Below are 115,104 nucleotides of genomic sequence, written 5' to 3'. Positions count from 1 at the left end.
CCTTGGGGCTGGAAACCCCAAAGGGGTGGCCCTGGCGCGGGGTGGATGGGAGGGCGGTGTGGAGCCTCTGCTGGTGGTGGATGAATACCGGGTCCCTCTCGGAGAAAGGCCCATCCTGAGCCCGTCCCTTACCGACAACGACGAAGCGGTCAAAACTTTTGTGCAGCTGGCCGAAGATTTCCGCTCGGAACAGCCTGAAAAGTTCAGGAGAAGTACCGGGGCTTCCGCCCTCAAAGTCCTTCAGGATGCGGCCGTTCTGTTTGAAGAAAAATTTCTGAAAGCTTAGAGAGGAATTTTCCGTCATGGAATCCATCTGGATCACAGAAATGACCTTCAAGCCCACGGGTCCGCTGACCTTCAGAAGAATGCCCTCGGGAAGCCTGCCCATCATGAGCTATCCCTTCATGCCGCCGACGACCATGAGCGGCTTTCTTCAGAGGCTTTTGATCATTGCGGAAGGAGCTCAAGGGGAGGACGGGGGAGAGTGGCCCGGATACGGCGAAGATTGGTTTGGAACCGGTGCCAAGGGAAAGGAAAAGCCCCCGGGAAAAGAATTTACCCTGACCCTGGGAAAGGAATTCCGGACTCTTGGGGCCTACCCCCAACCCAACCAATGGAAGATCCACAAAACGAGGCGGCACGGCCCCAAGAATTTTCAACATGCACAGTTCTCTCAAATCCTTCGTGAGGACCATAAAGAAAATTACCAGCTGCACCATTGGGATTATCTTTTTTGTGATAACCTCAAGGGTTGGGTGGCCGCCCGTGAGAGCAGGGACCTCGACAGGCTTCGATGCTTGAAAAACTTCGGCGGCAAGGCGGGAAAGGAAGGCTATCTGTATGTGGCTGCAATCGAGCCTCCTCGTGAACTGTTTTTACAAGACGGGGATTTTCGGCCTGCCGGTCTGGCGCCCGCTTTTTTCAGTCCTTCCTCCGGGACCTATTATTCACTTTACGGCCATCACTGGAGTGACGAATACCTTTGGAAGAACGGGCAAAAAGGCGGAGTGGATGGATTTTTTCAAGTGGGAGCATGGTGGAATGTGAATCACCTCGGGGGGGCTTACTGGGCGCTGGAACCCGGGTTCGGATTTCCTGCGGTCGTTCCCGACCTTTTTTTAAGGGGAGATGTCGAACTTTTCTATCATGAGGGACAGTCATGAATCATTGGGGGCGCATCTTTTTTATCTATGAAGCCGAAGAGCTTTCATCCGTTTACGGACAGCCGCTCCAAAACCATGTGGGCAACTGCAGAAGCATTTTGGAGAAATTTGATACCCACTATTTTCATGAAGCAACCAGGGAACGGCTCTTTCGTGCGGTGGAACTCCATGATTTGGGCAAGCGGGACACTTTCCGGATTCGCAGGGACGATAAAACGCATCGGCTCCTTTACAGCTTTGCGGGGCACCGTTTCCGTGTGCCTCACGAAGATCCCTATATTGCAAGCCTCATAAGGGCTCATCATGAATTCTCCGTGGAACAGGTCAATCACGAAAGAGCGCGTCAGGGCTCGGAGAGCGAGAAGTCATGGTTTCCCGACGATCTTTATCTCCTGTGCATGGCAGACCAGCTCGAAGCGGAACTTGCGGTAAAATCCGTTGAGAAGAAAGACTCGGTTCCCCGCACGTTTATGGAATTCAGCACGGAACGGCTGGACGATGCCTTCAGGACATTTGGAGTCGTTCCATGGCCCTTCAGGGAAGAGGGTTTCACTTTGAGTGTCCGACTGAAAAAACTACCGGAAAAGGAATTTCGAGGGAAAGAACCCAAAGAGATAGAACGGGCATTGAAGAATCTTCCTCTCGATGAGGAAAGCGCAATCACCATCACGCTTGTGAGGGAACGCCGTCATGGAAATTGAAACATACTATCGGCAGGCCGTTGGTTTCCTGCCCAATCCCCTACAGAAGGCGGTGTGGAACGCCTATGAACAGGATGCGCATCCCGCTCTGCTCATTCGGGCGGGCACCGGTACGGGCAAAACGGAAGCCTCTCTGCTTCCCGCGCTGGCGGATGGAAGGAGGGTCGTCATAGTCCTTCCCACCAAGGCTCTCATTGAAGACATGGGGCAGCGGGTTGTAAAAATCGGAGAAAACCTCTCACGCGGCAATGCCCGTGAAGTGACCATTACCGTGGATATGGGCGGAAGCTGCAGGCGCTCGGTTTGCCGGTCGGGAGAGTCTTTTCACCAGAATTATCAGCGCCACCTCTTTGCCGACGATATCATCGTCACCACTCTCGACAAGTTCCTTTTCAGGCTTTTCGGATATGGGGAAAAAATCAAATCCTATATTTTTCCCCACCGCATTTTCGGTTCCGCACTGGGTAAACGCCCCTTTCTCATTTTTGATGAGGCTCACGATTACGATGGACTCGCCTTTTCCAATTTTCGCAAGCTCCTGGAAACGTTGTTTCTCAAGGGTAAAGACCTGTGTGTCATGAGCGCCACCCTGCCGGCGGAATTCGGTGATTTCTTGAATACAGTGGATGCAACTCAGGGGGACCTTGCAGAAGAAATGGCCCTCTTTCAAAAAGAGACGCGGAAAATGGTTCATGCCCGTAAAGGACTTCAACTGGTAGAGGCCCCCAATACATCGCGCGATCCCGAAGAGTTTCTGAATATCATGGAACGCGAAACAAGGAAACGCTTTGATCCGGCCAAGAGGATCATCGTCCGGACTGAACTCGTGAAGGACCTTGTGCAGCTCTATGGAAAGCTCAAAGATCTCCGCCCTCTCGTCTATCATGGAAGGCTCACCGCCGTTCAGCGCAGTTCGGTCATTCAAAAACTGATTGCCCGGCAGCGAGAGGGCGAAGGGTTTCTGATCCTCGCGACCTCGGCCATTGAAGCCGGTTGTGACCTGGATGCGCATGTCATTGTCACGGAACTCTGCAACCCAGACAGCCTGGTTCAGTTGGCCGGGCGGCTCAATCGCAGGGGAAAAATGGAAGATGCGGAGCTGGTGATTGTGGGCGATGGGATCAAGCCTTTTCTTTGCTCTCTTCCCGGAAATCTTTCAGACCGTTATCTCGAGGACCTGAAGAACATGGGGAACCGCTTCGATCCGACCGTTCTCTTCAATTATTTCCGCATGGTCCAGGGGGACTGGATGGGGGAGGTCCTCTTCGATATGCTGTGGGAATATGTTTACGAAGGAGAGCTGACGAGCAAGCCCCTCTGGGACCGGGGCATCCTGGTCACGCGGTGTTGGGAACCCTCCGTCACTTTATGCACCGGCTTGCATGAAAAGACGAACACTCCCATCAACCCTGTGCAGATCGGCATCAGCCGCCTGGCTCGCAATATCGGTAAGACGCCGGAAGAATTGAAAAAGGAGAAGGTAAGCGATCATTTGTCCATTGAAGAGAACGGGCAATGGCACGCAGAGCTTCTGAAAGGTTACTACAACCTGAACGCCGGCGAAGGAAGCTCGTGGGACATGTATCCTCTGGGGCAGCGGGTCAGTCCCTATGAAACCAGTTTATTCTGTGTGATCGGGGAAAAATTTGAATCGAAGTATTTCGATGCCGATTTGGGATACGTGGATATTCCTACCGTGTTGGTGAAAGGCTACAGGAAAGGATTTGAGCGCATTTTACAGTACAGACCGTTCCTGAAAAGCGATGGCAGGTTCGCTGTGGAAAACAACTCCGTCAAATACGAGGGAAGCCTTTGGGTATTGGAAATGGAGTCTTGACATGCCCGTCACCGCCATCATCAACCTTCGCTCTCTCACGGGGGGACTTGTGCCCCGTTCTTTTCACGCCCTCTTTCATCCCGTGTTTCTGAATCGGATGACTGCCGGCAACGCCACCGTCGGGCATGGCCTGCATGATTCCGGTGGGATGGCGCCGTTTTCCATTTCACCGGTCATGGGCAAAAAGATAAGAGAGAAAATCGTTGAAAACGAAACCTACCGCATTCGAGTCGCCATACTCAACAATGAACTGGAAGAGGTCTTTCTGGAAACCATAGCCAGGGGATTCTGGGACGCTCCGTTTGATCTTTCCGGATTGTTCTTTCAGGTGGAGGATATCGTTCTGGGAGAAGAGGAGAACGATATATGGAGCGGAAGGTTGGACTATGAAGAGCTGCTTTCCGAAGCCTGCAGCTCGGGTAAAACGACTTTGCATCTGTTGAGCCCCACTGCCTTCAAAAGAGGAGATCTGCATTATCCTTTGCCTGAACCCGCACTGGTTTTCGCCAACCTGGCGCGGAGGTGGAATCTTTTTTCCCCCGTCAAATTCCAGGAAAAGCAGGATTATAGTGATGTGAGCTACGCAAATCTCGATATCCACACCGAACCGTACGCCCTTCGAAAAAGCGGCACAGTGATTGGAGCCGTTGGAAAATTGACTTTCATCATGAAGGGGAGCGAGGCCGACCGGTGTTATTACCATACTTTGCTCCGTTTTGCCTTCTATTCCGGAATCGGAGTCAAAACGACACAGGGCATGGGGATGTGCCGGGTGATCGAGAAGCTGGCTTAGAGCCTATCCGCAGGGTTTTTTGCACCTTTTAAGGAGAGGGCAGGGGTGAAGTTTTGGAGACGGATAAGTTCTAAGGTTGAAAGATTTTCATCCTTCATTTGAAGTTTGAGGCGTCAAATGGAAGAACGTCTGATTCCCATATCCTGTCTCAATGCCTATGTTTACTGCCCCAGACGCTTTTACCTGGAATTTGTACGCGGCATGTTTGAAGACAATCTTCATACGGAGGAAGGGCGATCTCGGCATGAGGTTGTAGATGCCAGGGGCAAAGAGGGGCGGGCAGTCAAGAAGGAAGAATACATTCACCGTCGTTCCGTCATGTGGAAATCGGATCGGCTGGGCATTACCGGGCGGCTCGACCTGCTGGAAGAGGACGGCAGCGGGGAAGTCTATCCCGTCGAGTACAAGAAAGGCTACAAACCACGGGGGAGGGAACCCTGGTTGAACGATCGCGTTCAGCTATGTGCTCAGGGATTACTGATGGAAGAAAACGGACTGCCCTATCCCGGAAAGGGCTACCTTTATTACATTGCTTCCAAAGCTCGTGTTGAGGTTCCCTTCGACGCCTCTTTGAGGAACGAGACACTGAAGACCATAGAGGCCGGCCTGGCCGTAGCCCGCAAGGAAGAACTGCCTCCCCCGGTCTCCAACCGGAACCAGTGTTTTGCCTGCTCGCTCTATCCCATTTGCCTGCCCGAAGAGGAAGAAGTCATCCGTGGCAGAAAGGTAAATGCAAAATGCATATTGCCCAGGCGGCTTGAAGACCAGGTCCTGTACGTGGATAAACTGGGTGCTTATCTCAGTCTGTCGGACCGGCAGATTGTGGTGAAAGCCCCCGGTGGTGAGGTACTGGGGGAGGTTTCCCTCGAACACCTTCAGGAAGTTGTACTCTGCGGTCCTGTCCAGATGTCGACTCAGTTGCTCCACAGTTGCCTGTATAATCAAATCCCTGTCCATTACATGAGCCTTCGGGGACGTTACATCGGAGTGGCCAGCCCGTCTCTGCATCGCCATGGTTTGTTGAGGGAATCTCAGTGGCGAGCTCATTTCAATCCCGCTTTTTCTCTCAAGATTGCTCAGAATATCGTTCAGGCCAAGCTCGCCAGCAGCCGAACGCTTCTCATGCGTTATCTTCGCGATCAAAAGAAGGAACCGGAAGACAGCCAACTTATTGACCAGCTCAAACGACTGATCAGGCAGACAGAAACAGCCCTGGATCTGGATTCCTTACGGGGATTCGAGGGGATGGGCGGAAAGCTTTATTTCCAGCAGTTTCAAAGGTTCATCAAACCGGTGCAGCAGGAGCTTTTTGCTTTTGACGGCCGGGTGAAAAGGCCTCCCAATAATCCTGTCAACGCACTGCTCAGCTTTGGCTATTCTCTCCTTGCCAAGGATTGTGTGGGAGCCGCCCTTCGAGTCGGTCTTGATCCATACTGTGGTTACTATCACATCATGAAGTATGGGAGGCCGTCGCTGGCGTTGGACATCATGGAATATTTTCGGCAGCCCATTGTAGATTCCATGGTGATAACCGCCATCAATAACGGGGTCTTTTCGGCAAAGGATTTTTTAATATACCAGGGAACCTGTTATCTCAATGAACGGGGTAGAAAAAAGTTTATAGGTCAATATGAAATGCGAAAGAAGGACCATGTGACACATCCTCTCTTCCAGTATCGCATGAGCTATGAAAGGACCATTGAGCTCCAGTACCGAATTCTTGGAAAATATCTTTTGGGCGATATCGAAGAATACACAGGGTTTCGAATTCGATGAAAAAGAATTACCTCATCGGCTACGACATTTCGGACGGTAAAAGGTTGGGACGAGTAGCCAGGATCATGAAGGAATATGGCTACCGCCTGCAATACAGCTTTTTCCATTGCTGTATCTCCGAAATCCAAAAGAAGAGGCTCATGGATCGCGTACGGAAAGTGATTCATGAAAACGAAGATCAGGTCATCATTCTTCCCGTCCAGGAGAGTCAGCTCAAAAACCTGGAGTTCATCGGCGTGAAAACGCAGATAGAGATTGAAGGGGTGATCATTTTTTAGATCTTCTTCTGCGAGAGGTGACGGAGAAGAAAAAATGCGGGGAGCGCTCGCAATTCCTGTTTTTCTTTTGACATCAGGGTATTGGGTTATGAATAAGCCGAATGAATCTTGGAAAGGTAAGATGAAATACTCTCAAAATAAGAACATCTCGCATTCGGTATTGCAAGCGCTCAAAGTATATCCTAAAATTCGAAATGAGCTGGCCACATCAGAATTCCCTGCAAGGGATTGAAACTGAGCTGAGATCCACTGGATACAAGAACGCCCGTGCCGGCTGGCCACATCAGAATTCCCTGCAAGGGATTGAAACGCTTACGAAGCAGGCCTACGATGTCGGAGTGCTGCTGCAGCTGGCCACATCAGAATTCCCTGCAAGGGATTGAAACAAGAATAATGTCCTCCCCGATTCCGATGGGAGCCGTCCCCTGGCCACATCAGAATTCCCTGCAAGGGATTGAAACTGCGGCACACCGCATGTAAGCGATTTTTCCTTGATTCGCTGGCCACATCAGAATTCCCTGCAAGGGATTGAAACATGTTGGGGGCCGGGCAGGAATACGCCATCGTCGTGGACTGGCCACATCAGAATTCCCTGCAAGGGATTGAAACCGTCACGATAGGCATAAAGCAGCTCGACGTTATCCCCCTGGCCACATCAGAATTCCCTGCAAGGGATTGAAACCTGGCCAGATCCAGGCTGTATCCGGACCAAATAACGACTGCTGGCCACATCAGAATTCCCTGCAAGGGATTGAAACCTGGCCAGATCCAGGCTGTATCCGGACCAAATAACGACTGCTGGCCACATCAGAATTCCCTGCAAGGGATTGAAACGGTCTCCTCGCCCTCCATCACCATTCCCTGGTAGCCAGCTGGCCACATCAGAATTCCCTGCAAGGGATTGAAACTTTCCTGAGTGCGAGTTGTAGAGATTCGGCCCCGTCTCTGGCCACATCAGAATTCCCTGCAAGGGATTGAAACATGGAAGGCGGACAGGCGCAGGGGTTGTCGACATGGACTGGCCACATCAGAATTCCCTGCAAGGGATTGAAACAAATTCTTTGGGTAATGGGCGGATCTGTGGGATTGGCAGCTGGCCACATCAGAATTCCCTGCAAGGGATTGAAACATAAGAGATGCCTATGGACGGATTCAACGTGTAGGATTTACTGGCCACATCAGAATTCCCTGCAAGGGATTGAAACAGTACGGCAAAGTTGAGGGTTGAAATGACTCAGCATCTGGCCACATCAGAATTCCCTGCAAGGGATTGAAACCATCCGGTCCACGATCTCTCCCCTGGATAGATCGCTCCTGGCCACATCAGAATTCCCTGCAAGGGATTGAAACGATCTCGTCGAGGTCCACGAAGGCCTTGACTCGGAATATCTGGCCACATCAGAATTCCCTGCAAGGGATTGAAACGGTAAAAGTGGAAAAGTTCGAAGGAAAGCGGAAAACCGTTCGTGAGGCTTAGCAGGAAGGTGGTGGATGATATGTCCGATATAATAGATTTCAAAAAAACCATGGTTCCGATGTTCATAGGGGATTTTGATCATGTGATTCCAGATTTGCGCATCTTACAGTTCAAGTACCTGCTGAGGCCGGACGAAGTGGCGAACATCCTGCGCATATGCCAGTCGAAGGTGTATGAGCTCTGTGCTGAAGGCGTCATTGAAAGCGTGAAGCTGAAGAAGAGTGTGCGGATCAAGTCCGAATCCGTAAGAAAATTGATGGGGATTCAATAGGATAATGAAAGGATAATGAAAGGAGGGTTGTGTATGCGTTGGATATCCGGTTTGTTTGCCGCGACGTCCATGGCGCTGGTGCTGGCCGGTCCGGTGGGGTTCGTGCATGCGGGGGGCTGCCGTGACGGCAGCCGTGCGACGGTGTACTATTATGACGGCAAGGGGCGTATCGATGGGCGCAGCGTCACGCATGGCGATAAAACGGTTTATTATGACAGCCGGGGGCGCATCAGCGGCAAGAGTGTGACCCGCAAGGGCGAGACGGTTTATTATGACAGGCGGGGGCGCATCATCGGGCGCGCCCTGGCGCGGTAAATCCTGCGGGCATACCTGCGTCCCACTATTTTGACCATCGAAAAGGGGTGATCCATTACGGATCGCCCCTTTTTTGTTTGTTTTTATCCATCCTTTAAGACTCGCGGTTGATATCCGGAGCACTGGATCAGTAAGAAGGAAGTGGAAGCCGTATTTTTAAATCGTTGTTCGGATAGGAGGTTTGACCATGGTGATGCTTTCACTTCAGGAGCTGGGAGATGCGGAGCTGCTCGCCCGGTGCATCTACGGGGAGGCCAGGGGCGAAGGGCTCAACGGCATGATCGCCGTCGGCCATGTCGTGATGAACCGTTACGACGCCGGAGGGCGTTACGGGGTGGGATTGAAGGGTGTCATTCTGAAGCCCCGTCAGTTTTCGTGTTTCAACTCCGACGATCCCAATTTCAAGCAAATTACGCAAAGAGAGATGGTGGGCGATCTGATTTCCGTTTGCAGGAGTGTGGCCGACTTGCTTCTGGAGATGACCCCCGGGGCGAGGAGGAAGGAAGACCCGACGCACGGGGCCACGCATTACCACGCAGCGTCTATCCGCCCCTACTGGGCGGGTTCGTCCAACATGACGTTTTGCGTGAAAATCGGGAACCATCTGTTCTGGAAAGAGGGATAAAAGGAGGAACGAGCATGGCTCAGGCGGAGCTGCCTTCGAAGCCCCCCGTAAAGAGCAAGATCGAATGGGGTGCCAAGATCATTGTGCTCCTGGCGGCAATCCAGGACCCGTTCACCCAGTCTATTTTGCTGGGGCTGTTCAAGGACTTCAACGTGTCGGTCCCGGAGGGGATGTTCTCACGGATCATGGCGCTGCTGGGGGTTTTCATCTGGGTTTCCAGGAGATTTTTCACCAGCACGGTGATCGCAAAACCCAATCTCAAGGACCCCTGGAGCTGATGTGTCGCAATACGATGCTCGCGGTCCTCCTGCCGGCCCTTTTGTGCTCCTGCACCCTGCGCAACTGGGAATGCAGGCCGTGCATGAAGGTGGTTCCGAGATGGGAGGAAGGGGCCAGATGGAATGAGGCGAAGATCGGGACTTTTTTTGTAGGCGTCAACTGTCGTGAAAAAATGGACGCATCGGCGTTCCAGGAAGAAGTGAGGGGAATCGATGGAGTTTTTTGCAAAGATTTACCAGTGGGTCAAAAGAAGTGGTTTTTTTCAGAGGGTGGCTGCGACTCTGGCCGGTAAGGCGGCGGAGAGCATCAAGGACATCGCCGTGTCGGTGGTTTCGGAGCTGGCGTCCGGGAATTTTACCGGAGAAGAGAAGCGCAGGATCGCGTTTTCAAGGATCGAGGCCGCCGCGGTGCGTGAAGGCAAGGAGCTCGGCGCTTCGGCCATCAATCTGGCGATAGAAATGGCCGTGGCTCTCGTCAAGGAAGCATAGGCCATGGAATCCATAGCGATCAAGGAGGTGCTTACGATCCTCTCGAGCTTTGGGCTTCCCGGCCTGGTGCTGTTCATGTGGTGGCTGGATTCCAGGCGCTTCGACCAGATGTTGATCCAGTACCGTGAGCACATGACAAAGCAGGAGCGGTGGTACGAAAACAACGTGGAGCTCGTCTGGCCACATCAGAATTCCCTGCAAGGGATTGAAACAGGAGATAACTTTATGAATTGGTTGAAGGTTGTGGTGTTGTCCTCCGTATGTGTGTCGTTGTTCACTTGCCCTGCCCTGTCCGGCAATTGTGTTGGAATGAAAACGTGCGGCGAGAACCGGAAGACGGTTTATTACGACAAACAGGGTCGCGTGATTGGTACGGACAAGACTTATAAGAGTAAGACGGTCTATTACAACAAGCAAGGTCGCGTGATCAGCACCGGTAAGGCTTATAAGGGTAAGACGGTTTATTATGATAAGCTGGGGCATGTTATCGGCCATTCTGTAAAACGGTAAATATTTTATCCTGCAATCTGAATGCGGCCTTTGTGGGCCTGGCCACATCAGAATTCCCCGCAAGGGATTAAAACGAAATCTCCATGAAATTGCTATATTTTTTTCAGGCGCGAGGACTCGAAAATTCGCTCTGGCGAGTCGGGCGCACCCACAGGCAAAAAACCTGGACGGGCGGGCCAATGGAGGGAAGGGGCGTCCTCCCGCGCCTGTTATAGTCCGCGATATTGGCCAAATCTGAACTCCCTGCAACGGACTGAAACGCGCGAAATGTATGGGAAGTGATCTGTGTCACAGGGAATATCAAATCGATTTTGCATTTTATTGGTTGAATCCCGTCCGCGTTCTCATTTATTTTAAGCGAAGTATTGATATCTCAAATGCTCACTATCCATTACTTTAAAATGCAAAAGGAAAGGACAGGTCATGGCTAATTTCTTGTTTATCTTGAGCAAAGATGATAACGAGGCTGCAACCCGGTGCTTTCAATTCGCTAAAGTTGCGCATTCCAAGGGGCACAAGGTGAATCTCTTTTTTATCGACGCCGGCGTCATGTGGGCGGATTCCACCAGGGATTTGAGCCAGAAGACCGTCACCGGAGATTGTCCCAATGATTACCTGCCTTACCTGGTCGAAAATGAGGTCGAGATAGGGGTTTGCACTCCTTGCGCCAAAAACCGTAATCTCGATGAATCGAAGTTTTTCCACAACATGGCCCTGGATGGCGGACCGCACTTGATCGATATGGCGGCTGAAGCTCAAGTGTTCAACTTCTAGTGCACGGTGGAAAGAGTTTTCATCTTATTGAACGATTCAATTTTCGGCGATGACGCCATATGCAACCAGCTGCAAGCTCAGTGGAAAGAGTTTTCATCTTATTGAACGATTCAATGCTCCCTTGGGGGGCAATGCTGCTGAATGAAGCAAAAGGATTTCCCCTCTGGGGGGATTGGCATCGGGTTAAGCATAAAATTGCTCAATTGAAGATTCAAATTCCCCTTTCGGTGGGTCAAGGGGGATAAAGCTCAGAAAACATCCCCCTTCCCCTTCAAAGGGGGATTGTTTTGAAATGTCCCACATTAATTCCCATGACCGGAACGGTCACAACGAAAAATAAAAAAGGCCAAAGAAATGCAAGGCAAGGGGGAAAGCAGGAAACGCTCTTGAAAAGCGATGTTATCATGAACCATGAGCCATGAACCATGAGCCTTTTTTTGCACACGTGCTACGGTGAAATGGTTACCGGAACGGAGATTTCCTTCTTTCCCCTCAAGATTTTCAGTTCATGGTCCCGGGATTTTCCTTCCAGGGCCCGGTGAAGATCTTCTATGGACTGGAGGGGAACTTCGTCGATCATGAAAAGAATATCCCCTTTCTGAATACCGGCTTTTTCCGCAGGGCTTCCCGACGCAATTCCAAGGACTTCGAGCCCCATGCCTGAGGGCGCCGGGCGAAGCATGATTCCGAGGCGGGGGCGGTGCGGTGTCTCCATGGGTTCCGTAATCCACACATAGTTGCCAAGGTTGGGATCGAACAGGCTTTCAGGATAGTTGATGGGCATGGGGACCACCGTTTTGAAGGGCTGTTTGACCCTTTTGAAAGTGAGCATGGGAACACCCACCCGATTCATAATATGTCCCTTACCAATCAGCACCAGGATCTGCTCGTCTCCGGCCGATTTCGAGAGCCTCCGCGCCAGAGTTTCCGACATGGTTTCCTCCCAGGCCAGTTGCGCTTGAAAAAAGCTCTCAAAATCCCTGATGCCGCCTTTGACGTGCGCATCATATTGTTGCCGCACATAATTTTTGTGTGCGGGATCATCCATGTGAAAATCTTTGGCCACCTGGGTTTGTTCCGCGGCCGAAAGGGACGCAAGCCCCGATGAGGCAATTTTTTCAACCACCTTGCGGGGGGCATTCAGCGCCAGGATTTCAAGACGCTTTTCCCGGGCGAAATTCAGCATAGGGCGATACAGCTCGAAGGGAAATCCCCATACTTCGTTCCAGTCGACCTCTTTCAAAAATTCTTCCTCGGAGATCTGACCCTTGGAATACCGGTCGAGTATGGACTGAGACTCCCTGGGAAACATTTCCAGGGCAAGGACCAGTTTTGGGTTCCGCTCGTACAGGGATTCCAGGATCTTTTGCTGAACACGGTGATCTTCCGTGTTGGTGTGCGTCTCACCGACATAGACGATCCGGGCAGCGGCGAGGTCTTCCAGGAATTTCTCGAAAGAAAGGGTCGTTCCGTTGTTGGTGCTCAGAATTTCGTCCACTTTCAAACCCTCCAGAGGAGTTTTGGGCTTTGCAGGTTTCAACGAAGGAAGAGTGGCGCAGCCCACCATGAGAAGCAGGACCGTTCCCGAAAGGAAAGTTTTCTTGAAGGCGTTCAACATGGTTTAGAATCTCCTGAAGCGGATAAAATTGAAATTACACGCAAAAAGAAGCCATCAAAGACGGTTCATCCATTGAAGGTATTGAACGTTATGAGAATAGAGAAACAACAAGGCGCCATAGTGACGGTGTCGCCAATACCTTAATCCTCTGCCGCGGGGGTGGCAAGGCCAAAGGACCTTCAAAGCATGCGTATCAGCTTTCGATTTGCCGCGGGAAAAGCGTAGTCCTGGAGTTGGTCCGGCGTCACCCAACGCCCGTCCACGGCGGTTCGAAGCACCGGTTCCTGGTGCGGGCTGACGAGGGTGCAGAAATAGGCGTGCAGAGTGACCTTGAAAGACGTATAGTTGTGGCGGATGAGAGCGATTTTATTCAGCCCACAGATGTCGAGATCCAGTTCTTCCCTGAATTCCCGCACCAGGGCCGCTTCGGGAGTTTCATTTTCCTGGATCTTTCCGCCGGGAAACTCCCAAAGATGAGGCATCAGGCCGTGGGGTGGACGCTTTTGAATGAATATTTTCCCGTCGCGCAAAAGAAGGCCTATGGCCACCTGAATGGGTTGGAGGCTTTTGCGCTTCCCCGCCACCGGCCTCTGGTCCACAATGCCTGCCCGACGGCTTTCACAGGAACCACTGACGGGGCAGTCGCCGCAGAGGGGAGTTCTGGGAAGGCAGATGAGGGCGCCCAGTTCCATGAGTGCCTGGTTGAAGTCTCTCGCCATTCCTGAGGGGATCAATTCCTTCGCTGTCTTCCAGATGAGCTTTTGATTTTCTTTCTCCTTCACGGGGGAATCGATATCGAAAAGGCGTGCGAAGACCCTTTCCACGTTGCCGTCCACGAGAGGAAAATCCTCGTTGAACGCAAGGCTCATGACCGCACCCGCCGTATAGGGACCGATGCCGGGCAGCTTCAGGACCGCTCCGTGCTCCCGGGGAAACTCTCCGCCATGATCCGTCATCACGATGTGTGCCGTCTTGTGGATATTGCGCACCCGTGAATAATATCCCATGCCTTCCCAGTACTTCAGGAGCTCCTCCTCCGTAGCTTCGGCCACCGACGCTATGTCCGGGAAGCGTGCCATCCATCGTTCATAATAGGGGAGTACGGTTTTGACCTGGGTCTGCTGAAGCATGATTTCGGAAATCCATATTTCGTATGGCAAGTGGTTTCGCCGCCAGGGAAGCTTCCTCTGGTGCAGTTGGAACCACTGAAGCAACCCTTTTCGAATGGAGGCATATTTTTCCTTTTTCATCGGTACTTGCTTTCCTGTTCCTGCTTGAAAAGAATTACCCGGTATTCATCCTGGCCAATGGACAACCGGAGGATTTCGCCTTTTTCCGGTTTGAAGCGTATTCTATTTGATCTCAAGTCCTCATTGAGAATAAACTCTCATCTGCTCTTGCGGCATATCACGAGAGAGACGCTTTTATTTATTCTTTTAACACGTCTATCAACAGGAGATCCTGCATGAAGCAATTTTTTGATCCCCAGTGGGTAGTGCTCATCGGTGTTTCGAGGCAGAGCGGACCGGGAGCATATAACAACCTGGAAGTGATGCAGCGCTACGGTTACCGAGGACGGATCGATGTGGTGCATCCCAAAGTTTCAGAAATTTTAGGGAAAAAGACTGTGCCCCATGTGGATGCGCTCGATGGAATTCCCGATCTGGCAATCATCTCCGTGGGACGGGACAGAGTGCTGCCGGCCTTTTTGCAGTGCGCTCAAAAGGGAATCCGCCATGTAGTGGTGATCAGCCAGGGCTTTGCCGATGCGGATGACCGCGGAAAGGAGCTCCAGGGGGAACTGCAGGAAGTCGCCCGCCAGTATGGTGTCCGTGTGCTCGGCCCGAACACGATGGGGACGATCAACGCTTTTTCCAGCTTCAGCACCGCCTTTGTGGACATCGAAAAAGAGGACGCTCCGCCGCCTATTTCGGTAGGAGCTCAGACGGGCGTGCTCCAGGTTGGGTTTGAAAGCTTTACGGGGCGCCTCGGGAAGGCCATCGATATTGGAAATGCCGGTGGCGTGGATTTTATCGACGTGCTGGAATACTTTGAAACGGACCCTCAGACTCAAGTGATCGCCCTTCATATGGAAGGCATGCTGCGGGGGCGGGAATTTTTGAAGGTGGCCCGGCGCGTGGCGGCGAAGAAACCCATCGTTATATTGAAAACGGGAAGGAGCGCGGCGGGGGCTCAGGCCGCCCTTTCCCACACGGGATCACTGGTGGGGGAGGATGCGGTTATCGATACGGCCTTCAAGAAAGCCGGTTTGATTCGCGTGCGGAACATGGTGGAGCTGCGTGCCGCCTGTCAGGCTCTTTTGCATTTCCGGTCCATGGCGGGTCCGCGCATCGGGGTAGTGACGGCAACAGGGGCCTGCGGCATTATGACGGCGGACGCCTGTGAGGACTATGGCCTGGAGCTGGCTCCATTTCCCGAAGAAATTAGAAGTGAGCTGGAAAATACGCGCATTGCCTGGCACCGCCTGCGCAATCCCGTGGACATCTGGCCCCTGGGGATGGTTACAGGCTCGTTCGTCGAGGTGTTCAAACGCGCCGTCGGAGGGCTCCTGCGCAGCAGCGAGGTGGATGCAGTTTTTGCCATCGCGGCGGCCATGTCTTCCCCCCTGCACAAAGATCTGAATCTGGCGGATGCCGTTTTGGAACTGAACCGGGGCAATACGGAACAAAAGCCCATCGCCCTGTGGCTCTATGGCGGCGACCAGGTTGCACAGGGGGAGGTCCTTCGGAACGAACCGCATGTGGCCGCTTTTGACAGCATCGATGAAGCGGTCGCCGGGCTGGCTGCCGTATGGCGTTACAGCAAGTTACAAAAGGAACTGCAGGAGGAGGGTGCGGATTCCGGCCCTGTACTTCCCGTCTCGACGGGCCGCCCCGTGGCGGTGCCTTCCCGGGGTCTTCTTGTGGGAGAAGAGGCCTTTTCGCTCCTGAGAGAATATCAAATTCCTCTGGCGGTAGGGGAGTTGACGAAGGATGTGGAAGCGGCGGTTGCCCTTGCTGGAAAGCAGGGATACCCGATGGTCCTGAAAATCGTTTCCCCCCAGTGGCTCCACAAGTCGGACTGGGGCGGCGTCCGCCTCGGCCTGGAAAACGAATGTGAGCTTCGGAAGGCTTACGGTGAGCTGGAAGAGCTGTTTCGGACCCGCACGCCCCTGGGGTCTTTGGAAGGAATACTCGCGCAAAAACAGATCCAGGGAATGGAACTGCTCATGGGCATCAAGAGAGACCCGCAGGTAGGGCATGTTCTGGTCGTTGGAATGGGAGGCATCTATACGGAAGTCTTCAAGGATGTCGCAAGAGGACTCGTCCCCGTCGGTCGCCCGGAGGCCGAAGAGATGGTCGAATCCCTTCGCATCTACCCCATTCTCAAGGGAATCCGCGGCCAGGCGGGGGTCGATATATCCGCCCTGGTCGATGTCATGGTGAATCTTTCGCGGCTGGCCGTGGACTATCCGGAAATCAGCGAACTGGATCTCAACCCGGTTTTCGCAGATTCGCATGGATGCCGCTGCGTGGATGCTCGTATCGTTTTAGAATAAGCGTTTCGGGCCATTTGTGGGGCTGCTGAGACGGCGGTTCTCATGGAGTGTGGCGGAAAACACCCCCCTGCCCCCCTCAAGGGGGGATTTCAAGATAAAAGGGGTGGAACTTCAGCGTAAACAGGGTAAGTGTTGGAATGTCAAGGTAAAGCACCCATTCTTCGTTGTGATCCACCGGGGGTCAGGGGGGTATAGGTCGGAATGAAATGGAAGTGAAATTGAACCCACTGGCAATTGAAATCGAAGATGTCTTCTTTTCTTATGACGGCCACTTGGTTCTTCGGGATGTGAACTTGAAAATAGAGCACGGGGAATTCCTTGCCATCCTGGGTCCGAATGGGAGTGGTAAGACCACTCTGTTGAAACTGATGCTCGGCATACTCAAGCCCCAGCGGGGGACCGTTCGCATTTTCGGCAAGGAACCGCATAAAGTGGTCGATCGTATCGGATATGTGCCCCAGGATACGAACATAAACAAAGATTTTCCCATAACCGTACAGGATGTGGCTCTCATGGGGCGCCTGGGGCAAACGGGACGTTCCCGGCGCTATTCCCATGAAGATATACTCATCGTTCAGCAGGCATTGGAAAGGGTGAAAATGTGGGAATACCGGGGGCGGCCCATCGGGAAACTTTCAGGGGGGCAGAGGCAGCGAGTGTTCATCGCGAGAGCCCTGGCAGCGAACCCGTCCATTCTTTTCATGGATGAGCCTACCTCCAATGTGGACAAAGCCCTTCAAACGGAGCTCTATGAGTTTTTGAAGGAACTGAATCGGTCCATGACCATTGTAGTGGTCAGTCACGATTTGAGTGTTCTTTCGAGCTATATCAAATCCGTAGCCTGTTTGAACCAGACTCTTTATTTTCACGCCGCTGCAGAAATCACTCAGGAGATGATGGATATGGCCTATCATTGTCCTGTGGAATTGATCGCACACGGATTCCCTCACCGTGTGCTGGGGGAGCACAAGGATAAATAGAATATGCTTGAAGCCTTTCATATGGAATTCATGCGGAATGCTCTTTTGGCAGGCTTCCTCACAAGTATCGCCTGCGGCATCATCGGGACCCTCGTTGTAGTCAACCGCATCGTTTTCATTTCAGGAGGAATTGCCCACGCCGCATACGGAGGCATCGGAATCGCTTTCTATCTCGGGATTCCTCTTCTTGCGGGAACGACGGGATTTTCCCTCTTGATTTCGATCCTCATGGCCATGGTCACCCTGAAAAACAAGCAACGGGCGGATACCATCATTGGAGTGCTGTGGGCCGTGGGAATGGCTCTCGGTATTATCCTGATGGATCTGACGCCGGGCTATCACGTCGACCTCATGAGCTATCTTTTCGGCAGCATTCTGGCCGTGCCGAGATCCGATCTCTGGTTGATGATTGGAGTGGACCTGCTGATCCTGGGCACCGTTTTTTCTTGTTACAACAGCTTCCAGGCCATGTCCTTCGATGAAGAATTTGCCATGACCATGGGGGTACCGGTCCGGTTTCTCTATTTTATCCTTCTGACCATGATGGCCCTCACCGTTGTGATGACCATCCGGGTAGTGGGGCTGATCCTTGTCATCGCACTGCTCACTATCCCTCCTTATATTTCTGAAAAGTATTCCCAATCCCTTGGCATGATGATGTTCCTGTCCATCCTGCTGAGTTCCCTCTTTACCTTCATCGGGCTGTGGCTGTCCTATTCCTTCAACTTGACTTCCGGGGCAACGATCATCATGGTGGCGGCGGCTTTTTTCTTCGCCTCTCTGTTTTGGGAACAATTGCAAAAAAGGATGGAGTGAGACAACTGCGGTTTTTTCAAGACTCCGTCCCCTGGAAATCTCTTTAGAGAAACTTGAGAAAATCTTTGAAATGTTATACATACCTTCTATTTATTGTGGTCATCATTGATGGTTATCTTGAACGGGAAAAAGTGTAGATGTGTTGTTTATAAGCAAAATTAGCTAGATATTATACAGTCAGCGTTTCTGAATCCTCCCTTTCCCTGAAATCGAGCTATTGGTTTTTTGAGATGGGAAGCGATGATCATTAAAATGGGGTTTGTTCGATTCAGCAGCGTGAATTCGATGAGCCGGAACAACCTATGCTTTTGATTTCAACTACATATCGGGTAGGATAATGAATCCAGTTACAAGTAAAAAAGAGAGTTCGTCCGATTACCTCGAAAGAGCCTTTGAAGGGGCCTTCAGCAGCTCGGACTTTTCTTCCGGCTGCCGGCTTTCCGCTTTTTTCCAGATTGAAAAAGGAGGAGGAATTTCAGGCTTTAATGAGGCGGCTTCTCTGCGCCTGGATTCGAAGGCTTACTGGAAGCAGCAGGTGAAAAAGGCTGTTGAATCTTCCAGCAAGTTTTTTCTGGAGACTCAAAATCCCGAGGGATATTGGTGGGCTGAACTGGAATCCAATGTCACCATAACGGCCGAATACATTATGCTCCTCCATCTCCTGGAAATTTCCGAACCGGAGAAGGAAAGAAGCATGGTGAAATACCTGCTCCATGAACAGACTTCAAATGGTTCATGGGGACTTTGCTATGGCGATGGGGGGGATATCAGCACCACGATTGAGGCCTACTTCGCTTTGAAACTGGCGGGGGAGGATCCTGATTCCGAGCCCCTTCGAAGGGCGCGCGGCTTTATTCTTTCAAAGGGAGGAATCGAGTCGGCCCGTGTCTTTACCAAAATATGGCTGGCTCTTTTTTCTCAATACGATTGGGATAATGTTCCCTCCATGCCCGTGGAACTGGTCCTGCTTCCCTCTCATTTTTATTTCAGTATTTACGAATTTTCCAGCTGGGCAAGAGGCACCGTCGTTCCCCTCTCCATCGTTTTGGCCATCCGGCCAAGGTATAAGCTTCCGGATTCCAAAGCGGTTCCGGAACTCTACGTGAAAAAAGCGGGAAGCGGTTCCAAACGGTTTCCCTCTATGACCCACAAGCTCTTTTACCTCTTCGACCGTGTCGCGAAAGCGTTCGAACGCCATCCCATTCCTTCCCTGCGCAACCGTGCCGTGCAGGCAGCGGAGACCTGGATTTTGGAGCATCAGGAAGAGACAGGGGACTGGGGTGGAATTCAACCTCCCATGGTCTACTCTATCCTTGCGCTCCATTATATGGGCTATACTCTGGATCATCCGGTGATCGAAAAAGGGTTGGAGGCGCTCGAGGGCTTCTGCCTGGAGGATGAACACGGCCTGAGAATGCAATCGTGCATCTCTCCTGTGTGGGACACGGCTCTCACGGGGCTCGCTCTCGTTGAAGCCGGGATCTCCCCGGAACACCCTGCGCTCGTGAAAGCTACCCAATGGCTCCTTGATAAGCAAATCAAGAAGGGTGGAGACTGGCAGGTCAAAAACTGTTGCCCGCCGGGGGGGTGGGCCTTCGAGTTTGTGAACAATCATTATCCCGATGTCGATGATTCTGCTGTTGTCTTGACCACGCTCCATCGCATGGGTACCAATCAGTGCGGTGGCCTGGAGTGCGGCAAATCCATGGGAATGGAATGGTGCCTGAGCATGCAGAGCAGCTGCGGGGGCTGGGCCGCCTTCGACCGAGACAACACCATGACCATATTGAACCGAATTCCCTTTGCGGACACTGAAGCCATGGTGGACTATCCCACGGCGGACGTGAGCGGCCGGGTGCTGGAAACCATGGGATATTACGGCTACGATCGATCCGACCGCAGAGCGAAACGCGGAATCAAGTTCATCAAAGACCTGCAGGAGCCTGACGGGGCTTGGTGGGGCCGCTGGGGTGTGAACTATATCTATGGCACCTGGTCTGTTCTTCGGGGACTCATTTCCATTGGAGAAGATCCCAAAGCGCCTTACATTCAGGCTGCGGTGCGCTGGCTCAAGGAGCATCAGAATCCCGACGGCGGATGGGGGGAAACCTGCGAATCCTACCGCTATCCGCAACTGCGGGGAAAAGGCGCCAGTACGCCTTCGCAGACCGCCTGGGCCCTGATGGGCCTTCTCGCCTGCGGCGAAGAGCACAGCCCGGAAGTCCGTAAGGGAGTGCAATATCTTGTAGAAACTCAAAAGGCCGACGGCACCTGGGATGAAAAATATTTCACGGGAACCGGTTTCCCCAATCATTTTTACATCCGCTACCGGAACTACTGCAATTGCTTTCCTCTCATGGCCCTGGGGCAATACCGGCGAAAGCTGCAGGAGGAATAAAAAAAGGCTCGGGGTGCCCCGAGCCTTTTTTTATGTTCAGTTTATTTTTTATCCTGGGCTGAGCCCAATTTGCTGATCTCTTTTTCGTCCATGGAGAAGGTATGTTCCGGACCGGGGAAGGTGCCGCTCTCCACTTCTTCTTTATATTTTATCAAAGCCTGGCGAATGGGTTCTCCCAGATTTGCGTACTGTTTGACAAACTTCGGTGTAAACCTTTCGTAAAGCCCCAGAACGTCGTGTACCACCAAAACCTGTCCGTCGCAGTTCGGTCCTGCTCCGATTCCAATGATGGGAATGGGAACGGCTTCGGTGATCATGGCGGCGATGGAAGATGGGATGGCTTCCAGCACAATGCTGAAGCATCCTGCGTCGGCAAGGGCCTGAGCGTCTTCGATGAGGATTTTTGCCGCTTCGGCCGTCTTTCCCTGTACTTTGAATCCACCAAACTGCGCTGCGCTCTGGGGGGTAAGACCCAGGTGCCCCTGTACCGGAATCCCCGCCTCCACCATGGCCTTGATCTGTGGCACAACGCGCCGGCCGCCTTCCAGCTTGACCGCCTGAGCCCGTCCTTCTTTGAGAAAGAGGCCGGCATTGAGGATAGCCTGTTCGAGGCTTGCCTGGTAGGACATGAAAGGCATGTCGGCGATCACCAGAGCACGCTCAGCCCCCCGGGATACGGCCCGCGTGTGGTGGAGCATCTCAGCCATCCCTACGGACAGGGTGTCTTCATGTCCGAGCACTACCATGGCCAGAGAATCCCCGACCAGTATCATATCGATTCCGCTTTGATCGACCCAGAGGGCCGTGGGGTAATCGTATGCCGTCAATTCCGTGAGTTTTCTCTTGCCTTTCGTTGCCATGATGTCCGGCACCGTAATGCGTTTTTTCATACTTTTTCCTCTCTTTTGGGGTGTTAGTGTCTGTGACGGGAATCCATTTCAGCGGCTGGCGTGAAATGCTTGTTGCCTCATCCCGCGAGGCTGGCTTCGATTCCCGACGCAAATCACTACGGGTAAAATCTGCTGCAGCTTTTTGCTGCTGCCCGCATGCTCAAGGGTTAAAAGTTTCAGTCCTGTTAGTGTAAGCGGCAGCGCCGGCATCATGGTGGACCTGGAAGCTGTCTGAAAATTCCTCTGTTTGAGAGCCAAACCTGCTTCGATTCCCTCCGATGGGGGGTGTTTTTCCGGTTCGCCAAATCTTGACACTCCCCTGCCCCCCTCAAGGGGGGAATTTTCAGAAAGCTTCTCATCTCACTGAAGGCACTGTCGAAATCACTACTCCCTGCTACACTTGAGTCTAAAATATTAAGGAATTTCTTTCTCTTTCAAATACCCGGCTTCCAGAATCTTGACGAGCTGCGTGAGAGTCCGGTTCACGGGAGTGGGGATTTTTTCTTCTTCTCCGAATCGAACGATGGCGCCGTTGATGGCATCGATTTCCGTGCGTTTTTTCCGATCCACATCCTGGCCCATGGAGGAGCGGTTGACCGCCGTGGCCTGGGCGACCTTAAAGACTCTTTCCATTATATTCCTGGGCATTTCAAACCCCCTGGCCACCGCCACTCTCACGGCCTCTTCCACAGTGGCCCGGGAGAGCTCCCTCGCCGTCTCCAGGTCGGCAATCATCCCGTTTCGAATTCCCGTCAGGGCTGTGATGACATTGATCCCTGCGTTTACCATGAGTTTTTCCCAGATGAGCTGTTCCATGATATCGCTGGAATGGGTTTCAAGGCCTGCCCGGCGAAACAGTTCCACGAGACAGTGCACTCTGTGGGAAGCGGGTCCCCGGGGTTCGCCGATAAACGTCACTCCATTGCCTCCGTGTCGGATTTTCCCAGGCTCCAAAAAGGTAGCCCCCTGGGCTGTGCTGCCCAGCAGGACCGATTCCGTGTCCACCACGCGGGCGATGTTTTCCCAGTTCCCTATTCCGTTTTGCAGTGTAAGAAAGAGAGTGGATGCGTGACAACGATGCAGGATGCTGGAAAGAGCTTCCTGAGTGGCGTAGCTCTTCACCAATACAATGACTAGGTCCGCATCGTCCTGAATCTTGTGGGGATGATCGCAGGCGGTCAGTTTATAATGGCTTTCGCTCCCGTCCAGTTCCTCTATGGCGAGCCCATGCGTTTGAATCGCCTGAATGTGCTCGCGGTTGGTGCTGAAAAGAGTGATGTCCGCCTCGGTCCTGGAAAGCCTGGCCCCCAGGAGACTGCCCATGGCTCCCGCTCCAAGCATCAAAATGTGCATGGCTTGTCCTTTTACCTCATTTTTCGCGATCGGTCTGGTTGTCCTTTTAACGGAGCTTCAAGGTAGCCAGAGAGATCAATGCCAGGATTCCCGCTACGATCCAAAGACGGATCACGACCTTGGTTTCGGCGATCCCCCTGTGCTGTAGATCGTGATGGAGGGGGGCGCGGTAGAAGATGCGCCTCCCCACCCATCGCACTCCGATTTTATCCTGAATCTGGCTGGTGAAGGCTTCGGAAATGAAGAGTCCGCCCAGCAGAGGAAAAAGCATTTCCTGTTTGAGGAGTACGGAAATCACCGCCATGGTACCGCCGATGGCCAGGGAACCCGTATCCCCCATGAAAATCTGGGCCGGATAGGCATTATACCAGAGGAATCCCAGGCCGGCCCCCACGAAAGCGGCCCCAAAGATCGTGAGCTCGCCTGCTTCACGGAGATAAGGATAGTAGAGATAGGCTGAATAGATTTTGTTGCCTTCCACGTAAGCGAAAATCCCCAATACTCCTACAACGAAGATCGTGGGGGTAATGGCAAGACCGTCTAGGCCGTCGGTGATGTTGACCGCGTTGGATACGAAGATGAGGAAAAGGAAAATGAACAACCCATAGAGATAGGGACCCAGATCGATGATGGGATGTTTATAAAAGGGGATATAGAGTTTGGTGGAAAGTTCGGGGCCCAGAGGCGAATAAGGCCCTACGCAAATCCAGGCGAAAATGAGACCGAAGATGCCCTGCAAGATGAGCTTGGACCGCTCCGACATTCCACTGTCCCCGCTCTTTCTCCTGACCTTGGCGATATCGTCATAAAAGCCGATGAGACCGAACCAGAGCATGCCCCCCAGGGAGCAGAGAAGAAAGGGATTGCGCCAGTTCCCCCAGATCACCATGGAACAGAGTACCGCCCCGATGATGAGGACACCGCCCATGGTGGGTGTGCCCCGTTTGTCGAAAGCGGAATCGATGCCCGTTTCCCGGACTTGGTCCAGGAGGCAGCGCCGGTGCACGAAGAGAATAAAATGGCGGCTGAAAAGGAAGATGAAAATCACCGCCGTCAAAGCCGCCATGATGGCTCGAAACGTGATGTAGTTCACCAACCGGAAAAAGGGGAGACTCTCGGACATCTGAATGAAAAAGTTAGCTATTTCGTAAATCATGACGAACGCTTCCTTAGGGCTTGCTCGGGTAAGAGTACAGGCGTCTCGTACAATAAGTCTTCAGCCTCTCTTTCTCGGCACAATTTCTTGAGGGTCTGGTAAGTCTCCTTGATGGAAAAGTAGGGGCGAAAATCCGTCGCCGTCAGGATAAAGGATGAAATCTGAAAGAGAAGTTCAGGAGACGGACCGATGACCCTCCGTTCAAGAAGGCGCTTCAGCCCTTTGAGGGCGGCGTCGCGCACCTGCCAGTAGTGGGATTCTTTCAGCTGGATCAGCACCTGCACCGCACGGTCATCCATTCCGATTTCGCCAATGGCCTTGGCTGCTTCGACGGAGACCTCAAAACAGGGATCGTTCAAGCATTTCATCAGGGCCTGCAGCCAGCCTTCCTTTCCCACCAGCCGAGGGCCGAAATGCGCCGCAGCCATACAGGCCTGGGACCGGACCTCGAAATAGGGATCTTCCAAGGCCTTGAGCAGATGTTCTTCCACCAGAGGATCCATCCGGTTCAAGACCTGGAGGGAGTGAACGATATTTCTCCGGATGAACCCCACCTGCCGGAAATCCCCGCCAAACCATCTCTTGATTCTTGCCGCCGGGGTGCGGTCCGAAAGCATGTGAAGGAGGGTGGGGATTTTCTCCAGATAAAGAGTCAGTCCGATGAGCTTGACGCCCAAGTTCCGGTCTTGCCATGGCTTATGGCTCAGCAGTCCTGCAGCTCGATGCCGGTAATAGATGAGATCGTCTTCATCTCCCACCACGTCCAGGGGATTGTATTCCTTTGGATTGGATTGTTGTGCCCGGTTTAGAATCTGCAAAAGCCTGTTGTTGGTGAGCAGGGGTTGGAAAGGGATCGACCGGCCTTCCGTTCCATTGTTGTAACTCTTGTCCTGGTAAAGTTCGCTCAAGATGCGCTCTACCGCATTGCGTCGCAAAAACTGCCTGCTCAGAGACTCCATTTCGGCGAGCCTTTCCTGGTTGTTCAAAAGACGCAAAATGCGTTCGGCAAGAAGTTCGCCTTCCAGCTTTTCAAGGACTTCCCCGTCTTCCACGATGGTGTCTTCGAAAAGTATTTCCGCGGCTCCGGCGTGCTTCATGGCACGGGCATTCATGACCTGGTGGTCTCCCGGAAGGTTGGCTTTGGGGATGAGGATCGCCGGCTTTCCCAGGCGGGATATTTCATTCAGGCTGCCCGCTCCGCTGCGGCAGACGATGAGGTCGCTGACGGAATAAACGTCCCCGATGTTATGGAAATAGTCCTGACGATAATAAAAGTCGTTCAGCTGGGCTATTTCTTCGGGCTGGAACATGGCTTCCAGGCGGGCGTTTGTATCGGCAACGGCGTCGTATTCCGCTGATTTGTTGAGGCCCATTCCGTGAATGATGAAGAGGTGTTCACGATGGGGCAGCAGGTAGCGCAATGCTTCCACAAGAGCACGGTTGATGGTGCGGGCCCCCTGAGAGCCTCCGAAAGCGAAGATCACCTGCCGTCCAGGGGGGATCTTGAAAGAAAGGTTTGCGAGAGCCTCCTCGCGGGATTGGATGCCGATGGAGCCGCGAACGGGGTATCCCACGACCACTCCGTTTTTTTTGAAAAAGGAGAGGGTTTGGGGAAAGGTCAGGAGCACGCGGTCCACCCACCGCCCCAAAAAGGCATTCAACTGTCCCGGAATACTGTTCTGTTCGTGAAGAAAGACCTTCGTAGGGGAGAGCCTCAATGCCTGGAGAATCAAGGTGGCGATGATGATGGGTGCGCTTACGTATCCGCCGGTGGCGATGACCCACCTGGGTGCGAAGCGAAAGAGAATGAAGAAGGATTGAGCGACTCCAAGAGAGAGACGACAAAGGAATCTCAGAGTTCGAAACGATGGCTTCAAGCCCGGAAAGCCTTCAGAGGATACAAAAACGAGGGGGTATCCCACTCGACGCACAATGACGGCTTCCGCCTTCCCCCGGACTCCCACGTAAAGAAAACGGGTGTGGGGTTGCCGGTGCTTGATTCCTTCCGCAATGGCAAGAGCCGGATTGACATGCCCGCCCGTTCCACCGCCGGTCAAAATCACGCGCGGCTCACGCGAAGCGATTCGGCGCCAGCGCCAGGAAACCAGACCGATCAGCACCAAAAGAAAAACAGCAAAAAGAACAATGAAAAGTATCAAGTGACTCTGCACAAGTTTACACTCAAAGGTAAAGAGTTTCCTTACGAAGCTCTTTTGTTAATAGTTTTTAAGCAAACCACCACTCAAATGAAAGCAACCCAAATATAAATCCATCCCAACCAGCTTTCCCATGAGCTATGAGCCATGAGCCATGAGCTCTCTTATCTCTTCCCACGGCAAAACACCGTCGCGCACAAGGCGTGGAGGTTCGACACTTACATCCACAATGGTCGAAGGCGCCCCGCCGGGAAGGCTGCCTGCGTCAAGCAATCCATCGACCTGACGGATAAGCGGTGCAGGTATTTCTTCAGGATCACGGCATGCGGGGCGGCCTGCCGCGTTGGCGCTGGTTGCAATCAAAAGCCCCCCCACTGCCGCTGCGAGATCCCTTGCAACGGGGTGGGGGGAAATGCGAACGGCAATCTTTCCCGTAGCGGCATGCAGCATGGAGGGCAGTCGTGAGGCGAGGGGCAGAACGAGCGTAAGAGGGCCCGGCCAGAAAGCTGCAGCCAGCTTTTCTGCTGCAGGAGGCAAGCTTCCCACGGCTTCTCGGACCGCTTCCATATGAGCCGCGATGAGGGGAAGAGGCTTGTTGAAGTCTCTTTCCTTGATGCGGAAAATGCGTTCGATAGCTGCTTTCATCCCGGGATGTCCGCCGAGGCCGTAGAAAGTTTCGGTGGGATAAATGATTACACCACCCTTCAAAATCAACGCAGCTGCATGGGTGATCCATAGCGGCTCAGGCTGCTGGGGATCGATTTTCCACACAGGGGTCGTCAACATGGGAGAGATAGGCTGCATGATCTTTACAAAATGTCTGCCATGAAAAGGAGTGACGGAAGCCGCGGCTATCGCCCCATGGTGCCCGGCTTGCGTGCAGCCAGAAACTCTTCCAGCTTGCGATTCTTGTCGAATACCACTTCATCGGCCATTTTTCTTTTCTGTGCGCGCAGCTTGTCGGCCAGAGCGGGGTCCTGTAGCGCCAGAATCTGCACGGCGAACAGGGCGGCATTCCGCGCGCCCCCTTTGCCGATGGCCATGGTCGCCACGGGAATTCCGGGAGGCATCTGAACGGTGGCCAGTAGAGAATCCATGCCTTGAAGGGGGGATGAATCGATGGGGACCCCGATCACGGGTAAAACGGTATCGGCGGCAAGAACTCCCGCCAGATGGGCGGCCCACCCGGCGCCGGCGATGAGAACTCTGATGCCGCGATCCGCAGCGCTTTGAGCGTAGGCTGAGGTTGCCTCCGGGGAGCGGTGCGCCGAGAGAATCCGGACTTCATAAGAAACTTCGAATGCATCCAGAGCCTTGAAGGCCTCTTCCATCACTGAAAGGTCTGAATCGCTTCCCATGAGGATCCCCACCAGGGGGACATTTTCTTTCTGACTCATCTTATCCTTGACTCCCTGCTTTATACAAAAAAGGCTCATGGTTCACTTTATATGAAAAAAAGGTTCATAGCTCATGGCTCATGATAACATCGCTTTTCAAGAGCGTTTCCCGCTTTCCATATTGGCTTGCATCTCTTTGCCTTTTTCATTTTTCGTTGTGACCGTTCCGGTCATGGGGGTTACTTGAAGGTTCAAAATCCCCCTTCGAGGGGGCAGGGGGGTGTAAAGCCCGGAAAACATTTCCCCTGAATTCAATAACATTGAATGTCGAGGTGAAGAGAGCGGGCTCTTATTCCCTGCCGATATCGCTCCGGCGGTACAATCCTTCGAAAGAAACCTTATCCATCTCCCTGTAGGCGATTTCCCTGGCCTCGGCAAGGGTTTTTCCTGTGCTTACAATGCAGAGCACACGCCCGCCCGTTGTGACCAGCTGCCCCGAATCGTTCCAGCCCGTGCCCGAATGGAACACCAGGCAGCTGGAATCTATTTTGTCCAGTCCGGTGATGGGCAGGCCGATCTTGTACCGATCCGGATATCCTTTGTACCAGCCTTTTTTGCCTTTGGTGCGGCCGCTGGTCGCAATGAGGCAAAGCTTGTAAAGAGGGTCCCATGCCGGCTGGATTTCCTTGAGGCGGCCCGTCAGGATCGCTTCGCATATATCCACCAGGTCCGTTTGGAGTCGCGGCAGGATCACCTGAGCTTCGGGGTCTCCCAGGCGGATGTTGATTTCAAGAACGTTGGGAACGATGTCGGTGCCTTCTCCCGTAAGCATGAGACCCAGGTAAAGAATGCCGCGGTACAGGAACCCGTATTTTTCCCTGACTCCTGAAATCAAGGGTTCGGCGACCTGTTCCATGATCTTCCGGACAAGGATTTCGTCCAGCCATGGGTGAGGTGAATACGATCCCATGCCGCCGGTATTCTTGCCTTCATCGTTGTCGGCTGCCCGTTTGTAGTCCTGGGCAGCCACCATGGGAACAAGAGTATGCCCGTCGGTGAAGCAGAAAAAGGAAAGCTCCCTGCCGTAGAGGCGCTTTTCGATATCCACCCGCTCACCGGCATCACCGAATATGCGCTCTTCCATGATCGCACGGATGGCCTCTTCGGCATCTTCAACATCATCACAGACCAGGGCTCCCTTTCCCGCCGCCAGACCGTCCGCCTTCACCACGACCGGGTAGCCCACCTGGCGGACATAGGCTTTTGCCTTCTCCGGGTCGGAAAAAACAGCGAATTCGGGAACGGGGATTCCCAGTTCACGCAGCAGGATTTTCGTGTCGCATTTGCTCGATTCCAGGCGGCTGGCCCGCCGGCTGGGGCCCACAATGGCGAGACCGCGGCCCTCGAAAAGATCCACAATCCCCGAAGAGAGAGGCTTTTCGGGACCGACAAAAGTCAGATCTATTTTTTCCTTCTCGGCAAAGTCCGCCATTTCCTCTATGGTCCTGGCATCGACACAGGTGGCGATCTCTGCAATTCCGGCGTTTCCATGGGCCACATAAAGCTGCTTTACCCGGTCGCTTTGAGCAAACTTCCAGGCGATCGCATGGTCCCTGCCTCCACTGCCTATTACAAGTACTTTCATGAATGTATCTCTCTCTATGCTCGACGTGTTCAGGATTTCTTGCGGGTCACGTCCTGCAGGTATTCACAGATGTTTCCATCGTATTCGTGCGTCAGGCAGAAGGCCTTGCAAGCCAGTTTGAGACTGGTCTCGCGGGATACCGAGCCTCCCGTGCGTTTCATCTCCTCGAGAATGACCGGGTAATCTTGCGGGTCGGTTACCACGGCCACATACCGGGAGTTCTTGGCGGCAGCCCGAATGAGCGTGGGGCCGCCGATGTCGATATTTTCGATGGCCTCTTCCAGGGTGCATCCGGGGCGGGCAATGGTCTTGGCGAAGGCATAAAGGTTCACGACCACCATGTCGATGGGTTCGATGCCGTGGGCTGCCATAGTTTTGACGTGAGTCTCATTTTCCCGGATGCCGAGAATACCCCCGTGAATTTTGGGGTGCAGCGTCTTCACCCGGCCGTCCAGCATTTCGGGAAAACCGGTATGGTCTGAAACTTCCGTGATGGGAATTCCGTTGTCGCGGAGCAGGCGAGCGGTGCCGCCGGTGGAAAGCATGTGGACATTCATGCTCTGGAGCCCCTGAGCAAATTCCACCAAACCGGCTTTATCGGTAACGCTCATGAGTGCGCGACGAATTTTGAACATATTTCACCTCCATAAAGATGCGCGGCCGGATGAGAACCGATTGCACCGTCATGAAATGCAGCCGGGGATTCACCCTTGGCCGTGTTGTTTATTTGTCTTTGGAAAGTAATCGGGCAAAAAGAGCATCCGTTGCTTTTACGATGGAAGCATCATCGGGAAGAAGACTCGTCGGCTTGCCTTCCCTATCGAATTGAGCCAGAAGAGGATCGGCGGGCAAGAGGGCGATGTGGTTTTCACCGAAAGTTTCCAGAACATCCTCAGGCCACGATCCGGCGTCGTTTTGCATCTGGTTTACGACCAGGATGGTTTTTTCCACACGAATGGGAAGACTTCGCACCAGTTCCGCAATGCGGCAGGCTGCCGTAAGACCGCGGCGGCTGGGATCCGAAACGAGGAGCAACAGGTCCACATCTTTCTGGGTCAGACGGCTGAAGTGTTCCATCCCCGCCTCGTTGTCCACTACGAGGTAGTCGTAGTTTTTTATCAAACGGTCAATGAGGTTACTCAAAAGATTGTTGGCCGCGCAGTAGCAGCCCGGACCTTCAGGGCGCCCCATGGCGATGAGATCGAATCCGTCCCCTTCGATCATGCATTGTTCCATTTTCATTTCCATGAAGATATCTTTGGTCATGCCGGTGGGGACACTCGTTTTCATCTCTTCACGGGCGTCCGAGAGGGTCCCTTCCAATTTTACCCCCAAAACGTCATTGAGATTTGAATTGGCATCAGCATCGATGGCAAGAACGGGTTTCATGCCATGCCTGATCATGTAACGAATCAAAAGCCCGGCGAGAGTTGTCTTGCCGGTGCCGCCTTTTCCGCCCAAAGCAACAGTATAACCCACGAAAAAACCTCCATCAAAAAATGACCTTATGTCCACCCCGGGCAAAGGTGCCGCCCGACCAGATTCAACCCATGGACAGACTTCTCTCCATCAGTCCCTGGCAAGGTAGAGCCAAAATGCCGCACAGAAACCCCATACGGCATTATAAAGACAAACAAACACGGGGGTAAGCCTCCCCAGAGTCAGCCCGAACATGCCCTCATGCTGCAAAAAAGGAAAAGCATACAGGAGCTGAAACATTGTGGGGAAAAAGCTGAAAAGAATGCCTCGACTGAATACCCCTGTCCAGAATCCACCCCTCCAGATGGGCGCGGCAAAAAGGATTCCCCAGAGCCCCCCCCACACGAGACGGGGATAGAGGAAGCTCAGGCTCCATTTGGGCGTGATCTTGACGTCCACGAGCTGAGGAATTCCTTTACGGCCCAGATAACACACCAGCCAGGTATTGACCAGGGCTCCCACACAGCCTGCAGCAAAACAAACGCTGATGCGACGCATGAGCTGGTTCATGCCTTTTTCTCTTTTCGTCTTTGAATTCCAGACTCTTTCGTCAGGCCGAACTTGCTGCCGGTCGATCCATCTCGAATGGCCCCCGAGACTGCAGTGTGATGGATCATGGACATAAATTAAAAGAATGTTGATAACATAACATTAAAGTTTTATAAAGTCCTATCAAGAAAAGAATCAGCGATTCTCATTTTGGATGTTTCTCATGATATTGGCATTTCCGACATCCCCCTTGATCCCCCTTCAAAGGGGGATTTTATCCTAAAAATTCCCCCTCGAGGGGGGTAGGGGGTGAAGGTTTTTCAAAATGAGAATTGCTGAGAAAAGAATTGATTTGAGAAGCTCTCTTATAAAATTTCTCCTTACGTAAGGGGGGATGAAGGGAATTTTGGGTTTCCCACCGGAGAACGGAATGAGGAATAGGTTAGAGATCGGACCCCGCTTTAGAAGATATTTCAAATCATTTGCCTGCCATATTTGCATTTGCATACTTGTGTGTGCACTGATGCCGGTCGACAATGCCGGGGCCACTCAAGTGCATGGCGGCCCGGAGGGGCTCTATGTCCATCAGATTGCTCATTTCTTCTTCATGTTTTCCATGGCGATCCTCATTTACTGGCTGCGTGAAAGAAGGCTGGTCCAGGAAAAGGGATGGCGCTTTGTCCAGTACGCTGCCTTTTTTTTCATGCTCTGGAATGCGGATGCAATGATTGTGCATTATCTGGACGGGCGAAACGACCTGTTTGAGATGATCAACGTTGGAGATTGGAGGGGCCGCATCCAAATTGTGGAGGAATCCGGAGGACTGGCCTTTTTATACTACCTTGTAAAAATGGATCACCTCCTGAGTGTTCCCGCTGCAGTCTTTCTTTATGTGGGATTGCGTGAACTCCTCAAGCATGCAAAAGAAGCCGGGAAAGAGGAAATACCGTCATGAGTCTTCCCCTTTATCCCATCTGGGTCGTGGACCTGGCCGGGTCCAGCCTCATGATTTTCTTTTCCTTTCTCTGTGTGCGCCTGGCGAGACGCCTCAGAGCACAGGATACCAACAATGTCATATGGATCTATCTTCTCTGGTTCTGCTACAGCCTGGCCGCTTTTGCCATTTCCCGGTCGGTGGGCCATATTGTCAAACGGGTCCTGATCACGGCGGGGTATGAAAATGTCTGGGAACTTCTCCAGCCATACAGCGGGTCCATCAACAGTATCACTTTCATCATTGTTGCTTCCATAACGCTCTTTTTCGAGCGGACCTGGAAGGTCTATCAGCAGATCCTTGGAGACAAACAGATTTTGCAGGAGGCTCATGCAAAGATTCTCTTCATGAACCGCAACCTGGAGAATCTTGTGGAGGAGCGGACCCGCGAACTGGCTTTTTCGGAACGCAAGTATCGGAGGATTTTTGAAGTCTCGAAAGACATGATACTCGTGGCGGGAGGGGATGGAGCCGTTTTGAGCCTCAATCCGGCGGGAGCGGAGATGCTGAATCTTCCCCCGGAAAAAATTGAAAACGAAAAGGTTTTTTTTCAGGATTTTTTCCATGAACCCGAGGATTGGGATGCTTTGCAAAATACCCTGCACTCCCAAGGGTATACAATGTCCATGGAAGTGGAACTGAAGCGCCGTGACGGAACACGCTTCAGCGCTCTTCTGAGCGCGTCCCTCGAAATGCATCCGGATGAGAAAGGAGAAACCCTCCATTTTCTGGTCAAGGACATTTCCCAGAGAAAAGCCATGCAGAAGCAGCTCCTTCAAGCGGACAAACTCGCTTCCGTCGGCCAGCTTGCTGCCGGAATCGCCCACGAAATCAATAATCCCCTGAGCCTGATACTGGGTTATACTCAATTGTTGCTGCGCAACGAAGAGAGCGATACCGAAAGGTTTGAAGATCTCAAGATCATAGAAAAGCACGCTCGAACCTGTAAAAACATCGTTGGCGACCTCCTGAGTTTTTCGCGCAGCGCACGGACAAACAAAGATGTTTCACATGTCAATCAGGTGGTGGAAGAGGTTCTGAGTGTGGTCCGGCACCATTTTGAGGTGGACGGGGTCACGATTCAGGCGGAACTCGATCCCCTCGTTCCACCCATGATTCTGGATGCGGAAAAAATCAAGCAGGTTTTCATGAATCTTGTCATGAATGCCAAACAGTCCATGGGCAAAAACGGGAGTCTGCGGGTGGCGACCCATTTTGACGAGGCCCATCATATGGTTTTTGTCAATTTCACGGATACCGGCACCGGAATAGAACCTCAATATTTGTCGCGCATTTTCGATCCTTTCTTCACCACGAAGGGAACCGGGGAAGGAACGGGGTTGGGGCTTTCCGTGAGCTATGGCATTGTCAAGGACCATGGCGGCGAAATCCTGGTGGAGAGCGAAGTGGGGAAGGGGTCCACCTTCACGGTGGTCTTGCCCGTGATCCTGGAAAGTACGAATTCGAAATAGTGATGAAAGAAATTATTCTGGTTGTGGACGATGCACCGGATATGCTTCAACTCCTCAAGCGGAGTCTCGAACCGGCACTGAACTGTGAAGTGAAAACGGCTCATTCCGGAGAGGATGCCTTGCGCCTTCTCGAACAGGAACCGGCGGACCTGGCGCTGATCGACATGAAGATGCCCGGCATGGACGGGATGGAGCTTCTTTTTCAGCTTCGCCGGAAGCATCCCTGGCTCACCGTGGTGATGATGACTGCCCACGGCTGCATCGAACTGGCGGTGGAAGCCATAAAGAGCGGAGCCTACGATTTTATCACCAAGCCTTTCGATCATGACGCGCTGGTGCTGAATCTGGGGAAAGCCCTGGAACGCAGCCGTCTCCTTAGGGAAAACCTCAAACTGCAGCGCCATGTGCAGCTTCACGACGCGTTTCAGAATTTGGTCGGGCGAAGCGCCAAGATGCAGCGAGTTTACGAAGCCATTCAAATGGTGGCGAAAACGGACCTGACCGTTCTCGTGACGGGTGAATCGGGTACGGGCAAAGACCTGGTATCGAGAGCCATCCATGCGCTGAGCGATCGGCGGGATCGCGCCTTTGTTGCCGTGAATTGTCCCACGGTTCCTGAAAATATTCTGGAAAGCGAGCTCTTCGGGTACAGGAAAGGTGCCTTCACTCATGCTACGCAGAACAAGATCGGGCTTTTTCAGGAGGCGCACCGGGGAACCATTTTTCTGGATGAAATCGGGGACATCAGTACAACCATCCAGACGAAACTGTTGCGCGTCCTCCAGCAGAAGGAAATCAAGCCTCTTGGAGACACCAAATCCGTGCAGGTGGATGTCCGTGTGATTGCTTCCACCAATCGGGACCTGCCCGCAAAGATCAAGACCGGCGAATTCAGGGAAGATCTATATTACCGCCTCAACGTGTTGCCCATTGTACTGCCCCCCTTGCGGGAACGCCGTGAAGATATTCCTCATCTGGTCAGCCACCTGCTGGAAAAGCACTGCGAGGAGCTCAAACGGCCACGAAAAAGAGTTTCTGCGGAACTCATGCACTATTTCCTTCAGGCTCCCTGGGAAGGGAATGTCCGCGAGCTGGAAAACATCATTATCCGGGGTATCCTGTTTGCCCCTGGAAATGAAATTCGTCCGGACGACATTGGCGTGCCCGATCTTCTGAAGGAAAAAAAGTGCCTGGTGGAAGATTCCGTCAAGAATCTCAATTACCGGAATGCCAAGGAAGAGCTTTTGCAGCGGTTTCATGCGCGATATATCGGAAATCTGCTTTCCCACACGGAAGGAAATGTCAGCCAAGCGGCGCGAATTTGCGGACTGGAACGGCAGGCCCTGCAGCAGCTCATGCGTAAATACGGCATACGGTCCGAGGACTTCAGAGGCGGCTGATGGGAAGAAAACGGGGATTTCAAGAGTGGTTCACTGCCTGAAATCCATAAGCCTGGAGTGAAGGATGCATTTTTCGATAAAGGATATTGCTCGCATTCTTGGGGTCAGTGAGAGTGAGGTTCAGGGCCATATCGATTCCGGCAGGCTGACCGCAGAGAGAATCGGCGAAGATATTCGGGTGACGGAATCCGAACTAAAAAAGTTTCTGGATACGGAAAGGAAAGCCGGGGAGAAAGAGATTTTGTCGAACAATTCCCCTGCGCCTTCGGCCCATCCCCAGGGAGGCCTCATTGAGCCCATCCTCGATCACCTGTCGAACCTGAGCCGAGAAATCCGGGATAGATGGGATTTTGTTAGAGAAAACAAGCAATTGGAATATGAATTGCGACAGAAGGAACTCCTTCTGGCCCAGAGAGAGATGGATATTCAAAATCTACAGAATGAGCTGGAGCATCAGAAAGAGCTTTACGCGAAGGAAATTGAAACCCTTGAAAGAATCCTGCGGGAAAAATGGGCTGTGATGGAAAAAGAAACAGAGAAAAGGATTGCTCTGGAGCGTGAAGAGCTGGAAAAATATTTTGCCCTGGAAAAGGAGCACTGGTCAAACAAGCTCAAAGAGGAAAAGGAGCGTTATGTTCAGAAACTCAATGAGGTTCAGCAAAAGGAAAGTTTCTGGTCCAAGCTCATGAGAATGATGACCTGGAGTTGAGGAGAGGGTGCGGCTGACGGCTCATGGCTGATGGGCTATAGTTGAGATGGCTCATGGCCATGGATTTTGAGGATTTTGAAATATGAAAGAACGTTTAGAAGAACTGATACTGAAATACGCCTTCCGCTTTTCCGAGACGCCTTCGTTCAAGCTGGTTTCGGGGGGGATGAGTCAATTTTACTTCAATTGTAAGCGTGTGACGCTTGATCCCGAGGGGCAGTATCTCATCGGCAACATGGTTTTTGAGGCCGTAAAGGATTTGAGGATCGCAGCCATAGGGGGATTGACTCTTGGAGCGGATGCCATCGCCAACGCGGTGGCCTACACCTCCTGGCTGAAGAAGCAGCCCATTCAGTCTTTTGTGGTAAGGAAAAAGCAGAAAGATCACGGGATTGTGAGCCTCATCGAAGGGAAGGTGAACCAGGGGGACCGGGTGGCTGTTGTGGACGATGTGATCACGACGGGAGGTTCTACCCTCCAGGCCATAGCCGCCTGCCGCCAAGCCGGGCTCGAGGTCGTTAAGGTGGTGGTGCTGGTGGATCGACAGGAAATGAACGGAAGAGAAAACATTTTGAAAGAAGTGCCTTTGGTGGAGTCCCTGGTGACGCGGGACGAAATCATGGAAATATATCGAAGGGAGAATAGGGGGTAAGGGGCAAGATGAGTCAATCGAACGGAAAGACGGACGAGGAAAAGCGTGCCGACGATGCCAACAAGGTCTACTGCAAAGCCTGCGAAGAGAGCGGCCTGAAGGTTGCCTCATGGGAGAATTTCGAGGCCTGGCAGGAGTACGTGGAAGGCAAAATCGACGACGTTCAGCTGGTTGAAAAAGCGAAACAGGAAATGGAGCAGTTCTCGAAGAAATTCGGAAAATATATTGTCGTCGAAAAAGAGGACCCTATGCCCGCCAAAAAGGAAAAGGAAAAGCGGGAACGGGCCAGGCAGGCAAACAAGACCTATAAGAGGGTTTGCGAAGAAGCCCGGCTCAACGTTTGCTTTTTCAATAACTTCAGTGCCTGGAGCGACTACGTTAAGGGTGAAATGAGCGAAGAAGATTTCTACGACAAAGTAAAGCTCGAAGTCCGGAAAATGGCGGGCGAGGGCAAGTAGGGGGTTGGATAGTTTTACGAACCTTTTCCCTGCAAACACGGCCGGCTTGCCGGCCGTGTCACCTCTGAAATAGACCGGGCAGCTGCAATCCTGAGGATTTGGACCTGCGAAATATGATCAGGCTGAATCTGCTCTTGAACATCGGCATAGTTTTTTGCTGATCAAGGGGAGTTCCATTCGAGGTCGAAGATTTCTCCCCGCTTCATATGTAGCCAGTACTCGAAAGAGAGCCTCCTGACCTCTTTGAAGTACTCCGGAGTCAAATTTCCATGGCGCTGAATAGCCCCCTGAATGTCCGACTTTATCCGCTCTTTCACGCTCTCCTTGAGCCGAAGCCGGAGCTTCCGGTCTCCTTTGCTAAAATCTGCTTCCACCGTAGGCGGGTCGCTTTCCGTGACCCTGATGGTCCCCCTCCCGAGGCTCGCTCCGGTGGAAACCTGAAGGCCGTCATTGAGGCAACTGAGGGGGGGCTTGAGTCCCGCATGGCTCTCCACGGTCAATTCGTCCAGGGATGCGTTGAGGATTTCCCGGGCCTGTATTCCCATTTTAGCCCCCAGAATGGAGTAAATCCCCAAGTGGCGGTGAAGCTCATTGGTGAGGACCGTGGCCTTCCATTCTTCGATGCCGTGCAGCGCAATGATCTTGGGAACCCAGGGGCGAAGATCTTCCTGGAACCGGGATGGCTGCGTCGGATAGGATTGAAGAACTACGGGGAGGCGCTCTTCCAGTTTTCCCGCACTTGATCGGCCAAGGACTTCCAGGTAGTGAGAATAGGCGGATTCCTTGTCCCATTTTGAAAGGCGAAAAAGGGGGGATTGTCCCTCTACCTTCTCGAAGGTTCCGATTCCGGGCTCATCCAGATAGAGAGCGACGGATTCATCCCATGCTTTGAAGTGGGCTTCTTTCAGGAGCTTCTGTGTCCGTTCATTCTGATGCAGGAGACAAACCAGCCGGGATGCGGGGGAATCGAGCTTTTGAATCTCGCTCAGCATGGAGCCGTCAAAGGTGAGAAGCTCTTCGTTCGATAAACGGAACGCATAGAATGGGATTCCCGAAGCCAGAACAACCTTTGCAGATTCCATATCCCGCTGAACATTCCAGTCGGGATTCGATTCGTTTGGCAGGGATCCATAAAAGAAGATGTTCTTGATCCGCTCTGCCACTCCGGGGTCTTCTCTGAGGAGATCGGCGAGATTCGTCAAGGGGCCGATGCAGATATAGCCCATGCCCTCGTCGGCTTGGGAAAGCACCTTCTGGACGGTTGAAACCGCTGTGGGACAGGAGGGTTTTCCTGAAGCTGTGCCCGCAATCTCCGGCCTGACAGCTGAACCGCTTTCAGCGGCCGGAGGCGACGGCATGTCATCGGAATGAGGGCCTGCCGGGAGGGCAGCCCATCCCATCGCTTCGGAAATCTCCCGCCATGGTGGTGGGGACGAAGCGTTCAGCACCCGTCCCGCCCCAAGGGGAATATCTTCTTTTCCAAGAAAACGGAGAATGCGCTGAAGGTTCTTGCAGCCCACTGCGGGGGACGACGCTCCATCCGAGGTGACAATGGCCTTCACCTTGAGATGATGTGAATTGAGCAGGATAGTTAGGGCCCGGACATCGTCCAGGGCCATGTCGGTATCGATAATGACAGGCGTCTGCTCTTCGTGAGCCCAGGAGGGACCACAGAAGAGCGTAAGAAAAATGGCGAAAATTATGAAAATCTTTTTCACATGCAGCCTCCCTATCGCATCTTTTAATATATCCCGGCAGAAGTGATCATTCTGCCGGGCATATGTTGAAGTCCCCCTTTGAAGGGGGGTTGAAATCATTCGATTGTTCGTCATTCCCACATGCAAAATGTTAAAGAACTTGTGAGCGGGTGTTAATGCGACATTGTCGCATTAACCACAGAGCCACAGAAGGCATGGACAAAGACTCCCAAATAAAATTTCTGTGTCTCCGTGGTTTATATGAAATCTGACAATGTCAAGTTAGAACCACAGTTTGATGCCACTCATGCCACTGATGCCGGGCATGGGATAGCCTTTTTTCTGCTCGTAATCCGTATCCGTCAGATTTTCTCCCGCAACGAAAAATTGGCCGTGCAGATCCCGGTAGGGCAGCGTGAAATCGTAGGTGAGTTTTGCGTTGAGAAGACAGTATGAATCCACCTTGTCCAGGTTTACGGTGTCTTTTTTGCGTGCCCTGGATGTCACGAAGTAATTGTCGACATAGCTGGCATCGATGCTTGCCTGAAAATGTTTCAGGAAACGGTAATTGGCACCGAAGCTGGCGCTCCATTCAGGAGCGTAGGGAAGGTCGTCGGGATCGCTGTTGAGATAAGTCGCGCCGGCGAAAAATGAGAGATCCCTCAGGGGAGAAACCGTAAAGGTTGCTTCCACTCCCTCGTTCGTAAAGGAGCCGACATTCGACCAGGTGGGCGGAAAAGGCGGAGGAGGAGCAACCACGATGCGGTTTTTTCCGTCATCGTAAAAGAAGGTAAGATCCATTTTGGCCATATTTCCCACTTTATGGCTCATTCCCGCTTCATAGTGATCCACCAGTTCCGCGGTCAGATCGTCCCACCGGTTATTGCCGGGCAGGAAGAGAGCATCGTTGGCCTTGGCGAATATCCCTGGATAGTTGATGCCACGGGCGCAGGAGGCATGCAATTCCGTATTTTTATACCCGACGATGAGGCCCGCCTGCGGTCCGGGCTCGCTGGCAAACTGGCTGTGATCGATGTAGCGCACACCGGCGGAAGGAATGGCATAAAAGCCTTCCTTCGATCCAAACATCTGGCTGACTGCCGTATAGGGAGAAAAGAGCCGGAAGGTCGTGCGATCGAAGTGGCTCTCGGGATTGGGGGGCGAGCTGATATCGACCTTGCCGCTGATGAAGTCGAGATCCATACCTAAAAGGATTTCACCCCCCTCCCACAGCCGCAGCGTCTGGCGGCCTCTCAGACCATAGTTGTCATAATCGGTGATCGTATCTTCATCGTTTTTCCCCGTTGTCTCATTGTACTGGTTGATCCAGTCTATATGGCCGTTTTCACTATAGAATTTTATATACCCCTCGGACCGTTCGTAATGATTGGAGAGGGTCCCCACTGTGAAGTAATCGTTGGTCTCGAACCTTCCATCGGGGGGGAAAGAACCGTCCACGGGCCCCGGATCATCGGCCCAATTGTCTGTCCGGTTGAAAACGATACCGGCATCCCAGTTGTTGGAAAGCTGGTAACCGAAGTGTCCGAAGTAGTTTTGCAGCTCCCCGTCGGCATTGTCGCGATGACCGTCCGATCTCCGGTAGCTTTGGATGAGGTAGTAATCCAACGGGCCGACCTTGCCGCCATGTTCCGCTACTTCCACCCAGGTATTGAAGGATCCGCCCGCCCCTTCAACACTCGTGGTGTACCCCTCTTCATGCTTTCTTTTTGTAGTGATATCCACCGCGCCGAAGGCCATGTTTCCGAACAAAACGGGTTGTGCTCCCTTGTAGACCTGCATTTCTTCGATGACGTCCACACTGAGGACATCCATGAGGGGGTGGGTCCACACACTCACGAATTTGGGAACTCCATCGACGAGGATCTGAATTTCGGCTCCAGGCCTCGATATTCCCATTCCACGTATGAAGATGGTTCCGCCTTCGCCTCCGCCGAAGCTTCCGATGGGATTATGGTGCGAAATCACGACACCCGGAGTCATTCGCAGGGCTGAGGGGAGATCCTGGGCATTCAAATCTTCGATCTGCTGTTCGGTCACCACCGTCACCTGGCTTCCCAGGCGATTGACTTGATTGCCCTCGATGACGGGAGGTGCCACAACGACGACCTCTTCCATGCCGTATGTATCATTGTGGCCGGCCTTTTCCTGCTGTGATGCATTGGATTTCGTTTCCTGAGTTGAAACTTCGAGCGGCATTTCCTCGGCGTGCACATTGCTACAGAAGTATTCCGGAAAAATTTCCCCCGAAAAAAAGACAGAACAAATCGACAGCAACAGAACCAATACGCGCATGTATCCCCTCCTTGATCCCACCAGAACTATAAGACAAAAAAGGCCATGAACCCTCCGCTCCGCGTTCACGCAGTGCATGGGGCATTCATGGCCCTGTTTTGTGCATATCTTGATGATGATCAAAAAGACGATCGGATGGATTCCGACCCGGATGAAATGGAACCGCCTCCGCTCTTCGGGCTTTCATGGTCCATCGCACCTTCATGGTGCCCCTGCCGTACCGCCATGGCCCGATATTTATTACCTTTTTCGATGCTATTGCGTCAAATGAATTCTAGTGCAAGTTTTCCCTCTATTTGAGAAGGTTACGAAAAAACCTGCCCCTTCTTTAAAGGCGAGTCAGCCTGCCTCTTCCTGCAACCGCAAGATTTCCCTGCAGCAGGCGTTTTTGAGCGTATAATCCAGTCCATTCACTGAAATGAGGCGGTCGTCGTGCAGGAATGCCGGGGTCGGGTAGTCGCGGATGAGCCTTCCCTGGTGCATCACCATCGTCCTTTCGCAGAGAAGGGATATGATGTGGATATCATGGCTGATGAGAATCTTGGTGACGGGGAGCGCCCGCAAAATATCGCAAAAGAGCTCTTCGCTGCTGGGATCGAGGTTGGCGGTGGGCTCATCGAGAATGAGCACGCGAGGACGCATGGCAAGAACCGCAGCCAGTGCGAGCCTCTTGCGCTCGCCGGCGCTCAGATGGTGGGGCACCCGGTTTTCGTACCCCGACAGGCGGACCAGTTCCAGGGACTCCACCACCCGGGACTTCCATTCGTCCGAAGGAAGCCGCAATTGTTTGGGACCGAAAGCCACCTCCTCGAAGCACGACGGGCAGAAAAGCTGATCCGCCGGGTCTTGAAACGCTATTCCCACATGGCGCCAGAGGTTTTTTCTGAACTTTTCGGAAACGGGATTTCCGTCAAAAAAGTAGGCGCCTTCTCCCTCCAAGATGCCCGCCAGACAGGAGACCAGCGTCGATTTGCCGGCGCCGTTTTCCCCCACAACCGCCACACTTTCGCCTTCGAGTATGGAGAGTGCGATTTCCCGAATCCCCCGGGTGCCGTCGGGATACCGATAGGAATAATGGCTCATGTGGATGAGAGCGTCCGGTAAACGATCATCCCCGCCAACCGGTGCTTTCTCTTCGGGCGACAGGGAAGGGAATTGGTTGGGGGAATGAACATGGGAATGAACGTGGAGCTCCCCGGGAGATTCCTCCTCGTCATTGCGGCAGCACTTCATACGGAAGGAAAAATCCAGGCCGTGCTCTCTCAGATAGGCTCGATACGCCACCAGTTCCCGCATGGAGAAGTCATGGTGGATTTGCCCGTTCTCCAGCACCACGGCCCGGTTACAGAGCCCGTAGAGGAAGGGAAGATCATGGCTGATGCAGATGAGAGTGCCGGGAAATTCCCCGAGCAATTCCGCGAAAAACCGCTCTTGCTTGGGATCGAGATTGGCTGTAGGCTCATCCAGAATGAGCACTTCCGGATCCATGGAAAGAAGAGTGGCGAAGGCGGCGCGCTTTTTCTGGCCGTAGCTCAAATGGTGAGGAGCCTTGTAGCGCAGAAGATCGAGCCCCGTCTTTCTGAGAGCATTTTCCACGCAGATTTCCATTTCCCGGCGGCTGAGGCCGCAGTTTCTCGGACCGAAAGCTACGTCTTCGTCCAGGGTATTGCAAAAGAGTTGATCGTCGGGGTCCTGGAAAAGCATTCCCACCTGCCGCCGCACTTCCAGCAGATGAGGGCCGGTGAGAGCCGATCCCTTGTAGAGCACCTCTCCGCTTCGGGGGCGGTAGAGACCGTTCAAGTGTTTGATGAGCGTCGTTTTGCCCGAGCCGTTTTGTCCTACGAGAGCAAGGCGGTCGCCGCGATGGATGGTGAGATCGATCCCCTTCAGTGCGGGATGTCCATCGGGATAGTGGTACTCAAGGGAATGGATTTCAAAGAGGGGAGGCGTATCCGGCTCCCCCTGGCCGGGCACACGTTCTGCCGGCTTCTCTGGGTCTATATGCAGACACTTATCCAGGTACAGTTCTTTCAAATGCCCCTCCCGCCACCTCGCCGAATGTTCACTTCTCAAGCTTCGTTATTCACCACGGAGACACGGAGGGCACGGAGAAGATTTTGGAATTCCTCTATGATCTCTGTGCCTCCGTGATAAACGGGAATTTCAAGAGCGACTCACTCCTTAAGCATAAGTCACGAAAACATTTTGCCCTGAACCTGTCAAGTGCAATTGAGACGGCATTCCTATCCCATCCATTTGGGCATTGACAGTTTCTTTTTATTGCTCTAAGAATTTGAGCAACCAGGTTGTCGCAACATCCTCTCCCCCATCCAAGGGTGCACCAGAAGGTGCTTTTGGATTCACCACCGAGTGTGTCTTCTTTGCCCCTCAACATGACTATGACCATGAAGGTCGAAGAGCTTGTGTTCATCGTGACGGCTGTCACTACTGGTCGTGCGTTGTGTTATGGAAGAACTGCACCTGTATTCGAGGAGGAGACTATGTCACTAAGGCGGTCATTGTATTCTTTGAGTGTTTTTGCTCTACTGGCGCTTGCTTCCCCTGCGTGGGCTCATTTTGGAGCGCTCATCCCCTCGGATGACATCGTCACCCAGGAAGATCCCAAGACCATCACGATCGAAGCAAAATTCATCCATCCCCTGGAAATGCATTATATGGAAATGCAAAAGCCGAAACGCTTCGGAGTCCTTGCCAGGGGAAAAACGGAAGATCTTCTCAATACGCTGCAGAGCGCTCAGGGAAAAGGCCCCGATCAGGACCGCACCTTTGAATTCTGGAAAACCACTTACACCATCAAGAGGCCCGGAGACTACACTTTCTTTGTAGAGCCCGCTCCCTACTGGGAACCTGCCGAAGACAAATTCATCGTTCACTACACCAAGGTCTGCGTGGATGCGCTGGGACTGGAGGAAGGCTGGGACACGCCCGTGGGGCTCGAGACGGAAATCAATCCCCTCACCCGTCCTTATGGGCTCTGGACCGGGAACGTTTTCACCGGCCGGGTCCTCTTGAAAGGAAAACCCGTGCCCAATGCGGAAGTCGAAATCGAATATCTCAATGAAGCCGCGGGAGACAAGGGTGTCGTCAAGGCCCCGTCCGACCCTTATGTCACCCAGGTGGTCAAAGCCGACCGAAACGGGGTGTTTACCTATGCCATGCCGAGAGCCGGCTGGTGGGGTTTTGCCGCCCTCAGTGACGCGCCCTGGAAGCTCAAGAAAGACGGTGTCCCCAAGTCGGTGGAAATCGGCGCGGTCTACTGGGTTCATACCATCGACATGCCCTGATTCTACAACGGGAAAACGAAGACGGTAGCCTACCCCGCAGGACAAGTCTCTTCAATGGAGAGAACAATGAATCAAAAAATGATTAAATATATAATTATATTATTTTTTTTACTTTCATTCCTCTTTGTTGGACCTGCCTTCGCTCACAAAGTGAACGTTTTTGCCTATGCTGAAGGTGGCAAGATTTACATCGAAAGCTATTTTCCCGATGGAAAATCGGTGGAGGGAGGACGCATCGAAATCCTGGACAGTCAAAATCAGAAGGTGGCCGAAGGGGTGACGGATAAGGAGGGAAAATGCGTGCTGCCTATTCCCAAAAAGGATGATCTCACCATAGTGATCAATGCGTCCATGGGACATAAGAACTCATTCCTGCTGAAAAAGAGCGAACTGGGAGAATAGACGATGCCAGGGAATCACGCGATGCGTCGGAGGATCTGCCTGCTCGCCTTTTTGTTGGTCTTGATCTCCTGCCTGGCGGGATGGAGCGGGAATGGCTTTGCCGCAGTGGAGGATCAGGCCGGTAAGCCGACCTTGGAGGATCAAGATGCTCCGCCGGCTGCAGTGCCTGCCACGGACTGTCGGCAACTGGCGGCGCAGATCGACCTGCTGCGGGGCCTCATTTCCAGGGAGAACGGCCAGATCAAGCGGGAACTCGCTGCCATGAGGGAAGACCTGGCCCGGCCTGGGTTCCAGGAAATTTTTGCAGGAATCGGCTATATTTTTGGACTGGCGGGAATCGGGTTTTATGTTCACGCCAGGCGGAACCGGGCCGCCCGGAAGAGGGAAAACGAGCTTTAGTGCCGCTCTAAAAAAGAAAGGTATTTGCCGTGCATATCTCTGATGGCGTGGTCCCGACTTCAGTCGCGCTGGGAGGGTTTGCCGTGAGCCTTGCCATTACCGCCTGGAGCGCTCGTAAGACAAACCCCGATGATCTGCCCAAAATTGCCGTGGTGACTTCGGCCTTCTTCGTAGCCTCCCTCATACACGTGCCCATCGGTCCGACAAGCGTTCACCTCTTGATTCCGGGGCTTGTGGGCATTCTCCTGGGAAACAGCGCATTCCTTTCCATCGCTCTGGGAATCGCCCTCCAGAGCCTGCTCTTTCAATTCGGCGGAATCACGGCCATTGGGGTCAACGCCTTCATGATGGGAATTCCCGCCCTCATCGCAGGATGGATTTTTCGCATGCTCAGAGGCGCAACCCTCGCCAGGCACGTTTTTGCGGCGGCCGTTGCGGGGGCAATGGGCGTGGTCCTGGCAGTGCTCATCCTGGCTTCCCTTCTCCTGACGGGAGGTGAAGACTTCCTGGGAGTGGCCAAGATCGCCATGTATGCGCATCTGCCTGTCATTGTGATTGAATCCGCCGTTTCCGCCTTCGCGGTTTCCTTCCTCTACAAGGTCAAACCCGATCTGCTGAATGCCCCCTTTTCCCTGCCTCCTCCAGGGTGATGATCCCATGCCCCCTGCGATTCATGTCATCGAGGTATCAGCCACAGTCCTTGTGCCGGTTCTGGCCGGCCTTGTCCTGCTTTGGTTTCTTTCCAGGTGGCTGCTGAAGTCCCTCTCCTCCGTCAAGGACTTGCCGGAAGGGGAAAAGGGGAGGGATTGGAGCATCCCTCCCCTTGATTCCCAAGCCCACGGGGATTCCCCCTTCCACCGCTGGGACCCGAGGATCAAGATCGTTGCCCTCCTTTTCTTTATGTTTTGCGCAGCTTCCCTCACGCGTCCGTTCTGGGCTTTCATCGCCATCGTCTGGGGAGCGCTCTCCGTAGCGACGGCCCGCATTCCCTTCCGCTATCCCCTGAAGCGGCTTACCGCCATGGCGGGCTTTCTCGGGATGTTTTTGGTGATGATGCCCCTTACCGTTTCCACGAAAAGCGGGGATACCCTTCTGGTTTTAGGCGGACTGACTTCGGTCCCCCTCAACTTGAGAGGTTTTGCACTTGCCCTTCTCATCTGCCTGAAAGCCTCCGCCATTGCCCTTCTGGTGGAACCACTTCTCGCCACTTCCCCCTTTCCCGTCACCATGCAGGCCCTGGCCGGCCTGCGAGTCCCCCGGACCGTCTGCCAGATGCTCATGCTCGCCTATCGCTACATCTTTGTCTTTCAGGAGGAAGTGGTTCGCATGAACAAAGGCATGAACGCGCGGGGTTTCACCAAAAGGACGGATATGGAAACCCTGCGCACCATCGGGAACTTCCTGGGCATGCTCCTCGTGCGAAGCTTCGAGCGTACTCAACGGGTTTATGAGGCCATGCTGGCCCGCGGTTACACGGGGGTTATGGTGGGGGACTTTGAGTTTCACGCACAAAGGCAGGATTGGGCCAAGGGCGCCTTTTGGTTTGCTGCCGGGCTTGCATTGATCGTCGCGGATCGCTTCACCGTTTTGCCGGATCTCACGGCTTTTTTTCTAATGTGACAAGAGAGGTAAAGAAATGGTAATGACACCGCACAAGAGAGAATTCGCATTTCCGGGCCTTGTGGTCTTCATCTCCACGCAAGACGAGCAAGGTGTGAGAAACGTGGCTCCCTATTCCAACCTCATGCCCATCCTGCGGCCGACCGACTTGGTGTGTGTGGCTTCATGGCACAAACGGGATACACTTCGCAATATTCGAAAGACGGGAGAGTTCGTTTTGAATGTTCCCCCCGTGGAGATGGTGAAGCACGTGATTCCTACCGCAAAGCACTATCCACCTGAGACAGACGAATTTGTGGTGGCGGGGCTGACTCCGAAAGCGTCCAAAACGGTGAAACCACCCGGCATCGAAGGCTGCCTCGCATGGATGGAATGCAGTCTGGTTCGGCAGCACATCGAAAAGGAATATGTCCTCATCATCGGCAAGGTGAAGCGGCTCGAAATGCAGGAAGACCTCCTGGATGCAGCGGGTGGCTTCGACCCTCACAAAGCCGATCCTTTGATGGTCCTGCTGAACAATTCGGGAATGCGGTTCGTGACGGTAAAGGACACGGGTTACACCGAACCTTACGGGGCCATGTTCCCGGACGGCAAAGACAGGTTGGCGCACCTCTACAAATAGAGCACCATCGGATGTCAGGGAGAGCCGGCAACTGTCCGGCATCATAAAGAAAAGCTTCGTGGAAGTGAGCGGCTCTCGAAAAACCATCCCATTGCAGTGAGGCCCGCGGAGATGGCATCTTTCCAATCAAATGATTATTATTGTAGTCGAAACCGGAAGGATGGTTTTCAGTGAAATAGAAAGGGGTGATGTTTCTAATGGAAAAGATAAGATGCAAAACAAGCACCCTTGACTATACAACTCTTCGTGAACTTGCACAATCCCGTAACGTAAAATATGTGGAAGCACGGGGATTGGATATGAGGAAAGGGGTGCGCTTTCATAAGGATGGAAGCGACTGGATTGCAGTAGATGCAGGCTTGCCTGTGGAGGAAAAAATCCGGACACTAGGCTATCTGCTGGAAAACGAACCCGCAAGCATGGCAGCAAGGATTGGAATGAAGGGTGATTTCTCTGAAACGAGCTCTTTAACCCCTGTTCTGACCTTATGCTGTTCGTGAGTGTGATTTACACTGCGCATATTGTCATGTTTGCCCTCGTAGTGAGAGAGTAGAAAGATGTGAACAATCTGGATGCTCTCTGGTGTGAAAAGGAGGTGATTTGCGTGGAAAGCTGTGAACTGCCGACAGCAGGAATGTTTGACAAGGCGATTCACCTGCGCATCGAGGAAAAAGACCTCTCTTTTGAACGAGCCCGAGATGCTGCCTACAAGCGTGCTCACACTTACAGTTCCGATCCGATGCTGCTCAGCTGGTTTGACAGAAAAAGCGGGACATACTTTCCGAGCGCCGTTGAATGTTGTGGCAGGGGCGAACCCAGTTGGCTTACCTACGCACACGCCCGAGGTGGAGACCTGGCTATAGACATCAATGATGAAGATTACATTTTTGTCTTCAGGGCTAAGGAAGGTTTGAGTTAATGCATATGGGGTCAGCCCTTGACATAGGACAAAATCAAAAAGAAAAAGTGCTTGTCCAAGAAGGCCTGCCCCCTTTTACCGTGAGAATTCTTTTGACAAAATCTCGCGGTATGAATAAAAAGGGTCGCAAAAAATTGAGATGAGCACTTTCCAGGTGCCCGAAAGGGAGAATAGGGAACCGGGTGAAAATCCCGGGCGGTCCCGCCACTGTAACCGGTAGTCCACCTCATATCCACCGTCGGTCGTCCGTTTTTGGCAAGGCAGGCGGGAAGGGAGGCGCGGGCGTTCTAATCCGGGAGCCAGGAGACCTGCCTGAAAGTGTATGAACACAACCCGTGGGGGTTGGTACAAGGTGTTCATGGATGATGGAAAAGTCCATGCCGTAATCGGCATGGACTTTTTTTTGTTCTGAAAGGCGGCATGGTGCATGCGTAAACCAAGTGCCGGTCCTGATGAATAAAATCAACACCAGGAAAGGGATCTGATGAATCAGTTGAGTGAAGCTCTTAATGGAAAAATCACGCCGGAAATGGAACAGGTGGCGGAAAAAGAGGGAATTTCTCCCGAACGGGTAAGGCAAGGTGTTGCAGAGGGCACGCTGGTCATACCCCGAAACAATCGGCGGAGCGGCATGATCCCCTTGGGGATAGGCGCAGGGCTGAGGACCAAGGTGAGCGCCAGTGTGGGTCTTTACGGATCCGGTGCAAGCGTTGGTGTCGAAGTCGAAAAAATCAGGGCGGCCGTTGACGCCGGTGCGGATTCCATCATGGATTTGAGCGTCAGCGGAGATATCGACGCCATGCGGCGCCAAACCCTCGCGGTCACCCCCACACCCGTGGGAACGCTTCCCCTCTATCAGGCCATCGCGGAAGCGGCGGCAAAACATACGTCCCCGGTGCACATGACGGTTGAGGATCTTTTTGAGGTGATCGAGCGCCAGGCAGCAGATGGGGTCGACTTTCTGGCGCTGCACTGCGGCACGACCATGGACATCGTGCAACGGGCCAAAAACGAAGGCAGGATAGACCCCCTGGTGAGCTACGGCGGTTCCCATCTCATCGGATGGATGATCCACAACCAGCGGGAAAACCCGCTCTATGAGCACTATGACCGTGTCCTGGAAATAGCCCGGAAATACGATGTCACGGTCAGTCTCGCCGACGGCATGAGGCCCGGGTGTGTGGCCGATTCCCTGGACGGCGCTCAGGTGCACGAACTGGTCGTCCTGGGAGAACTCGTGAGGCGGGCGAGGGAAGCGGGAGTCCAGATCATGGTAAAGGGGCCGGGTCATGTTCCCCTGAACCACATCGAGGCGACCATGACGCTTCAGAAAAGCCTCTGCAGGGGAGCGCCCTACTTTGTTTTCGGTCCCTTGGTGACCGATATCGCCGCCGGCTACGATCACATCAACGGCGCCATCGGGGGAGCGATAGCGGCATGGGCGGGAGCCGACATCATCTGCTATGTCACGGCCGCCGAACACATCGGCATTCCCGACGTCGCCCAGGTGCGCGAGGGGGTGATCGCCGCACGCATCGGCGCACATGCCGCGGACCTGGCCAGGGGGCTCGAAGGAGCCGCGCAGTGGGACCTGCGACTCTCCCGGGCCAGGAAGGAGCTGGACTGGGAAGCACAGCTTGCCCTGGCCATAGATCCCGAGCGAGCCAGGGAGCTCAGAAGGCAGAGAAGCGAGGAATCTTCTTCTGCCTGCGCCATGTGCGGAAAGTACTGTGCGATGAAAGTGGTGTCCCGGTATTTAGGGACTTCCGAACGATCTTGCTGAGAGAAAGGATGAATCCATGACTCAGGTGCTGGCGGCCCGTGCGGGCAGAATCACTCCCGAAATGGAAATGGTGGCTCACAGGGAGAATGTGGATATCGAGTTTATACAGGCTGGAGTGGCTTCGGGGAGCATCGTCATTCCCAAAAACATCAGGCGAAAAGCATTCACCTGCTGCGGTATCGGACAGGGTTTGAGGGTTAAAGTGAACACCCTGATCGGTACCTCCAGCGATCGGGACGACATCCGGATGGAAGCCCGCAAGCTTGCCGTCGCGCAGGATGCGGGGGCCGATGCCGTGATGGATTTGAGCACCGGCGGGGATATCGACGGCGTGCGGCGGCAGACGCTGGCGCAGGCAACGGTTGCCGTCGGAAGCGTACCCATCTACCAGTGCGCCATCGAGGCCATCGAAAAGCGGGGAAGCGTGGTGGCCATGACGGCGGACGATATGTTCGCGGCCATCGAGAGGCAGGCGGCGGAAGGTGTGGACTTCATGGCGATCCACTCCGCTTTGAACTTCGAGGTCATCGAGCGCCTCAAGACCACCGGGCGGGTCACGGACGTGGTCAGCCGGGGTGGAGCTTTCCTCACGGGCTGGATGCTGCACAACGATAAGGAAAACCCCTTGTATGAGCAATTTGACCGGTTGCTCGAGATCCTGAAGCGCTACGACGTGACATTGAGCCTGGGAGACGCCATCCGGCCCGGTGCGACGGCGGATTCCCTCGATGGAGCGCAGCTGCAGGGGATGATCATTGGCGGTGAGCTGGTGGCGAGAGCTCATGCGGCCGGAGTCCAGGTCATGGTGGAGGGACCGGGGCATGTCCCCATGCACCATGTCCGGGCAACCATGCTGCTGCAGAAGCGTTTGTGCAACGGCGCACCCTATTTTGTCCTGGGAACACTGGCCACCGATATCGCCCCCGGATACGATCACATCACTTCGGCCATCGGCGGCGCCATAGCCGGTGCGGCCGGTGCCGATTTCATCTGCAATGTCACACCGGCGGAACATCTCGGGCTGCCCACGGAACAGGATGTCAGGGATGGGATCATCGCCGCCCGCATCGCCGCCCACGCGGCGGACCTGGCCAGAGGCAACAGGCAGGCTCTCTCGAAGGACCTGCAGATGGCCCGGGCCCGGGTGGCCCTGAACCTGGACCGGCAAATCGGCCTTTCCATCGATCCCGAAAAGATGAAAGCGAACGGCGCAAACAGGGACGGCGGCCATTGCTGTGCCGTTTGCGGCCCCCAGTGCGCGGCGCAGGTCGCAGCCCGGTATTTCGGCATCGCCTGAACCGGGATTGAATGGGGATGATGAAAATCGGAGGTCTGGCCATCAGACTTTTTTATCCGCAGATTGCGCAGATTTTCGCAGATTAAGAGCCTATCCAAAAACCTACCTCGGCAGCGGACACCCCCCTTTAATTCCCCCCTCAAGGGGGGACCAAGGGGGGTGTCGCAAAGTCCACAGGTGGTTTCTGGATAGGTTCTAAGAAACCAGCTCTATTTCAAGGAATCGGAGGGAATCGAATGGGATCGATACTTCAGACTACTTTGGAGGGAATAAAACCCTTGAGCGCCGACTGGCGTCTAAAGGCCAGGAAACATTTGGATAACCTGGCCATTCCCCAGGGAAGCCTGGGAGATCTTTTGGGTCTGGCGGAACAGCTGGCGGCCGTCAAGGAGAGCCTCCGGCCGTCCGTCACGAGCAAAGCGGTGGTGACCATGGCTGCGGATCATGGGGTGGTGGAGGAGGGCGTGAGCGCCTTTCCACGGGAGGTGACCCCCCAGATGGTGGCGAACTTCGTAGCCGGGGGGGCGGCCATCAACGTTTTGGCAGGGGTCGTGGGGGCCCGCGTGGTGGTTGTGGACATGGGGGTTGGCAGCGATCTGGACAGGTCGTTTGAAGGAAAAGTCCTCTTCCGCAAGGTGGACTATGGTACGCGCAATATGGTTCAGGGCCCGGCCATGAGCCGCGAGCAGGCCGTGAAGTCCCTCGAGACCGGCATCGAGATCGCCGGTCGCCTGGTTCGAGAAGGCGTTGAACTGCTCGCCACCGGAGACATGGGCATAGGCAACACGACGCCGAGTAGCGCCATCCTTGCGGCCTTTTCCGGGTACCCGGTCCGGGAAGTCACCGGAAGGGGGACGGGAATCGGCGACGATGCCCTCGAAAATAAAATCCGCGTCATAGAAAAGGCCCTGGATGTGAACAGCCCCGACCCCGCCGACCCCGTGGATGTTCTGGCCAAAGTGGGCGGATTCGAGATCGGCGGCATTGCCGGCCTGATCCTGGGGGCCGCCCGCCACAAGGTGCCCGTTTTGGTGGATGGCTTCATCTCCTCGGCGGGGGCCTTGCTGGCCAAAAGGCTGGCTCCCCCTTCCCTGGACTACATGATCGCCGCCCATCAGTCCCTGGAATCCGGGCACCGGTTGATGCTGGAGGAACTGGGCCTGAAGCCTCTGTTGAATCTGAACCTCCGGTTGGGAGAGGGAACCGGGGCGGCCCTGGCCATGAATATCGTGGAATCCGCGGCGCAGGTGATCAACAAGATGCTCACCTTCGAGGATGCTGGGGTGAGCAGAAAATCTTGAGGGATGCAGGATGAGACATCTGCCGTTTTTGGAACATGACTCCCGGGAGAGCGGTGCGCAGTATCTGGAGGATCTGGCTACGGGATACTGGTTTTCGGAAGCGCTTTTCACCGCGGTGGAGCTGGATGTCTTTTCCCGGCTCGATCCAGGGGGAAGCTCCGCCGCTCAAATGGCGCAGCTGCTGGAATGCGATGCCCCGGCAGTGGAGCGCTTTCTCGATGCGCTTTGCGCCATGGGTCTGGCAACCTATAATGGCGGGTTCTATTACAACACCCCAATCGCTTCAAACTACCTCGTCAAAGGGAAGGAAGGCTACCAGGGAAATTCCATCCTCTGGCGCAGGTACCTTGCCGCTCCCTGGGGGAACCTGAAGGGCTCTCTCAAGGCCGGCGGAAGAGTCCCCGACTCCGTTGCCCGGGAACCCGGGCAGCTCGCTAGGCGCATCCGCAGCTACATCCGCGCCATGGATGATGTCGCCCGGATCAAGATCCGGGAGATTCTGCCGCTTTTCGGCCCTGTTTCGGGAAATATCCTGGATGTGGGAGCGGGTTCCGGGGCCGTATCGGCCGGTTTCCTGGAGCGTTTTCCCGGCGCCGTGGCGACCCTGCTCGATTTGCCGGACGTACTGGATTGTGCCGTCGAATTGCTGCGCCCGAGGAAGCTGGAAGATCGAATGACTTTTTGCCCGGCCAATATCCTGGAGCCCTGGCCGGTGAGCGAAGGGGCCTTCGATCTCGTGGTCCTCTCCAATGTGCTCCACGCCTATGCGCAGACCGAGGCCGTCCATCTGCTGGATGAAGCCCGGCGATGCCTCACTTCCGACGGCTTCCTGGTCGTCCACGACTTTTTCCGGGAGCATCGTCCCCAGAAGGCCGCCCTTTTTGACTTGAACATGCTGCTCAATACTTACAACGGGAAGGTTTTTGCCGCCGAGTGGGTGCGTGAGCAGCTCACGGGCAAAGGACTTCACGTCACGGATCTCATTGCCCTCGGCTCGGACACGGGTGTGATCGTCGCCTCCAGGGATGCAGAAAAGCTGGCCGGGCTCCGCCTGGCAGTTCCTGAAATCGTCCTTTGAAGGGATTGGCGCCAGGTTAAGCATGATTCGACATTGTCAAAGGAGCATGATAATCATTGCATTCACCGTTAACCCGGGCGATGATTCCCGGTGGAAAGAATCACCCGGCGAAAACTCATGAGTGAACGCAATAAAATCCTTCTTTTCAAGCCAAAAGAGGGTCATGAACGCAAAGAAATCTTTCGAATTCTCCCCATGCGGTCTTGCCACCGGCGTTGGAAGCTTGCCTTTCGTTGATCCGGCCAAGGCGGTCTCCTTCGTGAGAAGGTACTTCACGGCCATTCCACATTGGCCTCAGTTGCCTCTCAGGGGAACGGAAGAAAATTTCGTGTTTCAGTTTTTGCGGGTGCTCGTGGAAACCGGATTGATCAAAATCAAAGGAGGGGTGCCCTGCTTTGACACGGCGGATCCCGCCTGGCCGGACCGTTTGACCCGCTTTTACACGATTTTCCTGGCTGCCGAAGAGGGTGATTCCCACGCACTGCAGAGCTTCGCTCTCCCCAGGGACAATTCGAAAGGATTTTATGCGTTTCTGGAAAGCATCGAAAGAACGGGCCCGCGCGGCATAAGGTTTTTCAAGGGGCATATGGTGGGTCCTCTTACTGCCGGATTCCACCTGAAGGATGATCGGGGGCGGATGGCCTATTACCGGGATGAGCTGAGAGATGTGCTTGTAAAAACTCTGGCCATGCATGCGCGCTGGCAGGCTGTCACATTGTCCGGCCTGGGCCGTCCGGCAATCATCTTTGTAGACGATCCGGGTATCAGTGCTTATGGCTCCTATCTTCACATCACTTTAACCCGGGAGATGATCCTCGAGGATTTCAATTCGATTTTTGCAGCACTCCATTCAGAAAATGCCAGGGTGGGTCTGCATTCCTGCAACAATGCGGACTGGTCGGTGCCCTTGCAGTCCAACCTCGACATTCTAAGCCTGGATGCGTATTGGTACGGGGACTCGATCCTTTGTTATGCTGTGGAGCTTCTCGACTTCCTGGAACGTGGCGGAGTGCTGGCCTGGGGCATCGTCCCCACGATGGAGCGGGCGTTCGAGGAAGATTCCCATTCTTTGCTGCTTCGCCTGGAGCACCTTTGGTCGCAATTGGAAAGATTCGGCTTGAACCGGGAAACGCTGCTAAAACAAAGCATGATCACGCCCGCCTGCGGTACGGGCCTGTTGTCTCCTGAACTGGCGGAGAGAATTTACAGGTTGACCTGCCAGGTTTCGGAGGCGCTGGCGTCGATGTGTTAGCAAGTTTGAACGGAGGCAACCGCCCCCCAGCAATTCTCATCATGAAGACCATCCAAAATGAGAATTCCTGACTGTGCTATTTATGAAGTTGATATTATTGTTATTTTATGATAATAGCGAAGCCCTTTCCACCATCAGCTGAAGCGAGATCGCGCGCCGCCTGTCTTCATTGACAGCTACGACACCACTTCTGGGAAGACTTTTACCGCTCCGGGATCTATCAGCGGCTCCTCTACGAAACCGCCTTTTCCGACAACTTCACTTACACCATCGAAGGGCGACACCAACAGTTCGACCTTTTGGACGATTACACTAGAGGTCCATTCCAGGACGAGAGGCTTCGACTATGACAAGGAGCAGTGGGGGATCAGTTTCAGGCTGAATCATGACATCGAGGGCTTGAGTCACCTGGTGCTGGGGTTTTGACGGCGATTGGCTATGACAACAACTTTGATTTCGGCTCCGAGTTCAGCCCCCTGGGCGGAGTGGTCTACCGCCTGCCCTGGAAGGACGGACTGATCCATGCCCAGATCGCCAAGGGGGGGGGCGGCCCTGCCCGGCGCATGGGTAAACGATCCCATCCACGGCAACAAGGATCTGAAGGCGGAAACGTCCTCTGGTTTGACGTTTGGGGGCCGATCGGTTTGCTGGACCCCAAAGGGCCAGAGGGTGGCAGTGCAAAGAGATTATTTCCTTTCATCTATAGCTATTTGTTTACCAAAGATGATCCTGATTTCCTGAAAAAGATATGGTCTCTCGAAATCCTTCCTCAATCTGATGTCAATTATGTTGATTCTGCTAACCACCCTATCGGATCAGTACCTTTCAGATTCAGCCACAGGAAGGGGGAAGAGGAAGTCGGACTTGTCGTCAATGAAAATTACTATCGTGGCCGTCCCTTTCTGGATGGAGTTACGATTTATTTTCAACCTGACTAAGAGGCTATCCGAAAACATTCCCCGGCAGCGGACACCCCCCTTGAGGGGGGAGCAAGGGGGGTCGCAAAGTCCACAGGGGGTTTTCGGATAGGCTCTTAGTCCAGTGGATCGAGATCAGAAATCACCGCGCTTATCTCTCCCACAGAAAGAAGAAACTCGAAGGGGGCTGAGCCAGGGCGCGTTGTAGGCGTTGTAGGGTTAAGAGGGATTTTTATCAGCCCAGAGCATATCGGCGTTTTTCAGCGTTCCCTTGAATTATGATCATTCCTCAGTTAATTCTTGCATCGTGGAAACCATGCACGCAATGGCAACGATAGTTGCTCCTGCATGATGGTCAAAAATCTTCATTGTATCCGTGCAGAGTATATATGCAGGTGTCGGTATAGTGCCGACATTTTCCCGGGAAGAGGCATGCTTCAAATAAAGAAGAAAATCTCGCATCGATTCTTTCTGGCTATTTTGCTGATCGTTGTGATTCCCATCGGCATCATGGGCTACGAAAGTTACATATTGGCGAAAAAGACGCTCATTACCCTGGCTTTTCAGCACATGGCTACCGTGGCCGAAAACAAGGCAAATCATCTGGGATCCTGGCTCGAGGAGCGACTGGACGATGTCGGTATCCTTTCACGGCTGCCGGTCATCCGTGAAGCCTGTCAACGCTATTGTGAAAGTCTCAATAATCCTTCGGAAATGCCGGAGGACCTGCTCAAGGATACCCTGGGGATCATCGAAAGGCGATCTCCATCTTACGAAACCATTTCTATTGTATTGCCGAACGGTAAGGTCCTCGCTTCGACGCACCCTGAACTTGTCGGCAATCAGAATTTTGTGGCCCTTGAAGAAATCAAGCGGGTGCAGAAGAGCGAGAGACCCGTCCTTGGCCCTGTATACAGGAATCCCGGGAAAGAGGGATGGTATTTCCGGATTGCGGCAAGGATCAATGCGAGGGAGGGGAGGACTCTGGCGTTCATTGTTGCCGTGCTCGACCTCTCGAAGACCATTGATCCCATCATGGTGGAGCGCATCGGGCTGGGTGAGACGGGAGAGACTTATCTCGTGAATAAAGACCGGAAGATCATTTCCGAGTCCAGATTCCTGGACTGGTCCGAGACATACGATCAGAGCTTCGATACCTATGGGATAAGCTCCGTTTTGTCGGAAAAGAAGGGAACGGCCATCTACGAGAACTATATGGGTTGGGAAGTGCTTGGGTCCTACGTCTGGCTGCCGCGTTACCAATGGGGCATTCTCGCCGAGATGGAAGCGGACGAAATCCTTGGGCCGCTCCGATGGATCAAAGCCATCGGCGTTTCCACCACGGTGCTCGTGGGTTTTGTCTGCCTCCTGATGGCCTACCTGGTGAGCAGGCGGGTCTCCATGCCCATTGTCCAGGTCACTGAGGCTGCGGAGAAAATGGCGCAAGGGGACCTGCATCAGCGGATCCCGTTTTCGAGCGAGGATGAAGTCGGGCGGCTTGCCAGGAGTTTCAACCTGATGGCCCAGCAGCTTTCTCAGTCCATTACTTCCCTGAAACAAAAGGAAGAGTCCCTGCAGAAGGCTTACAATGAGCTCATTGCAGCGCAGGAACAGCTCCTGCGCTCCGAACGCATGGCTGCCGTCGGTGAACTGGTCGCATCCGTTGCCCATGAGATGAGGGGGCCCCTCTCTTCCATCAGACTCAACCTACAGATCATGGGGAGGGCCCTGAGGGAAGACGCGGTGCTTCACGAACACTACGAGATCGCCTTCGACCAGGTGATGCAGATGGAGAGGATGTTTTCGGATCTTCTCAACTACAGCAAGCCTCTGGAGCTCCAGAAGAAGGATATCCCCCTGGAGACCCTGATCGACAGGTGCCTCAGGGAGCTCGAAGGTGAATTATCTGTGCGCAGTATCGGGGTGGAGCGAAGCATAGAGCCGGATTTGCCCCCCATTATCGGTGATCCCGACAAGATCGAACAGGTGCTGATCAACGTTTTGAAAAACGCTCTGGAAGCCTCCAGGTCCAATGGGAAAATCCGGGTGTCCGCAACCATGGGAGAAGGCCCTTCGGGTGCCGGAGTCACCATTGCCGTGACCGATCACGGCGCCGGTATCTCTCGCAGGAACCTCAAGACGATCTTTCAACCCTTTTTCACGACAAAGAAGAAGGGAACCGGCCTGGGGCTTGCCATTGTCAAGAAGATCATGGACGCGCACCGTGGGAAGATTTCAGTGGAAAGTGAAGAGGGAAAGGGGACCACAGTGCGACTGAGCCTGCCGGGTGTTGGAGGAGCCCAATGAAGAGAATCATGATCGTCGATGACGATACTTCCCTCACAAGGACCCTCGAACTCTATTTCAGGGGCAAGGAATATGACGTATCCGTTTTCAGAACGGGGAGGGAAGCCCTCGACCACTGGCAGACGGAGGAGCCGGACTTGGTGCTCCTCGACGTACAGCTCCCGGACATAGACGGTCCCGAAGTACTGGAGAATGCCAAGCGCGAGGAGCTTCAAGGGGAGGTCGTCATGATCACGGCCTTTCACGATACGGAAGCGACCCTCAAGGCCATTCGCCTCGGGGCGGCCGATTATCTGTACAAACCCATCGACCTTGACGCCCTGGACCTGCTGCTGGAGAAGATCCTCCTGCAAAAGGCACAAAGGGAGAGGTTGGCGAAGCTCAGCCATGTCATCTCCAAGTCGTACAAGTCCAACCAGATCATCGGCCGCAGCAAGGCCATGATCGAAGTCGTTAAGGCCATTGCCCAGGTGGCTCAAACGCCTGCGAGCGTGCTCATCGAGGGGGAAACGGGAACGGGAAAGGAGCTGGTCGCTCAGACCATCCACCAGGAAGCCGCTCCCGAGGAACCCTTTGTTGCCATAAACTGTGCAGCCATCGTGGAAAACCTCCTGGAAAGCGAGCTTTTCGGCCATGAGCGAGGGGCTTTCACCGGAGCGATACACCGAAAGGTGGGGAAACTCGAGATTGCCGGGAGAGGCACCTTGTTCCTGGACGAGATTGGGGAGTTTCCGCTCCAGCTCCAGGCCAAACTTCTCAGGGTCCTGCAGGAGCGGGAATTCCAGAGGGTGGGCGGCGTAAACACGATATCCATGCCCGCCCGCATTGTCGCCGCCACCAACCGTGATCTGAGAGCCATGGTTGAAGAGGGCGCCTTCAGAGAGGACCTCTATTTTCGGCTCAAGGTTTTTGTGATCCGTATTCCTCCCCTGCGGGAGCGTGTTGAAGATATCATCCCTCTTACGGAGTACTTCGTGCATCGGTTGAATCAGGAGATGGGCAAGAAGGTGTCCCGCATTCCGAATGCCCACCTCGAGGCGCTGAAAGGCTACGACTGGCCGGGCAATGTGCGGGAGCTTCAAAATGTGCTGCGCCGGGGGATGATCCATTCCAAGGGAGAGATCTTCGAATTGGATGAGGATTGGGTGCGGAAGAAGGATCTTACCCAGCCGGGTGGATCGGAGGAGCCCTCGTGGCCCGCCGAGGAGGAGGAAGAGCTGCAGAGCCTGGAAGAGGTCGAAAAGGCTCACATCATGAAGGTGCTCCGACGTACCCGGGGCAACTACGGAGATGCCTGCAGGATACTCGGAATCAGCCGCCCCACGCTGCGCAGAAAAATCAATGAGTACAACCTGCTTGTAGAACTCTAGGGTGACCTTGAGCTTGCGGATCGTGAAACAAATCGTTCAAGCATTGAAAGAAATGATTCTCCCGTTGAACAAAATGTTCATTCTCTTCCCAGCCCCCTCGCATTGAATGTGTTCCCTTCCCATATACCGCTTTTGTGTCCCGGGAGAAGTGCAGTTGGCCTTTCCGTTGCATTTCTTATGGCTTATCTTACAATTTGACATTGTCGGATTTTATATGAACCACGGAGACACGGAGGGCACGGAGGAAGACCGCAGAATCGAGGATCTTAATGAAAGGTACTGAAAGATGAATGTGAGGAAACATTATATTCTTTTGTTTTTAACTCTGTTTTTGTTTGGATTTTCCATCCTTATGGAATCGACCGCCTGGGCGAGAGCCGGTGGGGGGCGCTCTATGGGAAGCCGTGGAAGCAGGAGCTTCTCGTCGCCTCAGATGCCGTCAAGTTCGTCATTGGGTTCGCCGGGTATGAGCATGCCCGGCAGGAATTCCTTTCCCGGCAGCCCCACTCAGCCGTCAGGCGGGTTCTTTGGTCGTAGCCCCTTCATGCAGGGGCTGGCCGGCGGCCTTGCAGGTGGGCTCCTCGGAAGTCTCCTGTTTGGTGGAACGGGACATGCCTCGCCCGGCGGTTTTGGCGGAGGCGGTATAGGACTCATGGATATCGCGATCCTGGGCCTTATCCTGTACCTTGCTTACAGGTTTTTCAAAAAACGGCGTGAGCAGAATGCTGCTGCGGCAAGCTACTACGGAACCCCACCTCAGGCGGACAACTACGAGGGATTTTCTCAAACGGGAGGATCCTATGCTTACGGGACGGCTCATGAACCGGTGCGCGGCTACAGTCAACTGGAGCAGGGCATCGATCAGATCAGGCGTTATGACCCCGGTTTCGACGAGGAGAGATTCAAGGAGACCGTTCAGGACCTTTTCTTTCGTATTCAGGCCGGCTGGATGAACCGAAGTCTGGAAGGGATTGAAAGCATCCTCACAGGCGAAATGGCCGATTTCTTCCGCCGGGAGTTCGAGTCCATGAGACAGAGGAATGTGATCAATCGCCTGGAGAACATAGCCATCCGCAAGGTTGAACTTGCCGAAGCGTGGCAGGAAGCGGGGAATGAATACATCACCGTTCTCATTACGGCCAACTTGCTTGATTACACGGTGGATGCGACGACCCGCGAAGTGGTGGAAGGAGATAAACTGAATCCGGTGAAGTTTAAAGAATTTTGGACATTTACAAGAGATATCGGTGCGCCCGGATGGCGGCTTTCCGCCATCGATCAGGCATAGTTCTCTCGCTCCCCCTCTCTTCCGCTGGAAGAGGGGGGGGCAAAGTTTTTTATTTAATCGCCAAATAGAAGGTCGCGCCTGATCCAGCCTATCTCTTCTCCCCCTGAGTAATAGCCAAGCTTTATCCAGTCTCCTTTCTTTCCAACTATTTTATAGATTTCCCCCCGATGCACCTTCGCTACCACTTTATGCGCCGTTCCCGGTGAATTCCTTACATTCGCAACCTTTACAAGCACCACCGCTGTTGGAATTTCGGAGACAAAAGATTTATATACCCACCCGGCATCGTTTTCCCAATCCCGGAAGAAAACCCATTTGCCCTGCTCTTTTTCTATTTTGATTGGATATCCGAGAGGTGCTTCATAAATGATTTTATCATTGAGGCTCGGTCCTGAGCGTATGTTCACGTTGTCTTTTCCAATGCTTTTTGTCGCGGCAAAAGCAGGATCCGACAACAGAGTGAAACATACTAAAGTCAATCCGATGATTCTTTTCACATATCCCTCCTTGAATAAAAGTGTGTCCAGAATGGATGAAACAAGTTGCTCCCGGAAGACTCGAATGAACCGGATGCATCCCCGGATATTGTGACCAGGTCATGATTTTTGCCTAACAAGAGACATGCCAAGAAGGATGAAAATCGGTGAATGGGTGAATAGGCCGCTTCCTTCATCTACTTACCTGCTCACCGTATTTTCATATAAACATTGCATCGAGGTCCAGGCGTGTGATAGATTGGAGCCGTTAAAACCGGTAAGAAACCGGTTCAGTCTTCTTTTGAAAAAGACCGAGATGGATGATCGGGCGAGAATCCGATACGACCGATCCTGATGCTCGTTTGAATCGTCGATCGATTGATTACGGCCACGAAGGTCCTGAGACCCATGGATGGGGTTTCCGGGCCTTTTTTTGTCTTACACCGGCAGGAATTCTGCAAAGGTGTCGCCCTTCACTGTCCGGTATCTCATCATCTTCAAGGAGGTCAAACCGCTATGATACTTCGACTTGTGGGCGCAGCCTGGCTTGCGATTTTTTTGCTCTGTTCCTGCAGTGGAGGAGGTGAAAGCTTTTCCGAAGCCGGGGAAGGATCGGGAACGGGTGATGCCATAGAAATTCATCTGCCCGGCGGGGACTGGGGGATGCCGACTCCTTTTACCTTCTACCCGAGAGGAATGGGCTACGTTCATTTGAGCCTCATTTATGACACCCTGGTCTGGAAGGACCACCAGGGGACCATCCCCTGGCTGGCGAAGAACTGGGAATGCTCACAGGATGGCCTGGTCTGGACTTTCCACCTGCACCCGGGTGTGCAATGGCAGGATGGAAAGCCTCTCACCGCGCGTGATGTCCGCTTCACCTTCGATTACCTGAAGCGTTACCCCGTAGAGTGGTTTTCTCTGGAAAAAGTCCGTGATGTGGAAGTTCCAAACGATCTGACCGCCGTCTTTTACCTGGAGAGTCCTTATGCCCCTTTTTTGAACCAGATTGCAGGGAGCGTGCCCATTCTTCCCGAGCACATCTGGCGGGACGTTTCGAATCCTCGGGAGACTTCCGCTCCGGATCGCGTAGTGGGGAGCGGACCCTATCGCCTGGTGCAATATGACAAGGCTCAGGGGGCTTATGCCTACGATGCGAATCCGGCATTTTTCCTTGGAGAGCCCCGAGTGCGGAAGCTTTTTTTCGTACCCGTTGGAGATCCCGTGGCGGCTCTTGAACGCGGTGTCGTGGCCGAGGCGACCGTTCCTGCATCTCTTTTGGCGAAGTTCCGAGAAGATAAAAGGTTTCAGTTGCTTTCCGGCCCTTCTTATTGGGTGTTGAACCTGCAGTTCAACCTCAACCGGTTCCCTTTTTCGGAGGTGCAAGTCCGTCACGCCCTGGCTCACGCCGTCGATCGCAAGGCACTGATCGAACAGTCCGTTCCCGGAGGCCTCGAAGGAGCGAAGCCCGGCAACCCGGGGTTCATGTCCCCGGACTCCAACTGGTACGATCCCTCCTTGAAAGACCTTTATTCCTACGATCCCGTCCGGAGTCGTGAGCTCCTGGAAATGGCCGGTATCGGGGATCGGAACGAAGATGGGGTCTGTGAAGATTCCAACGGAAAACCCATGCAGTTCACACTCCTCACCACCTCATCCTATCTGCGCGAAGCCGAAGCGCTGCAGTTGATGCTGCGAAAAATCGGTTTCACCCTGGATCTCAAGTCTCTCGACATCAAGACCCTGGATGCCATGGTGCGGGAAGGCCGCTTCGACCTGGCCCTCACAGGGCACGGGGGGCTCGGGGGAGACCCATCCATCATCTATGGATTCGGGGGTGCGCGGGACGATCCTTTTTCTGCCGGCATGCCGAAAGACCCGGAATACCTTCGGACAGCCGAATTGCTCTCCATCCGTTCTGATCCCGCAGAACGCATGGCCCTCTGCAAAACCATGCAGCAGCTCTACGCACGTGAACTTCCCGTACTTCCTCTCTATTATCCGGTATGGTTCATCGCTTATCGGCCGGACGTTTTTCAGGGTTGGTTTTATACGGGAGAGGGCGGCATCGGCATAGGCGTTCCACTGCCCTATAACAAACTCGCTTTCATAAAGGGAAGGAAGCCGTGATTTCCTATCTCGGCAGGAGGGCCGCGACCTACTTTCTAGTGTTTGTGACAGCGCTCTCGGTCAATTTTTTTCTTCCCCGGGCCATCCCGGGGAATCCCATCGAGGAGTTGAGCAGTGGAGTGGGGAATCTGCCCGTCCAGCTCGATCCTCAAACACTCAAGGCCCTTCGAAGACATTACGGACTCGATCTCCCCATCTCTGTTCAATTTTATAATTATATCAAAGGATTGGCTTGTGGAGACCTGGGCTGGTCCATCAGCTATCGCGCACCGGTGGGAGGCATTCTGGTGGAACGGTTCCCATGGACTCTCCTTTTGACTTTGAGTGCTCTTCTTTTGAGCTTCTCCGCTGCCCTGTTTCTCGGGACCCATTCCGGATGGAAGAAAAGACGGGAGTGGCGGGTGCTCGTTCCCGCAGTTTGCCTGGAAAGCATGCCGCCTTTTGTGCTGGGGAGCCTGTTGCTGATCCTGCTGAGTGTGAAGATCCCGATCTTTCCCTTGAGCGGTGCGTACAGTCCCTTTTCAGAATTCACGGGTTTTGGAAAGGTGCTGGATCTGGCGTATCATGCGGCGCTACCGGTACTTGTGCTCGCCGCATCGAGCTTTTTTTCCGCTTATCTCGTGGTGAGGAGTTCAGTGCTTCTGGTGACCGACGAACCCTATGTGCTCATGGCGGAAATAAAGGGGTTGCCCGAGCGACGGGTGCGCTACCATTACGTGTTGAGAAACGCGTTGCTTCCTGTGGTGACCTTCTTCGGGCTGCGGCTTGCTTATTCTGCCGGCGGAGCCATCCTCGTGGAGGTCCTTTTCGCCTATCCCGGCATCGGGCGCCTGAGCTACGAAGCGGTCCTCAGCCATGATTATCCACTGCTCCAGGGGGCTTTTCTGGCTTTTACCCTCTGGGTCCTTCTCATCAATTTTTGCACGGATTGCCTTTATGTGAACCTGGATCCGCGCGTGAAGGAGGTGTGAGGCTTTGCACCATTGGAAAGAGTTGGCTGCATCGGCATGGAACCAGCATTTGGGACGAACCGGAATCCTTGGAATCGTGCTTCTGACTCTTCTTGCCCTGCTGAGCCTGTGCTGGACTCCTTATCCGCCTGAATCCGTTTCCGGGCCAAGCCTCTCTCCTCCAAGTCTTCTGCACTGGTTCGGGACCAACGGACTTGGGCAAGACATCTTCAGCCAGGCGCTTTCAGGATGCTTCATTTCCACCGTGACCGCTCTGTCGGTCGGCATTCTATCCACAACCATCGGTTTTGGGGTAGGGGCCTGCGCAGGTTTTTATCCCAGGCGGTTGGGAGTCTTGCTCATGCGTTCGGTAGACGTGCTCATGGCCATTCCCCGGCTGCCTCTCATCATCCTGCTTGCCGTCTTCCTGAAGCCCCGTCTCACGAATGTGCTGGCGGTCCTCATTTTGCTCGCCTGGCCGGGAGTGGCGCGTACCATAAGGGCCCAGGTCCTTTCCCTTCGGGAAAAAGAAGCCATCCGGTTCATCCGTTTTTCAGGGGCGGGTTTCATTTATGTCCTCAGAAAGCATCTCGTGCGGGAACTGCTGCCTCTCCTGCTGGCCAAGGGAGCGGCCACGGCCAGTCATGCCATTGTGGCCGAGGCGGGGCTGAGTTTTCTGGGGCTGGGAGATCCCACCCTGAGAAGCTGGGGTATGATGATTCGAAGCGCTCTCGACTATCCCGGGCTGCTCTGGACATCGGCCTGGAGCTGGTGGCTTTTGCCGCCTTCCCTGCTGGTGAGTGTTGCGGTGCTTTCATTTACTCTGGCGGGCTATGGGCTCGATGAGGCCCTGCGCAGCGAGGAGTCCTTGTAATGCTCGCGGCGAAGAATCTTATATTACGTGCCGGAAAGGCCCTTTATCCTGTCTGGAAAGTGGATCTTCAACTGGGGAAGGAAGACCGGGTAGCACTGGTTGGTGAATCGGGCGGGGGAAAGACGAGTCTTGCCTGGGCCCTTCTGGGGCGGCCTTTGCCGGGGCAGGAGGTACTGGAAGGGGAGGTATTCTTTTGCGGGTGTAACCTCTTGGCCCTCTCTCAAAGCGAACGCGCCCGCCTTTATTATCGCCGCATCGCTCTGGTTCCCCAAAATGCGCAGGACAGCTTTCATCCGGCTCAGGTGCTTTGGAAGTCGGCCCGCGAGGTGATACAAAATGGAGAAAATAAAAAGCTCGATGCAAAGAGCGTTCTGGGTCTCCTGGCTCCCCTTGGCGAGCCTCTGGATCTGCCCGCTTCCCTCTGGTCATGCTATCCGCATCAACTGTCAGGCGGTCAGAAGCAACGCATGGCCCTGGTCCTATCCCTCTTGAATGCGCCGGAAGTTCTGCTCCTGGATGAACCGACCAACGCTCTCGACGAACTGACCCGTGAAAAAGTGATTGTGTTTTTGGAAGATTGGCTCGCCGCCCACCACGCGAGCGTCATCCTTTTTACCCATGATATCGGATTGGCCGGCCGGTGGGCGAAGCGCATCGCAGTGCTCTATCGTGGAGAGATTGTCGAGGAGTTGCCGGGGGATGAAATGCGAAGGCCGTTGCACCCCTACACAAAGGGGCTCATGAATGCCTCCGTTCGAATGGGAGATCCCCCCTTGAGTCGCCGCAGCATTCCAGGGTACGCTCTTCCCATTTCGGCTCCTCCCCGGAAATGCGGTTTTCTCGATCGGTGCTCTCATGCAATGGAACGGTGCGGGCGGGAAAGTCCGAGTCTTCAGGTGCGGGGAAACCACAGAGTGAGGTGTTTTTTGCCAAGTCTGTAGGCGGGTATTATTTAGAACCTATCCAGAAACCTACCTCGGCAGCGGACACCCCCTTTAATTCCCCCCTCGAGGGGGGACCAAGGGGGGTGTCGCAAAGTCCACAGGTGGTTTCCGGATAGGTTCTTAGAATGTTCGAAAACTTGTGCTCTGGTACTTAACATTGCACCGTTTGAGGTTGGAAAGCTGCACTTTCTTGCGGGGATGCATTACATTCCCATGAAAACAAAACTTTTTTCAAAAGGGAGAAACGATCATGACAACAGAGTACCCCCAGGATCTTCAGGAATCGATCAAGTTTCACGGTCACGTCTGCCCCGGTTTACTCATTGGATATCGGGCGGCCAAAGCCGCGAAGGAGCACCTGGGAGTGGACCGTCCGGAAGATGAAGAACTGGTCGCCATTGTAGAATCCGATGGATGCGGTGTAGATGCCATTCAAGCGCTTCTGGGATGCACTCTCGGCAAGGGCAATCTCATCTACCAGGATCATGGGAAACAGGTGTATACGGTGATCTGCCGTAAAAAAGGAAAAGCGGTTCGATTGGCCATGAGACGGGGGCCCTTTCGCAGAAATCCTGAGCAGGAGGCCGTTTTTCAGAAGGTGCTGAAAGGCGAGGCTTCGAAGGAGGAAGAGGAAACCTTTCGGGCTTTCCAGAAAGAACGCGTGGATGAGCTCTTGGCGGCCGATCTGAATGACCTTTTCAAGATCGAGGATGTTCAGCCCGAAATCCCGAGCCGGGCCCGCATTTTCAAATCCGTGACCTGCGAGTATTGCGGCGAGGAGGTCATGGAACCGAGGGCCAGGTTTCGAGACGGGAAGATCGCCTGTATTCCCTGTTCGGAACATTACAACCGGGGATGGTGATGATTCAAACCCTGCAGAAGTATCCGGAGGGGGACGAAGGATATATCGGATTCGTTCAGGAATCGGCACCGCAGATTTTGGAATTGCGGGGCGTGACGAAAAGCTTTCGTTCCGGGCGCAGGGCTGTTGAAGTACTGAAAGGGGTGAACCTGACGCTTCGAAAGGGCGAAGTGGTCGCTCTGGTTGGACCCTCCGGTGCAGGAAAGACCACCCTCCTTCATGTCGTGGCTGGACTTCTGGGGGCTGATTCGGGAAAAGGGCTTTTCCAGGGAAGAGCGCTTCCCCTGGAGGAGACCTGCCGCGGGCGGGAAAGGATGTCCCTGGTTTTTCAGGACCCGTATGCGGCGCTTTCTGCGCATCTTCGAATCCGGGAGACGGTCCTGGAGCCCCTGAGAATCAAAGGGGATAGAGAGGGTGAAAGCCGGAGGGTCCGGGAGGCCCTGACATCGGTTCGTTTGACTCCTCCCGAAGCCTACCTGGATCGCTACCCGGGCCGCCTTTCGGGAGGACAAAGGCAGCGTGTGGCCATAGCGCGGGCTATCATTACACATCCGGATCTGCTTCTGGCCGATGAACCCACTTCCATGCTGGATGCCTCGGCGGGGGTCGGTATCCTGAACCTGATCCGCCGCCTTGCCGCCGGAGGGATGGGGGTCCTTATAACGATTCATGATCTCGCCACGGCCTGTTATGTGGCGGATCGTCTTCTGGTGCTCTTCGCGGGGACAATCGTGGAAGAAGGTCCTCCGGGGGAGATCCTTTCAAGGCCGCGTCACGAGGTGACGCGGCAACTCATTGAAACCGCCAAAATGCGCCATCGCGAGGTTTCGATCCCGTAGGGCGGTTCTGATGTGTTGAAAGTCGGGCTAAGCCTATCCGGAAACCTCTTGTGGACTTTGGAACACCCCCTTAGTCCCCCCTCGAGGGGAGAATTGAAGGGGGGCTGCTGCCGAGGAGGGTTTTCGGATAGGCTTTAAATGGATCCGCAGATTACGCAGATTTCACAGATGTCCTTCAGCCGTCACCTTCCGCTGGTGCCCTGTATCACCGGCTTGATATCGACGATCGGCGTTCCGTCCAGAGCTTCCAGCGGGCGGACTCTTACGCGGCCGGATTCCTGAATCTCCAGAATTTCCACCCGGTGCAGGCCGATGGGATTCGGACGGTGCGGGGAGCGCGTGGCGAAAACTCCGCGAAGAGGCTGGGCCGGATTGCCTCGAGGGTGGACCTTGAGGAGATCGCGCTGCGCCTTGTGAAGCCAGGTCAGAACGAAGATCTCGCACCCGACCGTGAGGCCGTCCAGGGCTTCGGTGAAAGCCGGATCGATTTCCAGCCAGGCGTCCGGAGCCCCTTCCGATCCCTGTTTGGGGCAATTTTCCCGGGACTTGAGCGGTGAGCGGACCACACCGACCGGCTGCAGCAAGAACGGAACGTCTTTCGTCATACCTGCTCCTTGGATCTTTAGAACACACATCTGATGCTTCAAATCAAGGACGCATCAAAAGGCCAGCGATACCTTCATCAGGGCGGTGAAGGGGGCTCCCACAAAGTAGCTGGTGCTTCCCGCCCTCGTGTCGTCCATGGCATTGATCACGGACACATATTCATTATCAAACAGGTTATACAGTTCAAGAGAAACTTTCAGTGCTTCCGCCACGGGTAATTTCTTCAGGGTATAGTTCATCTTGAGATCTGCCAGGAAATGATCTCCGATTCTTTCCGTGTGTTCTGCATCGCCATAGCGGGCGCCGACATAGGTCAGAGTGGGCACCACTTCAAAATCTTTGTATTTCCAGAGCACGCCTGTCTTGACGAGCCACTCCGGGGTATCGACCACCTGCTTGCCGTCGGTATCCAGGATACTACCCTGGTAGGTCAAATCCCCGTCGTACGTGAGGCTGGTGTAGGTGGGATTGACAAAAAGGGTGATGCTGTCGTTGACATAAAAGTTGGTCTCTATTTCGAAGCCATACCCCGTGGCATCCCCTATATTTTGATAATAACTGAGGTTGACTCTGGGATCGTAGACAGTGGTGAGGAGATTTTCGTGCATGGAATAAAACACCGCGGGCATGATTTCAAACCAGCCTCTTCGAAACCTGGCTCCCACCTCAAAATTGTCGGAAATTTCCATGTCGTACCCGTTGAAGAGGTCATTCAAAGTGATGCCCGCCTTTTGAAACGTTGCCCTGTTTTGATTGTATAAGCTGATCAATGGAACATAGGCGTAGGGTCTGATCTGGTTTCTGCCGTAGCTCGTATAAGCCTGCAAGGAATCTGTAAAATTATAAGCGACTCCCAAAGTTGGAAGAAATTCTTCGTATTCTTTAGATTCCCTGTCCAGATCGGTTGCCCTGAAAAGATCGTAGGTCGGAGGGCTGGAGACGTATCCCTCACTGCTTGGGTCCTTGTAGTAGAAATATTTGAGGCCCGCCTGCCAGTCAAAATTGCATAGGCTCCCCGCCAGCTTCAAAAAGGGGCTGTGGACGATTCCGTTGTCGTCATTTTGGCTGTAAACTCCATAGCCTTTGTATTCAAGCGTATCCGGGACATAATTCTGAGTATAGATTTTCATATCCGATGATTCAACCCAGTAGCCGAGTGACGCTTTCAGGAAAGAAAAGTCATAATTGACCTCCGAGATCAAACCATATCGCTCGATGTCCCTGGTCCTTTTTTGAACAAGGCCCCCCTGAGAGATCGATCCGTTGAGAATCTCCGAATCTTCAAGCGAATAGTATGGTTTGAAGGTTAGGCGGAGAGAATCGCTCAATGTCAGGGGGATGACGGAAAGAAGGTCGTTGTTTGTGAAGTCGCCGTGGTTGTATTTGTAGTAGTTGATGTCCTCGCTTCGAACTCCCGTCAATTTGTCATTGTAGTCTTTGTTGTAATTGGCGCCGAGGTCCTGGACCTCCTCGAAGTTGAGCGGTCTAAAGAGGTCCTGCTTGATGTCATTGAAATTGAACCAGAATTGAATGCTGTCTTTGCCCGTTACCGGCTGTTCCAGCATGAAATTGAGATTGTTTCTGGGGCCGAGTCCACCTGGCCCTTTCCACTTATCCGCATCTGTATAGGAATAGGAAAGGGAAAGGCGGCTGTTCACCACCGGCAGTTTTCCAGAGTCCGCTCTGAAAAAGGTGCGGCTGTAAGCATTCAGACCGAAGGCCTGACTGATGTCGGCCCCAAACTTCTCTTCCGGCCATAAGGGCCTGATCTCTATGGCTCCTCCGCGCGCCCCGACTCCCGTTCCGAGGTCGGCAGGTATCGCCCCCTTGTAAACAGCTATGTTTTTGAAATTTTCCGTGTCGTAGATATAATCTCTCGGTCCCATGGGGTTCCCGCCGTAGTTCGGAATCCCCTCGACGGTCATCGCTCCAAGGTAGCCGCGTACCCCTCGGACACGGACGTTTTTTTGTTCTGCGGAGAGACCATAGGGATCGGGGGTTTCTACATTTACCCCAGGAAGAATATCTATGGCGTTGTATACGCTGATGTCGGCCTTGTTTCCTTGGATTTCCATACCCTTCCTGGTCACTTCCTCACCCGTGTAAACCGTTTCGTTGGTTTGTTTTGTGGGTTTTACAAGCTTTTCTCCGGTGACGACAATCTCCTCAAGCGTTGTCGCTTCTTCTTCCGCTTCTACGGGCATGTGCGTCAGCAGCGTGATGAGACCAATGGAACAGGCCAGGCAGATGGATCTTCTCACTGTGCCGAATGTACGGCGATCCATATTCAACTTCGAAAGGACATGCATCATATTTGTCTCTCCCAGGAATAGAGATGGTTTTAAAAACGCAAACTCTCGCTCACGACAAATTTCTTCTCTACTTTCTTGAATCGATAGGGTGGGAACACGGCGAACACTGCGTGGTGGACGATAAAACCTGGCGGTCCCCGGGCAATTTTGTCTAAGCTATTGTTTAATCTATGCAATTTTATGTTCCTCAAAAATAGAAAAGCCAGGAGGATTTAGCAGTTCTTCTGAACGGCAGAAGCCTTCCTGGCTGGATGATTGTGCTGCAGCTATTGCCGGTGCTGAAAGATTTCGCGGCTTCTTGCCGCTCGTTATCCCCGCTATTTCTTTGCCGTAGCTATGCTGAAGGCGGAACACCCCGAGAGCTTGACCGCATCGACGACCTTCAGGAGAAGGCCTACCGGGACATCCTGATCTGCTTTGATCTTGACGGACGGTTCTTTGATTTCGCTCAATCTTTGTTGAACGACTGATGAAAGCTCTTCGAGCTTCACTGCCTGCTCCCCGATGTAGGTCTCGCCCTCTTTGGACAGGGCAATAACGACTTGCTCCTCCGCCTGGGTGTCCGCCGTCTTCGATTCCGGCAGCCGGATCTTTATGGCGGGATCTGCGACCACGTTGTAGGTGATTACAAAAAAGAGGAGCAGATTGAAGACGACATCGACGAGGGGTGCAACGTCAATGTGCGTGTGGCGTCTCCTCCTTCTTTCAAATTCCATGGTGCCTCCCCTCGTAGAGCGTCATGGCGAATCCCTTCAGGCGCATGGAGATTTCATCGAGGCGTTCCTCGAGAAAATGAAGAGCGATGTGAGTGGGGATGGCCACGAAGAGTCCGCCTGCAGTAGTGATGAGTGCTTCGTAGATTCCGCCTGCAACCATGGATGGATCCACACGGCTTCCATGCTGAGCGGCAATGACCATGAATGCCTGAATCATGCCTGTGACCGTCCCCGTGAAGCCGAGCAAAGGGGCAATGACGGACACCAGGGTAAGGATTCCCAGCCCTTTTTCCATCTCCCTGATTTCCCTAGTTCCGATGAAGGAAACTTGCTTTTCGTCCAGTCCCTTTTCTATAGCTTCGATGAGGGGAATGACTTCAGCAGGTTTTTCCTTCATAATCTCCTCCGGGGAAGGTGAGATTCTCCGGAGAATGTCCCGGTACTGGAGGGCCTTGGTAAGAATCAGGGCCAGAGCCACCACGGAACAGAGGAGGATGGGCCACATAAGGGCTCCGCCTTTCATAAAGAAATCAATCATCGTTTGAACTCCTCAACTGAAAGCGAATCGGTAAACGCGCTATGCTGGTTATGGGCTTCCCATTCCTTTTTGCCGGCAAGAAAGTTGAGCTTTTCACCGCTCGAACGGCCTCTTCATCGAATCCGGATCCTGCCTTACTGACGACTTCCACGTGTGCCAACCTCCCGTTTTCATCGATAGTAAGCTGCAGAACCACTCTTCCTTCTTTGCCCAGTTCTCTGGCAAGCCGCGGATATTTGGGGAGCACCCTTTGGACGAATCGAGGACCGTCTCCCGAGCCGAACGGTACTTGAATCGGGCCGTTTCCCGCGGAGGAACCGCTGTCGGATTTGGGAGAATTTCCAGTCCCCGCCGTATCCACGGGCGATTCCTTCGGCAATGCCTCTTCCGAACCTGATTTTTGTGCGGATGGGGCCGCCGATGGTTCCGGGGTTTGGGTCGAAGCCGTGGATGCGACCTCACGGGGTTCCTGCCTTCGAACCGCTTTTACAGGAGGTTTTTGGACTTCTTTCTGTGGCTTGGGTTTTGGGGGCGGAGTTTTTCTGGCAATGGTGATGGGAGATGGTTTTTTTTCCTGAAGGGGAGGAGTTTTTTCCACCTCCGGAGTATCCATGCGTGGAGGTGTCTTCTGCGGTTCGGGGATTTCCTCGGATAGATCCGCTTCCTGAGGCGCAAAGGGTTGTTGTTGAGCCGCCGGAGGAATAGGGACGCCTGGTTCCGGCAACATCCGTCCCCCCTGTGACTCTTCACTCTGAAGGACAACGAACTGAAATTCTTCACACGGCGTCTCCAGGCTCACGTTGTTCAAAGTCATGGAGACAGGAATGCAGAGGATTAATGCGTGGGCAACGGCAGAAGTCAGGGCGCTCGGCCAAAATTTCATGAAGAAAAAAGCCCTCCAATTTCATTTCCAAAAGCAAAAAAGCCACAAAAACCATCGCCGCTGTCCCGCGGCTCAAAGGCCTTCTTAGCCTTGTTGCATCCTGCATTGCAAAAAGTGCAATTCAGGTGGATCTGAATCTTGGAGAACAAAAAAGCTGAAAATCCGGCAGTCCCTACACTTTCTTAGTGTTATTTATATGGACTCCAATTGTTCAATTTAGTTACACTAACTGGGCCTTTCCCGTCAAGGAATTTATACTGTGAACGGTTGAAATCTCGACTTCTGTAGATACCATCTTGATAGTGCGTAGGTTGCGTTGAATGGAATGAAACGCAACGGCCGATAATGACAGGTTGCGTTTCGAGACTCAACGCGGCCTGTGCAGCATACCCTTTCTCCCATCTCAAACAAACGAGCCTTTCTCGATTGAAACGAAGCATTGAGGAAAAGGAACGCCATGAACAAAAACGCAGCTTACTGGATCGAAAAACTTGGACTCTCTCCGCACCCTGAAGGGGGATACTTCATCCAGACGTACCGGTCGGATGAATCGGTGAGAGACGGGCAGCTTCCTCGAAGATTTGAAGGAGATCGTGTTTTTTCCACGGCGATTTACTATCTTCTGGAGGGGAAGCAGTTTTCAGCTTTTCATCGCATCAAATCCGATGAAATCTGGCACTTTTATACGGGCAGTTCACTCACTCTGTACGTGATCGATGGAGAAGGCCGTTTGTCCCGGAAAAAATTGGGGAATGCCTGGGAGAATGGCGAAGCGTTTCAGGTTGTGGTGAAGGCGGGGTGCTGGTTTGCTGCTTCCGTCAACGATCCGGATTCCTATGCTTTGGTGGGATGCACGGTGGCGCCCGGTTTCGAATATGAAGATTTTGAGTTGGCGGAACGAAAGAGACTAATAAAGGAATATCCCCAACACCAACGGATCATTGAAAGGCTCACAAAATAGGATGATTCGTTGTACAAAGCTCATTTTTTCCGGTAAAGCGCTGCAATCCCCTGGGAACCGACATCGGAAAGCACCCGTTCCAGGCCTTCATAACGGGGAAGGACTTTGCTGAAGCCGTAGACCATGTAGAGTGCCCCGGGTTTTGCTTTTTCTGCGATGAGTTCCCCGAAAAGATCATGAAGTGTGATGTAGGTGTAAAAGAAATCGATCTCCTGGAAAGATACCCCCGTTTTCTCGAAAACTTGCCGATAAGTCTGCTCTTCGAGGGAACTTCCTTGAAAAACGGAAATATTTTCCGGGGGCGGGATGAGTCCGGCTTCCTGAAGCTGTAAAGTGAGTTTTTCCTTCATGGGGGCGTATTCGGAAAGAATGTCCGGGTCGATTTCAATCCCGATGGATTTCCTGACCATGTAGCTCATCATGACATTCACCCGGCCGTCCGCGCATCCCAGATCCAGGAAAGATGTCCGTCGGTTGTCCAGGAACCCGGATTTCTCGAGCTCCAGAATAAAATGGATGCATTTGCGCATGTCCGTGGATTTGCGATATCCTTCCACTCCTTCGCAGCCGAATTTGCATCTGTCATAAAAGTCCGCAATGAAAGAGAGCGTCTTGAAAAGAGGATTTGATTCCATGGTCGTTTGCTATCGAATGTTTTTGTTGAGTATTTTCTTAACGGTTTCGTGAAGAAGGAAAATTGTATCCATCTCTTCGCCCGTGATGGTTTGCAATGCGATGAGATCGTTTGGTGGGAGCATTTTTTGAACCCGGAGGCAAAGATAATTGATGCATAAAATGTGGCGTGCTTTCAAGCGGCAACCATTTTCCCCAAGAAAAAAGCAACTGTTTTCCCACTGACGTTTTTCCGGCAGGTCCCTCGACATGAGAAGATTCATGAGCAAAAGTATGGGATTATACCTGTTTTCTATACCCGCTCCGCAGCAGCTTCCCCCTTCCTCTTCCTCACAGTGCCTGCAGGCATCGACAATGCCGAAGCGGACCATGGCTTCCTGCGAAGCCGCTATGTTTCGATCCAGTATTGCCAGGAGCTTTGTTACAGAGGGCTCCCGAAGAAGAGTTTCTCCCCCTCGATCGAAGAGTTCCCGTGCGTACCGGATTTTCTCTTCAATGGGTAGAGAAGAAGCGGAAGATGCATTGATGTTCATTGAAGATTTTCTTTACCTTTCCTCGATGGGATCATGCAGAGACGGTTCTTTCCATATCTGATTTTGGCCTGCCGATCAATACCTGAACGCCGCAATTTCCATTTTGAAAAAACTACACTCCCCATAGCCCCGATGGGGGAATCAAGGATAAATCCCCCTTAGGGAGTGATTCGCTCTTGAAATCCCCATTTGCCACGGAGGCACAGAGATCACACAGGAACCCCACAAGAATTCGAAAGTCTTCTCCGTGTCCTCCGTGAATAACGGGATATCGGAATCCGCCAACTCTCTTATTTCCTGATGCCGAGTTTTTTCATTCGGGAATCGAAGGTGGAACGGTTGACTTTGGCTTCTTTGGCGGCACGGGTAATATGCCACCTGTTTTTTTCCAGAAGGTAGAGGACATAAGCCCTTTCCAGTTCTTCCCAGGAATAGCCGTCGAAAAAAGACGCTCCCCCTGGAGAAGGTTTTTCCGTTTCCTCGCCTCTGTTTCCATCGACGGGCTTCTCCTCCTCGGGAGGGGCGAGTTGGGCGGGCGGAAAATGCAGGCTCAAATCATCCAAAGTGATTTTTTCCCCTTCCACCACCACGATGATGTGCTTGACGAAGTTTTCCAGCTCCCGAATATTCCCCTTCCATGAGTATTTGATCAGGTAGTCCAATGCATCCTTGCTGAACTTCTTGGGGGGAATTCCCATCTTGAAGGATTCACGGCTGAGAAAGTGGTCGAGGAGGAGCAGGATGTCCTCCTTCCTCTCCCTTAGAGCCGGAAGATGGAGCGGAAGCACATTGAGTCGGTAAAAGAGGTCTTCTCTGAACTGCTCTTTTGCGATGGCTTCTTTCAGGTCCTTGTTGGTGGCGGAGATGATTCGCACATCGATCTTTTTGGTTTTTGTGCCTCCCAGTGGTTTGATTTCGCTGTTCTGGAGCACACGCAGGATACGGGCCTGGAGTTGAAGCGGCATGTCGCCTATTTCATCCAGAAAAACCGTGCCTCCGTTTGCGGCTTCGAAGAGTCCAACCTTATCCTTGACGGCCCCCGTGAAGGCCCCTTTCTGATATCCGAAAAGTTCGCTTTCGAGCAATGTTTCGGGGATGGCGCTGCAGTTCTGAACCAGAAACGGCTTGTCCATCCGGTTGCTCAGCCGGTGTATTTCCTTGGCGATGACCTCCTTTCCCGTTCCGCTTTCTCCCGTTATCAGGACGGGAAAGTCTGTCTTGGCGTAATCCGAGGCCACTTTCAATATTTTAAGGAAGGCCTCACTCTCCCCAAGAATGGGTTCCTCCCTGCGAATAGATTCCAGGGTCTGCTTCAGCTTGAGGTTTTCTTGAACCTGAGCACTATAAACGAGGGAATTGCTGAGAACGATGGACCCGATATCCACCAGGTTCTGCAGGAGTTCCAGGTAGTCCTGGTCGAGGTTGAGGCGGCTTCCTCCGGATCGGGTGTCGATGAGCTGAACGGCGCCATAGACCTCACCTCCTTTGAGAAAGAGCGGAAAGCACAGGATGAGTTTGCTCTTTACCGCCATGTCTGCTTCAAATTCCTTGTAATGGCGTTCATCCTTGCCCGGCTCGGCGATGGTCATTTTCCCGTTTTCTATCACCCAGCCCACGATGCTCGGGCGGTTGGCGCTGATCGTGATGCCCTTGATCTTTTCACTCTGATCTCCCACGGCTTCGACGCAGAGGTAGCCATCCGTCTTTTTCACCCATATGGAACCACGTTCCAGGTTTTGAAGTTCAAGAAGGGATGAGAGAAACTTCTGCTGCAGTTTTTCCGGGTCGAGCTCGCTCGAAAGAGCTTTGCAGAAGCTGAAAGATGTTTGACTCATGATTTTACCTTACCTCATTGCAACCAGGGCCCGTCAAGGCGTAGCCGCCTTCCTTTTCTTCCATGAATTTCCTTGACCTGCTCTTCACGCTCCAATATTTTCCACAACAAGGAAATCGCCGGGACGGCATCCGAGCGTGGCAAAGTTCCGCAGGGACTGGAAAGTGCGAACCGAAGAATGTCCTACTTTTCATATTGTATCCTTGCAGGACTTTGAGGGACAGGTCAAGCAGGAAAAGAAAAGAGACACCGAAGAGGGCGCTCAACCATCCATCACGACCCTTTCCCTGTCGCTATACTCAATGGAGGAAAATCAATGGCGGGACAGGAGGCAAATGGAAAAACGAATGTGGTGACGATCGAAAGAGACCGTTACGAAAAGATCCTCATTGAGTTGGGAGAGCTTCGAAAATTGAATGAGTTCGTTGAACAATATAAAAGAGATCTCGAAGCGAAGCAACTGGAGCTCAAAGCGAAAGACCGGGAGCTAGAGGAAGTCAAAGAAATATTGCTCGAAACGGAATGGAAAGACTATGAACTGGAGCATACTCAAAAGCGTATTCGGGAACTGGAGCTCGAGGTGGAACGTCTCAAAGCCGGTCGGCCCTGGTGGAAAAGGCTTTTTTGGTCATGAGGGAGCCGGCGGATTCCAATACCCTCTTCTTCACCACGGAGACACGGAGGGCACGGAGAAGATTTTGGAATTTTTAGAGAATTCCTGTGCACTCTTTGTGTGCCTCTGCGGTAAACGGGGATTTCAACAGCGACACTCCGGGGGCGGAAAATTTCGGAGAGGGGTTCACAAAAAGCGAATTCCGGGGCAGGCGGATGAGGATACCGCTACCCCGCGTTTTCTCATAGAAACAACTAAGAGCCTATCCGAAAACCTACCTCGGCAGCGGATACCCCCCTTTAATTCCCCCCTCGAGGGGGGACCACGGGGGGTGTCGCAAAGTCCACAGGTGGTTTCTGGATAGGTTCTAAATCAGACGGCTGATTTTGACCGCACAGAGCTTTCCACACATGCTGCAAGCTTCCCGGTCTTCGGTGATCTGGATGCGTTCCCTCACCAGGTCGGGATCCAGCGATTCCCGGATCACTCCTTCCCAATCCAGTTTCTGCCGTGCTTCTGAGATTCTCCGGTCTGCATCCATGGCACCCGGCAGCCCTTTTGCGATGTCCGCCACGTGAGCGGCTATGCGTGAAGCCATTACCCCTTGATAGACGTCATCGGCATTAGGGAGGCCCAAATGTTCGGCGGGGGTCACGTAACAGATGAAATCGGCCCCTGCGGAACCGGCCAAAGCGCCTCCGATGGCTGCGGTGATGTGGTCGTAGCCCGCGGCGATGTCTGTGGGCAAGGGGCCGAGAATATAGAAAGGGGCTCCGTCACAGAGCTTTTTCTGCAGCTGCATGTTGGCCTGGATCTGGTGGAAAGGTACATGCCCTGGGCCTTCGATCATGGTCTGAACACCGCGGGCGCGGGCGCGTTTGGCCAGTTCGCCGAGGATCATCAGCTCCTCCAGCTGAGCTCCATCCGTGGCATCCATGATGGTCCCAGGCCTGAAACCGTCTCCAAGGCTGAGGGTCACATCGTACTTGTGAGCGATTTCCAGCAGATCGTCAAAGTTTTCGTAGAGGGGATTTTCCTTGCGGTTGGCACGCATCCAGTGCATGTGGATGGAGCCTCCGCGGCTCACACAGGGCATGATGCGTTCGAAGCTCTCGAGCTTTTTCACGGACGCCAGGGTCACGCCGCAGTGTACGGTGATGTAATCCAGACCTTCCCTGCACTGTTTTTCGATGCTTTTCAGCAGCTGATCTCCATCCATCTTGTCAAGAGGCTGATGGTTGCAGACCATTTCCGTGGCCAGAGCGTAAATGGGGACCGCCCCGACCATGACGGTGGAGTGTTCCAAAAAGTATTGCCGCAATCCTCCAAGATTTCCACCCGTGGAAAGATCCATGATGGAGTCGGTTTTGGCCTTCAAAGCCGCTTTCAGTTTCGCGTCTTCCAGGTCCATCATATAGCATTCGCCGCTGCTTCCCAGGTTGGCGTTCACCTTGGTTTTCAAACCTCGGCCAATGGCGCGCAAGATCGGGAAGGAGTGATTGATATTTTTGGGAAGCACCGCATGTCCCTGGGCAATCCGTTCCCGCAGTTCTTCCGCGGTAATGGGTTCCCCGATGACTGCCTGCTTCATCTCTTCAGTAACAACACCGTCTTTTGCGTAATCCAGTTGTGTAGGCATGATTTCCTCTTTGGGTTCTGTCGAAGTGAGGTGTAGCTTAGACTGAGATCCATCATAAGAATTAGAACCAGAAATAAAAAAAGGCCGTTTCGGAAAAACGGCCTGCCGAGAATTGCTGTCTCGTTTGCCGATTCCTCCGCCAGTATGATCTGGATCAGGTTCCAAGGGTATGATCTCAGCTCTCTCTGGGAGAGCACCCCCCCGGCCATCGAATTGTTTTTCAGTACTTGGGCAAATCAACGTTCAAGAGGTTATAAAATTAATCGACTGCAAGTCAAAAATCAATGACCTTGTGCGGTTTTCAGCACCTGCCGCTGTCCTTTTTCTTTCTCTGCCTCATGCTCAGATGATTTCATCGGGATCTTCGCTGCCGACATCAATGTCTGCAAAGCACTTAAAGAGAGTCGACCGGCTGCTCTGTTTCAAATACCCCCCCATGACCGGAACGGCCTCAACGAAAAATGAAAAAAACAAAGAGGTGCAAGGCGATAGGGAAAGTGGGAAACGCTTTTGAAAAGCGATGTTATCATGAACCATGAGCTATGAACCATGAGCCTTTTTTCTTGTCAAAAGCCCGGAGGAGAGAAGAATATCTCCGGACTTTTGAACGATTCCAATATCAAGAAGAAGTGGAAAGAAATAGAGGCATGAAATCCGGTCAGGCATGTCCCAGGAGGACCATTCGCTCGTGGGCGGCCTCGATGCGTTCTTTTTCCAGTTCCCACCGCAGGCGTCTCAATTCCTCGAGTTTTTTGTTGGCTTTTTTCCATGCTTCCATATTGGAGGATTCGTGTTCCGCGATATAGTCGATTTTTGCCTTCACGCTTTTGGCTTCCTCGCGGGCTTCACGAATGCGCCTCAAAACCTCTTCTTCTCTGCGGGTAAAAATCATTTTCCTCTGGGCGCATCCAAAAGGTTCACCGTTTTTATCTCTTTCTGCGTCACCCGTCTCGCAACAATCGCATCCTTTTTCAGACGCCATAGGGATAATTGATCCTAATTCCATAGAAACCTCCTCCATTCATCTCGAAAAATCAAATCTTGGCTAAAAATCATTCTTTCTCGCCAAGAGTGGTTTTGCTTTTCTGCAAACAGGGACCTATCCGGAAGCCTCCTCCGGGCTTTGAAACACTCCCTCAGTCCTCCCCCCTTGGGGGGAAATGGAAGGGGAGGCCGCTTGCCGAGGATAGATTTTCGAATAGGCTCTAAATGAGTTCACAAATATAAACTAATGCTTGTCTTGGCCGTTCGGAAGGATTCGACAAAAAAAGGTTGTGCATCCAGACCATTTTTTGTTCCAATGTTTCAGAGCTTATAGGGATATGGCTTACGGAAGGGCATGAGGTTTCTCCCATTGTCTAGGCGCTGTTGACATTTCAGATCGGAACGTTCTCGTAGAGACCGAATCCATAAGGCATTGCACCGGAAAGGAGCGCTTCGAGGCAGATCAAGCATCTATCTGAAAATGTGGAACTTTCATCAAATGTCAACAGAACCTAAGAGCCTATCCGAAAATCTTCCTCGGCAGCGGACACCCCCTTCAATTCCCCTCTCGAGGGGGGACCAAGGGGGGGCACAAAGTCTACAGGGGGGGGCGGATAGGCTTTAAGTTGGGAGGTCACACGCAGTGCGGCAGGAATTTTGGACGATAGTCGTTATTCTTTGTATGCTTATTGCTCCCCATGCTCATGCAGCGGAAACCAAAACGGTAGAATCATTTATTTCGCATGAGACGCGGCTTATGGTCTTTTCTCCTCACCCTGACGATGAAACCATTGGAGCAGGGGGGCTGATTCAGCGGGTTCTTGGCGCAGGCGGGAAGGTCAGAATTGTCTTCATGACAAGCGGGGACGGCTATCTCGAAGGGGTAGAGCGTGAGAATCACGTCACACATCCAACAGCGAAGGACTTTCGCAGCTATGGCAGAGAACGGGAGGAGGAGGCCAGGAAGGCCCTCGCCATTTTGGGGGTAAAGAAGGAGGATCTGTCTTTCCTCGGTTTTCCGGACGGTGGACTGTGTCAGCTGCTCCTGGCGTTCCGCTCCGACCCCACGGTCTACACGTCTCCTTTCACCAAAGAAAATCGTCCGCCGTCATCCGAGATTATCGTGCCCCACACAGACTATGATGGAGAAGACTTAAAGAAAGAGATCAAGCGCTTACTGATCGAATTTCGGCCTACCCTGGTGGCTTTGACTCCACCAGAGGACATGCATCCTGATCATTGTTCGACATACCATTTCTTTTTTGATTCATTGAAAGAACTGCAAAAGAAAAACCCCTCCATTAAGCCCGAGGTGCTTGCCTTTTTGATCCACTTTGGTTCTTGGCCTTCGGGCAAGGAAACGGGCGACGGCTCTTTTCCTCCCCCGCCCAAAGACTTTCCCGACAAACAGGCCAATTGGGTCTCATTTTCCCTGCTCCCCCGGGAAGTAGAGGCTAAACGTGAGGCAATCCTCCAATATCATACGCAGGAAGTCGTCTTGGGAAAGTTCCTTTTGGAGTTCGCAAAGACAAACGAACTCTTCATTCTGGAAGAGACCACATCTTCCCAAAGATCCCGGTTATTAACTGACTGTGCAAAGTAGGGATTTTCGCAAGCCGGTTATTTGTATCCCTTGAGAAACGGGGAGCTTCGAGTGGAAATACAGGAGGTTTAAAATCTTTTGTGCGAATCCAGATTGATATACGATTCTTTCTCAGTGCAGCTCCACGCAAATAAGCGATAAATTTCCAGTCCGTCATTCCCGCCTTCAGGAGAATGACGGATGGAATTTTGTGCACCCCTTTGTGTGGGCATGTACTAAGAGCCTATCCGAAAACCTACCCCGGCAGCGGACACCCCCCTTTAATTCCCCCCTCGAGGGGATTGGCGTCAGGTTAAGAAATTAGAGAGTTTTTCATGGTAGTTTTTCCTTTCATGACGTGATTCATAGGCACAATGCCTGAGTAGCTGTTCAAGGAAAAGATTTGGCATCTGAGATGAGTGGAATAAAAGGATAAGAGCCCAGATATGTTCTTGGATAAACTGAGCAAATTTCAAAAGACTGAGATGTTTGCCCTCAGTGGCATAAGCATATGCGCTGAATTCTGCAAAGAAAGACTGAAAGAGAGTGATGAAGACAAGCCTTGAGTAGACAAGAAGCTCGATATAGCTCTTGCTCCCCTTCTGGGGCAAAGAGTTGAGGTGGAAGTGACTCTTCCATGCTTTAAAGAGAATCTCTATTCTCCAACGGATGCCATAGATTCTGCATGCAGTCAGGCTATCCCAGATATCCTCCCCAACATTGCTGAGGAATATATCCCATCCAAGGAGTTCGAGTTGCTCTTTCGTAGGATTGGACCTTCTGTCCTTCTTGAGGAGCTTTCTTCGCCTTATCTGGGCAATGTTTGCAGGCACAGGGGAGGCTACGAGTCTAACCGGCAGTCTCTCCGTAGCTCCTGCTACAATCATGGTATCCACAATAGGATGTTTTTTGAGAAGTTTAAGGAGATCGAGTCTTTCTCCATCTTCTGTATAATAATTAACATTATGCTGATAGGGAGTAAGGAAGTAGATTCCTTGACGGGTAAATAATCTAAATATGTTGAGAACGAAATAGCCAAGATCTCGGATGACAAGATCCCCTGGCCTGGCAAAGTTAAGAATATCGGCAGAGGCTTTCTGATCGTTTCTTCTAAAACCACTTAACCCAAAATGAAGGCAAGTCTGCGAGAGCAAATCATGGATGACTTGAATTTTCATGATTGCTTGCACCTTTCCCGTCTGATTACCTGAGCCGGGGAAGAAACGAACCAGACTCTCGGGCAGGTTAATGGTAGTGCTGTCCTGGAGGAGAACCCTCTTGAAACGACTGAATGCCCCTTTGGCTGTGAGAGGTTCCAGGCTGGATGCTCTAAACATGAGTGACATGAGCACTGAGCGCACAAAAGCAACACATTTGGGGGTTATCCTCTCCCAGAGGGATTGCTTTGAGATGCAAGAGCCTGCAACAAACCCCAGAATTGTGGCAAATACTTCAAGACTGACTGTGCTGTAGAGAGTCATAAGGCAGAGAGCCTTTATGAAATCGAATGGATTAAACTTTCTGATGCGCTTCATGAAGCCAGTTTCTTTGGCTTTGAGCAAAAGAGTTGCGTCATCGAGTTTAATGTCCATGTTTTCAACAGGAATCAATTGGCTGTCCTTCATTTGTTTTTCCTCCTTCTGAAGACCTCATTTAACTGATGGACACATTTAAATGTAAGTCTTCAGAATGGAAGGAAAACATTCTTAACCTGACGCCAATCCCCTCGAGGGGGGACCAAGGGGGGTGTCGCAAAGTCCACAGGTGGTTTCTGGATAGGTTCTAAATGTTTGAAAGGCAAAGATCTCGGTACTTGCAGGTGTATTGATCGCAAAATCCACAGGCCTTACCGAAACAGTCGAAGTTGCCCTCCTTTGTCTGCCTATTTCGGTAAAGAGGAGTCAGAGCCTCCTTCAAACAGTATTTACATAATCCGTGGGAATACCCTTCGATTTCCGGGTTTCCCTCTCCCCAGGTGATTTGGCATCGAATACATTGAAATTTCATATTGCTCCTTTATCGAGCTCTATGACAGAGGCATTTCCTAAAGTCCTGACCGAATATATTCGGGAATCGAAGTCTTCCTCAGAAAGTTTGAAATTTGTAAGCAATCCTCTGCATCCACGTCCCACATCATCCCGAATGAACTCTGTATTGTATTCAGTCCTAAAGAGCAATAGATATGCCATGATATTTTGCTTTGAAAAATCGTTCTCCCGTGAACTTCAATGCAGCGTTCCCGCCTTGCTATGTTACATTTCTTGCACTCACTGTTACGATTTTTTCACATATTATCATAACCCTTCACCGATCAAATTCAAAAAAATTCAAGGGCTTTTTTGAATATTTTCTTCGATGACGGGGGACCCCCTGTTCAGCAATTATCATTTTGAAAAACCTACCCCCTCGCTCTCCTCGAAAGGGGAATTTTCTGATGTCTATGCCCAGGGGAACTGAGGGGATGTTTTGATGGCACTGCGAATTTTTGGACAGGCTTTTATTTAGGGAGGCGGGGAACAAGAGATTGGTTCGGGGATTCCCGGGACTCTTTTGAAATTGGGATTTTTGTTGACTTTATGTGAAAAGCCATTTATGACTTAAACTAAACAACGAAAAGGGAATTTATGTCCAGTCATTTGTTTTCCGCAAATTATGCTTCCAGAATCAGTGGGTTTATCTCAAAGAATGCCGGCTTCGGGTATTTTTTTGGCTTTTTTTTCTTTTTTTTTCGGCCCATCCACCTGGTTTGGTAGCTAAAGAGTCAGATATTCCCCCGGGTGGTTGAAAAAAACGCCCGGGGTGGGAATCCTTACCAAAGCCCCGAGGAGAATCTCCTCGGGGCTTTTTTTTATTTTAACCCGGAAAAAGTATTAAGGAGGCATACTGTGATTTTGGTTCTGAGCAAAGGAATCAGCAGGGAAGAAAAAGAGCAACTCAAGGATATGCTGCGTTCGGAAGATTACCTGATCAAGGAAATCGAAGGGGTCGAAGAGACAATTCTCGGAGTGGTGGGGAAGATTCAGAGGGATATCAGGTACTTTGAAACTCTTCCGGGCGTGGATAAGGCCATTCCCATTTCAAAGCCCTACAAGCTGGTGAGTCGCGAACTTCACCCCAAACCCTCCATCATTCATGTAGGGGATGTGGCTGTTGGAGGAGACCGTCTGGTTGTGATTGCAGGGCCGTGCGGAGTGGAAGACCGAAAACGGACCCTAGAAATCGCCAGGGCCGTGCGCAAATGCGGCGCCGTTCTCTTCCGCGGAGGCGCCTTCAAGCCTCGCACCTCCCCCTATTCCTTCCAGGGGCTGGGGGAGGAGGGACTCAAGATTTTGAGTGAAGTGCGGGATGAGACCGGCATGGGAGTGGTTACGGAAATGACCTCTCCCAGCCAGGCCGATCTCATGATGAAGTATGTCGACGTGGTGCAGATCGGCGCACGCAACATGCAAAATTTTGAACTTCTCAAGTGCGTTGGACGCCTCGGCAAACCCGTTCTTCTCAAGAGAGGCCTCTCGGCGACCATCGAAGAGTGGCTCATGTCGGCCGAGTATATTCTTTCCGAGGGAAATGATCAGGTAATGCTCTGCGAACGGGGCATTCGAACTTTTGAGCGCTACACCCGGAACACGCTGGACCTCACGGCAGTGCCCGTTATCAAGAAATTGACGCATCTTCCCATCATCATCGATCCCAGCCACGCGACAGGAATTCGGGAAATGGTGAGTCCCATGGCTCGGGCGGCCATTGCCGCTGGCGCTGACGGACTGACCATCGAAGTGCATACCGAACCGGAAAAAGCCCTTTCGGATGGCCCGCAGAGTCTTTACCCGGAACAATTTGAACAGCTCATGCGGGATCTTTATGTCATCGCGCCAGTAGTGGGAAAACAGGTCGATTATGCGTATCTCGAAAAGGCAGCCCTCTTGAAACGCCCGGTAAAGGATTCAGGGGATCTTCCGGCAAGAGTCGTCTACCATGGTGTTCCCGGTTCTTTCAGTCACAAAGCGGGCCTGCAGTTCTTCGGCTCTGAGGTGCCGCTCCAGAACTGTTCCTCTTTCAGGGAGGTGTTCGAGAGGGTCGAAAATGGAAATGCCACTTTGGGTATCATCCCCGTGGAAAATAGTCTTACGGGAAGTATTCATGAAAACTATGACCTGCTGCTCGAATACGACTTGAAAATAGTGGGAGAAGTGACTCTTCGAATCAAGCATCATTTGATAGGTCATGAAAATACTTCCATGGAAGAGATCGAAAGGGTCTATTCCCATCCTCAGGTTTTTCAGCAGTGCAGGGAATTTCTGGCTCAGCATCCTTCGTGGGACCTCGTTTCCTGCCAGGATACGGCGACCGCCGTGCGCCGGGTGAAGGAAAACAACAATCCGCGTGAAGTGGCCATTGCCAGTGAAGAGGCGGGGGAGCTCTATCAAATGAAGATATTGAAGGAAGGCATAGAGACCAATCCCAGAAACTTCACCCGGTTTGTTGTGATCTCCAAAAATGAACTGCTCACAAGCCCCAGGAACAAGTCTTCCCTGATCTATTCCGTGAGCGACACTCCGGGCGCTTTGTACGAGACCCTGAAAATCTTTGCCGACAACCACATCAACCTGGTCAAACTGGAATCGAGGCCCATTCACAGCAAGCCGTGGGAATACCTGTTCTATGCTGACCTGGAAGTGGACTTGAGCCACGAGGATCATGCGCCGCTTTTGGAGCAGTTAAAAGAAAAGGCCGAGTTTCTCAAATTCCTGGGGAGCTATGGAAAGGGCGGCAACGCGGGGTTGTGAAAGGGGAGAATAGCCGGGCGGCAATTCTTTTTTGAAAAGCAAATGCCCATGTCCCGCAATTCCAGTGAGCCTGGGGTGCGGGACATGGGCATGAAGTTACTCCCATGATTTTCGGAATTCAATGGGTCATGAGATACTTGACGTTTCGCTCATGTTTTCTGTAGATTTCCGCAGCGAGTTCAGAAAGGGGCAATTCCATGCGTTCCGGCGGTGAAAGTTCCAGGGGTGGAGGCACCTCCAGGCTCTCGAATGCGATGGGCTTTATGTAGAGCTTCTGGTCCAGGGAACCGAGTTCTTCGGGCGTGAAGTTTTCTCCAAGAAAGTGTTTTCTTTCCAATTCCTGTGTGTCCAGGCTTCTCAAGAATGCCAGGAGCGTCAGTACATCGAAGTTTTTTTGAAATGCCCTGATATTGATATTTACCGCCTCGCATTCGGCTACCAACTCCTCGTAGGCAGCCCGGTATTTTTCCATCCGTCTATAAAGACGGCAATAGGATTCCTGGACGAGCTTCTTGAATTTTCCCTTGTCCGTCAGCGCCTTGACGCGAATGAAACGGACCCCTTTGGAAAACTCCCTTTTCATGCATTCGCTCCAGAAGGAATTTTCCTGGATGCGCAGCATTCTCGAAAGTCTTTCCCTCATTTCACCGTGGACCATCAGGAAAGAGAGCCGGCTCAGTCTCCTGCCCGCCCTTTCCGCACGCAAACGCATCTCGCCGGCCATCTGTTCGATCTCCTCTATCTGAAGTCCGACAATGCGACGTTCCGTCAGGTAATTTTCAACGACTTCATCCTTGACCTGACGAGTGAGCCCGGTGATTAAATCGTTGTCCATTCAAACTTTCCTCTGAAAAATCCCTCATTGGCTTCAATGGCTAGCCTTGCTGCAACAGGTATGTCTGAGAGTTGAGAAATACTTCGGGCGATGAGGGGCTGTATTGTGCACCGTGCTTGAGAACCTTTATTTGAATGGTCTCGGTCAGGGGCTCCAGCAGCAGGATGGATTCGAAGAGGTCATCGTTTTTATCGCAGGGATAGGGAATCCCCTTATCGTTGGTCATTGAAATGTGGCGATGGGTGCGCGCGGACATCCAGATCGGGACATTATGTTTTTGGGCAAAATTCTGGAGCATTTCAAGAGTGGATCGTTGCACTCTATCGAAATCCAGACCGTCCAGGATCACCAGGTCTGGGTGAAAACCGGCTTGCTCTTTGAGGTTCTGCAGGCTCTGCTCCAGCTTTTCAGGATTGAAAGTGTGATGAAGATAAGCAAGGATAAAGCGGTTGCGCTCCGTGCTGTGAGCTATTTCTGCAAAAGATTCGCTCGATTGAGAAGAAAGACTGTTCTTTAACAGCTCCTTGTACCATACCTTGATTTTTTCCGGAATTTCGTCAATGCACACATGAAGCACCGATGATCCGCCGAGAAGGTATTCCAGGGCAATATGGGTCAGGCAGGCAGTCTTACCCACCCCGGCCCGCGCCATCAGGACACCCAGTTTCCCGGGCTCAAGCGGTTTGCCAAGTATCTTCTGAATCATTTTCATGCCGCCGGCACCCGTCGGCTTTTGAATATCCATCAAAATAGTCTCCTTAGGTTGCTTAAATTATTCTTCATCGATGTGACGGAGTTATTTCACAACCCATTTTATTTATATCGCATCATACACCAAGACATTACAACGCAAAGGAAATTCTTTGCGCTTCTCTCTATTTCTTCTCCGTTTTCTGCTCTTCTTTTTGCTTCTTGATGACTTCTTCCGCCACATTTTTGGGAACGGGGTTGTAGCGGGAGAATTCCATGGTGAATTCGGCTTTGCCCTGTGTGGAGGAACGAAGTACTGTGGAATAGCCGAACATTTCGGCCAGGGGCACTTCAGATTCTATGGTTGAAAAAGCTCCATCTTCCGATGTGCTGATGATCATGCCGCGCCGCTGATTCAATGTTCCCAGCACTGTCCCCTGAAATTCCGAAGGAGTTTCCACGACGACCCGCATCACGGGTTCCAGTATGATGGGGCCGGCTTTGGGGAAAGCTTCCCGAAAAGCGCCGATGGCTGCCTGTTGAAAAGCCATGTCCGAAGAATCGACCGAATGGGCTGCACCGTCATTGATGGTCACCTGGACGCCGACAATGGGAAAGCCTGCCAGGGTCCCCTTATTCAAACAGGCCTGGAAGCCTTTGTCGCATGACGGGATAAATTCGGTAGGAATCGCACCTCCGGATATCTGGTTCACAAAATTATATTCGCCATCAGCATAGGGTTCCAGGAAACCGGCCACGCGTCCAAACTGTCCTGAACCTCCCGTCTGCTTTTTGTGCGTATAGTTGAAGTCCGCCTTGCGCGTAACGGTTTCACGGTAGGCCACCTTGGGCATACCCGTTTCGACCTCCGCGCCATATTCCCGACGCATGCGTTCTACATAAACATCGAGATGCAATTCACCCATCCCGCAGATGATGGTTTCGTTGGTTTCTTCATCGAGATATGTTTTGAACGTCGGATCTTCCTTGGTGAACCGTGTCAGAGCCTTGCTCATGTTCATCTCGGCTTTTTTGTCTTTGGGTTTGACGGCAAGCGATATAACGGGAGCCGGCACATGGATGGATGTCATGGCATAACGCACTTCGCCGTTGGTGAACGTGTCGCCTGAAGCGCAGTCGATGCCGAAAAGCGCCACGATATCGCCCGATACCGCTTTTTCGATGTCTTCCATCTGGTCGGCGTGCATACGGATCAGGCGGCCCACTTTTGATCGCTTGCCGGTGCGCATGTTGGTGATGGTATCACCCTTCTGGAGAGAACCCTGGTAGATGCGCACATAGGTGAGCTGACCGTAGCGGCTGACTTCCAGTTTGAAAGCGAGCATGACCAGGGGAAGTTTTTCTTCATAGCCGAGGGTGACCGGCGTCTCGTCTTTATCCAGGTCCAGGGCTTCGTTGGTGATGTCGAGCGGAGACGGAAGGTAGCGTTCCACGGCGTCCAAAAGGAGCTGAACCCCCTTGTTCTTGTAAGCGGACCCCAGGAGGACCGGGGTCAATTGGAGAGAGAGCGTTCCCGTGCGGATGGCCTCATGGATTAGTTCTTCCGTGACCTGATCTTCCAGAATGGCTTCGGTGAGGTCATCGGAAAACAGAGAAATGGAGTCCAGCATCTCTTCCCGTTTTTCCTTCGCCATATCCAGGAGTTCTGCAGGAATCTCACGTTCTATGACTTCGTCCCCGCTTTCTCCTTCAAAGACAATAGCTTTCATTTTGATCAGGTCCACGACGCCCTGGTGGTCGGATTCCAGTCCAAATGGAATCTGCAAAAGTACGGCATTGTGATTCAGTTTTTCTTTGAGTTGCCGTACAACCCGAAAGGGATCTGCACCTGTCCGGTCGCACTTGTTGATGAATGCCAGTCGGGGGACCTTATAGCGCACCATCTGCCGGTCAACGGTTACAGACTGGGACTGGACGCCACCTACGGAGCAAAGCACCAGGATAGCTCCATCCAGAACACGTAAAGCCCGTTCGACTTCAATGGTAAAATCCACGTGCCCCGGCGTGTCGATGATGTTGATCGACGTATCCTTCCAGTTACAGTAAGTGGCGGCGGACTGGATTGTAATACCTCTTTCCTTTTCCAGTTCCATGAAGTCCATGGTCGCTCCCACGCCGTCTTTTCCCTTAACGTCGTGGATTGCATGGATACGCTGGGTGTAATACAGGATACGTTCTGTGAGAGTGGTCTTCCCAGAATCGATATGTGCACTGATGCCGATATTCCGAAGTTTTGTGAGGTCGGTAGACATAATAACCCGCTGAATGCTCCTTTCAATACTCTAATTTTTATTCAGTAAAATCAATTCAAAGATTCAAAAACAAAAGTTGAAAAAAAGAAAAACGGGCACTTAAAACCGTGCCCGTCTGTAGCTTGGTTTCATAACAAAATTGATCGGAGAAGAAAAGTGACAATTTGGTGAAAAATGATCAAAAATCCAAAAAAACGAATGTGTCGAATGCAGCCCCTCTGTTCTGTCCTTGGAAGGATTGCTCAAACCATGGGGAAATCAGTTGACTCGTTTTTTGGAGGATGGCTGGGTGCCTTTGGCCACCTTCTCTGTGGGTTTTGATTTGTCGCTCGAACCCTTGCTGACAGCCGGTTTGGCCGCAGCAGGCTTATTTGCAGATGTTTTCAGCACTGAAGAATCAGAATCCTTTTTTGATTTGGATGCCGAAGAAGCATTGGGCGTCGCCTTGGAAGATTCTTTAAGCGCTTTGGATTCTTTTGCGGATTTAGTAGCAGGAGGATCTGCCACCTTCGATGCGGATTTGGATGGCTTGGAGGATAAAGATGCCTTGGTCGGGGATTTTTGTGAAGAGGAATCCTTTGACCGGGATGATGAAATGCCAGCCGTTGCATCACTTAACGAGGTTTTGGGTGAAGTGTCCACTTTGGCGAGCAGGATTTTCTGACCGGGCTTCAAGGAGGTGTTTTGCTTTATATTATTGATCTTGCACAAAGTATCGAGGCTCACTCCATTCGCCTTGGCGATCCTTGCCAGTGTTTCACCCTTTTTCGCGACATAGGCCGAACTGCCTGAATCGCTTGAAGCCTTATTGCCGGAGGAGGAAGCGGATGGGGATGCGTCCGAAGTGGAAGCAGTGTCAATGCTGGCGAGCAGCGTGAGCTTATCGCCCTTTTTCAGCGCCGTCCTTTTTTTCAGTCCGTTGAGCGCCAAGAGGGCTTTGACGTCCATGCCGCTGCTTTTCGCTATTCCTTCCAGAGTATCCCCCTTTTGCACCGTATATAGAGTGGTCACCGGTGCCGAAGATTTTCTTTCCCTAGTGTTGCTTTTCGCTGTTCTTTCCAGGGTGTCATCCCTTTGAGCCGTGTATGAAGCGGCCACCGGTTCTGAGTATTTTCTTTCCCGGGTAACGGAACTGCGGATGGAAACGGGAGCATCCGATAAAGTCCTGGTGGGACGAAGGGATGCGAATCGGACGACTTGAGTTTCAGGAACCGAATCGGGGCGGAGCGACTGAGCCAGGTTTACGGGTTCCATTTCAAAGCCGCGTTTATAGAAAACAAGGCAGGACCCCGGCGACAGGATTTCATTGCCGTGAATCTGGTTCCAGCGGCAAAGGTCTCTTCGACTCACGCCGAAGCTTCGAGCAAGCATATCCAGGTTGCGTTCGGTCCCCTTGACATAGTAATTGACTTTCTTGGGAAGGTAGGCCTGCTGGGCCATCTCCACGGCTGTTCTCTTTTGCGAATCCCCTTCGTCCAAATGAGCTGCCATGGTCGACCAGGGGGCATAAAACCTCACGTGCATGTGGTCCTGATGGTTGCGGACATGCTGGATGATCGCCCCCTTCACGTTTCCGAAAAGGCGTTCGAGATAGACCGGATCCACACCTTCGCCGAGAGCATAGTCATACAAGACATTCTGAACTTTCTTGTCGAGAAAGATGTACTGCACGCGCTGCGACCGGAGAAGGTTTTCGATCAGGCACCAGGTTTTGGGGGCATCGAGATTTTCCTCGTTCATGTTAATGAACGTATTCAAAGGGCGGTTCCCTTTCACGTACATTCCCAAGTCCACGTCCCGCCCATTCTGGTGAGACCGATGCCCGTTCATCCATCCTCCTCCCGGCTTGGAGAAATCTCCCACATACAGGTCGCAGGTATTGGGATATTTGTCCTGCACCCCCTCTATGGCGTCCAGGAGCGCCCCGATCAATTCCGGGGTCGTGTAGGTGTGGTCCTCATTGCGCAACTGATAACCCTGAAACTGGCGGGGGAACGGGATGCCCTCTACAAGGCGCCCGTGGTAGGGTTGGCCGACTGAAGCAGTGAGCGCTTGGGCAGGTTTGTTGGAAAAACAAAGTAAAATGGGAAGGAATACCAGTGCAAACGTTGTGAGTCCTAACTTTAGGCAGGATTCCGCCTTCGCCATAATTCCCCTCCTGATTTTATATGCGATTGCGTTGTATTCAATTATTGGCCGATAAAGTTTGATGGATTTCTCGGGATTATTTTCACTATCTAAAAAAGGTTGTTCTGTCAAACTGTTTTTCCTGGCCATTTTGGGGCAGATGAGGTTTTTTCGCTATTACAGCGCATGAGGAAAACGGGTTGCGATGAGGCGGATTGAAGTCTTGAAATAAAGTTTTTGGGATATATAATATTTAAAATATCCAAATGTTATGTTTTTATTAAAGAAGGGGCGACAAAGAGGTGGGTGCAAGCGATTCCCCCCCTTTCTTCTCTCTATCCGGGTCTTAAAAAAAAATTAAAATTTTCCTCTCCGGAATTGCGACCTTTAAGAATCCGATTTCCCCGGTGTGTTTCAGTTCATATGCATATGTCGTACTTAGAACCTATCCAGAAACCACCTGTGAACTTTGCGACACCCCCCTTGGTCCCCCCTTGAGGGGATTGGCGTCAGGTTAAGAAATTAGAGAGTTTTTCATGGTAGTTTTTCCTTTCATGACGTGATTCATAGGCACAATGCCTGAGTAGCTGTTCAAGGAAAAGATTTGGCATCTGAGATGAGTGGAATAAAAGGATAAGAGCCCAGATATGTTCTTGGATAAACTGAGCAAATTTCAAAAGACTGAGATGTTTGCCCTCAGTGGCATAAGCATATGCGCTGAATTCTGCAAAGAAAGACTGAAAGAGAGTGATGAAGACAAGCCTTGAGTAGACAAGAAGCTCGATATAGCTCTTGCTCCCCTTCTGGGGCAAAGAGTTGAGGTGGAAGTGACTCTTCCATGCTTTAAAGAGAATCTCTATTCTCCAACGGATGCCATAGATTCTGCATGCAGTCAGGCTATCCCAGATATCCTCCCCAACATTGCTGAGGAATATATCCCATCCAAGGAGTTCGAGTTGCTCTTTCGTAGGATTGGACCTTCTGTCCTTCTTGAGGAGCTTTCTTCGCCTTATCTGGGCAATGTTTGCAGGCACAGGGGAGGCTACGAGTCTAACCGGCAGTCTCTCCGTAGCTCCTGCTACAATCATGGTATCCACAATAGGATGTTTTTTGAGAAGTTTAAGGAGATCGAGTCTTTCTCCATCTTCTGTATAATAATTAACATTATGCTGATAGGGAGTAAGGAAGTAGATTCCTTGACGGGTAAATAATCTAAATATGTTGAGAACGAAATAGCCAAGATCTCGGATGACAAGATCCCCTGGCCTGGCAAAGTTAAGAATATCGGCAGAGGCTTTCTGATCGTTTCTTCTAAAACCACTTAACCCAAAATGAAGGCAAGTCTGCGAGAGCAAATCATGGATGACTTGAATTTTCATGATTGCTTGCACCTTTCCCGTCTGATTACCTGAGCCGGGGAAGAAACGAACCAGACTCTCGGGCAGGTTAATGGTAGTGCTGTCCTGGAGGAGAACCCTCTTGAAACGACTGAATGCCCCTTTGGCTGTGAGAGGTTCCAGGCTGGATGCTCTAAACATGAGTGACATGAGCACTGAGCGCACAAAAGCAACACATTTGGGGGTTATCCTCTCCCAGAGGGATTGCTTTGAGATGCAAGAGCCTGCAACAAACCCCAGAATTGTGGCAAATACTTCAAGACTGACTGTGCTGTAGAGAGTCATAAGGCAGAGAGCCTTTATGAAATCGAATGGATTAAACTTTCTGATGCGCTTCATGAAGCCAGTTTCTTTGGCTTTGAGCAAAAGAGTTGCGTCATCGAGTTTAATGTCCATGTTTTCAACAGGAATCAATTGGCTGTCCTTCATTTGTTTTTCCTCCTTCTGAAGACCTCATTTAACTGATGGACACATTTAAATGTAAGTCTTCAGAATGGAAGGAAAACATTCTTAACCTGACGCCAATCCCCTTGAGGGGGGAATTAAAGGGGGGTGTCCGCTGCCGAGGTAGGTTTTTGGATAGGCTCTTATGCAACGCTTGATATGTGGTCGTATTCACACAATCGTCGGGAGCCTCTCGATATCTTGGGAATGTTCATGCGGAGGAAGGCTCCCCGTAACCGGCATACCCTGCTTTTCTTGAGGGTTTTCCGGTTACAGGAAGAGTATTGGGGAAGGATTGCCGCTCGACCGCCTTAGGATGCTTTAGCCGTTTTTATGTCGGTGTTCTCTTTCATGAGCCCATAAGGGTCTCCGTAAAAAATGAGCTGTCCCTTTCCATTGGTAGAAACGGGTTGATATTCGATGATGATCGGCACAGATTCGGAGAGTTTGATGTGTGCCGGTTTATCGCTGGCCAGGTAGGAATCTATTCTGTCCGCGGCCGGGTTTTGGTCATCTGCCAGCAAGGTCGCGGCCAGTTCCTGAGCCTTTTCCACGCGAACACAGCCGTGTGAAAAATCGCGCCTGGAGTTCTGAAACAGTTGTTTTTTTGGAGTGTCGTGCAGAAAGACCGCATAGGCGTTGGGAAATTCAAATTTCACTTGTCCGAGGGGATTTTTCGGCCCGGGACGCTGATAGATGCGAGGGTGGCCCGATGGGTATGTTGAGGGCAGCTGCACGTATCCATTCCGCGCAAAGTAGCCGGGGTCTGAGATAGACTCGGCCAGCTCTTTTCGAATGCGCTCGGTTACGTACCACCGGGGATTGATGATGACCCGTTCGATCTGGCTGGCCAGTGTGGGAGTCTGGTTTTCCCCGACCCAGCGCCCCTGGAGTTTGACCTTCTTGCCCGAAGACTTTCCAACGATAACCCTGTGAACCTCCCGTACCTTCCCATCCTTGTAATACTCTAGAATGTATTGGGGGATGTTGATCCTCACGTATCGGTCGTAACGGCGTGCCGGACTCTGCCGTAGCAGCCTTACTGCCTCGGAGACCATTTCGGCCTTTTCGGAAAAGGGAATATTGAGCAAATCTTTTGTCCCCTGCCCGACAGTTCCATCGGCCGTCAAGGAGTGATAACGCTGGAACTGCTTCAACGCTTCTTGAGTTTCCGAGTCGAAAACCCCGCTGATTTTTCCCTTGTAGAAGTCTTCCTGCTGAAGCCGTTTCTGAAGATTACGGACCTGCGCCCCGCTATCGCCTGGACGGAGTGGCGCACTCGTGGAGACCTGAGGCGTTTGGGCCAGTTTTCTGTATTTCTGCAAAGCGCTCAGAAGGGGTTTGTAGTGGGGAGAAGTGGGTTCAAGGGATTTCAGGAACGTGGCCATGGGTATTTCCCCGGTCAACGCTTTGATTTGATCGTCCCTGGAAAAGGGGTCCATCTCCTGTGCAAACCGCACCAGGTTCTGCGCCAGGCGGATGTCCAGTTCACTGGCCGCCTTGAAAGCCTCCCTGTACTTGTCTTCATTGTTCCTGCCCGGCGTGGAATCTGAAACGGTATCTGCACTCGTGTTCATGGCGTAGCGTGGGCTGGAGGGGGGAGAAGGGGAGGAAGGTGTTTCCGTGCGGGAAGGAGAACCTGAAAAATCTACAAGGGAATCGTGGTAGTTGGGATCGGCGGTCTTGAGGGAGAGCCTTAAAGAGTCGAGACGCTGCAGTTGATTCTGGATGGTCTCCAGTTGGTAAGGTCTCGGATTGATATCGTCTTCCTGAACCCTTCCCAGCCTTTGCATAAGGAGTCTTGCGTCCTCTGTGGGTTCAAAACGGGAATTGATGAAAAAGGGCTTCCACTCGTTTTGCTGATAGGCTTCCAGAACTGTGCCCTGCCTGGAATTCTGCAGGCACTCTATGGGAAGGGACTCCCAGATGTTCGATCTCCAGAAAGCGGAAGTCGGCTTTCCCGAATCCGGTTGTTGTAGAAAGGACGCTGACTCTGCGCTGTTGCCCTTTGCCGGTTGCTTTTCCACGGCTGCAAAGCCAAAGGTGCAGCCCCAAAGGATGATGGTGAAGAAAAGTACGAAAACGTTTGTGGAGTATCCATTCTTGAGTTTCATAGAGCCTCTGTATCCGCTTCTTTATTGGAAATGCTTACCTGTTGCCGTCTCTCCCGAGCATTGATCGCATCAAAAAGTTGAATCTGCTCACATATGCTCAATTTTCGCGATAAAACCTCTTTGTGATTTCTCCCATTGCCGCGGCAGGCATGACAGCGAGCTTCGCTGCAAAACTGGCAGGAGTGGCAGTCTTTGCACGGGTACTTTCTCGCTATTTGGCCGCACTGATTTTCCGGCTCATACACCAGCTTCATTCCTGCAACGGTTCTGAAACCGCTTTCATTCACCATTCCTGGATTGCTCATGAGAAGCCCTCCTGAATGCCAATGCCGTCGAAAAGGGACTGCTGAAATCTCCTTGGCAGATTCACTCCCGGAGAAAGTTGCATCCGGTTTTCCGGATCAGGGGTGGCTTTAAAATCGCCACTGCCGCTCGATGAGAAAAACTCTCACATCTCCGATGGTCGAGATTTTCTCTTTTTCGTATAAAAAAATAAGTTAAAAAAAACAACTTAGCAATTTAATATTCAATCCTGATTCGGATAATTTTTTGATCCCGCATAATAAAAAGTCTTTTCGCAAGTAAAGAATTGTGCTATCTGCAGGAACTCCTAGTGAGGGAGAGAATGGCATCGGCGTGGAATTCCCTGAAGAATCACCATGATTATATGGGATTGGCGCTGGAGGAAGCGCATAAGGCCTATGCGCATGAGGAAGTGCCCGTGGGAGCGGTTCTGGTTGGACCTGGGGGGGAAGTTCTGGGCCGTGCGCACAATGCGCCTGTGGCTTTGCATGACCCCACGGCTCATGCCGAAATCCTCGCATTGCGGCAGGCATCGAAAGTGCTGGGGAATTACAGGCTTCCGGGGACTTTGCTCTATGTGACCCTGGAGCCCTGTTCCATGTGTCTGGGGGCCATGTTGCATGCGCGTGTTCAAGCGGTAGTCTTCGGCGCGTTCGATCCCAAATCAGGTGCTGCTGGAAGTGTTGTAGACTTGACAAAGGTCCCCTCTTTGAATCATTATATTGAAGTCGTTCATGGCATTCGGGCGGAGGAGAGTGCTGAATTGCTGCGCAGGTTCTTTCGGGAACGCCGTCGGGAAGCCAAATGTGATCGAGGCAGGGGAGAGGTACCGAAGTGGCCGTAACGGGGTCGACTCGAAATCGACTTGTCCTGTGAAGAGCAGGGCACGTGGGTTCGAATCCCACCCTCTCCGCCACAGAAAAATTTTTTGTACTGGCTGGTTGTATCAGATGCCGCTATTGGAGAGATGTCCGAGAGGCTGAAGGAGCACGACTGGAAATCGTGTGTATGCCCAAAAGGCGTACCGAGGGTTCGAATCCCTCTCTCTCCGCCAGTTCAACAAATTCCTCAGTGCTGTTTCCCACTGTAAAGGGGTGGTTCGCCGATGGTTAGGCCCGGTTCATATGATCCACCGCTGCAAATCTTTTCCCCTCAGAAGATATAATCAATGGGCTCATGTCTTATCTTGTAATCGCGCGAAAGTGGCGCCCCCAGACCTTTGAAGAGGTCATCGGGCAGCCTCATGTCACAAGAACCCTCCAAAATGCCGTCCGGTCCAATCGCATTGCACATGCCTATTTGTTTACGGGTGCCCGGGGAGTGGGTAAGACTTCGGTGGCGCGGATTCTGGCCAAGACGCTCAATTGCGAAGCGGAAAAGGCTTTAGCTCCTTGCAATGTATGTTCCAATTGTCGTGAAATCACCCAGGGGAATGCGGTAGACGTTCTTGAGATCGACGGCGCATCCAACCGGGGCATCGACAGCATTCGGGAACTGCGCGAAACCGTGCGCTATCGCCCTGCCAAGAGCCGCTACAAAATCTATATCATCGATGAAGTGCATATGCTGACTTCCGAGGCGTTCAATGCGCTGCTCAAGACATTGGAAGAGCCTCCGGAACATGTGCTGTTCATTTTTGCAACCACTGAACCCCACAAGATTCCGTCCACCATATTGAGCCGCTGTCAGCGGTTTGATTTTCGCCGGATTCCTACGCAGCTTCTCGTTTCGCACCTGAAGGATATAGCCGAGCAGGAACATGCCCGGCTTTCCGATGGGGTGCTTTATGCCGTGGCGCGTGAAGCCGATGGGAGCATGCGGGATGCGCAGAGCCTTTTAGAGCAGCTCCTGGCTTTCAGCGGTGACGGGTTGAGCGATGAAGAAATTCTGGACGTCCTGGGGGTTGTGGATCGGCGTAGTGTCCACCGGGTGGGAAAGGCGATTTTGGACGGGAATGTGAGGGATTGCCTCGATGTGGTTGGCGAACTGCATCGCAGGGGCATCGACAGCCGGCGTTTCTGCCAGCAGTTGTGCGATCATTTCAGAAATCTCCTGTTTCTGGCACTGGAAGGAGGGGAGATGCGGTCGCAACTGGATTTGCCCGGAGAAGAAAGGGAATACTTGGCGGCCGAGGTTGCCAAGACAACGCCTGAATCTCTTTATCTCTATTTCCAGATGCTTTTAAAGGGAGAGGAAGAAATTCGGCGATCCACTCTGCCCCGAATCACTCTGGAAATGCTCCTTTTACGCCTCTCTCAGTTGCCGCGCCTCGAATCCCTGGAAAAGGTATTGGAAAAAATCACGCTCCTGGAAGGGCGTTTGAGTGAAGAGGGGCGGGATACGGTGAGGTCCACACCCGGCTCTGTGAGCGTGCACTCCGCTCCTTCGCCTTCTGCGCTCCGCGAACCGGAAGAGATCTTTCCGCCTGAATTCCCCGCCGTTGCAAGGGATATTCCCGAACCGCCCATGGTTCCCGAGCCCCCTCCCGGGACGGCTCGAAGTGGAAGGGAAGTGACCGCCGAAGAAGCGGCGGGCCGCTGGCTCGATTTCCTGCAGTGGCTTCAGACAAGTGATGCGATTCTTGCCGCCAAATTGAAAGACAGTCATGCTTCGCCGGGAAACGGCGCGACGTTGGAATTGGAGGTTTTGGAAATCTTTGAAGATACGTTCAAAGACCCCAAATCCCGGGCTCGCCTGACCAGGGTGGCGCTCGATTTTTTCGGGCAGGAGTTTCAGTGGGTCATACACAGGAAGACATCCCCGGAAGGTGAAACGGGTGAGGCCTCTTCCCGGAAGTCATCCAGGCCGAATTTCAAAAGGAAAGTGATGGAACATCCCATGGTCATGCAGGCGCTGGAGATTCTGGGGGGGGAACTGGTGGATATTCGACGTCTGAAGGCGGAAAAGCCGGAAAAGTCACCGGAAGAGTCGAAAGACTGATGCATTCCAAGTGCTGTGGATTCATGGAAATGTTCCGCTTTTAAGAGCCTATCCAGAAACCACCTGTGGACTTTGCGACACCCCCCTTTAATTCCCCCCTCAAGGGGGGACTAAGGGGGGTGTCGCAAAGTCCACAGGTGGTTTCTGGATAGGTTCTAAAGCGTGCCGGGTTGTCTTTTTTATTGTTTCCAAGGAGGAAAAATCATGGCTAAAGGGTTTAACCCCATGCAACAGGTTAAGGCATTACAGGACAAGATGGCCAAAATGCAGGAAGAATTGGCTGCGAAAACGGTTGAAGCTTCGGCCGGGGGCGGCATGGTTACCGTTGTTGTCAATGGGCGTCAGGAAGTGGTGAGTTTGAAAATCGACCCTCAGGTGGTGGACCCCCAGGATGTAGAAATGCTGGAAGACCTGGTGGTGGCGGCGGTCAACGACGGTCTGCGGAAATCCCAGGAAATGGCTGCCGGTGAGATGGGCAAGCTTGCCGGAGGGCTGAATATTCCCGGCTTGAAAATCCCTGGACTCTTTTAACGGTGTCCGACCCGGCCATTGCGGGCAGCTTGCGGGGGACTTCCGTATGGGACCTGCCGCTGGAAAGTGCGCCGCATAGGGAGAGTGAAGGCAAAAGTACATGAGTCTCAATGCTTATCCGCCCGTTTTGACCCAACTCATCCGCAGGCTGAGCAAGCTTCCCGGTCTGGGGGAGAAAAGCGCCACACGGATCGCCATGTTTCTCCTGCAGTGCCCCAAAGAAGAGGCCGAAGCCATTGCCGAAGGGATTCTGCAGATGAGAAGCCAGGTGCACACATGCTCCAGGTGTTTTCACTTCACGGATGAAGAGCTCTGTTCCATCTGCAGGGACCCTGCCCGGGATACGGGAGTGATCTGCGTGGTGGAAAGCACCGCGGACCTCCTTGCCGTCGAACAGTCGGGGGCCTTCAAAGGGCGTTATCATGTTCTGCAGGGGGTTCTGGCCCCTCTGGACGCCATAGGTCCGGACGACATCCGCATCAAGGAGCTTTTGAAACGGCTGGATACGGAAAACATCAAGGAAATCATCATTGCAACAAATCCCAGCAGCGAAGGGGAAGCGACGGCGCACTATCTGGTAAAGCTCCTGAAAGACCGTCCTTTGAGGATTTCCCGCATCGCCTACGGAATACCCATGGGAGGGGACCTCAAATATACCGATCGCATCACCATGGAGCGGGCGTTGAAAGGGAGGCAGGAATTCTGATGCACCGGGTTTTCATCCCGAAGGTGCATTTTCAGAAAACCTCTGGGGGACACCGGCATGGGGTGGAACCCCTCCGCTAAGTACCTACCCGGAAGCCATCTGTGGATTTTGCGACACCCCCCCTTGGTCCCCCTCGAGGGGGGAATTAAAGGAGGGTGTCGCTGCCGAGGTAGGTTTTCGGATAGGCTCTAAATGGGCATCTAGTTTATCCTTTTTTTGTGAGAAATTGCACTTTAGGTCAAAAAAAACTGGAAAACGCCTTGACCTTTTTTGTACAGTGCTGCTATAAAACCCGCGATTGGTAGATATAGAGTCCCTACTTTTGTTCGCCGATAGTATGCTCGAGTTGAAAATGATGAAGGGCTTCTTACTGGTGAGCGCATTGACCTGGAACGTTGAGTGTGGAGAGACGAATCATGGTTGAAATTCGATTTCATGGACGCGGAGGCCAAGGGGCCGTTACTTCAGCAGAGCTAACAGCCCTAGCCGCGATTGGAGAGGGGAAGTTTGCACAAGCATTTCCGAGCTTTGGCCCAGAACGCCGTGGCGCCCCGGTTATGGCATTTGTGCGTGTGAGCGACACTCCCATTCGCACTCGGGAAAAAGTGTACGAACCGAACATCGTAATCGTTCTGGATCCTACCATCCTGAAGATTGTAAATGTTGAAGCCGGGCTCAAAGAGGGTGGTATTGTGATCCTCAATACGACCAAAACCGCAGAAGAAGTGCGCAAGGAAACGGGCATCAAGGCTCGTCTGGCCCTTGTGGATGCTTCCAAGATTGCCGTAGAGACCATGCGGGTTCCCATCACGAATACGACGATGCTGGGGGCTCTATTGAAAGCTACGGGCCTGATCTCCATGGACGGCCTGCGCGGCCCCATCGAGCATCGCTTTGGTCCCATTGCCGAAAAGAACATCAAGGCCTGTACGCGCGCCTTCGAAGAAACTGTGGTGGAGGGATAATCGGTGGCTAAAGAAACTGGTATCATGAGCTGGAAAGAGTTGGAGCTGGGTGTTGCGGTTACGAAACCCGGTAGCGCCGGTGAGTTGAGGACCGGTGACTGGCGGTCCATGCGCCCCGTTACGGATTATGACAAATGCACGAAATGTGGTCAGTGCTACATTTTCTGCCCTGATATGGTTTACAAGAAGAACGCAGAGGGCTACTACGAAGCGAATCTGTTCTACTGCAAAGGCTGCGGGATCTGCGCCAAAGAGTGCCCCGTAAGTTGTATTACAATGGTTCAGGAGGGTGATTGATTATGGGCAAGCGGATTGGGGTAGAAGTCTCAATAGCTGCTGCTGAGGCCGTAGCTCTGGCTAATGTTGATGTGATTGCAGCATATCCTATCACTCCTCAGACTCACATCGTGGAACACCTCTCTGAACTGGTTGCCGACGGACACTTGGATGCCGAATTCATCCCCGTCGAATCCGAACACAGCGCCATGAGCTGCTGTATCGGGTCCTCCGCTGCCGGAGCGCGTACCTTTACGGCTACGAGTTCTCAGGGTTATGCCCTGATGTCTGAAATTTGTTATATCGCTTCCAGCATGCGCCTGCCCATCGTGATGACGGTGGCCAACCGCGCGCTGAGTGCCCCCATCAGCATCTGGAATGACCATGCCGACCTGATGATGTCCCGCGACACCGGCTGGATCCAGACCATTGCTGAAAACGGTCAGGAAGTGATCGACCTGACCTTTCATGCCTTCAAGGTAGCTGAAGACCATCGTGTTCTGCTTCCCGTACAGGTAAACCTGGATGGGTTCACCCTGAGCCACATGATCGAACCCATGAATATGCCGGATAAGGCTGAGGTGGATGCGTACCTGCCTCCTTACAAGCCTGTCTTGCGGTTGGATCCCTCCAAGCCCGTGACCTTTGGTCCTGTGGGCATGCCCGACATTTACACCGAAGCCAAGATGGCCCAGGATCAGGCCCTGAGGAATTCCAAGGCCGTCATCATTGAAGCCTGGAAGGAATTCGGCGATAAGTTCGGCCGTTACTACAAGCCGGTTGAAACCTACAAAACCGAAGACGCCGAAACCATCATCATCAGCATGGGCAGTATTTCAGAAACGGCCATGACGGCGGTTGACCATTTGCGGTCCCAGGGCAAGAAGGTGGGTCTCGCTCGTATTCGCCTCTGGAGGCCGTTCCCCGGTCCGGAACTTTTCGATGCGGTCAAGGGAGCCAAGAACCTGGTTGTGCTGGATCGCGCCATGAACTTCTCCGGCGGAGATTCCGGCATTGTTGCGGCCGAGGTTAAATCGATTCTGTTCGATCAGAACCATCACCCCAACGTCCGGAACTTCTTCGTCGGTCTCGGCGGTCGGGATGTGACCGTGCAGAACTTCGAGGAAATGGTCGAAAAAGCCTCCACCAACGGTGGTAAACCTGTACCTTATGAAATCATCAATGTGAGGGAATAAATGGGAATCGCAGCAGAAGCTATAAAGGATTTCAAAGGGTTTAACCTCAAGAACATGCCGGAGGTGGAACCTCTTTCGCCCGGTCATCGCGCCTGTCAGGGTTGTGGGGAAATATTGGCTTTGCGTCAGGCCATGAAGGCTCTTGGAAACAACGTCATAGTATGCAGCTCGACGGGTTGCATGGAAATCGTGACCTCCCCCTTTCCCCAGACGGCATGGAATGTGCCCTGGATTCACGTGGCTTTCGAAAATACCTCCGCTGTCGTCGCCGGCGTGGAAGCAGCCTACAAGGCCATGAACCGCAAGGGTATCATCAACCAGCCCGATGTGACCTTCCTCGCTTACGGCGGTGACGGTTCCACGGCGGACATCGGTATCCAGGCTTTGAGCGGCGCCATGGAGCGCGGTCACAATTTCATCTATATCTGCCTCGATAACGAAGCCTATATGAATACCGGTATTCAGCGCTCTTCTTCCACTCCCTGGGGTGCGGCTACCACCACCTCCCCGGTAGGAAAGAAAAGCAAGGGGCAGAGCACCTGGAAGAAGGACATGCCTGGCATCGCAGTGGCTCATAACATTCCTTACGTGGCCACCGCATCTCCCGCATTTCCCGTGGACCTGATGAACAAGGTGAAGAAGGCCTCCATGATCCCCGGGCCTGCCTACCTGCACTTCTATTCACCCTGCCCCACCGGTTGGCGCTGTGGTGGAGAAGAGAGCGTGGCTGTAGCCAGAATGGCTGTTCAGTCCAAGGTCTTCCCCCTCTACGAAGTCATCGACGGGCAGTATGTTCTCTCCCGCAAAGTGGCCAAACCCAAGCCGGTTGCGGATTACCTCAAGATGCAGCGCCGTTTCCGCCATCTGACCGAAACCGATATTCAGATGATCCAGGAACGCATCGATGCCGATTACGCCGAACTCCTGAAAAAGTGCGGCGTGGAAGCGTAAGAAAAGGGTAAAAGAGCCTGGAAGGTGCTCTTGAAAAAGAATGAGCGCTTTCCGGGCGAAAAATTTCTACCTTTTTATTGACAAGCACGGATCATTTTGCTATTGATGCTCCTCGCTTGACACGATCCCCGGTAGCTCAATCGGCAGAGCGGGTGGCTGTTAACCACTAGGTTGGCGGTTCGAGTCCGTCCCGGGGAGCCAGAAATCCATCCGCTGATTTCAGCGGTTCTTGTTTAACGAGAAGACCCCGTGGGGTGATCCCCTCGGGGTCTTGTCGTTTCCGGCGTGTCCACGCTGACTTACGCCCGCCCGCACATTAACCCCGATTCTCCGTTTCGAAGCTCACCGCTCGGGGTTCGGGTGCAACCGTTGGGTTTGCGCGCGCTCACCGAAAATGTCCTCTCCGAATTCTCCCGTTCTCCGTTTTTCGAGTCGCCTTGTTTAACAGCCCGGCTGCATCCGGACACCCGTTTCGACATTTCGAACTCCCCTCCGGTAGGTATCTGCCGAAAGCCGGACCAGTGGGTCCGGCGCAAGCGGATTACCAGACAGCGGAAACAGCCGTGAGATCGGAGACCGTTGTGGGTGCCGACGACATCGCCTTCGGGTGGTGTCGGACGGGCTCCAACGGCCTTCTCGACGTCAGGCCGATCCCGCCCCAGCGGCATCCACGACGGCACCTTTACGCGGCCTCCCGCAAAAGGAGGACCGGATGCCGGACAACGAACACGTCCCCACCTCACTTGAAGAGGTGATATCGGAGATCGCCACGATCCTGGCCAGAGGCTACATGCGCCATCGAAACGGACGCCGAATCGCCCCAGATTCCGGCAGTGGGGCAGAGCATGTAGCGCAAGTTGAAGAATCTGAGGCGTTTACTTCGATTCGCCTTGATATTCCGGGCCACCGAAGCCTTCATTCATTCACGAGTTAACGCCCTGAGATTGCGGTGCGGACGGGCCGCCCGCAGGGCGAAGCCCATGAAGCAAAGGAGGTTTCGGATGGAAGCAACAACGTATCAAGAGGTCCAGGGGCTCTCCCGGATGACCGTCGGAGAACTCCGGGACAAGTACCTCGAGGTCTTCGGAGAAGAGACCCGCTCCTACCATAAGGAGTTTCTTCGCAAGCGAATCGCCTGGCGCATTCAGGCTCTGGCGGAGGGTGACCTTTCGGAGCGGGCCCGGCGCAGAGCTGAGGAACTGGCCAATGACGCCGACCTGAGAACGCGGTCTCCGCGTGATCCGGTCGCCTCGGGTTCCGCCGAGATCAAGGCGAGAACGGCGACCAGCCGCATATCCCCGTCGCACGACCCGAGGCTGCCGCTGCCCGGGACTCTGCTCGCCCGCGAGTTCCGAGGCCGCGACATTGTGGTCAAGGTACTCGACAACGGCTTCGAGTTCGACGGCCGACGGTACAAGTCCCTCTCAGCCATCGCCCAGGAGGTCACCGGGAGCAAATGGAACGGGTTCCTCTTCTTCGGTATCGCCGATGCCGCGGCCAAGGGCGGGAGCCGCAAACCCGAGAGGAGGAACGAATGAGCAGAAACAATAACCACGGCCGGGGAGAAGCCCTGGATTCGGCATCAAGAACCAACGGGACGATCCGCTGCGCCATCTACACCCGCAAGTCCACAGACGAGGGGCTGGAGCAGGAGTTCAACAGCCTCGACGCCCAGCGGGAATCCGCGGAAGCCTATATCGCGAGCCAAAGACACGAGGGATGGGTGTGCATTCCGGATCGGTTCGACGACGGCGGCTTCACCGGCGGCAACATGGAGCGGCCCGCCCTCAAGCGGCTCTTCGCCGGCATCGAGTCGGGCGGCATCGACTGCGTGGTGGTCTACAAGGTGGACCGTCTGAGCCGGTCCCTTCTGGACTTCGCCCGCATGATGGAGCTTTTCGACAAGCACTCCGTGAGCTTCGTCTCGGTCACCCAGCAGTTCAACACGACCAGTTCCATGGGGCGGCTCACGTTGAACATCCTTTTATCTTTTGCCCAGTTCGAGCGGGAGATCATCTCGGAGCGCACCCGCGACAAGATGTCCGCCGCACGGCGCAAGGGCAAGTGGGTCGGCGGGATGCCGGTTCTCGGGTATGACGTCGACCCGAAAGGCGGCAGGTTGGTCGTCAACGAGGACGAAGCCGTACAGGTCCGGGGGATGTACCAGCTCTACCTGGAGCACAAAGCCTTGATCCCTGTCGTTCAGGAAATCGAACGACGCGGCTGGAAAAACAAGCAGTGGACCACCAAGAAGGGTCAGGAGCGCGGCGGAAAGCCTTTCACCAAGAACAGCCTCTTCCGGCTTCTGACCAACGTAATTTACACCGGCAAGGTCGATTACAAGGGAAGCATATACAACGGCGAACACGACGGAATTGTCGACGTCGATCTTTGGCAGCGGGTGCAGGATGCTCTCCGGCGGAACGGCAGCACCGGCGGCAAGGAGGTGCGCAACAAGTACGGAGCCATCCTGAAGGGGATTCTCTACTGCGCTCCCTGCGGCACGGGGATGGTGCATACCTACACGGCCAAGGACAACGGCAAACGGTATCGCTACTACGTCTGCCTGAACGCGCAACAACGAGGCTGGGCGTCCTGTCCGACCAAGTCGCTCAACGCGCACGAGATCGAGACCGCGGTGGTCGAGCACATCCGAGGCATAGGCAGGAATGAGGAAATCATCGCAGCGACGGCTGCAAAGGTTCGGGAAGAGAGCGGCAAGCGCATGGTGGAACTGGAAACCGAACAACGCGGCCACGAACGTGAACTCAAACGGCTGCACACCAGAGTGCAGAAGCTGGTGAGCGAGTCCTTCACCGCCGCCTCGAACGGAGGGGCGGCCATGGACCAGCTCGCCGACCTTCAGGATCAGATTCGAACCATAGAACAGCGGATGACCACCATACGCGAAGAGGTCATCACGATCCAGAGAGAAACTGTTGATGAAGGCGACCTGGCCCGGGCGCTGGCGGTCTTCGACTCGGTTTGGGAGTCACTGTCTTCCCGAGAACAATCACGGATCGTCCGACTCCTCGTCGAGCGCGTCGGTTATGACGGGCGGGACGGTAGAGTGACCGTGACTTTCCGCTCAGCGGGAGTCAAGGCGCTGTGCAGCGAGGCCGACATCCGCAGTCGAGAGGTGTCCGCATGAAAAATACCGCATCCGAGGGAACGGGACTGAGCCGGCTGGAGATCTCCTTCAGTTTCAAACCAAAGAACCGCAGGAAAAGCGACAACCATCCGCACGAGGTAGACCGAACCATCGAGCCGGGGAATCTGCCCCGCATCTCGAAGTTGATGGCTTTGGCGATCCGCTTCGACGGATTGGTCCGGCGCGGCGAAGTGCGGGACTATGCCGATTTGGCCAGGCTCGGCTATGTGACGCGCGCACGCATCACCCAGATCATGAACCTGCTCAACCTGGCCCCGGACATCCAAGAGGCGATTCTCTTCCTGCCCCGGACGGTCAAGGGGCGTGACCGGCTTCGGGAGAAAGAGGTCCGTCCCATTGCCGCAGTTCCCCACTGGTCGCGTCAACGAAAGATGTGGGCGAAGCTGACCGCCGAGCGAATGAGCTGACGCCCCCTCTCAGGGCAACCGGACGCCTCTCTATCCACCCGTCCGATCACCGATCTCTCTTTTCATCCCCGCCGGCAATCCCCAAACCTCCTGATTCATGTACATTTTTTCTATTGACCTGATGCCTATCAGGTCGTATAATATCAGCCTGTAATGTGGCCGTAGTTTGCCCTGACCGGGCCCTGCGGCCATTGGCGTTCATAAATAAGCCATTTGGATGGTTGAGGATACACATGAGTCAAAGACCGCGAGGCAGACGCCCCGTTCAGGAAATAACCGAGCCGCAACGCCGTACATTGAAGGAGATCCGCCTCTTCACGAACCGGCGGGGGTTCCCCCCGACCATGAAGGAACTCGCGGACATCCTCGGCATATCGCACGCCAGCGCCCACGGCCAGGTGAGCCAGCTTGTCCGCAAGGGCTATCTGAAGCGCGAACCCCGGAAGGCTCGTGGAATTGCGATTGTCCGCGAACCCGAGGACGACATCTCCGATCTTGTGGCCGTCCCCATCGTCGGCCGGGTGGCGGCCGGCCAGCCCATCTTGGCCGAGGAGAACATCGTCGGAAAGGTGCTGGTCGAAGGCGGGATCGCCCGGGCAGGCCGGTGCTTCGCCCTGGAAGTGACCGGAGACAGCATGGTGGACGCCGGAATCCGGGAGCGCGACCTGGTGGTGGTGCGACAACAGCCCGTGGCGGAGAACGGTGACATCGTGGTCGCGTTGTTAGAGGACGAGGCCACGGTGAAGCGGCTTTATATCCGCGGCGAGAGAATTGAATTGAGACCGGAAAACCCGAAGCATCGACCGATCCCCGTGGGGCCCGACGACGGGCTGCGCATCATCGGCAAGGTCGTCGCCGTCAGGCGGCCCGGCTCGGAAACGCAAACGCCGGGAACGGCCTGGCTATAAAGCACAAGGAGGAACGAACGAATGGCGACGTACAATCTCAGGCGTTTTGCCCATGCCGACGGCCTCAAGGCCATCGCGCGTGAGCATCTGTTGGCTCTGCTGAACCCTCACAAGCCCTACTTCGACGGCAGAGGATTGACGTTGCCGCCGCCGTCCGCCTCCGACGGCATCGACTACGACCAACTCGTCAATGTGCTCATGAACCCGAATACGGACACGCCGAAGGGCCTGCTCGACGCACTCTACTTCGTGCATGAGATGGCCACGCCCGAAGCCATGGACGTCCTCCTCCAAGAGGCGGAGAACAACGGCATCTCTCTCGACGGGAACCCGGACCCCACCGCGGCCGACGTGGCCGTTCAGGTCTATCTGCAGAACAAGGACCTTCTCGAGCGCAAGCACGCCGAGCAGTACCTCTTGAAGCCCCGGTCCTTCGAGTATTTTCAGACCGATACACATCCGATCCCCAAGTTCAAACCGCCGACAGCGAAAGCGCTCGTGGCTCTGGAAAAGGACCTCGACGATTGGTTCGAGAAGAAGAAGCGCGGCAGGGGATCGAAGGTCTTCGTTTACCCCAAGAAGGATTCCGTGTGGTTTCTGGTGCGTCACGGTGATCCGTTGCGGCGTGAGGGCAGCCTCGACGGCGGTCAGGCTTCGAGCGTCTTCTACCGTCCAGAGAAATACGACGTGCTGGTTTACGAACCGACCATCGGCGAGATTCGAATGCACGCTTGTGGAAAAGGGGAAAAGGACCTCTTCCGCCGGCAGTTCGGCCGCCATGTGTTCAGCAAGGAGGATTTCTTCCCTGAGACCGGCAAATACACGCTCGAGCCGCTCCGGACCGACGGAGATGCCTCCGTCATTTGCACGGACGTGGACGGCATGGAATGGGTGCGGCTCAAGGAGATACAGTTTTTCTGGGGCGGCGCGGAGAAGGAGACCGAGATACGCAAGGCCAACGACGTGTTCGCCGCCTACGCCGGGCGCGGCCGCACCATGCCCCAGAAGGCACGGATCATCCGGGCGAGCTTTCAGGTGAAATTCACCGACTCCAAGACGGCCCGGACCGTGACCATCCGCCCATCGAACATCGCCCAGTACACCAGGGACAGTGACGCCTCCGTGGTCGAAGACTGGCTCACCAAGCGCGGATTCATCCTTGCCGAGCAGGAAGACGATGAGGAATAGGCCGACCGGATTCTGGCAGACACTTGAAACCGTTCCCGGCGCGGCCGCGGTGGATGCCGAGTGGAAAGCCCGGTTCGGGAACGATTATGGGACGGCGAAGGCCTTCCTTCGTCCGAACGGCAAACTGGCGTCTTCACATCCCTGCATGGTTCAACGCGGCTGTGGCTGTGAGCACGAAGTGGTCGTGCACGGTCCGGAGGACATTGTCGCCGTCTGCAGGTGCGAACGTGGATGCGAGACTTTTGTCCTGCAGCGATCCGACATCGTGGTCTATGAGCTGGATCGTCCGACTCTCGACACGGCGCTCGCCAAGGTCTTCGACCTGATCGCAGAAACCGACGCGGGAACCGATCTTCCCGGAACGACGCGCATCGGCGTTTACTCTCCATATGCCGGATACCGTTTCCCGGTCTACCTGACCATCCAGATCGAACCCGACGATTTCAGCGAGGCAGTGGATGGTCTCCTGGGGAGGAATAGCACGCCGTTCATTCTCTTGTCTCCCACACGGGAACTCTGCTCCGCGAAGGCGGAGAAGCGGCTGACCGACAAGCGGTCTGGCTTCGTGTCCCTGTCGGAAAGCGTTGCCATCGGTGACAAGCGACAACTTCGGCTTCTTCGTCCACTCGATGAAGTCCTGGCCCAATTCCGCAGTTCCAATCTTCCATCGCCGAAGGAAGGAGACTCCATGGTCTTCTTCCCCACACCACCGGATGCAACCTGGAGAGACGTATCGATCCGCTTCAAGGACGGGCATACCGTCTCGGTCAAAGCGAAAACGGCCGGAGGCGTGTTCAATTACACGCAGATGGGCATGGCCAACAAGAAGAACGGCGATCCCACCGTTCAATGGGATCTGCTCAAGACCTTCGCCGAGGAGCGAGGGGTTCTTGACTGGACCAGCAATAAGGCAGACCGGAAAAACCAGAAACGCCGCGAACTCCTCGCCGCCAACCTGCGCGACTTCTTCCGCATCGAAGGCGATCCCTTCCGCCTGACGGATGACGGAAAGGGCTGGCAGGCACTCTTCCTCATCTCCCCCGACGAATAGTCTGTTCTCCGAGTCAGCGAAATTTCGCTGGGCATCCGGAAAAAAAATCAAAAAAAGTTTCCTCTCTGTAGCTCAGGTATTCGCCTGAAATATCAGCATTTTCCTGCCCATCGCCATCGACGTGCCGGGCCGTTCCGCCCCTCTGATCGAAATTTCGCCAAAGAGGGGTGACGGTCCGGCGAGACCCTCACCCTGGAAGAAACGCCCGGATGATCCGGGTGAACGCCCCCTGGGAGGTCCATTCGCCGGACCCGCCTCCCAGGGGGCTTTTCGTTGATGCGCCCAAGTGCGCGAAAGGAGGTCCGGTATGACGGATGTCGTGACAAAGGCGGCCCTGACTCCTGCCAGGAAACGCCTGGTCGAGCTGATGCAGGAGATCAACTACGGGCGGATCGAGGGACTGCGCGTCCAAAACGGCGAGCCGGTCTTCGATCCCCCGCCCACCGTGCTGCGGCTGTTTCTGTTCGGCAAGGACAACGGACCGAACGAATCCCGCGGCAACGACGGCTTCGCTCTGAAAAAGAAGGTGGCGGAGCTGTTCGAGGTCTTCGACCGGGAGCGTTCGCTCTCGATCCAGGAACTGATGATCGACAACGGATTACCCGTCCGCATGACCGTGGCGGACGCGGTCCGGGTCTGATTCAGACCCGGCCATAGAGCACGGTCCATCACCAGACAACAGACTGGCCGCAGAGCGGAGGTCGTTGTGGGTGTCGCCGATACCGGCGTACTCGCAACACCTCCGCTCGCTTCGTTTAGAGCGGTCGTCCCGGCATAGGTCGACACCCACACGAGCTCCTCCTCGGCCCCGAGGAGGCTCAGATGGGTTTCGACAAACGCTACGAAGGAATCGACGAGTATGCCGTTCAGATCATCAAGTACAAGGCGAGACAACTGGTCGGACGGGTGGGCTTCACCGAGTCCGACCGCGAGGACCTGGAGCAGGAGATGCTGATGGACCTGCTCCAACGCCTGCCCAAGTACAACCCCGACCGCGCCCAACGCAACACCTTCATCGCCCGCGTGGTGGAACACAAGATCGCCACCATCATCGAGGCGCGGAAGGCCGGACTGCGGGATTACCGGCTCTGCAATTGTTCGCTCAACGACCGCTTGGAAGACGAGGAAGGCGGCTCCGTCGAGCGCATGGAGACCATCGATCAGGAGGATTACCTGCGCCGCACCGGCAGACTTTCACGCCCTGCCTCCGAGTTGCGCGATCTCTCCCTCGACGTTCGCAAGGCAATCGAGAAACTTCCGCCCGAGCTGCGTGAGCTGTGCCGCCGTCTCGATACCGACACCGTCACGGAGATCTCCCGCGACACCGGGGTTCCGCGGGGGACGATCTACGAGTCCATCAAGAAGTTGCGCGCGATCTTCGAAGACGCCGGTCTGAGGGACTACCTCTGATCGTCCGACGGTCCGGGTCCGCCTCCGGTAGGTATTGACCGGGTCGGATGCATGGAAGGCGTCCGAGAGGTCGCCGAAAGCATTCGGCCCGGGCGCGCCCTCCAACAGACCTTACTGAACGGAACGGAGGCAAGATCATGAACCGAGAACTTTACCGATACAACTTCGACTCCAAGGTCCCGATCCGGGACATCGAGGAGTCTCTGCTCCTGGCGGTGCTCGCCGCCGAGAGCCTTCACGGTCGGTCGCTGGTTCGGCTGGACGCGTCCTTCTGCCTGGATTCGCACAAGCGCTCCTGCGTCGTGGATGCAGCGACCGAGGTCGGCCGCGCCATCGCCCGCATCTTCACCGGTTTTCTCACCCGAGAGTTCGGCGAAGAGGCTTTCCAAGTCGAACGCGTGGGTGACGGCCCGGTGATCGGCCCCGAACTCAAAGCCACGGGGGCCGCCTGATGGAATCGAAAACGACCACCACCTATTCGATGTGGAGCCTGTTCCGCAATTGCCGCAAGGCATGCGAGTGGCGCTACATCCAGGAACTGGTTCCCCTGGAACGGGACCACAACCTGGCCTTCGGCACGGTGATCCACAAGTGCCTGGAGATCTGGCACGGCGGCAGGGACCTGGGGGCCGTCCTCGATTTCATCGACCGGACCTACCCCAACCGCGCACAAGAGGAGGACCAGAAGCGGGACTGGCACCTGGCCGCAGCGATGATGAAAGGCTACGCGGCCTGCTATGCGAGCGAGGAATTCGATGTCGTCGTCCTCGAAAAGACCTTCGAGGGGGGCATCGTCAACCCGGCCACCGGCGCTTCATCCAGAAGCTTCGTGCTGGCCGGAAAGGTCGACGGCGTCGTCAGGATCGGCGACGAGCATTTCCTGATCGAGCACAAGACCGCCTCGCAGGTGGATGCGGACTACCTGGAGCGGCTCTGGACCGACTTCCAGATCGTCCTTTACTCCCGCTACGTGGAACAGACGCTCGGCATCCGCATCGCAGGTGTCCTCTACAACATCCTGGTCAAGGCCCGTCTGCAACAGGGACGCGGTGAAACCGAAGCCGAGTTCGAGGCGCGGCGGGCCGATCTGATCGCAAAGTCCAAGACCGGCAAGAGCAACGCCAAACGCAGACTGACGGAGAGCGACGACGAGTTCCAGGCACGGCTGGCCGCCAAGTACACCGAGCCGGGCATGTTCCATCGGGAGATGCTTTATCTCTCCCGTGACCGGTTCGAGAACCTGCAGTCCGAACTCTGGGAACTGACCCAGGCCTTTCTCGACGCGCGCCGACGCGGCGTCTTCTACCAGAACACCGCCTTCTGTTTCCACTACCGCCGGTCCTGCGCCTATTTCCCGCTCTGCCGCGCCGACGGCAGCCCGAACGTCATCGAGAACTTTTACCGCAAAGTCCCCCCGCACGAAGAGCTGCGGGACGAGACCTCGTTCGAAGAGGCTTCGGCTTTTTGAGGCCCCATAGAAAAGGAGAACCGACATGTTGCCTACGAAGAAAAGTCCCCCCAAGCAGGATCACGCCGATCTCACGGTGCTGGTATACGGCCCGAGCAAGATCGGCAAATCGACCTGGTGTTCCCGGTCCGAAGGCGCGCTGTTTCTCGCCACCGAACCGGGGCTGAATTCGCTGGATGTCTTCCAGGTCCCCATCAGGAGCTGGGAAGAGTTGCTGGCCGCCTGCGGCGAAATCGCCGAGGGCAAGCATCCGTTCAAGACCGTCATTCTCGACACGGTCGACAACGCCTACCGGATGTGCAGCGACTACATCTGCGCGAAATTCAAGATCGAACACGAGTCCGATCTCGGCTACGGCAAGGGCTGGGCGCTGATCAACAACGAGTTTCACCGTGTTCTGACCAAGCTGGCCTTCCTGCCCTATGGACTTTTCCTGGTCTCCCATTCCCAGGAAAAGGAAATCGAGACGCGGACCGGCAAGTACATCCGCATCATCCCGACGCTCCCCGACAAGGCCCGCAAAATCGTGCTGGGCATGGTCGATTTGATCCTCTTCTGCGATCTGGAAGTGACGAGCGACGAGAGCGGCAAACCGGTCTACCGCCGCGTCATGCGCACCAAGCCCAGCCCCCACTACGAGGCGGGCGACCGCACGGGACGGCTTCCCGACACCATCGACCTCAATTTCCAGGCTTTCATTGAAGCGTTCAACAGGCCGGCGGCCGCGCCGAGGGCGAGTGCCCCGCGGTCGGTGCCGGCACCGGGGGACGGGCAGGACAAGAAGCCCGCACCCGCCGGTAAATAAATCCCATAGATGGAGGAACAGACCATGCAGAACGAAGACTACGGACATTTCGACGAGCCTCGCGGCCACGAGGACATCGACCTCGCGCAGTTCGACGACGATTTCGCACATGCCGAGGTCGAGGAACGCGAGTTCGAGACCATCCCGGACGGCAAGTACCAGGTGAACGTCGAGCGGGTGGAGCTGACCCGGGCCCAGACCTCGGGAAACCCCATGCTCAAGTGGACGCTGCGCATCCTCGCCCCGAAGTTCCGGGGAAGACTCCTGTGGCGCAACAACGTCATGGCCACCCGCGAGAACATCAAGTGGCTCAAGACGGACCTGCACACCTGCGGGTTGAACCTGGACAAGCTCTCCGAGCTTCCGACCAACCTGGAAAAGCTCATCAACGTCAAGCTCGAGATCACCAAGCGCACGCGCGGCGAGAACGAGAACGTCTACATCAACCGGCGCATCGTGCTCGAAGACGGCGGAGACGAATACGACTCGGCGGCTCGCAACGCCCTGGCCCCGTTCTGACGTGAACCGGGTCA

General features: G+C 53.5%; 108 protein-coding genes, 3 tRNA genes, 1 pseudogene, 1 CRISPR repeat array and 2 riboswitches (2 of these 115 cut by a window edge). Of the genes and pseudogenes, 78 read left to right on the top strand and 34 right to left on the bottom strand.

The genetic code is table 11. The annotated features are described in order from the left end of the window. From QMG16_RS14220 to QMG16_RS14150, 15 genes are all read left to right on the top strand, one after another. Nucleotides 1–286, top strand: the end of a protein-coding gene (locus QMG16_RS14220; RefSeq protein ID WP_281795256.1) for a hypothetical protein. Its footprint begins 608 nt before the window's first position; 286 of the gene's 894 nt are visible here — the last part of the coding sequence; its start codon lies off the left edge, out of view; its stop codon occupies nt 284–286. Nucleotides 287–302: 16 nt separating this feature from the next. Beyond that, nucleotides 303–1,163: a hypothetical protein gene (locus tag QMG16_RS14215; RefSeq protein WP_281795255.1), complete on the top strand. Its 861-nt coding sequence runs from the start codon at nt 303–305 to the stop codon at nt 1,161–1,163. Beyond that, nucleotides 1,160–1,864, top strand: coding sequence for a hypothetical protein (locus QMG16_RS14210; protein WP_281795253.1), 705 nt, complete (start codon nt 1,160–1,162; stop codon nt 1,862–1,864). The genes QMG16_RS14215 and QMG16_RS14210 overlap by 4 nt, the downstream gene beginning before the upstream one ends. After that, on the top strand, nt 1,854–3,701 hold the full coding sequence (gene cas3 / locus QMG16_RS14205; protein WP_281795250.1) for a CRISPR-associated helicase Cas3': 1,848 nt from the start codon (nt 1,854–1,856) through the stop codon (nt 3,699–3,701). Before QMG16_RS14210 ends, cas3 begins: the two co-directional genes overlap by 11 nt. A gap of 1 nt (nt 3,702) precedes the next feature. Next, the gene (gene cas6 / locus QMG16_RS14200; protein ID WP_281795248.1) at nt 3,703–4,494 is read left to right on the top strand and encodes a CRISPR-associated endoribonuclease Cas6; all 792 of its coding nucleotides are present in this window, start codon (nt 3,703–3,705) and stop codon (nt 4,492–4,494) included. 117 nt (nt 4,495–4,611) lie between these two features. Then, on the top strand, nt 4,612–6,270 hold the full coding sequence (gene cas4g/cas1g, locus QMG16_RS14195) for a CRISPR-associated endonuclease Cas4g/Cas1g (protein ID WP_281795246.1): 1,659 nt from the start codon (nt 4,612–4,614) through the stop codon (nt 6,268–6,270). Then, entirely contained in the window at nt 6,267–6,548 is a 282-nt protein-coding gene (gene cas2 / locus QMG16_RS14190) for a CRISPR-associated endonuclease Cas2 (RefSeq protein ID WP_281795243.1), read from the top strand. Before cas4g/cas1g ends, cas2 begins: the two co-directional genes overlap by 4 nt. Before the next feature lie 199 nt (nt 6,549–6,747). Further along, a CRISPR array of direct repeats spans nt 6,748–7,973; the repeat unit is 36 nt; unit sequence CTGGCCACATCAGAATTCCCTGCAAGGGATTGAAAC. A gap of 71 nt (nt 7,974–8,044) precedes the next feature. Then, entirely contained in the window at nt 8,045–8,296 is a 252-nt protein-coding gene (locus QMG16_RS14185) for a helix-turn-helix domain-containing protein (RefSeq protein ID WP_281795240.1), read from the top strand. 27 nt (nt 8,297–8,323) lie between these two features. Then, on the top strand, nt 8,324–8,611 hold the full coding sequence (locus tag QMG16_RS14180; protein WP_281795238.1) for a hypothetical protein: 288 nt from the start codon (nt 8,324–8,326) through the stop codon (nt 8,609–8,611). A gap of 187 nt (nt 8,612–8,798) precedes the next feature. Then, nucleotides 8,799–9,236 (top strand): cell wall hydrolase, encoded by a 438-nt coding sequence (locus tag QMG16_RS14175; RefSeq protein WP_281795237.1) that lies wholly within the window; start codon nt 8,799–8,801, stop codon nt 9,234–9,236. Nucleotides 9,237–9,250: 14 nt separating this feature from the next. Next, nucleotides 9,251–9,514 (top strand): hypothetical protein, encoded by a 264-nt coding sequence (locus tag QMG16_RS14170; protein ID WP_281795235.1) that lies wholly within the window; start codon nt 9,251–9,253, stop codon nt 9,512–9,514. 1 nt (nt 9,515) lies between these two features. After that, a complete protein-coding gene (locus tag QMG16_RS14165) occupies nt 9,516–9,641 on the top strand; it encodes a hypothetical protein (protein ID WP_281795233.1) in 126 nt (41 codons plus the stop codon). A gap of 86 nt (nt 9,642–9,727) precedes the next feature. Further along, nucleotides 9,728–10,003 carry a phage holin, LLH family gene (locus tag QMG16_RS14160; RefSeq protein WP_281795230.1) on the top strand — a complete coding sequence of 92 codons (276 nt, stop codon included), beginning with the start codon at nt 9,728–9,730 and terminating at the stop codon, nt 10,001–10,003. A gap of 3 nt (nt 10,004–10,006) precedes the next feature. Beyond that, a complete protein-coding gene (locus QMG16_RS14155; protein WP_281795228.1) occupies nt 10,007–10,513 on the top strand; it encodes a hypothetical protein in 507 nt (168 codons plus the stop codon). A gap of 423 nt (nt 10,514–10,936) precedes the next feature. Next, nucleotides 10,937–11,287 (top strand): DsrE family protein, encoded by a 351-nt coding sequence (locus QMG16_RS14150; protein WP_281795225.1) that lies wholly within the window; start codon nt 10,937–10,939, stop codon nt 11,285–11,287. Between the two features lie 448 nt (nt 11,288–11,735). Here the strand turns inward: QMG16_RS14150 and QMG16_RS14145 are convergent, their stop codons facing one another. Beyond that, a complete protein-coding gene (locus QMG16_RS14145) occupies nt 11,736–12,905 on the bottom strand; it encodes a ChaN family lipoprotein (RefSeq protein ID WP_281795222.1) in 1,170 nt (389 codons plus the stop codon). Between the two features lie 179 nt (nt 12,906–13,084). After that, a complete protein-coding gene (mutY, locus tag QMG16_RS14140; RefSeq protein ID WP_281795219.1) occupies nt 13,085–14,155 on the bottom strand; it encodes an A/G-specific adenine glycosylase in 1,071 nt (356 codons plus the stop codon). Between the two features lie 215 nt (nt 14,156–14,370). Between mutY and QMG16_RS14135 the strand changes: the two genes are divergently transcribed. The 4 genes from QMG16_RS14135 (at nt 14,371) to shc (ending at nt 20,658) form a co-directional block, all read left to right on the top strand. Beyond that, entirely contained in the window at nt 14,371–16,464 is a 2,094-nt protein-coding gene (locus QMG16_RS14135) for an acetate--CoA ligase family protein (RefSeq protein WP_281795217.1), read from the top strand. 212 nt (nt 16,465–16,676) lie between these two features. After that, nucleotides 16,677–17,444: a metal ABC transporter ATP-binding protein gene (locus QMG16_RS14130; RefSeq protein ID WP_373878681.1), complete on the top strand. Its 768-nt coding sequence runs from the start codon at nt 16,677–16,679 to the stop codon at nt 17,442–17,444. Between the two features lie 3 nt (nt 17,445–17,447). Further along, nucleotides 17,448–18,260, top strand: coding sequence for a metal ABC transporter permease (locus QMG16_RS14125; protein ID WP_281795211.1), 813 nt, complete (start codon nt 17,448–17,450; stop codon nt 18,258–18,260). A gap of 337 nt (nt 18,261–18,597) precedes the next feature. Beyond that, the gene (gene shc, locus QMG16_RS14120) at nt 18,598–20,658 is read left to right on the top strand and encodes a squalene--hopene cyclase (protein ID WP_281795208.1); all 2,061 of its coding nucleotides are present in this window, start codon (nt 18,598–18,600) and stop codon (nt 20,656–20,658) included. Nucleotides 20,659–20,699: 41 nt separating this feature from the next. On the opposite strand, the gene panB is transcribed toward shc, so the two are convergent. From panB to QMG16_RS14070, 10 genes and pseudogenes are all read right to left on the bottom strand, one after another. Further along, nucleotides 20,700–21,548 carry a 3-methyl-2-oxobutanoate hydroxymethyltransferase gene (gene panB / locus QMG16_RS14115; RefSeq protein ID WP_281795204.1) on the bottom strand — a complete coding sequence of 283 codons (849 nt, stop codon included), beginning with the start codon at nt 21,546–21,548 and terminating at the stop codon, nt 20,700–20,702. A gap of 414 nt (nt 21,549–21,962) precedes the next feature. After that, nucleotides 21,963–22,901, bottom strand: a complete 939-nt coding sequence (locus QMG16_RS14110; RefSeq protein WP_281795201.1) for a ketopantoate reductase family protein — start codon at nt 22,899–22,901, stop codon at nt 21,963–21,965. Between the two features lie 46 nt (nt 22,902–22,947). Continuing rightward, on the bottom strand, nt 22,948–24,057 hold the full coding sequence (gene mraY / locus QMG16_RS14105) for a phospho-N-acetylmuramoyl-pentapeptide-transferase (RefSeq protein ID WP_281795198.1): 1,110 nt from the start codon (nt 24,055–24,057) through the stop codon (nt 22,948–22,950). Next, complete coding sequence (locus QMG16_RS14100; RefSeq protein WP_281795196.1) at nt 24,054–26,216, bottom strand: glycosyltransferase; 2,163 nt, start codon at nt 26,214–26,216, stop codon at nt 24,054–24,056. Before QMG16_RS14100 ends, mraY begins: the two co-directional genes overlap by 4 nt. A gap of 135 nt (nt 26,217–26,351) precedes the next feature. Further along, a complete protein-coding gene (locus QMG16_RS14095; RefSeq protein WP_281795195.1) occupies nt 26,352–26,999 on the bottom strand; it encodes an L-threonylcarbamoyladenylate synthase in 648 nt (215 codons plus the stop codon). Nucleotides 27,000–27,064: 65 nt separating this feature from the next. Next, complete coding sequence (purE, locus tag QMG16_RS14090; protein WP_281795193.1) at nt 27,065–27,610, bottom strand: 5-(carboxyamino)imidazole ribonucleotide mutase; 546 nt, start codon at nt 27,608–27,610, stop codon at nt 27,065–27,067. A gap of 289 nt (nt 27,611–27,899) precedes the next feature. Beyond that, nucleotides 27,900–29,195 carry a phosphoribosylamine--glycine ligase gene (gene purD, locus QMG16_RS14085; protein WP_281795192.1) on the bottom strand — a complete coding sequence of 432 codons (1,296 nt, stop codon included), beginning with the start codon at nt 29,193–29,195 and terminating at the stop codon, nt 27,900–27,902. A gap of 56 nt (nt 29,196–29,251) precedes the next feature. Then, a pseudogene (locus tag QMG16_RS14080) lies at nt 29,252–29,830 on the bottom strand (IMP cyclohydrolase); the annotation flags it as partial. 88 nt (nt 29,831–29,918) lie between these two features. Continuing rightward, nucleotides 29,919–30,674 (bottom strand): ATP-binding protein, encoded by a 756-nt coding sequence (locus tag QMG16_RS14075; protein ID WP_281795186.1) that lies wholly within the window; start codon nt 30,672–30,674, stop codon nt 29,919–29,921. A gap of 90 nt (nt 30,675–30,764) precedes the next feature. After that, nucleotides 30,765–31,184, bottom strand: coding sequence for a hypothetical protein (locus tag QMG16_RS14070; protein WP_281795183.1), 420 nt, complete (start codon nt 31,182–31,184; stop codon nt 30,765–30,767). Between the two features lie 502 nt (nt 31,185–31,686). Between QMG16_RS14070 and QMG16_RS14065 the strand changes: the two genes are divergently transcribed. From QMG16_RS14065 to QMG16_RS14040, 6 genes are all read left to right on the top strand, one after another. After that, nucleotides 31,687–32,118, top strand: coding sequence for a hypothetical protein (locus tag QMG16_RS14065; protein WP_281795180.1), 432 nt, complete (start codon nt 31,687–31,689; stop codon nt 32,116–32,118). Continuing rightward, on the top strand, nt 32,115–33,629 hold the full coding sequence (locus QMG16_RS14060) for a two-component system sensor histidine kinase NtrB (RefSeq protein ID WP_281795177.1): 1,515 nt from the start codon (nt 32,115–32,117) through the stop codon (nt 33,627–33,629). The genes QMG16_RS14065 and QMG16_RS14060 overlap by 4 nt, the downstream gene beginning before the upstream one ends. 2 nt (nt 33,630–33,631) lie before the next feature. Next, nucleotides 33,632–35,029, top strand: coding sequence for a sigma-54-dependent transcriptional regulator (locus QMG16_RS14055; RefSeq protein ID WP_281795174.1), 1,398 nt, complete (start codon nt 33,632–33,634; stop codon nt 35,027–35,029). A 64-nt stretch (nt 35,030–35,093) separates the two neighbouring features. Continuing rightward, nucleotides 35,094–35,738 carry a helix-turn-helix domain-containing protein gene (locus QMG16_RS14050; RefSeq protein ID WP_281795172.1) on the top strand — a complete coding sequence of 215 codons (645 nt, stop codon included), beginning with the start codon at nt 35,094–35,096 and terminating at the stop codon, nt 35,736–35,738. Between the two features lie 82 nt (nt 35,739–35,820). Continuing rightward, nucleotides 35,821–36,390, top strand: a complete 570-nt coding sequence (pyrE, locus tag QMG16_RS14045; protein WP_281795169.1) for an orotate phosphoribosyltransferase — start codon at nt 35,821–35,823, stop codon at nt 36,388–36,390. An 8-nt stretch (nt 36,391–36,398) separates the two neighbouring features. After that, nucleotides 36,399–36,848, top strand: coding sequence for a hypothetical protein (locus tag QMG16_RS14040; RefSeq protein ID WP_281795166.1), 450 nt, complete (start codon nt 36,399–36,401; stop codon nt 36,846–36,848). 161 nt (nt 36,849–37,009) lie between these two features. On the opposite strand, the gene QMG16_RS14035 is transcribed toward QMG16_RS14040, so the two are convergent. The 3 genes from QMG16_RS14035 to QMG16_RS14025 form a co-directional block, all read right to left on the bottom strand. Further along, the gene (locus tag QMG16_RS14035; protein WP_281795163.1) at nt 37,010–38,566 is read right to left on the bottom strand and encodes a nucleoside hydrolase; all 1,557 of its coding nucleotides are present in this window, start codon (nt 38,564–38,566) and stop codon (nt 37,010–37,012) included. Nucleotides 38,567–38,827: 261 nt separating this feature from the next. Further along, nucleotides 38,828–40,858: a TonB-dependent receptor gene (locus QMG16_RS14030; RefSeq protein ID WP_281795161.1), complete on the bottom strand. Its 2,031-nt coding sequence runs from the start codon at nt 40,856–40,858 to the stop codon at nt 38,828–38,830. Between the two features lie 339 nt (nt 40,859–41,197). Continuing rightward, nucleotides 41,198–42,892: an ABC transporter ATP-binding protein gene (locus QMG16_RS14025; RefSeq protein ID WP_281795159.1), complete on the bottom strand. Its 1,695-nt coding sequence runs from the start codon at nt 42,890–42,892 to the stop codon at nt 41,198–41,200. A gap of 467 nt (nt 42,893–43,359) precedes the next feature. On the opposite strand from QMG16_RS14025, the gene QMG16_RS14020 reads away from it, so the two are divergent. From QMG16_RS14020 to QMG16_RS13940, 17 genes are all read left to right on the top strand, one after another. Next, nucleotides 43,360–44,163: a DUF4198 domain-containing protein gene (locus QMG16_RS14020; RefSeq protein WP_281795157.1), complete on the top strand. Its 804-nt coding sequence runs from the start codon at nt 43,360–43,362 to the stop codon at nt 44,161–44,163. Between the two features lie 78 nt (nt 44,164–44,241). Beyond that, entirely contained in the window at nt 44,242–44,565 is a 324-nt protein-coding gene (locus QMG16_RS14015) for a hypothetical protein (protein ID WP_281795155.1), read from the top strand. A gap of 21 nt (nt 44,566–44,586) precedes the next feature. Continuing rightward, nucleotides 44,587–44,964, top strand: a complete 378-nt coding sequence (locus tag QMG16_RS14010; protein WP_281795153.1) for an HI_1622 family ECF transport-associated protein — start codon at nt 44,587–44,589, stop codon at nt 44,962–44,964. A gap of 29 nt (nt 44,965–44,993) precedes the next feature. Further along, nucleotides 44,994–45,614, top strand: coding sequence for a cobalt transporter CbiM (cbiM, locus tag QMG16_RS14005; protein WP_281795151.1), 621 nt, complete (start codon nt 44,994–44,996; stop codon nt 45,612–45,614). Nucleotides 45,615–45,621: 7 nt separating this feature from the next. Beyond that, the gene (gene cbiQ / locus QMG16_RS14000) at nt 45,622–46,584 is read left to right on the top strand and encodes a cobalt ECF transporter T component CbiQ (protein ID WP_281795149.1); all 963 of its coding nucleotides are present in this window, start codon (nt 45,622–45,624) and stop codon (nt 46,582–46,584) included. Between the two features lie 22 nt (nt 46,585–46,606). Continuing rightward, complete coding sequence (locus QMG16_RS13995; RefSeq protein ID WP_281795146.1) at nt 46,607–47,206, top strand: flavin reductase family protein; 600 nt, start codon at nt 46,607–46,609, stop codon at nt 47,204–47,206. A gap of 197 nt (nt 47,207–47,403) precedes the next feature. Then, on the top strand, nt 47,404–47,706 hold the full coding sequence (locus QMG16_RS13990) for a hypothetical protein (RefSeq protein ID WP_281795144.1): 303 nt from the start codon (nt 47,404–47,406) through the stop codon (nt 47,704–47,706). Nucleotides 47,707–47,810: 104 nt separating this feature from the next. Further along, the gene (locus QMG16_RS13985; RefSeq protein ID WP_281795141.1) at nt 47,811–48,125 is read left to right on the top strand and encodes an AF1514 family protein; all 315 of its coding nucleotides are present in this window, start codon (nt 47,811–47,813) and stop codon (nt 48,123–48,125) included. Nucleotides 48,126–48,259: 134 nt separating this feature from the next. Then, a riboswitch (cobalamin riboswitch) is annotated at nt 48,260–48,455 on the top strand. Nucleotides 48,456–48,609: 154 nt separating this feature from the next. Then, nucleotides 48,610–49,908, top strand: a complete 1,299-nt coding sequence (gene thiC, locus QMG16_RS13980; RefSeq protein WP_281795138.1) for a phosphomethylpyrimidine synthase ThiC — start codon at nt 48,610–48,612, stop codon at nt 49,906–49,908. 16 nt (nt 49,909–49,924) lie between these two features. After that, nucleotides 49,925–51,205 carry a B12 lower ligand biosynthesis ThiC-like protein BzaB gene (gene bzaB, locus QMG16_RS13975; protein ID WP_281795137.1) on the top strand — a complete coding sequence of 427 codons (1,281 nt, stop codon included), beginning with the start codon at nt 49,925–49,927 and terminating at the stop codon, nt 51,203–51,205. A gap of 236 nt (nt 51,206–51,441) precedes the next feature. Next, complete coding sequence (cobT, locus tag QMG16_RS13970; RefSeq protein WP_281795134.1) at nt 51,442–52,506, top strand: nicotinate-nucleotide--dimethylbenzimidazole phosphoribosyltransferase; 1,065 nt, start codon at nt 51,442–51,444, stop codon at nt 52,504–52,506. Between the two features lie 10 nt (nt 52,507–52,516). Next, complete coding sequence (locus tag QMG16_RS13965) at nt 52,517–53,584, top strand: class I SAM-dependent methyltransferase (RefSeq protein WP_281795132.1); 1,068 nt, start codon at nt 52,517–52,519, stop codon at nt 53,582–53,584. A gap of 163 nt (nt 53,585–53,747) precedes the next feature. Beyond that, entirely contained in the window at nt 53,748–54,836 is a 1,089-nt protein-coding gene (locus tag QMG16_RS13960) for a uroporphyrinogen decarboxylase/cobalamine-independent methonine synthase family protein (RefSeq protein ID WP_281795129.1), read from the top strand. 422 nt (nt 54,837–55,258) lie between these two features. Then, nucleotides 55,259–55,774 (top strand): hypothetical protein, encoded by a 516-nt coding sequence (locus QMG16_RS13955; RefSeq protein WP_281795127.1) that lies wholly within the window; start codon nt 55,259–55,261, stop codon nt 55,772–55,774. A gap of 411 nt (nt 55,775–56,185) precedes the next feature. Beyond that, a complete protein-coding gene (locus QMG16_RS13950) occupies nt 56,186–58,060 on the top strand; it encodes a PAS domain-containing sensor histidine kinase (RefSeq protein ID WP_281795125.1) in 1,875 nt (624 codons plus the stop codon). Next, the gene (locus tag QMG16_RS13945) at nt 58,057–59,430 is read left to right on the top strand and encodes a sigma-54-dependent transcriptional regulator (RefSeq protein ID WP_281795123.1); all 1,374 of its coding nucleotides are present in this window, start codon (nt 58,057–58,059) and stop codon (nt 59,428–59,430) included. Before QMG16_RS13950 ends, QMG16_RS13945 begins: the two co-directional genes overlap by 4 nt. 286 nt (nt 59,431–59,716) lie before the next feature. Further along, nucleotides 59,717–60,718, top strand: coding sequence for a Tim44 domain-containing protein (locus QMG16_RS13940; RefSeq protein WP_281795121.1), 1,002 nt, complete (start codon nt 59,717–59,719; stop codon nt 60,716–60,718). Between the two features lie 53 nt (nt 60,719–60,771). On the opposite strand, the gene QMG16_RS13935 is transcribed toward QMG16_RS13940, so the two are convergent. Further along, a complete protein-coding gene (locus tag QMG16_RS13935; RefSeq protein ID WP_281795118.1) occupies nt 60,772–61,215 on the bottom strand; it encodes an SH3 domain-containing protein in 444 nt (147 codons plus the stop codon). Between the two features lie 495 nt (nt 61,216–61,710). Here QMG16_RS13935 and QMG16_RS13930 point away from each other — a divergent pair, with 495 nt between their 5' ends. From QMG16_RS13930 to QMG16_RS13905, 6 genes are all read left to right on the top strand, one after another. Next, entirely contained in the window at nt 61,711–63,324 is a 1,614-nt protein-coding gene (locus QMG16_RS13930; RefSeq protein WP_281795116.1) for an ABC transporter substrate-binding protein, read from the top strand. After that, nucleotides 63,321–64,295 carry an ABC transporter permease gene (locus QMG16_RS13925; protein ID WP_281795113.1) on the top strand — a complete coding sequence of 325 codons (975 nt, stop codon included), beginning with the start codon at nt 63,321–63,323 and terminating at the stop codon, nt 64,293–64,295. The genes QMG16_RS13930 and QMG16_RS13925 overlap by 4 nt, the downstream gene beginning before the upstream one ends. Nucleotides 64,296–64,299: 4 nt before the next feature. Next, the gene (locus tag QMG16_RS13920; protein ID WP_281795111.1) at nt 64,300–65,148 is read left to right on the top strand and encodes an ABC transporter permease; all 849 of its coding nucleotides are present in this window, start codon (nt 64,300–64,302) and stop codon (nt 65,146–65,148) included. Then, nucleotides 65,148–66,089, top strand: coding sequence for an oligopeptide/dipeptide ABC transporter ATP-binding protein (locus QMG16_RS13915; RefSeq protein WP_281795109.1), 942 nt, complete (start codon nt 65,148–65,150; stop codon nt 66,087–66,089). Before QMG16_RS13920 ends, QMG16_RS13915 begins: the two co-directional genes overlap by 1 nt. Before the next feature lie 253 nt (nt 66,090–66,342). After that, on the top strand, nt 66,343–66,954 hold the full coding sequence (locus tag QMG16_RS13910) for an FmdE family protein (protein ID WP_281795107.1): 612 nt from the start codon (nt 66,343–66,345) through the stop codon (nt 66,952–66,954). Then, nucleotides 66,954–67,793: an ABC transporter ATP-binding protein gene (locus QMG16_RS13905; RefSeq protein WP_281795106.1), complete on the top strand. Its 840-nt coding sequence runs from the start codon at nt 66,954–66,956 to the stop codon at nt 67,791–67,793. The genes QMG16_RS13910 and QMG16_RS13905 overlap by 1 nt, the downstream gene beginning before the upstream one ends. A 182-nt stretch (nt 67,794–67,975) precedes the next feature. Here QMG16_RS13905 and tsaA read toward each other — a convergent pair whose 3' ends face one another. Both tsaA and QMG16_RS13895 read right to left on the bottom strand, forming a co-directional pair. Continuing rightward, complete coding sequence (tsaA, locus tag QMG16_RS13900; RefSeq protein ID WP_281795104.1) at nt 67,976–68,398, bottom strand: tRNA (N6-threonylcarbamoyladenosine(37)-N6)-methyltransferase TrmO; 423 nt, start codon at nt 68,396–68,398, stop codon at nt 67,976–67,978. 54 nt (nt 68,399–68,452) lie between these two features. Then, nucleotides 68,453–70,711, bottom strand: a complete 2,259-nt coding sequence (locus tag QMG16_RS13895; RefSeq protein ID WP_281795101.1) for a TonB-dependent receptor — start codon at nt 70,709–70,711, stop codon at nt 68,453–68,455. 23 nt (nt 70,712–70,734) lie between these two features. On the opposite strand from QMG16_RS13895, the gene QMG16_RS13890 reads away from it, so the two are divergent. After that, nucleotides 70,735–70,866, top strand: a complete 132-nt coding sequence (locus QMG16_RS13890) for a hypothetical protein (protein WP_281795100.1) — start codon at nt 70,735–70,737, stop codon at nt 70,864–70,866. A 162-nt stretch (nt 70,867–71,028) separates the two neighbouring features. Here the strand turns inward: QMG16_RS13890 and QMG16_RS13885 are convergent, their stop codons facing one another. Genes QMG16_RS13885 through QMG16_RS13875 form a run of 3 tightly spaced genes read right to left on the bottom strand, consistent with a single transcriptional unit; the run spans nt 71,029 to nt 72,848 of the window. Then, nucleotides 71,029–71,427, bottom strand: a complete 399-nt coding sequence (locus tag QMG16_RS13885; protein WP_281795099.1) for an ExbD/TolR family protein — start codon at nt 71,425–71,427, stop codon at nt 71,029–71,031. Beyond that, nucleotides 71,417–71,965 (bottom strand): MotA/TolQ/ExbB proton channel family protein, encoded by a 549-nt coding sequence (locus tag QMG16_RS13880; RefSeq protein ID WP_281795097.1) that lies wholly within the window; start codon nt 71,963–71,965, stop codon nt 71,417–71,419. Before QMG16_RS13880 ends, QMG16_RS13885 begins: the two co-directional genes overlap by 11 nt. Continuing rightward, on the bottom strand, nt 71,958–72,848 hold the full coding sequence (locus QMG16_RS13875; RefSeq protein ID WP_281795095.1) for an energy transducer TonB: 891 nt from the start codon (nt 72,846–72,848) through the stop codon (nt 71,958–71,960). The genes QMG16_RS13880 and QMG16_RS13875 overlap by 8 nt, the downstream gene beginning before the upstream one ends. A 457-nt stretch (nt 72,849–73,305) precedes the next feature. On the opposite strand from QMG16_RS13875, the gene QMG16_RS13870 reads away from it, so the two are divergent. Next, nucleotides 73,306–73,809 (top strand): cupin domain-containing protein, encoded by a 504-nt coding sequence (locus QMG16_RS13870; protein WP_281795093.1) that lies wholly within the window; start codon nt 73,306–73,308, stop codon nt 73,807–73,809. A 20-nt stretch (nt 73,810–73,829) separates the two neighbouring features. Here the strand turns inward: QMG16_RS13870 and QMG16_RS13865 are convergent, their stop codons facing one another. From QMG16_RS13865 to QMG16_RS13855, 3 genes are all read right to left on the bottom strand, one after another. After that, a complete protein-coding gene (locus tag QMG16_RS13865) occupies nt 73,830–74,444 on the bottom strand; it encodes a class I SAM-dependent methyltransferase (RefSeq protein WP_281795091.1) in 615 nt (204 codons plus the stop codon). Nucleotides 74,445–74,453: 9 nt separating this feature from the next. Continuing rightward, nucleotides 74,454–74,975, bottom strand: a complete 522-nt coding sequence (locus tag QMG16_RS13860; protein WP_281795089.1) for a hypothetical protein — start codon at nt 74,973–74,975, stop codon at nt 74,454–74,456. Between the two features lie 290 nt (nt 74,976–75,265). Beyond that, nucleotides 75,266–76,810 (bottom strand): sigma-54-dependent Fis family transcriptional regulator, encoded by a 1,545-nt coding sequence (locus QMG16_RS13855; protein ID WP_281795087.1) that lies wholly within the window; start codon nt 76,808–76,810, stop codon nt 75,266–75,268. A 315-nt stretch (nt 76,811–77,125) separates the two neighbouring features. On the opposite strand from QMG16_RS13855, the gene QMG16_RS13850 reads away from it, so the two are divergent. Next, nucleotides 77,126–77,443, top strand: coding sequence for a PCRF domain-containing protein (locus QMG16_RS13850; RefSeq protein ID WP_281795086.1), 318 nt, complete (start codon nt 77,126–77,128; stop codon nt 77,441–77,443). A 346-nt stretch (nt 77,444–77,789) separates the two neighbouring features. Here the strand turns inward: QMG16_RS13850 and thiC (QMG16_RS13845) are convergent, their stop codons facing one another. After that, nucleotides 77,790–79,061: a phosphomethylpyrimidine synthase ThiC gene (gene thiC / locus QMG16_RS13845; RefSeq protein WP_281795084.1), complete on the bottom strand. Its 1,272-nt coding sequence runs from the start codon at nt 79,059–79,061 to the stop codon at nt 77,790–77,792. A 114-nt stretch (nt 79,062–79,175) separates the two neighbouring features. Continuing rightward, nucleotides 79,176–79,272, bottom strand: a riboswitch (TPP riboswitch). Between the two features lie 447 nt (nt 79,273–79,719). Continuing rightward, entirely contained in the window at nt 79,720–80,067 is a 348-nt protein-coding gene (locus QMG16_RS13840) for a hypothetical protein (protein ID WP_281795082.1), read from the bottom strand. A gap of 735 nt (nt 80,068–80,802) precedes the next feature. On the opposite strand from QMG16_RS13840, the gene QMG16_RS13835 reads away from it, so the two are divergent. After that, complete coding sequence (locus QMG16_RS13835; RefSeq protein ID WP_281795080.1) at nt 80,803–81,648, top strand: PIG-L deacetylase family protein; 846 nt, start codon at nt 80,803–80,805, stop codon at nt 81,646–81,648. Between the two features lie 287 nt (nt 81,649–81,935). On the opposite strand, the gene QMG16_RS13830 is transcribed toward QMG16_RS13835, so the two are convergent. After that, the gene (locus QMG16_RS13830) at nt 81,936–83,237 is read right to left on the bottom strand and encodes an IS4 family transposase (RefSeq protein ID WP_281793340.1); all 1,302 of its coding nucleotides are present in this window, start codon (nt 83,235–83,237) and stop codon (nt 81,936–81,938) included. A 1,275-nt stretch (nt 83,238–84,512) separates the two neighbouring features. On the opposite strand from QMG16_RS13830, the gene aroF reads away from it, so the two are divergent. Continuing rightward, nucleotides 84,513–86,414 carry a 3-deoxy-7-phosphoheptulonate synthase gene (gene aroF, locus QMG16_RS13825; RefSeq protein WP_281795078.1) on the top strand — a complete coding sequence of 634 codons (1,902 nt, stop codon included), beginning with the start codon at nt 84,513–84,515 and terminating at the stop codon, nt 86,412–86,414. 118 nt (nt 86,415–86,532) lie between these two features. Here aroF and QMG16_RS13820 read toward each other — a convergent pair whose 3' ends face one another. The 7 genes from QMG16_RS13820 to QMG16_RS13790 form a co-directional block, all read right to left on the bottom strand. Further along, complete coding sequence (locus tag QMG16_RS13820; RefSeq protein WP_281795077.1) at nt 86,533–87,249, bottom strand: hypothetical protein; 717 nt, start codon at nt 87,247–87,249, stop codon at nt 86,533–86,535. A gap of 40 nt (nt 87,250–87,289) precedes the next feature. Continuing rightward, complete coding sequence (locus QMG16_RS13815) at nt 87,290–87,994, bottom strand: AAA family ATPase (RefSeq protein ID WP_281795076.1); 705 nt, start codon at nt 87,992–87,994, stop codon at nt 87,290–87,292. A gap of 130 nt (nt 87,995–88,124) precedes the next feature. Next, nucleotides 88,125–90,212 carry an elongation factor G gene (fusA, locus tag QMG16_RS13810; protein ID WP_281795075.1) on the bottom strand — a complete coding sequence of 696 codons (2,088 nt, stop codon included), beginning with the start codon at nt 90,210–90,212 and terminating at the stop codon, nt 88,125–88,127. Between the two features lie 258 nt (nt 90,213–90,470). After that, nucleotides 90,471–92,360, bottom strand: coding sequence for a penicillin-insensitive murein endopeptidase (locus QMG16_RS13805; RefSeq protein WP_281795074.1), 1,890 nt, complete (start codon nt 92,358–92,360; stop codon nt 90,471–90,473). A gap of 488 nt (nt 92,361–92,848) precedes the next feature. After that, nucleotides 92,849–94,150, bottom strand: a complete 1,302-nt coding sequence (locus QMG16_RS13800; protein ID WP_281793340.1) for an IS4 family transposase — start codon at nt 94,148–94,150, stop codon at nt 92,849–92,851. 341 nt (nt 94,151–94,491) lie between these two features. Then, the gene (locus tag QMG16_RS13795) at nt 94,492–96,294 is read right to left on the bottom strand and encodes a L,D-transpeptidase family protein (protein WP_281795071.1); all 1,803 of its coding nucleotides are present in this window, start codon (nt 96,292–96,294) and stop codon (nt 94,492–94,494) included. Then, nucleotides 96,291–96,599 carry a hypothetical protein gene (locus QMG16_RS13790; protein WP_281795068.1) on the bottom strand — a complete coding sequence of 103 codons (309 nt, stop codon included), beginning with the start codon at nt 96,597–96,599 and terminating at the stop codon, nt 96,291–96,293. Before QMG16_RS13790 ends, QMG16_RS13795 begins: the two co-directional genes overlap by 4 nt. A gap of 320 nt (nt 96,600–96,919) precedes the next feature. On the opposite strand from QMG16_RS13790, the gene tadA reads away from it, so the two are divergent. The 25 genes from tadA to QMG16_RS13665 all read left to right on the top strand — a co-directional run. Continuing rightward, nucleotides 96,920–97,441 carry a tRNA adenosine(34) deaminase TadA gene (tadA, locus tag QMG16_RS13785; RefSeq protein WP_281795066.1) on the top strand — a complete coding sequence of 174 codons (522 nt, stop codon included), beginning with the start codon at nt 96,920–96,922 and terminating at the stop codon, nt 97,439–97,441. Then, nucleotides 97,418–97,513, top strand: a tRNA-Ser gene (locus QMG16_RS13780). The genes tadA and QMG16_RS13780 overlap by 24 nt, the downstream gene beginning before the upstream one ends. A 45-nt stretch (nt 97,514–97,558) precedes the next feature. Next, nucleotides 97,559–97,651: transfer RNA gene (locus QMG16_RS13775), tRNA-Ser, on the top strand. Between the two features lie 122 nt (nt 97,652–97,773). Beyond that, nucleotides 97,774–99,537, top strand: a complete 1,764-nt coding sequence (gene dnaX, locus QMG16_RS13770; protein ID WP_281795064.1) for a DNA polymerase III subunit gamma/tau — start codon at nt 97,774–97,776, stop codon at nt 99,535–99,537. A 204-nt stretch (nt 99,538–99,741) separates the two neighbouring features. Then, the gene (locus QMG16_RS13765) at nt 99,742–100,068 is read left to right on the top strand and encodes a YbaB/EbfC family nucleoid-associated protein (protein ID WP_281795063.1); all 327 of its coding nucleotides are present in this window, start codon (nt 99,742–99,744) and stop codon (nt 100,066–100,068) included. Between the two features lie 100 nt (nt 100,069–100,168). Next, complete coding sequence (gene recR / locus QMG16_RS13760) at nt 100,169–100,774, top strand: recombination mediator RecR (protein WP_281795060.1); 606 nt, start codon at nt 100,169–100,171, stop codon at nt 100,772–100,774. A gap of 416 nt (nt 100,775–101,190) precedes the next feature. Continuing rightward, a complete protein-coding gene (locus QMG16_RS13755) occupies nt 101,191–101,739 on the top strand; it encodes a pyruvate ferredoxin oxidoreductase subunit gamma (protein WP_281795058.1) in 549 nt (182 codons plus the stop codon). A 3-nt stretch (nt 101,740–101,742) separates the two neighbouring features. After that, complete coding sequence (locus tag QMG16_RS13750; protein WP_281795056.1) at nt 101,743–102,036, top strand: 4Fe-4S binding protein; 294 nt, start codon at nt 101,743–101,745, stop codon at nt 102,034–102,036. Between the two features lie 2 nt (nt 102,037–102,038). After that, entirely contained in the window at nt 102,039–103,211 is a 1,173-nt protein-coding gene (locus QMG16_RS13745; RefSeq protein WP_281795053.1) for a transketolase C-terminal domain-containing protein, read from the top strand. Continuing rightward, the gene (porB, locus tag QMG16_RS13740) at nt 103,212–104,162 is read left to right on the top strand and encodes a pyruvate synthase subunit PorB (RefSeq protein ID WP_281795050.1); all 951 of its coding nucleotides are present in this window, start codon (nt 103,212–103,214) and stop codon (nt 104,160–104,162) included. Between the two features lie 125 nt (nt 104,163–104,287). Continuing rightward, nucleotides 104,288–104,363: transfer RNA gene (locus QMG16_RS13735), tRNA-Asn, on the top strand. A 511-nt stretch (nt 104,364–104,874) separates the two neighbouring features. Continuing rightward, nucleotides 104,875–105,096 (top strand): hypothetical protein, encoded by a 222-nt coding sequence (locus QMG16_RS13730; protein ID WP_281795048.1) that lies wholly within the window; start codon nt 104,875–104,877, stop codon nt 105,094–105,096. A gap of 67 nt (nt 105,097–105,163) precedes the next feature. Continuing rightward, nucleotides 105,164–105,700, top strand: coding sequence for a DUF2924 domain-containing protein (locus tag QMG16_RS13725; protein ID WP_281795046.1), 537 nt, complete (start codon nt 105,164–105,166; stop codon nt 105,698–105,700). Further along, the gene (locus QMG16_RS13720; protein ID WP_281795044.1) at nt 105,697–107,313 is read left to right on the top strand and encodes a recombinase family protein; all 1,617 of its coding nucleotides are present in this window, start codon (nt 105,697–105,699) and stop codon (nt 107,311–107,313) included. The genes QMG16_RS13725 and QMG16_RS13720 overlap by 4 nt, the downstream gene beginning before the upstream one ends. Continuing rightward, nucleotides 107,310–107,741: a ParB/RepB/Spo0J family partition protein gene (locus tag QMG16_RS13715; RefSeq protein ID WP_281795042.1), complete on the top strand. Its 432-nt coding sequence runs from the start codon at nt 107,310–107,312 to the stop codon at nt 107,739–107,741. The genes QMG16_RS13720 and QMG16_RS13715 overlap by 4 nt, the downstream gene beginning before the upstream one ends. A gap of 233 nt (nt 107,742–107,974) precedes the next feature. Next, on the top strand, nt 107,975–108,649 hold the full coding sequence (lexA, locus tag QMG16_RS13710; protein ID WP_281795040.1) for a transcriptional repressor LexA: 675 nt from the start codon (nt 107,975–107,977) through the stop codon (nt 108,647–108,649). 21 nt (nt 108,650–108,670) lie between these two features. After that, on the top strand, nt 108,671–109,837 hold the full coding sequence (locus tag QMG16_RS13705; RefSeq protein WP_281795037.1) for a hypothetical protein: 1,167 nt from the start codon (nt 108,671–108,673) through the stop codon (nt 109,835–109,837). Then, nucleotides 109,827–110,888 carry a hypothetical protein gene (locus tag QMG16_RS13700; protein ID WP_281795035.1) on the top strand — a complete coding sequence of 354 codons (1,062 nt, stop codon included), beginning with the start codon at nt 109,827–109,829 and terminating at the stop codon, nt 110,886–110,888. Before QMG16_RS13705 ends, QMG16_RS13700 begins: the two co-directional genes overlap by 11 nt. A 307-nt stretch (nt 110,889–111,195) precedes the next feature. Next, nucleotides 111,196–111,528 (top strand): hypothetical protein, encoded by a 333-nt coding sequence (locus tag QMG16_RS13695; protein ID WP_281795033.1) that lies wholly within the window; start codon nt 111,196–111,198, stop codon nt 111,526–111,528. A gap of 182 nt (nt 111,529–111,710) precedes the next feature. After that, the gene (locus tag QMG16_RS13690; protein ID WP_281795030.1) at nt 111,711–112,298 is read left to right on the top strand and encodes a sigma-70 family RNA polymerase sigma factor; all 588 of its coding nucleotides are present in this window, start codon (nt 111,711–111,713) and stop codon (nt 112,296–112,298) included. A 47-nt stretch (nt 112,299–112,345) separates the two neighbouring features. Then, nucleotides 112,346–112,750, top strand: a complete 405-nt coding sequence (locus tag QMG16_RS13685; RefSeq protein WP_281795028.1) for a hypothetical protein — start codon at nt 112,346–112,348, stop codon at nt 112,748–112,750. After that, the gene (locus QMG16_RS13680) at nt 112,750–113,766 is read left to right on the top strand and encodes a PD-(D/E)XK nuclease family protein (RefSeq protein WP_281795026.1); all 1,017 of its coding nucleotides are present in this window, start codon (nt 112,750–112,752) and stop codon (nt 113,764–113,766) included. The genes QMG16_RS13685 and QMG16_RS13680 overlap by 1 nt, the downstream gene beginning before the upstream one ends. 25 nt (nt 113,767–113,791) lie before the next feature. Continuing rightward, nucleotides 113,792–114,571: an ATP-binding protein gene (locus QMG16_RS13675; protein ID WP_020046753.1), complete on the top strand. Its 780-nt coding sequence runs from the start codon at nt 113,792–113,794 to the stop codon at nt 114,569–114,571. A gap of 24 nt (nt 114,572–114,595) precedes the next feature. Further along, nucleotides 114,596–115,090: a DUF669 domain-containing protein gene (locus QMG16_RS13670; RefSeq protein WP_281795023.1), complete on the top strand. Its 495-nt coding sequence runs from the start codon at nt 114,596–114,598 to the stop codon at nt 115,088–115,090. Between the two features lies 1 nt (nt 115,091). Beyond that, nucleotides 115,092–115,104, top strand: partial view of an ERCC4 domain-containing protein gene (locus QMG16_RS13665; protein WP_281795020.1) — the start only. The gene runs 452 nt beyond the window's last position; only the first 13 of its 465 coding nucleotides appear in the window; its start codon is at nt 115,092–115,094; its stop codon lies off the right edge, out of view.

It is taken from the genome of Desulforhabdus amnigena, assembly GCF_027925305.1.
GTDB lineage: Bacteria > Desulfobacterota > Syntrophobacteria > Syntrophobacterales > Syntrophobacteraceae > Desulforhabdus > Desulforhabdus amnigena.
Note: the sequence above shows the minus strand (reverse complement) of the source record. Positions and strands in the feature narration are given on the sequence as shown.

What these genes read in the sequence shown, in the direction of transcription:
- QMG16_RS14215 (WP_281795255.1), top strand. Translation starts at nt 303, where the DNA reads ATGGAATCCATCTGGATCACAGAAATGACCTTCAAGCCCACGGGTCCG.
- QMG16_RS14210 (WP_281795253.1), top strand. Translation starts at nt 1,160, where the DNA reads ATGAATCATTGGGGGCGCATCTTTTTTATCTATGAAGCCGAAGAGCTT.
- cas3 (WP_281795250.1), top strand. Translation starts at nt 1,854, where the DNA reads ATGGAAATTGAAACATACTATCGGCAGGCCGTTGGTTTCCTGCCCAAT.
- cas6 (WP_281795248.1), top strand. Translation starts at nt 3,703, where the DNA reads ATGCCCGTCACCGCCATCATCAACCTTCGCTCTCTCACGGGGGGACTT.
- cas4g/cas1g (WP_281795246.1), top strand. Translation starts at nt 4,612, where the DNA reads ATGGAAGAACGTCTGATTCCCATATCCTGTCTCAATGCCTATGTTTAC.
- cas2 (WP_281795243.1), top strand. Translation starts at nt 6,267, where the DNA reads ATGAAAAAGAATTACCTCATCGGCTACGACATTTCGGACGGTAAAAGG.
- QMG16_RS14185 (WP_281795240.1), top strand. Translation starts at nt 8,045, where the DNA reads ATGTCCGATATAATAGATTTCAAAAAAACCATGGTTCCGATGTTCATA.
- QMG16_RS14175 (WP_281795237.1), top strand. Translation starts at nt 8,799, where the DNA reads ATGGTGATGCTTTCACTTCAGGAGCTGGGAGATGCGGAGCTGCTCGCC.
- QMG16_RS14170 (WP_281795235.1), top strand. Translation starts at nt 9,251, where the DNA reads ATGGCTCAGGCGGAGCTGCCTTCGAAGCCCCCCGTAAAGAGCAAGATC.
- QMG16_RS14160 (WP_281795230.1), top strand. Translation starts at nt 9,728, where the DNA reads ATGGAGTTTTTTGCAAAGATTTACCAGTGGGTCAAAAGAAGTGGTTTT.
- QMG16_RS14155 (WP_281795228.1), top strand. Translation starts at nt 10,007, where the DNA reads ATGGAATCCATAGCGATCAAGGAGGTGCTTACGATCCTCTCGAGCTTT.
- QMG16_RS14150 (WP_281795225.1), top strand. Translation starts at nt 10,937, where the DNA reads ATGGCTAATTTCTTGTTTATCTTGAGCAAAGATGATAACGAGGCTGCA.
- QMG16_RS14145 (WP_281795222.1), bottom strand. Translation starts at nt 12,905, where the DNA reads ATGTTGAACGCCTTCAAGAAAACTTTCCTTTCGGGAACGGTCCTGCTT.
- mutY (WP_281795219.1), bottom strand. Translation starts at nt 14,155, where the DNA reads ATGAAAAAGGAAAAATATGCCTCCATTCGAAAAGGGTTGCTTCAGTGG.
- QMG16_RS14135 (WP_281795217.1), top strand. Translation starts at nt 14,371, where the DNA reads ATGAAGCAATTTTTTGATCCCCAGTGGGTAGTGCTCATCGGTGTTTCG.
- QMG16_RS14125 (WP_281795211.1), top strand. Translation starts at nt 17,448, where the DNA reads ATGCTTGAAGCCTTTCATATGGAATTCATGCGGAATGCTCTTTTGGCA.
- shc (WP_281795208.1), top strand. Translation starts at nt 18,598, where the DNA reads ATGAATCCAGTTACAAGTAAAAAAGAGAGTTCGTCCGATTACCTCGAA.
- panB (WP_281795204.1), bottom strand. Translation starts at nt 21,548, where the DNA reads ATGAAAAAACGCATTACGGTGCCGGACATCATGGCAACGAAAGGCAAG.
- QMG16_RS14110 (WP_281795201.1), bottom strand. Translation starts at nt 22,901, where the DNA reads ATGCACATTTTGATGCTTGGAGCGGGAGCCATGGGCAGTCTCCTGGGG.
- mraY (WP_281795198.1), bottom strand. Translation starts at nt 24,057, where the DNA reads ATGATTTACGAAATAGCTAACTTTTTCATTCAGATGTCCGAGAGTCTC.
- QMG16_RS14095 (WP_281795195.1), bottom strand. Translation starts at nt 26,999, where the DNA reads ATGTTGACGACCCCTGTGTGGAAAATCGATCCCCAGCAGCCTGAGCCG.
- purE (WP_281795193.1), bottom strand. Translation starts at nt 27,610, where the DNA reads ATGAGTCAGAAAGAAAATGTCCCCCTGGTGGGGATCCTCATGGGAAGC.
- purD (WP_281795192.1), bottom strand. Translation starts at nt 29,195, where the DNA reads ATGAAAGTACTTGTAATAGGCAGTGGAGGCAGGGACCATGCGATCGCC.
- QMG16_RS14070 (WP_281795183.1), bottom strand. Translation starts at nt 31,184, where the DNA reads ATGAACCAGCTCATGCGTCGCATCAGCGTTTGTTTTGCTGCAGGCTGT.
- QMG16_RS14065 (WP_281795180.1), top strand. Translation starts at nt 31,687, where the DNA reads ATGCCGGTCGACAATGCCGGGGCCACTCAAGTGCATGGCGGCCCGGAG.
- QMG16_RS14060 (WP_281795177.1), top strand. Translation starts at nt 32,115, where the DNA reads ATGAGTCTTCCCCTTTATCCCATCTGGGTCGTGGACCTGGCCGGGTCC.
- QMG16_RS14055 (WP_281795174.1), top strand. Translation starts at nt 33,632, where the DNA reads ATGAAAGAAATTATTCTGGTTGTGGACGATGCACCGGATATGCTTCAA.
- QMG16_RS14050 (WP_281795172.1), top strand. Translation starts at nt 35,094, where the DNA reads ATGCATTTTTCGATAAAGGATATTGCTCGCATTCTTGGGGTCAGTGAG.
- pyrE (WP_281795169.1), top strand. Translation starts at nt 35,821, where the DNA reads ATGAAAGAACGTTTAGAAGAACTGATACTGAAATACGCCTTCCGCTTT.
- QMG16_RS14040 (WP_281795166.1), top strand. Translation starts at nt 36,399, where the DNA reads ATGAGTCAATCGAACGGAAAGACGGACGAGGAAAAGCGTGCCGACGAT.
- QMG16_RS14030 (WP_281795161.1), bottom strand. Translation starts at nt 40,858, where the DNA reads ATGCGCGTATTGGTTCTGTTGCTGTCGATTTGTTCTGTCTTTTTTTCG.
- QMG16_RS14020 (WP_281795157.1), top strand. Translation starts at nt 43,360, where the DNA reads ATGTCACTAAGGCGGTCATTGTATTCTTTGAGTGTTTTTGCTCTACTG.
- QMG16_RS14015 (WP_281795155.1), top strand. Translation starts at nt 44,242, where the DNA reads ATGATTAAATATATAATTATATTATTTTTTTTACTTTCATTCCTCTTT.
- QMG16_RS14010 (WP_281795153.1), top strand. Translation starts at nt 44,587, where the DNA reads ATGCGTCGGAGGATCTGCCTGCTCGCCTTTTTGTTGGTCTTGATCTCC.
- cbiQ (WP_281795149.1), top strand. Translation starts at nt 45,622, where the DNA reads ATGCCCCCTGCGATTCATGTCATCGAGGTATCAGCCACAGTCCTTGTG.
- QMG16_RS13995 (WP_281795146.1), top strand. Translation starts at nt 46,607, where the DNA reads ATGACACCGCACAAGAGAGAATTCGCATTTCCGGGCCTTGTGGTCTTC.
- QMG16_RS13990 (WP_281795144.1), top strand. Translation starts at nt 47,404, where the DNA reads ATGGAAAAGATAAGATGCAAAACAAGCACCCTTGACTATACAACTCTT.
- thiC (WP_281795138.1), top strand. Translation starts at nt 48,610, where the DNA reads ATGAATCAGTTGAGTGAAGCTCTTAATGGAAAAATCACGCCGGAAATG.
- bzaB (WP_281795137.1), top strand. Translation starts at nt 49,925, where the DNA reads ATGACTCAGGTGCTGGCGGCCCGTGCGGGCAGAATCACTCCCGAAATG.
- cobT (WP_281795134.1), top strand. Translation starts at nt 51,442, where the DNA reads ATGGGATCGATACTTCAGACTACTTTGGAGGGAATAAAACCCTTGAGC.
- QMG16_RS13965 (WP_281795132.1), top strand. Translation starts at nt 52,517, where the DNA reads ATGAGACATCTGCCGTTTTTGGAACATGACTCCCGGGAGAGCGGTGCG.
- QMG16_RS13960 (WP_281795129.1), top strand. Translation starts at nt 53,748, where the DNA reads ATGAACGCAAAGAAATCTTTCGAATTCTCCCCATGCGGTCTTGCCACC.
- QMG16_RS13950 (WP_281795125.1), top strand. Translation starts at nt 56,186, where the DNA reads ATGCTTCAAATAAAGAAGAAAATCTCGCATCGATTCTTTCTGGCTATT.
- QMG16_RS13945 (WP_281795123.1), top strand. Translation starts at nt 58,057, where the DNA reads ATGAAGAGAATCATGATCGTCGATGACGATACTTCCCTCACAAGGACC.
- QMG16_RS13940 (WP_281795121.1), top strand. Translation starts at nt 59,717, where the DNA reads ATGAATGTGAGGAAACATTATATTCTTTTGTTTTTAACTCTGTTTTTG.
- QMG16_RS13930 (WP_281795116.1), top strand. Translation starts at nt 61,711, where the DNA reads ATGATACTTCGACTTGTGGGCGCAGCCTGGCTTGCGATTTTTTTGCTC.
- QMG16_RS13915 (WP_281795109.1), top strand. Translation starts at nt 65,148, where the DNA reads ATGCTCGCGGCGAAGAATCTTATATTACGTGCCGGAAAGGCCCTTTAT.
- QMG16_RS13910 (WP_281795107.1), top strand. Translation starts at nt 66,343, where the DNA reads ATGACAACAGAGTACCCCCAGGATCTTCAGGAATCGATCAAGTTTCAC.
- QMG16_RS13905 (WP_281795106.1), top strand. Translation starts at nt 66,954, where the DNA reads ATGATTCAAACCCTGCAGAAGTATCCGGAGGGGGACGAAGGATATATC.
- tsaA (WP_281795104.1), bottom strand. Translation starts at nt 68,398, where the DNA reads ATGACGAAAGACGTTCCGTTCTTGCTGCAGCCGGTCGGTGTGGTCCGC.
- QMG16_RS13895 (WP_281795101.1), bottom strand. Translation starts at nt 70,711, where the DNA reads ATGATGCATGTCCTTTCGAAGTTGAATATGGATCGCCGTACATTCGGC.
- QMG16_RS13890 (WP_281795100.1), top strand. Translation starts at nt 70,735, where the DNA reads ATGGTTTTAAAAACGCAAACTCTCGCTCACGACAAATTTCTTCTCTAC.
- QMG16_RS13885 (WP_281795099.1), bottom strand. Translation starts at nt 71,427, where the DNA reads ATGGAATTTGAAAGAAGGAGGAGACGCCACACGCACATTGACGTTGCA.
- QMG16_RS13880 (WP_281795097.1), bottom strand. Translation starts at nt 71,965, where the DNA reads ATGATTGATTTCTTTATGAAAGGCGGAGCCCTTATGTGGCCCATCCTC.
- QMG16_RS13875 (WP_281795095.1), bottom strand. Translation starts at nt 72,848, where the DNA reads ATGAAATTTTGGCCGAGCGCCCTGACTTCTGCCGTTGCCCACGCATTA.
- QMG16_RS13870 (WP_281795093.1), top strand. Translation starts at nt 73,306, where the DNA reads ATGAACAAAAACGCAGCTTACTGGATCGAAAAACTTGGACTCTCTCCG.
- QMG16_RS13865 (WP_281795091.1), bottom strand. Translation starts at nt 74,444, where the DNA reads ATGGAATCAAATCCTCTTTTCAAGACGCTCTCTTTCATTGCGGACTTT.
- QMG16_RS13860 (WP_281795089.1), bottom strand. Translation starts at nt 74,975, where the DNA reads ATGAACATCAATGCATCTTCCGCTTCTTCTCTACCCATTGAAGAGAAA.
- QMG16_RS13855 (WP_281795087.1), bottom strand. Translation starts at nt 76,810, where the DNA reads ATGAGTCAAACATCTTTCAGCTTCTGCAAAGCTCTTTCGAGCGAGCTC.
- QMG16_RS13850 (WP_281795086.1), top strand. Translation starts at nt 77,126, where the DNA reads ATGGCGGGACAGGAGGCAAATGGAAAAACGAATGTGGTGACGATCGAA.
- thiC (WP_281795084.1), bottom strand. Translation starts at nt 79,061, where the DNA reads ATGCCTACACAACTGGATTACGCAAAAGACGGTGTTGTTACTGAAGAG.
- QMG16_RS13840 (WP_281795082.1), bottom strand. Translation starts at nt 80,067, where the DNA reads ATGGAATTAGGATCAATTATCCCTATGGCGTCTGAAAAAGGATGCGAT.
- QMG16_RS13835 (WP_281795080.1), top strand. Translation starts at nt 80,803, where the DNA reads ATGGTCTTTTCTCCTCACCCTGACGATGAAACCATTGGAGCAGGGGGG.
- QMG16_RS13820 (WP_281795077.1), bottom strand. Translation starts at nt 87,249, where the DNA reads ATGGACAACGATTTAATCACCGGGCTCACTCGTCAGGTCAAGGATGAA.
- QMG16_RS13815 (WP_281795076.1), bottom strand. Translation starts at nt 87,994, where the DNA reads ATGGATATTCAAAAGCCGACGGGTGCCGGCGGCATGAAAATGATTCAG.
- fusA (WP_281795075.1), bottom strand. Translation starts at nt 90,212, where the DNA reads ATGTCTACCGACCTCACAAAACTTCGGAATATCGGCATCAGTGCACAT.
- QMG16_RS13805 (WP_281795074.1), bottom strand. Translation starts at nt 92,360, where the DNA reads ATGGCGAAGGCGGAATCCTGCCTAAAGTTAGGACTCACAACGTTTGCA.
- QMG16_RS13795 (WP_281795071.1), bottom strand. Translation starts at nt 96,294, where the DNA reads ATGAAACTCAAGAATGGATACTCCACAAACGTTTTCGTACTTTTCTTC.
- QMG16_RS13790 (WP_281795068.1), bottom strand. Translation starts at nt 96,599, where the DNA reads ATGAGCAATCCAGGAATGGTGAATGAAAGCGGTTTCAGAACCGTTGCA.
- tadA (WP_281795066.1), top strand. Translation starts at nt 96,920, where the DNA reads ATGGCATCGGCGTGGAATTCCCTGAAGAATCACCATGATTATATGGGA.
- dnaX (WP_281795064.1), top strand. Translation starts at nt 97,774, where the DNA reads ATGTCTTATCTTGTAATCGCGCGAAAGTGGCGCCCCCAGACCTTTGAA.
- QMG16_RS13765 (WP_281795063.1), top strand. Translation starts at nt 99,742, where the DNA reads ATGGCTAAAGGGTTTAACCCCATGCAACAGGTTAAGGCATTACAGGAC.
- recR (WP_281795060.1), top strand. Translation starts at nt 100,169, where the DNA reads ATGAGTCTCAATGCTTATCCGCCCGTTTTGACCCAACTCATCCGCAGG.
- QMG16_RS13755 (WP_281795058.1), top strand. Translation starts at nt 101,191, where the DNA reads ATGGTTGAAATTCGATTTCATGGACGCGGAGGCCAAGGGGCCGTTACT.
- QMG16_RS13745 (WP_281795053.1), top strand. Translation starts at nt 102,039, where the DNA reads ATGGGCAAGCGGATTGGGGTAGAAGTCTCAATAGCTGCTGCTGAGGCC.
- porB (WP_281795050.1), top strand. Translation starts at nt 103,212, where the DNA reads ATGGGAATCGCAGCAGAAGCTATAAAGGATTTCAAAGGGTTTAACCTC.
- QMG16_RS13730 (WP_281795048.1), top strand. Translation starts at nt 104,875, where the DNA reads ATGCCGGACAACGAACACGTCCCCACCTCACTTGAAGAGGTGATATCG.
- QMG16_RS13725 (WP_281795046.1), top strand. Translation starts at nt 105,164, where the DNA reads ATGGAAGCAACAACGTATCAAGAGGTCCAGGGGCTCTCCCGGATGACC.
- QMG16_RS13720 (WP_281795044.1), top strand. Translation starts at nt 105,697, where the DNA reads ATGAGCAGAAACAATAACCACGGCCGGGGAGAAGCCCTGGATTCGGCA.
- QMG16_RS13715 (WP_281795042.1), top strand. Translation starts at nt 107,310, where the DNA reads ATGAAAAATACCGCATCCGAGGGAACGGGACTGAGCCGGCTGGAGATC.
- lexA (WP_281795040.1), top strand. Translation starts at nt 107,975, where the DNA reads ATGAGTCAAAGACCGCGAGGCAGACGCCCCGTTCAGGAAATAACCGAG.
- QMG16_RS13705 (WP_281795037.1), top strand. Translation starts at nt 108,671, where the DNA reads ATGGCGACGTACAATCTCAGGCGTTTTGCCCATGCCGACGGCCTCAAG.
- QMG16_RS13700 (WP_281795035.1), top strand. Translation starts at nt 109,827, where the DNA reads ATGAGGAATAGGCCGACCGGATTCTGGCAGACACTTGAAACCGTTCCC.
- QMG16_RS13695 (WP_281795033.1), top strand. Translation starts at nt 111,196, where the DNA reads ATGACGGATGTCGTGACAAAGGCGGCCCTGACTCCTGCCAGGAAACGC.
- QMG16_RS13690 (WP_281795030.1), top strand. Translation starts at nt 111,711, where the DNA reads ATGGGTTTCGACAAACGCTACGAAGGAATCGACGAGTATGCCGTTCAG.
- QMG16_RS13685 (WP_281795028.1), top strand. Translation starts at nt 112,346, where the DNA reads ATGCATGGAAGGCGTCCGAGAGGTCGCCGAAAGCATTCGGCCCGGGCG.
- QMG16_RS13680 (WP_281795026.1), top strand. Translation starts at nt 112,750, where the DNA reads ATGGAATCGAAAACGACCACCACCTATTCGATGTGGAGCCTGTTCCGC.
- QMG16_RS13675 (WP_020046753.1), top strand. Translation starts at nt 113,792, where the DNA reads ATGTTGCCTACGAAGAAAAGTCCCCCCAAGCAGGATCACGCCGATCTC.
- QMG16_RS13670 (WP_281795023.1), top strand. Translation starts at nt 114,596, where the DNA reads ATGCAGAACGAAGACTACGGACATTTCGACGAGCCTCGCGGCCACGAG.